The following is a 115343-nucleotide window of genomic DNA, read 5'->3' as shown; positions in this document are numbered from 1 at the left end:
GACCTCTGAAAGGATACGGTGGCAGCGATTCCTGTAACAACCGCGCCTCGGGACGAGCCAAGCCCTTGGCGCGTCGATTAACGGCTTTCATGATCGCCTGCTCCAATTGCCGGCGTCAGCGCCATCCAGCGAAGATCGGTAACATAAAGTTCATACAGCAACGATAGCATTGTGCCTTCACTTTATCCGACGGCCTCAGCATGCGCGCAGAAACCTTCTCCTTCATGCGTCCACAACCGCCCAAGGATCACCGCTGCGCTGGCGATCTCTGCACGCCAGTGCCAGCTATCGACTGGAGCAGTACCAACGCCCTGGTCATGGAAACCTTCAGCTCACAGAAGGAGATGGTCTGCTTGGCGGTGCTGGAAGATGAGCGGCCTATCGGCCTGATCAACCGCAACATTTTCCTGTCGATGATGAGCAAGCCGTTTCACCGTGAGCTCTACGACAAGAAAAGCTGCATTGCCTTCATGGATAAGGAACCGTTGATCGTCGATGCCGGTATGAGCATTGAGGAATTGACCTTCAAGACCGTGGAGTCTGGTGAAAAGACCCTCGCGGACGGTTTCATCATTACCCGCGACGGCCAGTTCGCCGGGCTGGGCAATGGCTTGCAATTGATGGCCGTGGTCGCCGCCATGCAGGCCGAGAAAAACCGCCAGATCATGCTGAGTATCGAGTACGCGAGCGTTATCCAGCGCTCGATGCTGCGGGCCTCGCGCGATATGTTGAAGTCGACCTTGGAGGACGCGGTCCTGTTGTGGGAGCCGCGAGATGTGGTCGGTGGCGACTTCTATCATTTCTGCGCCTACCCCAATGGCTGGTTCGGGGCGATTGCCGACTGTACCGGTCACGGTGTTCCCGGTGCCTTCATGACCCTGATTGCCTCCTCATCGCTGACCCAGGCTCTGGTTCAACTTGGACCCTGCGATCCCGGAGCGCTGCTGTCGGCGGTGAACCGAAGAGTCAAGGAACTGCTGGGCCAGGTCCAGAGCGGCAACGAAACACCCGAGTCCGACGATGGCCTGGATGCCGCTTTCCTTTGGTTCGACAGTGCCAGCCAGACGTTGAGCTTTGCTGGCGCGCGTATGTCGCTGCATGTCCTGCCACCCGACGCCCAGCAGATGCAAACCCTGGCGGGGCAGCGCGTCGGCGTCGGTTATGTGGACAGCGCCATCGACTATCAATGGCCGGTGAGCCGTGTCGTGTTGACACCCGCGAGCCTGGTGTTCATCGCGACCGATGGCCTGACCGACCAGATTGGCGGCCCGCGTAACATCGCCTTCGGCAAGAGCAAAACATTCGAAACGATACTGCAACACCGCCATCAGGCGACAAGCGTCATCTGCGAAGCCCTGCAAAGCACGCTGGCCAGTTGGCAGGGCGAACAAACCCGGCGTGATGATCTCACCCTCTTCTGTGCGCGTCTTGGAAACGAATCATGATCAATTCGAATGTTGCCCAACCCGACTGCCATTTCTTCGATTTGGCCCAACAGCGCAATGTCATTTTCTATCACATGGGTTATTTCTCACACACCATCATTACGGCCATGGCCGAGGTGGTTCGGCTGCAGTTGGAAATCTCGGGGGTAAACGGACCGACACGACGCAAATTGTTTTCCTCCTTCGTCGAGCTGTCGCAAAACATCATTCACTACTCCTCCGACTCGCTGCCCATGGAGCGTAGCGAAGAGTCGTCGCTACGCCAGGGCGCGGTATGCATCAGTACAGAAGGTGATCGACACCTGATGCTCTGTGCCAACCCCATCGCCACCCAGGACGTCGGCCGTCTGCGTGAAAAGCTGGAACCGCTGCGTAACATGTCGCTTGAAGAAATCAAACAGGCTTACAAAGTCACTCTGCGCGCGGAAACTCCCGTGCAGAGCAAGGGAGCAGGCCTGGGTTTTCTGACGATGGCACGCGACGCCTGCGCACCACTGGAGTTCGATTTTCAGCCCAGGGCGGGCGAGCCGGAAACTACCTTGTTCTGCCTTAAAGCCACCATCTAATTCAGAGGGCTGCAATCACCATGGATAACGTCTACATCGCAGCAACCGCCACATCGCCGGAAATCCACTTTCGTTTCGATCAGAACCTACTGACCATAAAAGGCGAGTCCTACCCGGAAAATGCCGCGGCCTTCTACGCCCCGGTCTTGCAGCAACTGCGGACCTACCTCGGGTCCCGCGAGGGCACCACTATCGTCGTCCACATTGCGCTCGCCTACTTCAACAGCTCCAGTACCAAGATGCTGTTCAGTATCTTCGATGCACTGGACAAGGCCGCCCAATTGGGTAACGAGATGCAAGTAAACTGGTATCACGACGAAGAAGACGAAACGATTTTCGAGTTCGGCGAGGAGCTGAAGGCCGACTTTACCTCCATCATTTTCAACGACCACGCAACCACTCTCCAATGACTTTGCGAGAAGGATGATCAGCATGACCGCTTCAGCCACTTGCGCTGGCGCACAGGATGAGCATGTGCCGGACCTGTTCAAGGATGAAACCGACGCCCTTGAACACGCCCGTTCCACTCTGTTCCTGACTGAAGCTGACGCACCGATGTACCGCCAGGCACTCGACGAGCTGACCGGTCATTTCGAGCGGCTCATGCGCGAGACTCGCCGCCTGATACGACGAAGCGATCGCGCCGAGCGTGAAATGAACACGCTCAATACCCAGTTGCAGACCCTCGCCCGGCAACTCGAGTACCGCGCCACCCACGATGCACTGACCGGAGTGTTGAACCGTGGCGCGGTTATCGACCAAACCGTACAGGCCTTGCAGAAAACCGGAGCGGTAATGGTGGTGCTGGATATCGACCACTTCAAGCAGGTCAACGACGAGTTCGGCCATCCCGCGGGCGACGCGGTGATTCAGGGCATCGTCGGTTGCCTGCGGCGGATTGTCGGCACCGGCGGATTCATTGGTCGCGTGGGCGGAGAGGAATTTACCGTGTTGCTGCCCTCCGGAACGCTCGAGGAGGGCCTGGACCTCGCCGAGAGCCTGCGTGACACGATTGCCTCACACGTCTTTGGCCAGCCGGTAAATCGGCGGATCACCGCGAGTTTCGGCGTCAGCGCCAGCCCCATCGGCACCCGTTTCGACAGTGCCTATGGTCGGGCGGATGCCGCGTTGTACCGGGCCAAGCGCTCTGGCCGCAATCGCGTCGAAGCGGCGCCGACAGACGCTGATGTCTGCCCCACGGAGTCCATGGCAGAAGGCGACCCGCAACGTCTTTTCCCTGCGCTGATCAGAGAGTCGAGCGGTTGAGAGCGTATTGACTGCCCGGAGCCGCTGACGGCACGCGCGGCGAACTTGGCATCGAACGCCTCAGGATACCCGCTCGTAGCCGCCCATCACGCCCTTTTTTGACAGTACCCACTGCCACAACTGGATATCCCGAGCCCTGAACGCCCCCGCGCAGGACAGCAGGTAATAGCGCCACATGCGATAGAAACGCTCACCCATCTGCCCGGCGAAGCGCGGCCAGGCCGCTTCGAAATTCTCCCACCAGGCCATCAGGGTCTTGTCGTAGTCGGCGCCGAAGTTATGCAAGTCCTCGACCACGAACAGACCGTCGACGGCATCGCCGATCTGGCCAATGGAAGGCAGGTCGCCATTGGGGAAAATGTACTTGTCAATCCACCGATCGGTAGTGGAGTGGCGGCGGTTCTTGCCGATGGTGTGCAGCAGGAACAGTCCCTCATCCTTCAGGCAGCGCTCGGCGGTTTCCATGTAGATGCGATGATTCTTGCGCCCGACATGTTCGAACATGCCAATACTGACGATGTGATCGAACTGCTCGTCGACATCACGATAGTCCTGCAGACGGAACTCCAGGGGCAGTCCGACATAACGCTGACGTGCCCACTCGGCCTGGTCGCGGGAGATGGTCACTCCGACACATTCGACACCATAGTTCTGCGCGGCATAGGACATGAAGCTGCCCCAGCCACAACCGATATCCAGGACCCGCATGCCCGGCTCCAGGCGCAACTTGCGGCAGACCAGATCGAGCTTGGCGTTCTGTGCTTCGAGCAGGTCATTGGCCTCGCGCCAATAGCCGCAGGTGTAGGTCATGCGCGGATCGAGCATGCTCGCGTAGAAATCGCTGCCCAAGTCATAATGTTGCTCGCCGACCTGCCAGGCACGCTTGCGGTTCTGTAGATTGAGCAACCTGGCCCGCGCGGCGTGAAACAGCATGGCCATAGGGTTGATCCCGTCGGCCAGGCCCGAACGCATCAGGCGGGCAAAGAATTCGTCTAGCTGCTCGGCGTCCCAGTCGCCGTCCATGTAGGCCTCGCCAAGGCCCAGACTGCCTTCGGACAACGCTCGCTCGGGAACTCCAGGCCTGTTCAGCTGCATGTCCCATGGCGCGTTGCCATTTAGGTACAGGCCCGCTTTGCCCAACAGCTTCTCGGCCAGCCGGTGGGAGCTACTGTGAGAGGTATTCTCGGTGGAGACACTGGATGTACTGGAGGAAGGGTTGGCTAATGAATCTTCACACTTTGACTGCATCCTGAATCCTTACTTCTTGCTTGCACTGAAGTGGACAGCGAGGCCATTGTTCAAACCATCGACGCAGACGCTCAAGGTTGACTTTCGAAGCTTGACAGAGCTTAAGTCGAGGCTTCGGAACAAGACAAATCAGGATTTGATAAAAGTGCTTTGCAGATTTTGTAATAATTTGCAACACAACCTGGCTAATCAATCTCGGCTCTACAAGCCCTCGGCCTGCGTAGCCGTTCCTCGCCATAGTGGGCTATGACGATGAACTGGTAGCATCCGAACTTGAGCCAGGTCACCAGGGCGGTGAAGATTTCAAAGGCCCGGTATCAGGTGAGTCCCCAGGCTGATCCACTTAGGTGAACAGCATTGCAGGGAATATCCGGGCCTCTTGTTCGTGCGGCAACAACCGTGCTTATTTAGCACGGCCTTTGTAGGAGCCGCCTTCACGGGTATCGATCTCGATCATGTCGCCGATTTCGATAAAGTCAGCTACCGACAGCTCAGTGCCGTTCTTCAGTTTGGCCGGCTTCATCACCTTGCCGGAAGTGTCACCGCGAGCGGAACCTTCGGTGTAGTCAATTTGACGCACGATGGTGGTCGGCAGTTCCACGGAAACCAGACGACCCTCGAAGAAGACGGCTTCGCAGACGTCGGTCATGCCTTCTTCCACGAACGGCAGAACCGACTCGATGTCTTCGGCGTTCAACTCGTACATGGTGTAATCGGTGGTGTCCATGAACGTATAGGAGTCACCGCTGATAAAGGACAGGGTGGCTTCTTTGCGATCCAGGATCACGTCGTCCAGTTTGTCGTCCGCACCGTAAACGGTTTCGGTCTTATAACCGGTCAGCAGGTTTTTCAGCTTGGTCTTCATGATCGCGCTGTTACGACCGGACTTGGTGAACTCAGCTTTCTGAACCAGCCAAGGATCGTTATCGATACGGATCACGGTACCGGGTTTCAGTTCTTTACCAGTTTTCATTGCGAATATCCGAATTTGGATGGGATGTACAAAAATCTAGGCCGCGTATCATATCCATTTTCTATTAAACTCTACCAGTGCCGTGGCAAGATCAGCTTGAGAAGCCTGTTCCAAACACCAGTGTTCGGCGTGCTCCGTCAGTTCACGCTCGTTGCGCAGCACCGCCGACCAGCTTTGGCTCAGGTCGTTTCCACTGTTCCACGCCTGCCACCAATCGCTGAAAGCAGCCAGGGCCGGCTCGGATAGACCTCGAGTGTACAACGCCAGAAACGCTTCCAACTTGTCCAGATGGATATCGCCCTCCTGCCGGTAGATATGCCAGAGTAGTGGCCGACCGGCCCATTGCGCACGGATAAACGAATCTTCGCCACGCACTGCGTTGAAATCGCAGCTCCAGAGCAGGCGGTCATAAGCCTGTTGGGGGACAAACGGCAGTACCTGCACCGTCAAGGCTGCGCGGGTCTCGACCGCTCCGACCCGCAGTTGCGCGCATCCCAGCCAACGCTGGACATCCGCCAGCACCCGACCTTCGGGTACTAATAGTCGAGTCGGGCGGCTATCGGCCGCCAGGGCTTGGAGCCAACTGGCCACGCTCGCGTTCTCGTAGGCGAACAGGGAGATCAACCGTTCACCGTCCGTCGGATCGACCCCCAAACCGCGCAGGAACTCCCGGCGTACCGTGGGATCGGCCTGGAAAATCCGGCGTTGCTCCAACAACCCCGCCTCACGAAGCAATCCGCCGGTCCCTGGCTGAAATCCCGGGAAGAAGAAAAACTTCTGCACTTGTTGGTACTTGACCGATGGCAGGCCGTGGCAGCCGACAATCCAGTCCTCGGCGCTCAGGTAATCCAGGTTGAGCCACAACGGCGGGGTCTCGCGCCGGGCCATCGCTTCCATATAGTCGTGAGGCAACTGGCAGGCAAAAGCTCCGATCACCACATCCGCCGCCTTCGCTGGCGGCCATGGGTTCGACCAGCGACGCACCTCGACGCCCTCAAGGACCTGCTGCGCGCGCGCGGTGTCGACCTCCGGACAAAGCCGCTCGAAGGCCCGCAGATCGTCTACCCACAGGCGCACGGTCAACCCATGTTCGGCTACCAGTTGCCGGGCCAGGCGCCAGGTCACGCCGATATCGCCATAGTTGTCGACGACGGTGCAGAAAATATCCCAGTTGGCCGCCATGCACGGGCTCCGTTTGGCAAAGCTGTCGATTGTCCGCATAAATCCCCCTGCGCAGAAGAGCCGACGTCGATTAATCTTCATGCGACAATGGCATCCCGCAAAGAATCGCCCGCCGGAGGCTGCCATGCCTGATCGCCCACAACCGCATCGCCGCTTGCCTGTCACGCTCAATCCGCTGCAGTTGACTGCCAGCATCGCGCTGGGCATCTGGCTCGGCGTCCTCGCACTGGCCCTCAGCGCCTGGCTGGTCGCCCGGTTCTTCGTGGCCCAGCCGCTGGCATCCGTCGCCGAGGGCGTCCGGCAAATCAGCCAGCCCTCCCCGCTTGTCGCGCCACAAGCCCCTGGCGACTCGACACAGATGTTCGAGCAATACACCGAAAACCTGCGCAAGAACGAAGAACAACAGCGTCTGGACCAGGCTCGCAACAGCTATCGCAACTTGTCCAATCCGAAGTGTCAGTTCTGGTTGCAGCAAGACCAGACCGCGCCCAGCGACAAGAGCCGAGCCAACGTGCTGCAGTTGTGCAATTGAGCCGCCTGCATAACCTGGACAAGCGGGCGCTGCACCAGCGGATCATCAGCACCCTGACGGTCGATCTCGATGTCCTGCAACGGGCGGCGCAAACCGCTTACGAAGCCGCGACCGACAAAGAAAACATCGCCGAAAACAAGTACGACACACGGGGTTTGGAAGCCTCGTACCTGGCGACCGGCCAGGCCCGGCGTGTCAAGGAGATCCGCCAGGCCCTCAAGCAGTGCCAAGAGCTGACGCTGCGCCCCTACGACGAAAAGGCAGGTATCCAGCTTGGCGCCCTGCTGAGCCTCGCGGCCGAGAGCGGCAGTGAGCAACTGTTGTTCCTGGCCCCGGATGCCGCTGGCCTGAGGATCGACTGGGAGGGGCGCACGATCACCGTGATCAGCCCGCGCTCACCGCTGGGCCAGGCCCTGCTGGGCAAGTTCAACGGTGACGAGGTATCGATCAGCGTCGGTGCGGTCCTCCAGACCTACACCGTGACCGAAGCCAGCTAACGCCTTACTTGGTAGTCGCCATCAACCGGTTGACCTCGCTGCGCACCATGCTGGTGTATTCCGGCGGCGACAGGGTGTCGAGTTCCGCGCGTACCCACTCCGCCCACTTACCCTTGCGCTTGGCGCGCTCGCCAAACAGGCGTGCGGCCTCGCCCTTGGCCTTGCCCAGATTGCTTTGCCAGAGGTCGAACAAGCGGGATTTCTCATCCTCGATGGCGGCACGTTCGACCATGGGCTTATTAGCCAGATTGAAGCTCATTGAAAAATCCTGCGGTACGAATAGGGCTCTATCTTACACCCAGTGGCCTGTGTGGTTAATTCTGTCAGTCAATTTCGGATCACCGAGATGCCCGGCGCGAGAATTTTGCAACTTTCCCCGATCCGACCGACTCCCATCATGCAGAGCATCATTCACTTGCAAGGAATATCGCCATGGCCCGTAAATCCGCCACACAAACCGCCGAAGACCAGATCAAGGACCAAGCCTTCAGCGAGTTGCAGGCACTGATCCAGGACTCGGAAAAACTGTTGAAGGACAGCGCATCCCTGGTTGGCGAGGAAGGCGAGAGCCTGCGCGCCCAGGTCAGCCAGAAACTCAAGCAGGCCCTGGGCTCGGTGAGTCATGTGCGCGAGAACACCCGGCCCGTGGTCGAAGCGACCGAAACCTATATCGGCGGCCATCCGTGGCAGACCGTGGCGATTAGCGCCGGCTTCGGTCTGGTGATCGGCCTGCTGCTGGGGCGACGCTCTTGATCCGCTGGTGCGGTTTGGCCCTCGCCATCCACGGCGTGCACGCGCCCAGCACTATCTAACACCGCACAGCCTACCCGGCCCCTAACCTCTGTGTTCTTCACGGGCGCTGTCTCGCTCCGGCGAGACTCGCCCATCGTTTTCACGAATGAAGGCACAGAACATGTCCGATACCTCTTCCATCTATTATTTGTCCCAGGCTTTGGAACTGCGTGACACGCCCAGCGAGCTGGAAAAAAAACTGGGCATCGAGACCACTGATCGCAACTGGCTGAGAAATCTGTTTCTTTCCAACCAGGAGGCCCGCCAGGCACTCGACCCGCCAATGTCCGTCGACAGGCTCTGGCTGCTGGTGCCAGACATCCCCCCGGTCGACCTGGCCGGAGCCTTTCTGGTCAGCGGCAATCGCCGTCACCCGGCCTTTCTGTATACCCCCGCTTCAGGCCTGGAGCGATTCGATACACCCGGGCAGGCGGCCGCCCTGTTGCTCAAACGTTTGGGCGTTGCCGCGCAACGCGATGAACTGCTGTTCTTCGTCGCACTCAAGATCAAGTCGCTCATCCAGCAGGCCCAATCGCCGCTCTTGTCCTCGGACCCCCTACAGGGCGCAGTGCTGGATGATCGTCGCCAGTCGATCGAAAGAAGCCTGGATCACAACCTGGCGAGCCTCAATGACGAGTTGCTCAAGCTACCCAGCCTCACTCTGCTGCTCGGCCAACTGCTCAGGAACCAATTGGGCACGCAGATGAGCCACGTCAACCTCAATGCCCTTACGGTGATCAATCATGTGCCCTCTTCACTGCACGAGACGGGCGCGCCACTCCCGCTCAATCCGGTCTCGACCCTGTTGTTGAGTGACGCCCTGCTGGAACACTACAACCGGGGCGGCTGGGTAGCCGGGCAGTCGAGAGAGTTCATCGCCCCCGGCTATGCGTCCTCGGCCGAGGACAAGCTGATCTGGGAAAATGCCATCGAGCATGCTTCCAATGACTTGAACAATCACCTGAGCAGCACGCTGCAAGCCTTCTGGAACGACGCCGTCGACAACGGACAGACACGTCGGGAGTTTTTCATCGAGGTACTGGGCACGCGCTTCAGGGCTGAGTTGCTCAAGCAGGAACTGGACTGGAACGTCATTACCCCGCAGCAATTCGAATGGCTGTGCAGCCTCTACCCACGGGATGACTCGAAGCTGCATCAAACCGTACTCCATAGCCTGGCCGTCGAAACGAGTCGAGGCGCGACGGTACACCCCAGCGCCTTGGTCATGCGCAACGAGCATGACACCTCGTTCTTCCTCTACTGCGCCACGCGACTGCGGACATTCGAAAGCGAGGCCTCGCTGCTCGATTGGGCCAAGACACAACTTCACAGCTCGGACCGGGACGATGAGCTGTGGCACAGCCTGTCGCTGCACGAGCGCGCCACGTTGAAGTCCTCGCAGATCACCCGCATCACGTTGATACCGGGTCCCTCATCAGTCTTCGAGAAGCTGTTCGATGACATACTCGTCAAGCAACGCGATAACGTCGAGTACGTGCTGGCACGCTATCGCGCGAGCAACGGCGCGTTGGCGCTCGGCGCGGCGTTCGAGAATGCACTCGATATTCGCGCCTTGATCGATCCGGGCTTGCTCTCACTCGACGACCAGGGCCGATGGAGCCATCGACTGGACCTGGTTGTCCGCGAAGCACCGGCGTTTCCCGACCTGCATCAGGGCCTCTCGCCCACACTGGACACCGTGAAATACCAGTTACGAAGCCTCAACGAGCTCAAATCCACCCTTGCCCGTGGTTTAAAAAAACGCCTGACACTCAGCGCCTTCGTGCAGAACGAACTGTCCTGGGAATTGAACCGAGCCCACCTGCCCCTCGTGTCCTGCGCCAACCTCTACATCAACCGCTATGCGTCCGCGCTTCCCAACCTCGGGGATACACCGTTGACACCTGAAAGTTCGCTGAGCGTCGTGGAGCATTTCCTCGAGCGCCTGGCGAAGCGTGCGCAGGCACTCGCCCCAGCCACAAACCTCGGCCTGTTCAGCAAGACCGACGAGGGTAGCTGGGCACGCATCGCTAGCCTGGACATCGCCGGGTTGAATAGGATCATCGAGAAAGTATTGCCAGACTTCCACGGGCACTACCTGCGCCAGCAACGCTCTGTGTATGGCGAGCTGTCCGCTCCCCTGGACGAGGCCGTGACGTTCGGACTGCGGCGCGAAGCGCAGCTCAAAGCGCTGCAAGGCAGCTTGGGCAAAACCGATCTGGAAGTGCTCAATTGCGTTCTCGACAGCCATCAAAGAAATCTGCGCAACGGCTTGCGCGGCTTCATTCCAGATGCTTTTGCGCTGACCCTCAAGACTGATGCGACGGCAGTTCCGATCAGGCTGCACAACTGCTTCCTGCTGACCGAGCGAGGTGGCCTGAGCGCCGAGCACTCCGGGGCCACGTTGCTATGGACGCCGTTTCAGGGCGCGGAAACCTTCCCCTCGTTTCATGACGCCAAAGTTGAACTCCATCGGCGTTTGCACAGCCCCGTGGAGCGCCTGGCGCTGCTGGATAATATCGCTCGCAGCGAACGACCCTCGAATTTACCCGCGCAAAATCAGAACGAGAATCATCGCCCCTACCCGACCGTGGAGTTTGAGCTCATTCAGAGCGGTTTTCGGGGTGACCGTCAACACTCACTGATCGACAAGGCATTAGGTGATCTGAGCCATGCGCTAGCGTCCCCATACTCGGGAAAAAATCTCCATCGCTACCTGCAGTCCTGTCTGGAGGCCCACTCGACGATAGCCCCTCTTGAGAGAGCCATCCTGGCCGCGGAAAACGCCGCCCTGCATCTGGCTCTGCCGCCCTGGTTGGCTGGCACCACGGGCCGTCGCCAGTTCGCCCTGGCGAGCCTGCTCGACCGCTACCGCCAACACGCCGCCACGACAGATGACTATCACCAGGGCCTTCCCGATATCCGCGACAACGCCAGGACCAAGGTCATGAGCCTGCTCTCGCGGGATTTTCCGACAGCCCGACTCGATCCCGACACCATTAGCATCTCGCTGAGATTGCGTAATGTCACCACCCTGGAGTCACTGACCGACTTCGCCCTGCGACACTTTGACGATATCGACAGCAGTTCGTTGATGATTCGCTCGCTGGAGGGCGTACTGCCTAGTGGACTGACAGTCGATCGCCTGAAGACCCTGGTAAAAGAGACCGCTATTGGCAATCACTTCGCCAAAATACTCGATTCGTTCCTGACCGGCGGCAAAGACGCCATGACCCAGCGCCGACCGGCTTTTGGCAGGCACTTCTACTGGCAGGGACTGATGCACGCCTTCACCCAGGTGATTGGCAATACCCTATCCGCCGTCGCCCACGGTTTTATCAAGCATCTGCTGGCAATGCCGGATGGTATGGCCAGGGAGCCCTTGAACGGACGCAAGATCGAGCTTCGTCCGCTGGAACTGATCAGTAGTGCGAACGCGGACGCGAGCGTCGACCCTGTGGCGGGCTTCTATCTGATCGGACCGAGCCCCGACGAGCCGGGTCCACAAATCCTCTTCATCCCTCAAGGCAGCTCGCCGGTTTTCAAGGAATATGCCGATCAGGCTGCCTTTATCCTCGACCTCAATACCTCCAGCGACCTGCAACAACGGGTACTCGAAAGGCTCGCCCACCACAAGCGCGCACATTATGCGCAGCAGGTGTTCGCGGCGCAGCGGGCTATCGTGGCGATCAGCAACCACCCCTTGCGGGGCAATCTCTTGCATCGACTCTACCAGGACGCCGTCGCGCTCCCGAAGGGCATGCTCGATCAACAGGGCGTGCAGGACCAACACCTGACCTGGCGCAACGCGCTGTCTTGGCTTGAGAGCGGTCTTTACCAGGGAGAAAGCTACCTGCTGGGCAGGTTGCGCTTGCCACTGGTCATCTGGCAAACGCTGCCACAGCTCAAGGATGCCGCGGACAAGCTCTGGCAGGGCCGCTGGAGCGAGGCGATCGAAGAGTTCGTCGTCAGCCTGGCGCAACTGGCCGTGGCGCGCAAGGGATGGGGTGGGCCGGACATCGCCAGCCTCACCCCGGCGAACACCGCACAGGTCGTCGAGTCCCCCTTTCCCGAGTCGCCCTGGCAAGACAGCGGACTGACGCCTGGACAAAAGCGCAAGATCCTGGATCACGAAGCCCATGAGGTTTCGTTGCAGGATATGACTCTGGATCAGGTCACCGGGCTGTACCGCGATGCGACGACGCAGCGGGTATTCGTCGCTGTCGGTGGAAGAGTGTTCCAGGTACAGCAAGACCAGCGAGGCTGGCGCATCGTCAAGGACCAGGCCCTGGGGCCATGGCTGAAACAAGACGTGGACAAACGCTGGTCGTTCGACCTGAAAGAACGCTGCATCGAAGGACCCTTTCAATGAAACTGTTCGACTATTGCTTTAATCCCAACGTCTTCAAGAACGAAATCCGCGTCCAGGCGAGCGGAATGCCTAGTATCCGCCGGGTCAGCCCCATCAAGGCCCGTCAGATTCGGCGTGGTCACGATCTGGCGCGAAGCTACACCACCGCAACCCTCTTAAACTTGGATCGGCTCTTTTCAGACTCGCGCCTTGATAGCAGGCGTCGTCTTTTTGTCGAGCAGTTCTTCGACACCTCTCCGGTGAGTGCCGTCACCCTGGAAAAAATTCGGGTCCTGACGCGCCAACTGCTCGAAGAACTGCTCGACCCCTCGCTCGACCCCGAAACCTCGCCGCGCTACGTCGTGGGCTCGGCCGTCCACCCGCAGCACGGTATTCAGGCCTTTATAGTGCTCAATGAGCCGGTCAGGAGAATCTATCTGACCGAGGCTTTCTTCGATCCCGGCTTCAATAAGTATCTGCCGATCCGGCCCAGGACCTTCGACATGCTGGGACACAATATGGCGAGCGTCCTGCTGCATGAAATCAGCCATCTCGTGCTCGATACACTCGATCTCGCCTACCTGAATGCGAGCCACCCCTTCCTGGACCTACTGGAGACCGTCACACCGGGAGGCAAGTATCGCTACCGGGGACTCGAGCAACTCCAGAAAAATGCATTATCGAGCACCACCCCTGCCAATGAACTGTTCAGGAGGATCGACGATTACGACCTGAACTGGCACGACTTCGTCGGAAAGCCCTTGCAGCGAATACTGCAAATGACCGGAACCCGGGATCTGGACGACGCCCGCCGGGTGTTTTATTCCGATGAGAACAAGCGAGTCGACGTGATCCTGAGCAACGCGGACTCCCTTACCCTACTGATCGCCCACCTGGGCAGGCCAGCCGAGTTTAATCCCTTGCATTAGGTCGATTGCGCGGCAAGCGCACGTAGCTGTCGCAGGTCGCTCTCGGCCAGGGCGATACCATCGCGCAGCGATTCGGCACGTCGGCGGTGGCGCCGCTCACCCGGCAGGCGTTGCAGGCCGGCGCCGCGCATCTGGTTGACCAGCGTCTGGCTGCGCTCGGCGAAATCGTGCCCGGCCGACTTTGCGGGATCGATGACAATGATCAACTGCCCGGTCCAGGGGGTCTTGGCGCCGGGGTGCCGCGACCAATCGAACTCGAAGGAGAAATTGCCACCGGTGAGGGCCGCTGCCAGCAACTCAACCATCATCGACAGTGCCGAGCCCTTGTGACCGCCAAACGGCAGCAGCGCGCCGCCGTCGAGGATCGCGTTGGGATCACAGGTCGGTTGACCGTCACGATTCACACCGATGCCGTCTGGCAAACGCTCGCCCTGGCGCGCCGCGATCTGCACATCGCCATGGGCCATGGCGCTGGTCGCGAGATCGAAGACAATCGGATCGCTGCCGGCCCGTGGCGCGGCGAACGCAATCGGGTTGGTCCCGAACAGCGGCCGCTCGGCGCCATGGGGAACCACGCAAGTCATCGAATTGACCATGCTCAACGCCACCAGTCCTTCATAGGCAAATGGCTCGACATCCGGCCAGAGCGCCGCAAAGTGGTGGGAGTTGCGGATCGCCAGGACTGCAATACCCGCACTACGGACCTTCTCCAGCAACATGGGGCGGGCTGCGGCCAAAGCCGGCTGGGCAAAACCGTTGACCGCATCGACCCGCACGAATCCCAACGCTACATCCTCGACCACCGGCACCGCCCGACCATCGACCCAACCACTGGCCAGTGTCGAGACATACCCCGGCATACGAAAGATACCATGGCTATGGGCACCATCGCGCTCGGCACTGGCGCAGTTCTCGGCCAGCACCCGCGCCACTTCCAGAGAAGTGCCATGACGCTGGAAAACCTGCTGCAAAAGCGCAATCAGGTCACCATAGGCAATGTGTTGGGTAGTCGTATCGCGAGGTGCAGACATCCGAAACTCCGATTCCGCTGAGTGTTATTGGAAGAACAAGAGAAAGGCACTACCTGGGCAGATGCTGGCACTATCGGGTGACCATCGGGCAACTGTCAAATCTCCGGGAAGGCAAGGAACGGGATGGCCGCCTTCGGCGGTTCGCGAGCCAGCCCGGCATCTACAAGACTGTGGTGAATGCCTGTCAATGCCGGGCATCGAAATGATTCGCCCATTGCCGCTCGGCGAACTGCTCGATGATGAAATCGACAAACGCCCGGGTCTTGCCCGGCAACAATTTGTGTTCGGCGTAGTAGATCGAGATATTGCCATCGTCCACATACCAATCCGGCAGCACCCGCTGTAAGGTTCCGACCCGCAGCCAGGCCAGGGCGAACGGCATGCTCACCAGGGCGATGCCCAAGCTCTGGGCAGCCACGGCACAGGCCGCTTCCGAATCGCTCATGGTCATGCAAGCGGTGAGGTTCAACGGTTGGTGTTCGCCCTCGCGGCCGCTCAGTTGCCAGGTACGCACGCGGCCGGTCTGGGGCGAGCGAATCAGGATGCCGGTGCAACGGCGCAGATCGTCCGGCGTGACGATCGGCGGCTGTTGCGCCAGATAATCGCCGGATGCCACCAGTACCCGATGGGCCACCGTCAGCTTGCGCGCCACCACGCCTTGGGGCAGTTCGAAGCCGCCGCCAATCGCCGCATCGAAACCCTGGCCGATCAAGTCCACCTGGCGATTGTCGAAATTCCAGTCCGGACGGATATCCGGGAAGCGGCGCATGAACTCCCCCAGCAAGGGAACGATATACAGCCGACCGAAGACCGTGCCCATGCTGACCTTGAGCGTGCCCGCCGGCCGCCCCTTGGCGCTGGCCAGATTGGCCACAGCCTTCTGGATGGTATGCAGGCTGGCGCCGACTTCGCCGAGAAACAACTGGCCGGCCTCGGTCAGGGTCAGGCTGCGGGTACTACGCTGGAACAAACGCACGCCTAGGCGCGCTTCGAGCTTGGCGACACTCTTGCCGACCGCCGCCGGGGTCAGACTCAGGCGTCGCGCTGCCTCGGCAAAGCTGCCGACTTCAGCGCTACGGACAAAACATTCGATGCTACTGAAAGTTTCCATGATTGCCATTCACAACTTTTGGTTTACACAGACTAGAACAATTACCGTCTACTCAGGAATCAATTCGCAATCGATACTCTGCGCCAACAAGGCTCTTACCTCCTTCCCTCTTGCGGCCTTGAACTTAGGAGAACGACATGACCGAACACGCTCTCAACGGTAATCTCACCGGCAAAGTAGCTTTGATCCAGGGTGGTTCTCGTGGCATCGGCGCCGCCATCGTCAGGCGTCTGGCGGCACACGGCGCTGCGGTGGCCTTCACCTATGTGAGTTCGGCGGCCAAGGCCCAAGCACTACAGGACAGCATTATCGCCGATGGTGGCAAGGCCCTGGCCATCCAGGCCGACAGCGCCGACGCCGCAGCGATCCGTCAAGCCGTAAATAACACTGTCGGGGCCTTTGGCCGCCTGGACATCCTGGTCAACAATGCCGGGGTGCTGGCCATGGGGCCTCTGGAGGATTTCAGCCTGGAAGATTTCGATCGGACCCTGGCAATCAACGTGCGCAGTGTGTTTGTCGCCACCCAGGAAGCTGCACGACATATGGGCGACGGTGGCCGGATCATCAATATCGGTAGCACCAACGCCGAGCGCATGCCCTTCGCCGGCGGCGGTCCCTACGCCATGAGCAAGTCAGCGCTGGTGGGGTTGACCAAGGGCCTGGCCCGCGACCTTGGCCCGCGTGGCATCACCATCAACAACGTGCAACCGGGACCGGTGGACACCGATATGAACCCGGCCGATGGCGAGTTTGCCGACAGCCTGATCGGCTTGATGGCCGGCGGTCGTTATGGCCGCGTCGAAGAGATCGCCAGCTTTGTCGCCTACCTGGCAGGGCCGGAAGCGGGCTACATCACCGGTGCCAGCCTGACCATCGATGGTGGGTTCAGCGCCTGATCCCAATCATCTGCGATGATCGTTCCCACACTCGGCGTCCGCTGTCTTGACGTCGAGCCTCTCAGGCTGAATGCTTTTGCCGCTTGTGGGCGCGGTCATCGGCTCCGACCAGGCGCCGCTGGTGAACGTCGCTCATCGAATGCACTGGCATCCTGTCGAAACATTCTCAATACTGCGCACACTCAGCCTTCTCAAAACGAGACAAACGATGTCCGACGCGCACATCAGCCCGCCACCTTTAAGCACGGCCTTGATCCTACTGATGGCTACTGCCACCGGCCTTGCCGTGGCCAGCAACTACTACGCCCAGCCGTTGTTGCACACTATCGCCCAACAACTGGGCTTGAACATGGCTACCGCCGGGACCATCGTCATCACCGCCCAATTGAGCTACGGCGCCGGATTATTGCTGCTGGTGCCATTGGGCGACCTGTTCGAGCAGCGTCGGCTGATCGTCGTCATGACTCTGCTCAGTGCCTTCGGCCTGCTGATCAGCGCCTTCGCCCCCGGCTTACCCTGGCTGCTGCTGGGCACCGCGCTGACCGGGCTGTTCTCGGTGGTGGCCCAGATTCTGGTGCCGATGGCCGCCAGCCTGACGCCCCTGGAACAACGCGGGCGAGTGGTCGGGACCCTGATGAGCGGCTTACTGCTGGGTATCCTTCTGGCGCGCACGGTGGCCGGGGCACTCTCGTCGTTCGGCGACTGGCGGGCGATCTACCTGCTGGCGGCAGGCCTGATGTTCATCTGTGCCTTTGCCCTGTTTCGCGCCTTGCCACGGCATCGGCAGAGTGCCGGACTGAGTTATCCGGCCCTGCTCGGTTCGGTCTTTCGCTTGTTTATCGAGGAGCCGGTGCTGTGCCTGCGGGCGGTGCTCGGCCTGCTGACCTTCTGCCTGTTCGCCTTGTTCTGGACCCCGCTGGCATTCTTGCTGGCCAACCCGCCGTACAACTACTCCGACGCGGTGATCGGTCTGTTCGGCCTGGCCGGTGCCGTTGGCGCGATGGCGGCCAACCTCGCCGGGCGCATGGCGGACTCGGGCAAGGGCGAGTTCGCCACCACCATCGGGCTGCTGGCGTTGCTGCTGTCCTGGGTGCCACTGGGCTTTGCCGGGAGTTCGCTGGTGGCGCTGTTGATCGGCGTGCTGGTGCTCGATTTCGCCGTGCAACTGGTGCATGTGAGTAATCAGAACGCGGTATTCAAGGTTCGCCCAACGGCGCGCAACCGCCTCAATGCAGGCTATATCACCTGCTATTTCATCGGCGGCGCACTGGGCTCACTGTTGGGCGCACAATTGTTTGGGCCGTTTGGCTGGAGCGGGATCGTCGTGGCCGGCGGCCTGATTTCCGCGCTGGCACTGGGGATCTGGACCATTGTGCAGCGGCGTGGCAGGGCAACAGTATCGGCTTGATCAGCGGGCCTGCCCCTTCGGCAGGCAAGCCCGCGCAGTTTCGGCACGCGGACACGAATCTTGGATTGAGCGGTTATTTCCAAGCCGGCACACTATGATGGCCGCTCCTGTGCCACGCAGCGGCGATGTGCAAAACTTCACCCACACCCTCGCATCGCATAGAGACACCAGCATGATTCCCAAAGAGTTCCGTAGCGAGGTCGCCCTCGCCAAGTTCCTCGACGCTCACCCTCATCTGCGCGAAGAAACTCAAGGCTTGAGCCCGAAAGAACAACAGCAGCAATTCCAATGGGCCTTTGATGAAGAAGCCGAAGACCAGGGCATTGAGCCCTGGGAATTGACCCTGAAACTGGTGGCCGAGACTCCGCAAGAATTGCAGGTCATGCGCCTGGAAGTCCACCGTGAAGTGGCCGAGGCACTGGGCATGGACTGGGACGAATACTGCTCGTTCAACGATATTGCCGAAGACTGAGCCAGCCAGCCCAAGGGCAATACCCACCGGCAAACTGTGCACGCCCAAGGCACCGCGGCTCGCCAGATTATCTTCGAACAGTGGCACTGGCAGGTCGTTCGCGCCTTTGGCGATTTTCGAATGCGTCTGCAGGTCGACGACAACCTGCCGTTCGTCGATTGCCCGGCACCAATGCCAAGCAGATAACGCCCAATATCAGGTAGGGACTCTCAAACAAGGAGACTCACCATGATCTCATCAAAACTTGCCATGCTCGCGCTGACCGGCCTGCTGGCGTCGCTGTCGCTGACGAGCGTCGCCGCGCCACCTACAACCGGCCCGACCAATCCGGTCCAAGAGCCGAAGCCGCCGGCGCTTCCAGGCGGTATCCATCCCGACAACGACCGCGTGATCAAAAATGGCGCTCTGCCTCCAGGCCAGGGTATCGACCCGCGCAACCAGGGTAATGACAGCGGTCGCCAAGGCGGCATGAATACCGACGGCAACGGCCCCCTAGGCAACCATACCGCTCCCGGTTCGAGCAAAGGCTCTGGCGGCAACAGCGGCTCCACTATCAAATAGATTCTCGGGGCGAAAGCGCGACGATGCGTCGTCATCCTTGTCACGAACGGAAGGAGTCTGCAAATGCCACGGGCAAGCAAAGCCAAATACACTGCCGCGCAGAAACGCCAGGCGGCGCATATCGAGTCCAGCTACGAGGCCAAGGGCCTGTCCCAGGAAGAAGCCGAGGCGCGGGCGTGGGCTACTGTCAACAAACAATCGGGAGGTGGCGAGCGCGCTGGCGGCTCAGGCAGGCACAAGTCGCCCGTGGCCAAGGCAAAAGCCCGCTCGGATTCGTCCAAACGCGCGGCGGCAAGCCGCAAGGGTTATCCGCGCGACAGTCAGGCCTCGTTGCAAACCCAGAGCAAGGCCAGCCTGCTGCAGGAAGCCCGCAGCCGCAACATTCCTGGTCGCTCAAGGATGCGCAAGCAAGAGCTGATCGAGGCCCTGCAAAAAACCGGATGACCCGCTACGGGCCTCAGCTAGGCGCCTGGTGGCCTGTGTGGTGAGCTCTGTGAGTCAATTTCGGCACCACCAGCCCTGGTCTCGAACTTGAGCTAAGGAACTCACCGTACCGGCCACTAGCAGGCCACAGTCGCCATCAACGACTCTGCCCGGTATCGGCGCCACCAACAGCGTGTCTAAATTCGACAAATATTCCTGCGCCTCTCTGCGCGATAGCTTCTATTCTGCTGAATAAGCCCTCTCTCTTCGATCTGGAGCATCCGCAATGGACACACTGAGCAAGTCGGAAATCGAGGCGGAACTGGCCTCCCGTTTGCCCAGCTACAAAGTCGAATGCACACTGCACTCCGATGGCACGTTGTCGGCGATCCTCAGTGGCCCGAATGCCGATCACTTTGCCGTGACCGGCATCATCAGGGCCGACTACAAGGGCCGTGAATCTTTGTCTCGACTGGCCCGGGAGATCCTTGAGGAGATGGTGCTGTCCCGCCAGGGCAGCCGGACCAGCCGAGCACAGTCGCTGGCGGAGAAACCCGGTCAGTCGCTCTCGTGATGAGTCATTTCAAGCTTCCTGGCCATGTCCAGATGCATCTCGAGCTTAGACAAGGTCTGCTGGGCAAACGCCTTCAGCTCGGGCGATTGCGCCTGTTGGGCTTCGTCCTTGAACAGCTTGATGAGCCGTTCATGGGACTTGATCTGGTGGGCCACATACGCCACGTCGAACGACTCTCCCTCCCCCGCCGGTAACATCAGCTTCCTGGCCCGGTCCATGATTTGCGCATCGGGGGCCATGGGCAAGTTGTGGCGGGTGGCGATCGCCTTCAGATCGCGATTGGCGTCGGTGTAATCCTTGATCATTTCCACGGCATAGCTGTTGATGTCCGTGGCGGTCGTTTTCTGGATCGCCAGGCGGCTGGTTTCAATCTCGGCGACGCTCGCCACCGAGACACTGTCGACAAATTCGGCGGAGGTTCCCTCCAGGGCATGGGCCGCCAGGCTGGCGACCAGAATCAGGCTGAAAAACATCAGGCGTAGTCGTGGGGCCTTGCGGCTCATGGCTGTCCTCCTGCGGGAAAAAAATCTATCCACTACAGAAATGGGAATAGCCTGGGCGGTAAAGGTTTAAAAAAAAGACCGTGACTGACGAACGGAGCCTCGCCGGGCCGCCAGGGTTCGCGGTCTACCGGTAATCGTTGAACAGCACCATCAGCATCGGGCAGGGACTTGTGGCGTCGAAATTGACGCACAGAACTCACCACACAGGCCACTAGTCCAATGCCCCGCTAAGAACTTCATAGATGATTCCGCTGGCGATAGCTACTAGGATCAAGTCCGTCCCCGCCTGCTGCCATTCATAGCCATCGTAATGAGGCAGGCGCCCCAACAGTCGACCATCGAGCTTTTTCGCAATGCCGGGGGGAAGAGGCTTTCCGCGCGCCAGGTTCTTTTGGATACCTGGCGGCAACGCCGGCCCCGGACGCCAGTAATCCCGGTACCCGCCCAGCACACCGAGGACGAAGCTGTGATCAACACTTGGCCCGCCTGCCCGGTTACCGCCCGCTGATTTTTTTTGCTTACCCTGGCCGCCCTGATTACCGGAGCCCTGGTAGTTCTCCGAATACCCCTTACCGTTTCCCTTGTCCTTCCCGTTCCCCGGATCAGCCAACACAGTAATGGAGCCTGTCACCAGAGCGACACAAGCAAACGCGGCAATAAACGACTGCAACTTGAGCATTATCCGCTCCTTGAAGAAAAGGGATGTCCTATTGAAATGTAGACGGTATCGGGCGAAAAGCAGCGTATGTTTTGACAATAAAGGGCGTTACCGAGGGGTGAGAGGCATCGGCTGAGTGACCGGAAAATCTAGAATGGGCATCAAAAATCGGAAGGATGTCGCAGATTTTCTGTAACCGGAATCCTGTCATTTTATAATGACGTATTCCCCAATTAAACCACCATCATAGATGGCCTGCAACTTCTTTGCAGTCCTTTGGACGCTTGATATCCAACACCGCCTCTATACGCTCAAACTCGACATCGCTACATCCTTCAAGCCCGTAAAGGGATGTGTAGGTTTCTTTCAGTTTTTTAATGCCGGTCATTGCTGACTCCGCGCCGTTATCTACTCGCCACTTCCAATACTTGCGAGTACCTACGGCGAATTTCCTTTGATCCGGTTGCAAAGTCGCGTGCGGCTTGCCATTGGTAAACACATTTGCGGAGCCGGTTTTGATCTGACCGGTATCGTGACAAGCAAATGAAAGACTCCCGAAAAGAACCCAGGCAAAAGCTCCTGCCCCTCTTTCAGCGTCATGGTCAGTTTGAACAGACGACGGTTCCGCGCCGTAAACAGGGATGAAAGGTCCATTGTCATGTGTAACTCCCAGAATCAGTGTTCGTGTAACCTGCCCGTCTGATAATGCCGCTAACAGCAGTCATCAGGCACTCGGGGACTGACGCAGGGAAGCCAGCCATTTACACAGTCTACCCAGCCACCAGCGGCTGCGGGCTTCGCGTATTTCGTCGATTTGCATGAAGGTGTATGGCGTGGACATATTGCGCTCTTGAATATGGAGGGTGCGTAGGCCACGGATTATATGGCGATAGTAGAGGATTAAGGCTACGGCGCCAGAGGTGCCTGCCAATCACGCCGATACCAGTAAAAAATACCGGCACCACAAATAACACATATCGCTCACAAGCACCTACCAAAAAAACAACCATAAAAAAACATCCATGGCCCGTTTTTTACCGTTTCAACAGTAGGATCAAAAAGCATCATTAACTCACTTTGTAATGTAAGCGCCAATTTTTTATCGGCGCCCGACTTGCCCATGTACTGTTGAACCAGCAGCTCGCACCTTCGGCAGCAGCCTTGCAGGTTGATTAAGTGCAGCCCTGGTTTCGTAAGCGAGGACATGAGCAACCTGCCGTCCGGCCTGGCCGAGCACTTTATAATTTTGTACTTGAGCCGTAATCGGCACTTCGAAATGTAGCTGTCCCTCTACACGCACCAACTTTATCTTGCCCTTGAATGGCTTCTTGGCCGACCTCGAAGTCGATGAGCCCCGGCTATCCGCCCAGTTGATCAGCTTCTTCTCGGCAGCCGTCATGTCCAGTAAATCGATAACCGATTTAGATTTTGACGTTGGTCGGCGCTGCACTCGGTGCGCCAGTTCATGACCAATCACCGCACTGGTTTCTGCGGAGTCGAGCAAGCTCAGGTACATCAGCGGCACGTGCAAGGTCTGGCTTTTGAGCAGGATGTCCGACGACAGCAGATTGACGTCGCGGGGCTCCTTGCACAGAGCGCGTCTACCGCGATGGCAGCAATATGTCCCCCTCACAGCGCCCCTACACATGGAGCATCGAAATAAACCTTAGATACTCCGTATTGCCATCATTTTCTTGCGCGAAAAAAATCGACACGTTCCTCCAGGTACCTATTTCCTAGCGTTCAACCAATTTGTAATAGGTGAACAGGTTCACTTTTTTTCAATTTAGTTTCAATCAAAAGCTGGATCAAAGACGCTATCTAAGTCATTGAATTACTTTAATTTTATAAATTTATGTCGGTCTGAACCGACAAATAATGCCAATTAGACATCATTGCAGCACGTGTCAGAAACGAGAAAAAATCCATTCCTGAGTGAACTTTTCCATACAAGATGTTGCCTTACACGGCGTTGCTGGCCACCCGATATCCATATGCCAGCATCGCATCCTACAAAATCCTGGCGGTGTGCGGCTTTCGATGTAAAAACGTCGGCCGTCGCACTTTGTGAACAGGTGCTCAATTGAAAAATTCGTAGCTCTGCACCTTCTCCCGTGGATATTCGGGAAACAGTGGGGAAGCGTTCAAGGACGATATAGCGATGTCTCAAAGGTTTGACGTTGAAGCACTGATCAGATTGCGCAGCCAAACCCGGGCTATTTCCGATGCGCTCAAGGCGCAGGCCTCGGATTATCTGTCGACCCTCGCAATGCTGATCCGTCCGCAGACGTTTTTCGGTGAATACCTACAGGGCGCGCAACGTAGCAGCGGTCGCGAGACCCAGCACCATTTCAAAGACTTCAAGGAACTCTATGATCGCATCGGGTCGGCAGTGCCCTTTCAACTGGTCAACGAACTGGAAGTCCCGCTCAATCTGATCGATACGACACCGGAATTGTTTGCGCTGGAGTACGACAAGGTACTCTCGCAAAGCGGCCAGGTCATTCGCATCACCAGCCCAGTGCGCTGGGTAGTGGGTTTCAGCTCGTTCGACCTGGCCCGGTTTCGCACCGTCATCAAAGACCCCAATCGCAGCAATGCCGAGCTGTACCGCTTCCTCGTGCATTACCTGGTGTTGTTCTACTGCCTGAGCCAGTCTCCGGGCTTGAGCCGGCTGTTTGGCGGCCTGCGATTCCCCCTCGGTTTCGAGCGACTCAAAGATTTTGGCGACCTGCCTTTTTGCGTCATCAGCTCACCGGTACGCGCCCAATTGCCTGATGAGGCGGTTATCCGTAATAGCACTCAGATCGCCGGCAACACCCATTTCGAGGAACTGGTAGGCCCCGAAAATATTTTGCAAATGAACGATGAAATCCGTCAGCGGCTGCTGCTGACGATCGAAGGAATATAATGCGCCAGGCCAACAGTTGAGCCGACACGCAAACGACTTGCAGCGAATTTGTTCGCACCAGGAGATCACGATGGCGAAGAAGGAAAGTACCCAGCACAAGCTCGACCGCGTTCGCGCACCCAGGGTCCATATCACCTACGACGTGGACATTGGCGACGCGCAGGAAAAGAAGGAGCTGCCCTTTGTCGTCGGTGTGCTGGGCGACTTCTCCGGCAACCCGCTGGAGCCGCTGCCGAAACTCAAGGAGCGCAAATTCATTTTCATCGACCGCGATAACTTCAACGGCGTGCTTAAAGGCATCAAACCACGCTTGAGTTACCGGGTCGACAACACGCTGGCCAGGAACGGCACCCAGTTGGGCGTCGAGCTCAACTTCAACGCCCTCGAAGACTTCGAGCCGCAGAACGTGGTCAAGCAGGTCGAACCGCTGCGCAAACTGCTGGAAGTACGCAACAAGTTGGCTGATCTACGCAACAAGATGGGCGGCAACGACAAACTCGAAGAGCTGCTCATGGACGTGTTGCAGAACACTGAAAAGTTGAAAACGCTAGGCAAGGAATTCGGCCGCGAAGCCGCCGTTCCAGCCACCGATGGCAAAGAGTAGGAGCCTGACGATGAACGACAAGCAAACCGTGACTCACCAGGACAACGATCTGGTTGCAGTGGAAAACTTCGCCCCGCCATCCTCGCTGCTCGATAGCATCATTTCGCAAAGCCGAGTGGCGCGCTCCGAGACCGAGCGCACCCGGACCCGCGACTTGATCGGCGAACTGGTCGGGCAGGTCCTGGAAGGCGAAATGACGCCGAGCAAAGACTTGATCGCCGTGCTCGATGCGCGCATCGCCGACATCGACGCAATGCTCTCCGAGCAAATGAACGAGATCATGCATGCCCGTGAATTCCAGTCGCTGGAGGCTTCGTGGCGCGGCCTGAAGTATCAGGTCGACCAGACCGAGACCAGCACCACGCTGAAAATCCACCTGCTCAACGCCTCGAAAAAAGACCTGGTGCGCGACCTCAAGGCCTCGTCCGAATTCGACCAGAGCGCACTGTTCAAAAAGATCTACGAGGAAGAATACGGCACCTTCGGCGGCGCGCCGTTCGGCATGCTGCTGGGCGACTACGAGTTCAACCGCAGCCCGGAGGACATGTACCTGCTCGAAGAGATCTCCCATGTCGCGGCCGCCGCGCACGCACCGTTTATCTCGGCGGCCTCGCCCGAGCTGTTCGGCTGGGACTCCTTCACCGACATGTCCGGCCCACGTGACCTGGCGAAGATCTTCGACACCGTCGAGTACGCCAAGTGGAAGTCGTTCCGCGCCTCGGAAGATTCGCGATACATCGGCCTGACCCTGCCCCACGTGCTCGGTCGCCTGCCTTACGGCCCGGAGACCACTCCGGTGGAAGAGTTCAACTTCGTCGAAAGCGTCGATGGCCGCGACCACCACAAATACCTGTGGATGAACGCCGCTTACGCGTTGGGCACGCGGGTCACCGATGCGTTCTCGCGCTATGGCTGGTGCGTGGCGATTCGTGGCGTGGAAGGCGGTGGTCTGGTGGAGGGTCTGCCGACCCACACTTTCAAGACTGACGACGGCGAAATTGCGCTCAAATGCCCGACTGAAATCGCTATCACCGACCGCCGTGAAAAAGAGTTGTCGGACCTGGGTTTCATTCCCCTGGTGCACTGCAAGGGTACCGACTATGCGGCGTTTTTCGGCACCCAGTCGGCGCAGAAGCAAAAGCAATACAACACCGACATCGCCAACGCCAACGCGCGCCTTTCCGCGCAGTTGCAGTACATCTTCGCCACCTCGCGTATCGCTCACTACATGAAAGCGATCATGCGCGACAAGATCGGCAGCTTTGCCTCGCGCAAGGACGTCGAATTGTTCCTCAACAAGTGGCTGTCGGGTTATGTGTTGCTGGACGACACCGCCAGCCAGGAAGCCAAGGCCAAGTTTCCGCTGCGCGAAGCCCGCGCCGAAGTGTTTGAAGTACCAGGCAAGCCTGGGGTGTACAAGGCTGTGACATACCTGCGTCCCCACTACCAATTGGACGAACTGACGGCATCGCTGCGTCTGGTCGCAGAGCTGCCACCGTCAACTCGCAGTTGATCGAACGCTGCCAGGGAGGCAACCATGAGTAGTCAACACAAGTTGTTGCCTTCATTGCTGGATCGACTGCTGGACGATCGTGCGCATCAGTCCATTGAAGCATCATCGCAGCGCTTGTGTTCGGTGGCCGATTACAAGGCCAGCATCGTGCGTGACCTGGAGATCCTGGTGAATACCCGCCAGTCCCTGGTGGCGGGCGAACTGGAGGGTTTTGCCAATCTGGGTGGAACCATCCTCGACTACGGCATGCCCGATTTCACTAGCAAGAGCGTGCTCGATCCCCAGGATCGTCTGCTGATCCAGCGTCAGCTAGAAAGAGCCATCACGGTCGGTGACCGACGCTTTCGCAGCGTGAAAGTACAACTGCTCGCACAACAAATCGGCCAACGCGCGCTGACATTTCGTGTGGATGCAGTTTTGCGTCTGCAAGACATTTCGCGTCAGGTCTCCTTCGATGCGGTGCTGCAGGTCAACACCCAGGAATACAAAGTGCGAAATCTCAACTGATGCTCGACGATCTGCTGCCCTATTATGAAAAGGAACTCTCGCACTTGCGCTTTTTGGGCCAGGAGTTTGCGAGTCAGTATCCGAAAATCGCTTCGCGGTTGCTCATCGAGGGCGATAGCTGCGAAGACCCGCACACCGAACGGTTGATCGAGGCCTTCTCGTTCCTGTCGGCGCGCGTGCACAAAAAACTCGATGATGAATTCCCGGAAATCGTCGAAGCTTTTCTTGAAGTTCTTTACCCGCATTACCTGCGCCCTACTCCGTCAATGTCGATTGTCGAGTTCAATCTCGGTAAGCAGGAAAAGATCACCGAAGCCTACCGCGTGGCCCGCCACACCGAGCTGCATGCCAATCCCGTGGACGGCGTGGTCTGTAAGTTCCGCACCTGCTACCCGGTGGAGTTGTGGCCGGTGGCAGTGCAAGAGGCGTCGTTTATCGAGATGGAACGCTCGGCGTTCAACGGCCACAGCGCCGACTTGGTCGCGCGTCTGCGCATTGGCCTGGTCGCCACCTCGGATGTGCTGTTTGGCAAGATGGAACTGGACAGCCTACGGTTTTTCCTCGACGGCGAAAGCACGCTGATGCTGCAGTTGTACGAACTGCTGTTCAACAACCTGGCAAAGGCCACCTTGGTGTTCGAGGATGAAGGCCGCACCCGCGAAGTGGCCCTACCCATCGGCGCCTTGAAGGCGGTCGGCTATCAGCTGGATGAAGGCCTGGTGGATTACTCCGAGCGTTCGTTCCTGGGCTACCGGTTGCTCCATGAATACTTCACCTTCCCCGACAAATTCATGTTTTTCGACCTCTGCGGCTTTGCACGCATCCTTGCGGGCAAGGCCGTGGAGAACGTCGAGATCAATTTCTACTTTTCCGATTACGACCTCACGGACCGTCTGGTTCGCCTGACGCAAAATATTGACCGTAATAACTTCAAGCTCAACTGCACGCCGATCATCAATCTGTTCCGCCAGCAGGCCGAGCCGATCAAGCTGACTCATGCCCAACATGAGTATGCGGTAACCCCAGATGTGCGCCTGCGAAGCTCTTCGGAAGTGGTCTCGATTGACCGCGTGCTCCGCGTGAAAAAAATCGGCGGCACCGACCAGGTCGGCACCTGCCATCCGTTCTTTGAACCGCGTGGCGAGCAGGGCGCAGGCAGCAGCTTCTGGATTGCCCGCCGCCGTGCCGTGCAAACCCAGCAACGCGATGGCTCGAACATGTTTATCCGGGTGGTGGACCGCAACTTGGAGATGATCGACTCGAACAACGACACCTTGAGCATCCGCCTGACTTGCAGCAACCGCGACCTGCCGCTGATGCTGCCGTTTGGCGGCGAACGCGGCGACTTCAATATCCCGGCCAATTCGGTCATCAAGGACATCCGCTGCCTGCGCAAGCCGACCGCAAGCGTGCGGGTACCGCTGGGTAACGGGGTAATCTGGCGGTTGATTTCGCACCTTTCGCTCAACCACATGTCGTTGGTGTCCAAGGGGCGCGAAGTGCTGCTGGAACTGCTCTCCCTCTACAACTATCGCAACCTTTCGGCGATCCGCAAACAGATCAACGGCATCGTCTCGGTCACCAGCGAGCCGGTGGTTGCGCGTATAGGCCACCCGCGCCCGAACTTTGTGCGTGGCGTGGGTATCACCTTGAAATTCGACGAAAGCCAATACACCGGCAGTGGTGTGTTTTTGTTCGGCATGGTGCTCGACCATTTCTTCGGTCAGTACTGCACGATGAACAGCTTTACCCAATTAACCCTTCGCACCTTGCAACGCGAAAAGAGAGTGGTCCAATGGCCTGCGCGAACCGGCGATCAACCCCTGGTCTGATCGACCAGGCCAGGGCCGAGCCGCATCGATTCGAGTTCTTTCAATTGGTGCGCTTGCTGCGCCTGCACTACAGCAGAACCGGGCGCATGGACTTGGAAACCCGGCCGCATGAAGACCCGTTGCGTTTTCGCTCACAACTGTCGCTCAATTTCCCCGCCAGCGAAGTCAGCGATTTGCAGTTCGAGCACGCCCACAACGTGTCGGCAGCGGGCCTGCCACTGACCGAGGTGGAGGTGACTTTCATGGGCCTGGTGGGACCGTCCGGGGTACTACCACGCCCATATACCGAGCTGTTGATGGAACGCCACATCCAATACCGTGACGATGCGGCGCATGCGTTCCTGGATATTTTCTCGCACCGCATGACCACGCTGTTTTACGAAGCCTGGCAGAAGTACAAGTTCTACATCGAGTACGAGCGCCACGGCACCTCTGGGTTTGATCGCTACCTGCTCAACCTCGTGGGTTTAGGGCCGCAAGCGCAGAAGCAAAAGTTCGACAAAGACGCCTCGCCGCTGCGTCGCGAACTGTTCAGCTACTTCTCGGGGATGTTCGCGCAAAAGCCGCGCAACACCCTGAACCTGCAAGTGATGCTGAGCTTCTATTTTTCGCTGCCGTTCAAGGTCAAGCCATTCGCCGGTCGCTGGCTGCACCTGGGCACCGATCAGCGCACCCGACTGGGTCGCAAGAACGCCGTGCTCGGACAAAGCGCCGTCGCCGGCAACCGGGTCTGGGACTATCAATCGTGCGTGCGCATCGAACTGGGACCGCTGGAGCTGGCCGATTACCAGCGTTTCCTGCCGGGTACGGTGGATTACCAGAAGCTGGTCGAGCTGGTGCGCTTTTATGTCGGTGCCGAGCTGGACTTTCAATTGGCCCCCAGGCTCAAGCGCGAAGCTGTACCGGTCGCCCGCCTGGGGCGCCAGGGCAATGTTTCCCTGGGGCGGCTTGGCTGGCTCAAACCTCCCGGTGTCGACGTGGAGCCTTCCCGTTGCGCCCTCTTTCACATTCCTTTTGATGGGGTCTGCCTGTGAACCTGAAGTCCCTGTTTGCCAAGTTGAACGACAACAGCCGCACTGCCACCGAAGGTGCCGCGGCGTTGTGCCTCTCGGAAAACCATTACGACGTCGAAGTCGAGCACTTGCTGCTGCAGTTGTTGGATACCAGCGACAACGACTTGCCGGCCATCCTGCGCCACTACGATGTAGTGCCAGATCGTCTGCAAACGCAGTTGATGACAGCCTTGGGCACGTTCAAAAAAGGCAATACACGCACGCCCGCACTGTCCCCGCATATCACGCGAATGATCGAACAGGCGTGGGTACTAGCGTCTATCGAGTTCGGCGAGGCGCAGATTCGCACCGGTCACCTGGTGCACGCCTTGCTCGACGATGACGAGCTGCGCCGGGTGATCATCGGCTCCGCGCCTGAGTTGGAAAAAATCAATGCGGATGACCTGCGCCTGAACTTCAGTGCGCTGGTTGAAGGCAGCGTCGAGTCCCAACTTGCCAAACCATTGACAAGCGCCAGCAGCGCCAGTCCGATGAAGGGCAACGGCAAGACTCCGGCGCTGGATCAATACACCATCAACCTCACCCAAAGCGCACGCGACGGCCGCATCGACCCGGTGCTCGGTCGCGAGTTCGAAGTACGCCAGATGGTCGACATCCTGACCCGCCGTCGCCAGAACAACCCCATCCTGACCGGCGAGGCCGGCGTGGGTAAAACCGCCGTGGTCGAAGGCCTGGCATTGCGTATCGTCCAGGGCGATGTACCGGCGGTACTCAAGGACGTCGCGCTGCACACCCTCGACCTGGGCTTGTTGCAAGCGGGCGCCGGAGTGAAAGGCGAGTTCGAAAACCGCCTCAAATCGGTGATCGAAGAAACTAAGCGCAGCCTGCACCCGATCATTCTGTTTATCGATGAAGCCCATACGCTGATCGGTTCCGGTGGCCAGGCCGGGCAAAACGATGCCGCCAACCTGCTCAAGCCGGCGCTGGCTCGCGGTGAGTTGCGCACCATCGCTGCCACCACCTGGGCGGAATATAAAAAGTACTTCGAAAAAGACGCCGCCCTCGCCCGCCGCTTCCAGGTGGTCAAGGTTGAAGAGCCCGACGAAGACAAAGCCATCCACATGCTGCGTGGCCTGCTCGCAAAAATGCAAGAGCACCACCAGGTCACCGTGATGGACGAAGCGCTGGTGCAGGCCGTGCGCCTGTCCCACCGCTACATCACTGGCCGCCAGTTGCCGGACAAAGCGGTCAGCGTGCTCGACACCGCGTGCGCCCGCGTCGCCCTCGGCCAGTCGGCACAGCCTGGACCGCTGGAGGACTGCAAACGCCAGATCGATAACCTCCAGGCCGAAATCGCCGTGCTGGAACAGGAAGCCGCTAAAGGCAGCGATCATGCCCGCCGCTTGAGCGCCCTGATCGAACAACTGCGTGCGGAACAAACCCTCCGCCAAACATTGGAACAGCAGTGGAAGCGCGAGCGGGAGCTGGTGGAAAAACTTGGCGCACTGAGCACACCGGAACAGGGCCCACCGGATGCCAACCAACTCGCCGCCGTGCGCGCCGAGTTGGCCAGTGTCCAGGGCGAGCAGCCACTGGTCCACGCACTGGTCGACGGTGGCACCATTGGCGAAGTGATTTCCGGCTGGACCGCCATCCCGCTGGGCAAGATGCTGCGCGACGAAATCGACACCGTACAACGCCTGCCCGAGCTGTTGGGCGAACGTGTGTTGGGTCAGGACCACGCTTTAGTGGAAATCGGCAAGCGCATCAAAATTTCCCGCGCACGCATGGAGGATCCAAACAAGCCGATCGGCGTATTCCTGCTGCTCGGCCCCAGTGGCGTCGGCAAGACCGAAACCGCGCTGGCCCTCGCCGATACCCTGTACGGCGGCGAACGTAACCTCATCACAATCAATATGTCCGAATATCAGGAAGCCCACACGGTGTCGAGTCTCAAAGGTTCGCCACCGGGCTACGTCGGTTATGGTGAAGGTGGCGTGTTGACCGAAGCGGTTCGACGCAAGCCTTACAGCGTGGTGCTGCTCGACGAAGTGGAAAAGGCTCACCCGGATGTGCTTGAGCTGTTTTTCCAGGTCTTCGACAAAGGCGTGCTAGACGATGGCGAAGGTCGCGAGATCAACTTCCGCAATACGGTGATCCTGCTCACCGCCAACACCGGCACCGACCGCATCATGCAGCGGTGCTGGAACAGCGAGGAGCAACCGACGCCGGACGAGCTGGTCGAGGGGCTGCGTGACGAGCTCAATCAGGTGTTCAAGCCAGCCTTCCTCGGCCGTTTGACGGTAGTGCCGTACTACCCGGTCAAAGACATAATTCTCGAACGCATCGTCGCGCTAAAACTGGCGCGCATTCGCCAGCGCTTCGAACGCAATCACCATGCATTGCTGGGCTACGACGAAGCCTTGGTCAAGGCGATTGCCTCGCGCTGCACCGAAGTCGATAGCGGCGCCCGCAATATCGACAACATCCTTTCGAAAACCCTGATGCCGGAGCTCGCTCAGCGTGTACTGGAGCGGATGGCGCAGGACAAACCGATTGAGAGCTTGACCATCGGGCTGGGCAGCGACGGTGACTTCACCTACAGCCTGATCTGATCGATCACTACGAGTAGCAGTTATGGACACGAAACAAAAGCCAGCCCTGGCAGCCGGCATGGTAGCTCTGGTAATGACGGCGATACTCACCGGGTGTGGCGTCACTGACCGCATCGGCAAACGCACCGACGACACCTGGATGGGCGACCTGTTTTACAGCGACAACGAAAAGCTGATCTTGAGCACCTACGCCGGTAATCAGCTCAACCTGGACACCTCCGGCAAACCGCTATCGGTGGTGCTGCACGTCTACCAATTGAGCTCGCTGGAGCGCTTTGCCGCAGTATCCGCCGACGATTTGTCGGCCGCGCCGCAGCCAGCCCTGGGCAACACGCTGATCGAGGAGCGTGAAATCGTCCTGCTGCCCGGCATGGGCCAGACCGATACCTGGCCGTTGAATAAAGCCACGCGCTATGTCGGCGTCGCAGGCTTCTTCCGCAGCGACGAAGACAGTCAGTGGAAGGTCGCCTTCGACGCTAACTCGTTGCGCAAGGACGGCATCTGGTTCTCCTCCAATGGCGTGCGGGTGTTGGCCGACTTCTACTCGGTGCAGGCAGTGCGCGGCATGGATGTGCTGAACCGCCCCAAGACGCAGGCGCCAATTGCCGACACCCCACCGGCCCTGGCGATACCTAAGCCGGTCAGCGACAGGGTGCAGAAGCAAGCGATGGACATGGCTGCCAGCGCTGCGAAAAAGGCCGCCGATACGCCAATGAATTCTCTATTAGAAGGCGCTAAATGAGTAAGCAAAGCCGTGTGATGTGGTCGGAAGGTATGTTCCTCTTGCCGCAGCATTTCCAATATCAGGATGAGTTTCATCAACATCAGTTGGCCGAGTCGACCCTACGCAGTACGCCGTTTCACTGGGGCGTGCAAACGCTGCTGATTGACGAAGAAGCTCTGGCCACCGGTACCTTGCGCCTGATTCGGCTGAAACTGGTGTTCCCCGATGGCAGCTTGTTTGACGCGCCCCAGCACGACCCGCTGCCGGCGGCACGGGACTTGAAGGAGTTACTCAAGGGCAATGACCTCAAGGTATATGCCGCGCTCAAGCTGCCGGAGCCATTCGGCCTGAACTACATCGAAGACGGCCAAGAGCAAAAGAGCGCCCGGCGTTTTCGCAAGCAGTTCGATACCCTGCCTGATCTCAATGAGGGCGACCTGGAAAATGAAATCACCAGCTTGCGCCTGAACGTAGTGATGCTGATCGACGGTGACAACCTGGACGGCTACAGCTACTGCCCGATTGCCCGGCTGTCGCGCAATAACATCGGCGGCTTCAACCTGGATGCGCATTTTGTCCACCCGACGCTGCATGTCGGCACCCATGAAACGTTGGTCGGTCTAGGTAAGCGTCTGCTCGGCGCCTTGCAGTCCAAGAACAAGGCGTTGTCAGGGCGACGTCGTGAGCGCGCCGACCAGATCGCCGAGTTTGGTTCCAGCGACGTCACCTTGTTCTGGCTGTTGAACACGGTCAACCGTGCCTGCCCGAATCTGGCGCACTTGCTGGCCCACCCTCGCCTGCACCCCGAGCGCTTGTATCTGTTCCTCGCGGAGCTTGCCGGCGGTTTGCTGACGTTTTCCCTGGACACCCAGCTCAATGATATTCCCGAGTACGACCACCATGATCCGGCGGCCTCTTTGGTCAAGCTCGACGAGATGATCCGGGTGCTGCTCGACAACGTGATTCCGAACCAATGCATCGTCATCAACCTGACCCAGACCAAACCGTCTTATTGGCAGGGTCAGTTGCTCGACCCGCGCCTGACCGAAGCCGACTTCTACCTCTCGGTGCATGCCGACATGCCCGGCTCCAACCTGCTGGAACTGGTGCCGCGGGCAATCAAGGTGGGATCGCCGGAAGACATCGAAGTGGTGGTCAACAGTGCGATGCCGGGCGTCACGTTGAATCACTCGACACGTTTGCCTAATGCGATTCCAGTGCGCCTGGACAACCATTATTTCTCCATCGAACCCCATGGCCGGGTGTATGAGCGGATGATGAATGCCCAGGCCATCTCCTTTTATGCGCCCAGCGCTTTTACCAATCTCAAGCTTGAACTGATGGCGGTACTCAAATGACCGAAGCCGTGATGCAAGGCGCCGTAGCCACGGCACACAAAAAACCGACCCTCAAAGACCTGGTACAGGACTTTATCAGCATGGCGCTGATTGTGCGCCGGGGCCGGCAGGCGACTTCGCTGAATGCCTTTGAAGCCAGTGTCGATAACTTTTTCAACACCCTGGAGCGCGACGCACGCAGCGCCAACTATAGCGTTGAACAGGTCAAGGACACCCAGTACGCCCTCTGCGCTTTCCTCGACGAAAGCGTGCTGCGTTCCGGCGATAACGCTCTGCGCAACCATTTCGAGTTGCAGCCGTTGCAGTTCCGCTATTTCGGCGTGCATCTGGCGGGGGAGGGATTTTTTGAAAAGATCGAATCGCTGCGCAGCGACGTGCAAGCCAACCTGGATGTACTTGAGGTTTACCACCTGTGCCTGGCGCTGGGTTTCGAAGGCAAATTCAGTCTCGGCCAGAAAGACCAGTTGCGCTATCTGGCCAATACCCTCGGCCAGGACATCGCGCGCTACCGCAAGCCCCCGAAAACCCTGTCACCGAACTGGGCATTGCCCGATCAGGTTTCGCAAATGCTTCGTCACGAAGTCCCGGTGTGGCTGTATCTGGCGCTCATTGCGCTGGTCTGCGTAAGTGTTTACCTGACGCTGGACTGGTTGTTGGGCAAGGACGTCGCCGCTTTGGCAGAACACATCAGCCAGCTGTTCAGTGCCTGAGCACAGATCAGGTAACCAGGCCGGGAAGACATGAAGACATTACTGCGTTTGTTAAAAAGTTTTTGGTTCCTCATCCCAACGCTGTGGGTGTTGAGCCTGTTGGCCTACTCGATTGCCGCGCCACGTGTGCCGCGGCTGCAGGGTCATTTGCCGGAAGCATTGATTGTGATCAGTGCTTTTTATGTGCTGATCATTGTGCTACGCCAGTACCAGCGTATTCGCGCCGAGCACAACCTGGAGAACCTGGTACAGCGTGAAGTCGACCGCTCGATGAAGTCCGCTGGCGAGTTCCGCGACCAGCAAGTGCTGCGCGAACGGCTCAAGCACGCCATCGCCATGCTGCGTACCGACCGTGCGGCGGGCGGCGGCGGTTCTTCGGCATTGTATGACCTGCCATGGTACCTGGTGATCGGGATGTCTGCCGCCGGCAAGACCTCGCTACTCAGCCGCTCCGGCCTGTCGGCGAGCATCGCCAGCAGCGCCAATGACAGCGAAAGCGGCACCCAACACTGCGACTGGTACTTCAGCCCTGACGCCGTGCTGATCGATACCGCCGGGCGCTACTTGCGCGACGAGCAATCCGCCAGCGACTTTGCCGACTTCTTGCGCCTGCTGAAAAAGCAACGCAACAAGGCTGCGGTCAACGGGTTGGTGCTGGTGGTCAGCCTGCCAGAGCTGCTGGCCTCCACCACGGATGAGCGCAACGCCTTGGCTGGGCGGTTGGTGTCGCGCATCGAGGAGTACATCGATTGCCTGGGGGTGAATCCGCCGATCTACCTGATGCTCAGCAAGACCGACCAACTGCCCGGTTTCAGCCAGGCATTCGAAGGCCTCGACCTCAACGAGCGTCAGCAACCACTGGGCATGACTTTCGGTTTATCGGAGATTGGCAACCACGGTTTGCGTAGCGTACTGGATACCAAGCTGACCAATCTGCACCGGCAGATTCGCCGCCACGTTGATGCACAGATGATGACTCTGGGCGCCGACACCAACAGCGCGCTGCTGAATTTTCCCAACTATTTCGCTGAACTGGCGGGCGTGCTTGAGCAGCTCCTCCAACACTTCGCACAGCACACGCATCAGGCCAACCCGTTGTTGCTGCGCGGCTTGTATTTCACTAGCGCGTTGCAGACCGACGAGCAATTGAGCCCGGTGTTTGAGGATGACCTTGCCGAGTCGTTCGCCTTGCATCCGCACGCCAGCCAATCCCTTCCGGGCGACGGCAGCACAAAGAAAACCGCTGATCGCAGCTACTTCATTACCGATACCTTTCGCCGGGTAATTTTTCCTGACCGTGACCTGTCGCTGTACCCATCGAGGTTCGGCCGCAAGTCGTCACTGAGCCCTGCGTTGATTGGCCTGACGCTGGTTGCCGGGGTGCTGTTCATTGGCGGCGAAAGCCTGTCGTTCAAGAACAACCGGGAATGGCTGGCGTCCATGCGCCAACAACTCAGCGAGCTGCAGCAATCGCCGGAGCGCGAGCAGTTGCTTGCATCCGGCCAGGGCCTGGAGCGGTTGCGCAACCAGATGACCACCATCGAGCGCTACCGCGACCACGGCGTGCCGCTGCGCTTGAGCGGCGGCCTGTACCGTGGCGATGACATCTACCTCGCAACCCAGCGCGCGTACTTGCAGCAACTGCGTACCCAGGTGCTGGAGCCGGTTACCCTCAAACTGCAACAGCATCTGCGCCAGTTCAACGAGTTCGCAAGAACCATGGACCTGCAAAACGCTACGGCGGCGCAGCCTGCCAAGGGTGCGCGCAAAGGCCCTTCGGCCACCCAAGGCACGCAGCAACTGGCTGCGCGTGTCGGGGTAACGCCGAGTCTGGGCAACATTGCCCGCGGCACCAATGATCTCAACCAGCGCCTGACCGGTGCGGCCCGGGTTTCGGCCAGACAAGTGCGTGACAACGCCCTTGCTGCCCTGCGCAACCCGGCCACCGTCGGTGACGTTGCCGAACTGTCCGCAACCACGGGTGGGCTGTCGTTGTCGGAGGAGATGCTGGGGCGTTTGGATGAGCATCAGGTCGCCTCGATCATCGAGTCATACAACGCGCTGAAGCTGTACTTGATCCTCACCCAACCCGCCGCGCACCCGGAAGCCGAGTTTGTCGGCGCGGTATTGCCGGTCGCCTGGGCAAGCACCCTCGGCAAGCAAAGCCCGCTCAGCGACAAGGTGATTCGGGAAAACGTAGCGGTCTACGTGCAACTGCTCAAGAACGCTCAAGCACCGACGCTGGCACGCAACGAGCAATTGATCAGCGAGACGCAAAAGAGCCTCAAGTCGTTCATGATCTCCAGCTCCCTGGTGGACCGTGAATACCTGCGCCTGCAGCTCGAATCCAACCGTCAGTTCCCGCCGACCGGGCTGAACGACCTGGTGCCGTTACCAGGCCGCCAGCAACTGTACGGCACTGAGGTTGTGCCGGCGATTTTCACTCGCCAAGGCTGGGACGAGTTCGTCAAGCCGGAGCTGATCAAGCTGGTCTCAAGCAACCTGCACAATGAAACCGACTGGGTGCTGGATGGCGACGGCAGCGACCGCGTGGTGCAGAAAGCCAACTTCATCCGCGAGTTCATGGCGCGCTATAAACGTGACTACAGCCAAGCCTGGTACACCCTGGTAGGCAGCGTCGGCGTGCGTCACTTCACCGATATGACCAACGCCACTCAACAGCTCTCGCTGCTCAGCGACGTGCAGAACTCGCCGGTCAAACGGCTACTTTGGGCGGTCAACGACAACACTCAATGGGACCTGCCCGACTCACGTGAGTCCCAGCAGCCGGGCACCCCGCGCGAGGACAGTTTCTGGAGCAAGGTCACTGGCATATTCGATACCGCCGACGTGTCCCCAAGCACGCTGGTTTCGCCACTGCCGACAGTGAATGACGGCAGCCTGGCGAAACGCTTCGAGCCGGTATCACGGGTGTTTGCCACACAGAACGCCGAAGGTGCGGACAGCACGATCATGGATCGCTACCTGGCCGCGCTGCGCAAACTCAAAGTGCGGGTCAACAATATCCAGCGCTCGCAAGACATCGGTAAAAGCAGCAAGCAACTGATCAGCGAGACGTTGGAGGGCCAGCCAAGCGAAGTCACTCATGTACGCAACTATGTAGAAACCACGATCGACACCAGCCAGGGCGGCCTGTCGAGTTCGCTGCAAAGTCTGTTCAGCCTGCCGATCCAGTACACCTGGGAAACCCTGCGCGATCCGGCCGGCGAGCAAATTGCCAAGGCCTGGGCGCAGCAGATTGCCAAACCGTGGGAGCAGGTCATGGCCCATCGTTACCCGATTGCCGCAGGCAGTCGCAACGAAGCTTCGATCAAGGATCTGCAACGCTTCGTCGACCCGCAATCGGGCCTGTTGCCAAACTTCAAGCGCAACGAAATCGGCAATTTGGCCGGCGGCGAAGGCTTGGGCATGAGCAGCGGCGCCAAGTCGGCTCCGCTGGTCGATCCGGGCATGGTCAACAGCATCGACAAGGCCAGCTCGCTAGGTGAAGTGATCGCCAGCCTGTCGGACCGCGACAACGGCTTCGAAATCATGCTGGAGCCGTCGGCTGACTTCACCGATATCATCTTCACCCTGGACAGGCAGGTGCAGCACTACCGCAACGGCAAGGCTAGCTGGAGCCGGTTTTCCTGGCCGGGCACCACCACGACGCCAGGCGCACGCCTTGATGTCGTGACGCTCAGCGGCGAGCGCATCACGGTGTTCGACTATCCAGGACGCTGGGGCTTGTTGCGCATGAACGACAGTGCGCGGGTCGACGACCTCGATGGCATCCAGCAACGTATGCGCTGGAACACCGCCAGTGGTCCGGTCAGCCTCACTGTGCGCAACTATGGTGGCGTCAAGCTCACCGACCTGAGCAACGTCAAGGCGCTGAGCGCGCTAAACACCACGGACGGACGCGCCAAGTGAGCACTCCAGCCAAGGATCGGGAGTGCCGCCGGTGATCGGGTGTTTCGGCAAAGTGCCTGCCAGCGCGGACTTCGTCAGCCTGCACGGTGCGGCGCAAGAAGTCCGCGAGTTCGACGCCTGGTTGCAAGGGGCCCTGTCGGCCATGCAACACCGCGAAGACTGGCGAGAGCTGTTCGATCGTTTGCCGGTGTGCCTGTTCAGCTATCGCGCGCGCAACGGCAATTGGCTGTTGGGCGGGCTGATCAGTGCGCGGGATTTCAGCACGCGTCGCTACCCGTTTTTCATCTTCCAGACGCTCAAGGCCAGCGAGGCCCAAACCCTGGTTAATCCGTTTACCCTGGGCGAACTGTTCTGCGGGCAGATCAAACCGTTGCTGCACATGGCTGTCCAGGGCGAAAGCACCTCGGTGTTGTTTGAACGCATCAAAGCCTTGCGCCCGTTGCAGGCCCAGGATTTTGAACTGTTCCGGCGCGTGCACGACAAGTTTCTGGTGAATTTCAATCTGCGCGACATCACTCGCTCGCTGGAAGATTCGCACCCTGAGTTTGTCAGCAACGCGGTGCTCACCCGCCTGCGGGCCCTGCAACAACCGATGCAGCACAAGAGCGGCATGGCGATCTCCCTCCCCCTGCCGGCCGAACGGGGTTTGAAGAACCCCATCGCCGACTTGTGGATCGATTGGCTCACGCGCATGAAGCGCGCCGATACCGCGCCGCAAATCAGTGTGTTGGCCGATGACTTCATGCGTCCGAAGCTACTGTGCTTTGCCTCGCGCAACAGCAATGGCCTGTACCGGGTACTGACCGGCACCAGCGAGCGCCTGGAAAATTACGATGTGTTGGCGCCGTTCGACGTCTTCGACGAGCACCACCGTGTATCGACATTTCCTGAACTAGACCGCCCTCTTTATGACGTTATCGACCGTTTTGTCGATGCCCTGGATTTGAAGTCCGTATGAACAGAATTAAATATTATTTCTTGTGCTACCAACCCTACATTCTGGGGGTCCTATTCTTCCTGACGATTTTTATCGTGTGGGGTATCGGCCACGCGTTCGACTTCAATTCGCTCAATAGCCTGCTGACCGGGATCGGTGTGTTCTTGGTGCTTTCCTCCGGCTATGTGGTGCTGCTGTATCGCGGCGTCTCCAGACATCACAACCTCGAAGGGCTGCTGCGCGAAGACGCCGACCAGGCCGTGCTGAACGCGAGCCCGGCCGACCGTGAGGAAGTCAGCCTGTTGCGCGAACGCCTGCTGCAAAGTATCGAACGCCTGAACGGCAACAAGCCACGCGGCACCCCACCCAAGGATGCGTTGTATGCCCTGCCCTGGTACTTGGTGATCGGCCAGCCGGCTGCGGGCAAGAGCACTATGTTGTATCAGTCGGGGCTGAACTTTCCGTATGCCGAACGCGAGGGTGCGCGGGTGGCGGGCCTGGGCGGCACTCGCCACTGCGACTGGTTTTTCAGCGCCGAAGCGGTGCTGTTGGATACCGCAGGCCGCTACATGAACGACCAGGAAGAAGCCGGCAAATGGCGCGCTTTTTTGCAGTTGCTGCGTCAGCATCGCCAGCGACGTCCGCTGAATGGCTTGATTGTGGCGGTGAGCATCCACGACATCCTGCAAGCTTCGCGCGAAGATCAGGAGCGCATTGCCAAACGCCTGCGCGAGCGTATTCAGGAAACCCATGCACTGCTGGAAGTGCGACTGCCAGTGTACCTGGTGTTCACCAAGTGCGACCTGGTGCCGGGATTTGCGCCCTTCTATAGCCAATTGGATGACGTGGCGCGCGGCGAAGTGATGGGCAAGACCTTCTCCCACAAGGGTTTTGACCAGGCCGACTGGGGCCAGCGTTTTGGCGTGGCGATGGATGAACTGATTACTTACTGGCAGGCCGTGGCCAACCGGCAACTGGTGCTGCAGGACATTCAGGTCACACGCCAGAACTCGTCCGTGTACCGCTTTCCGCTGGAACTGGCGGCCTTGAAACCGCGTCTGCAACTGTTCGTCGATGCCTTGTTGCGGGCCAACCCGTATCAAAACGCCGAACTGCTGCGCGGCTTCTACTTCACCAGCGCACTGGATGCCGATCGACCGGAAATGGGTGGTCATGCCCGCCAGGTCACCGAACGTTTCTCGCTGGAGAGCGATCAGGAACCCGCCGGCGGCCATGCGCAACCGCATGCCCTGTTTATCAATAGCCTGTTTCGCAAAGTGATCATTCCTGACCAACATCTGGTGGCGCTGTACACCACCAACGATCGCGAACGTCGACGCAAGGCCGCCTTGATCGGCGCTTTCGGCGCCCTGGCAATGCTGTTGTGTGGCGTGTGGGGTTGGTCCTATTGGAATAACAAAAATACGATCCAGACCCTGTCTGCCGAACTGGCCCAATCCTCCACCGATGACCGCGCCAGCACCGGCCAATACACGGCCTGGCATACGCTGGAGAGCATGCGTTCATGGACCGCACATTACTACCGCCAGCACCGCGAAGACGGCGTACCGCTGCGCATGCGCATGGGCCTTTACCAGGGCCATGCCATCGAACCGTTGCTACGGAGTCAGTATTTCTCGCGGCTGGAAACCGTGATGCTCAAACCGACCGCCGACAACCTCACCCGTTCGTTGTACCTGCTGACCACCATCAAGGTCTATCAGCGCAACACCAAGGAACTGTTCCCGGTCACGAGTATCGACAGCGTGGAGCCCAAGGCCCTGCCGACGGACAATCGTGCGCAATCTATCGCCAACTTCGGTACCACGACCCTGGACACTTACATCATGTTGTCGCGCGCCCAGCGAGAGAGGGCCGATCCGGCGCTTCTCAAAGCGAAAATGCCCGATTACTGGTACCCGGCGATTGCTCGCCAGACCGGCAAGCTCATCACCCAAAACAGCGCCACGGCTGTCGGTGGGGATTACGAGTACGCCAGCCGCCAGATCAATTTCTACAGTGATCAGATTCACGAACCGGACGTGCCGCGCCTCCTTGATAACGCCTTCCTCATCTCCAGCTCACGCAATTACATCAATAGCCTGCTGAGCCAGTCGCTGCGTTCGATCGAGACGATCACCCTGGAATCCGACACGCTGTTCGCCTTCGGTCGCGCAGATTTCCAGAGCCTGAAAAGCGAAGGCCAGGCTCAGTTGAGCGCTATCGCCGGCAAGCTATTGAGCACACCGGACATTGGCAAAATCATCATTACCGGGCATGCCGACCCATTGGGGGATCGCCAGGGCAACCTGGTGGTCTCGAGGCAGCGGGCGCAAACCATCAAGACCTATCTGGTGGGCAAAGGCGTACCTGTCGAACTGGTGGACGCGGTGGGCGAAGGCAGCGAAAAGCCGTTGGTCAAATGCGATATGCAATTGCCTCGCGCCACGTTGATTCAGTGTCTTGAGCCCAATCGACGAGTCGAGATCGAAGTTCGTGCGCTCAACTGAGCCTTATAGCGAAATACCGCTGCTTGAGCCTATGCCGGAGCGGCAGAAAAAGAAGCCTGTCCTGATCGTTTTCAGGACAGTTAAAGCAAGAGCTGTAGCCCCACAGCGGGTCGGTACAACTCTTAAACAGTGAAAGGAGAAGTTAGAAATGGCATTTGATGCATATATCCAAATCGATGGCATTCCAGGCGAAGTACTGGACGATAAACACAAGGACTGGATTGAAGTATTGGGCTACGAATATGGCGCTACTCAGGCCACCTCTGCCACTGCCAGCTCTTCGGGCGGCGCATCGTCCGAGCGCGTAGCTCTCAGCGATTTCAGCATCCGCAAAACCGTGGATAAAGCATCGGCGAAGCTGTTCGAAGCCTGCTGCAAAGGTACCCACATCGCCAAGATCCAACTGAACGTCAACCGTGCGGGCGGCGACAAGCTGACCTACCTGACCATCAATCTGGAAGAAGTCGTAGTGTCCTCCGTCAAAGCTATCGCTGGCGGCAGCCAGGGCGGCGAAGACAAAGCGGTCAGCGACCTGCCGATCGAAGAAATCAGCTTCAACTTCGCGCGCATCAAGACCACCTACACCCAACAGAGTCGCTCCGATGGCCAGGGTGGCGGTAACGTCACCGGCGGTTGGGATCGCACCGCGAACAAGGTTTTCGCTTAAGTATCTGGCGATTTCGCGCCGAGTGTACATCCCCAACTCAACACCGTGCCTGCGTGCAAGCACGGTGTTTTTTCTGAGCAGAGTTATCTATGCCTGAATTTTTCAACGGTCTTTCCCTGGCCGAACTGCTCGCCCCCATCGACGGCGCAAGTGGTGCGGACCTGAGTTTCTCCACCCTGTTTGATCAAATCAAAGAAGCGCGTCGAGCAGACCCCAATTACCTGACCCAGGGCGACTGGCAAACCGAACTCAAATCCTCCGATTGGGACTTGACCATCACCCTGGCCGCGCAAGGTCTTGCGCAACAGAGCAAGGATTTGATGCTGGTGGCCTGGCTTGCCGAGGGCCTGGCGCACCAATACCATTTTGTTGGCATTCACTTCGGACTGACCCTGGCCGAGCAAATTTTGCGGGCGTTCTGGGAAAACCTGTATCCGTCGCTCGAAGACGGTGTGGAAGAGCGCAATGCGCGCCTTGCCTGGCTGAAAACCTCGCTGACAGATGTGGTGGGCGCACTGCCAATCACCCAGGGAGACAACTTCGGCCTGTTACGCTATGACGAATCCCGGCACGTCGAAAACCTGGCCTTGCAGAACCCCCAAGCCATGCGTAACGCCCTCGAGGAAGGCAAAATCAACGCGGAAACCTTCCAGCGTTCAGTCGTCCTTACCGAATCCGATCATCTGTGCCTCAAGGCCACCGAAATCGCTGCATGCGTGCAGGCCTGCCAACAACTCCAGGCTACCTGTGACGACTTGTTCGACCGCGATACACCGAGTTTTGCCGCACTTGAGGAAATCCTGTCCAGGACCGCACAACTGGTCGAGAAACTGTTGAAGGATCGAGGTATCGAACTCCATCCCGCGCAAGCTCAGCTCGCTCCCAATGCGCCTGAAATCAACCAAGCGCCACCAGCAGGTGCTGCCATGCCCGCCGCCCAGCAAGCCCCCAACCCAGCCGTATTACGTACCACCCCAATGACTCGCGACGAAGCCTTCACCATGCTCGCGAGCGTCGCCCAATTCTTCAAACACGCCGAACCCCAAAGCCCGGTGCCCTACCTGATCGAACGCGCGATCAAATGGGGCAACATGCCGCTTGAGGGATGGTTGAATGACGTGATTAAGGACCGTAACGTCGTCGATAGCATTCGTGACGTACTTGGAACCAAAGAGACGAAGTCCTGATGCCCCATGGATACCCAAGGACAAGCAAACATCTTCGCTAATGGCCTGTGCGGTTAGTTCGTTAGCTCAAGTTCGGATGCCACACATCATTCATCGCATCTTATGATTGTGTCATAACGAAGTGAAAACCCTTCGTATTCTGCACCGCCGGACAGAACGACCTGAAGAATGGTGATCCAGGGAACCTCTCAGAGTGGAAGCGGATGCCTGACTTACTCAAAAATGTGCAATCGCTTGATCATTATCCGCCAGCACTTTGGAGCCTGGATCAATGAGGATGGACCGGATGCTATGAATTCATACTTCTGAAGCAAGTCTTTAAGTTAAACCTTAATATTTAACAAATAAAACATTACACAGTAGTGCAATAATCTAGCTTCTCGCCGCATTCTTATCTCCATGAAGGCTGATGCCTCAAAGCGTTTTCTCTGCCAACCCAATCACTTTCCCGCGAGAAAGCGATTACTAAACCACACAGACAGCCCTCGAATGCAGCTGAAATCAAGCCTTAGGCGTCCGCTTACGAGATCACTGCCCCATAGAAGCATTCCCATATTGTTCCCCTATCGCCCTTTTTCAGCCGCCAAAAAACACAAACCCCCGATTTTCTCCAGGAAAATCAGGGGTTTGCGTTTTCAGAATTTGGCGGTGAAGGAGAGATTCGATTTTTGAGAGTATTCGGACCGTTAACCGCTGTAATGCGAGGCTTTCAGCAAGATTAGTAGTACAAAAAGGTAGTACAATCCACATTCATCCACCCTCATTTCGGCGCTGAAATGGCTAGATCTAGCAACACAATCAGAGACACCAAGAACCTAGTCCAGAAAGCGGGGGAATCTACTTGGTACGTTCGGCTTGCTGTGCCTGTGGATGTCCAGAAGATCATCGGTCGTAAGGTGTTTATCAAATCGCTTCAGACCGCATCTTTAACTGAAGCACAACGACGCCGAGGCGTGCATCTCACCACTTGGTGGGCACAAATCGAGGCGGCTCGGAAAAGCAAGCAGTTGCCCGAGGGCTGGCAATCCAATGTTGTTGATGCGATTGAAACAGTCAACTCAATGTTTCAGGACCAGAAACGAGCGATCATCGGCGAAGTCATCCCGCCTTTACCCCCTATTAATCTTGAACTAGAAGCTCGCCTACGTGGCAATCCGCGACTGGTAGAGGCATTCGAGACGCATGTTAAACAACGCTTGGGCGAGGGCCTATCAGGCAAGCTGCAACTCCAAGACGAGCTGGCGGAATTCCATAGACGGCTAGCTGAGAAATTGATGACCCATAGGTACGCGGTCTCCGCAGACCAAAAATCTGAACTCGTTTCCCTGATTGCTGATCCTGCAAGTCACAGAAGCAAATCACCAATTACGAAAAGTCGGCTGACGACCTATCGCGAATTCAGGGAGAAGCGTGGCGGTGCCCCTAAGCACGTCGATCAGCAAGTAGGCAAAATGGAACGGCTCTCGACATTCCTTAAAGACGAAGGGCTGGTGTTGAACTTCGACACGGTAGATGCATGGCTCAAGTCATTGGATCGAGCACCAGCGACGCTAGGCCAGTACCTAATGGCTGGGACTGCGTTTTGGAAGTGGGCGATGAAATACGACACAGCTTGGCGTGAAGAATACAAAGACAAGGTAAACCCATTCGTAGGGCATGCCTTGCCCCAAGGTGGAGGTTCCGAGACCGCAGGCAAAGACAGGGAAATCTACACGCGGGACGACACCATTAAGCTGCATCAAGCAGCACTAAATGGTGGTGATAAACCGCTCGCCGACCTCATCACGCTCGGCTGGTACACCGGAGCTAGGATCGAAGAGCTATGCCGACTAAACAAAGAAAGCGTGATCACGGTGGATGGCATCCGATGCTTGGACTTCCCACGGAGCAAAAGTAAGGCTAGCAAACGTGTGGTGCCGATCCATACAAGCCTACTTCCCGTTGTGGACCGCCTTCTTGAAAACACGGTAGATACCTTCCTGGTCCCGACACAAACCGCCAACCACTACGGCAAACGCTCACATGCAATATCAAAGGCGTTCGGCAGACTGCGTACAGCCGCAGGCTTCAGTAAACTCCACGTCTTCCACAGTTTCCGGCATACCGTAGTTACCGAACTGATCAGGGCCGACGTACCAGATGCTCTAGCCAAAGAATTGGTTGGACACGAAACGGGCTCAGTGACACACGATGTTTACTCGAAAGGCGCGAGCACTGTTCAGAAGCTGGCTGCGATTTCCAAGCTTCCCACACTAACCTTGGCGTCAGTTAGTGCATCACACCAGTAGCACCGGTGCCTTGGTCAAACAAAGAATAGTTGATTTGCGGTGTCATCCACGGGGGACGCGATGCCGCTTCAGACAAGGAATGGTACGTAAAAAGGCAAACGAAAAATTCTGAAATCCGGAAAAAATATCGGCCGGATTTTTTTGATCTGACCATACCGATAAAGTGGATCGATTTTGGCCCTTTAGCCCTCTCTGAGAGCACGTAGTCAGTCCCCGGGGTCACCCTTTCGCGTAGCCCCGGCCATGACCAGCAGAGAACGACCCTTTGCAGGCATGCAGGCATTCATAATGTTCAGGTTAAGGGGAAGGCTTTAGCCCGTCCCGAGCGGAGGGGAGCGAATGACTTGAACCGCTAGTTAGGCTCTCGCGCCTCCGCAACTGGCTTGCGATCACGACACAGCTCCCTTTCCACCCGGTAAAGAAAAAAAATCTGGCAGAAGCCGAACGCAGCGACGCTAAGTGAAACGAGCAATACCCAGCATCGTAGGTCGACAATAATGGAATTGCTTTGTCCACTGAGTGCCGCGACGAGACCCGACAGTCCGGAAACAAAGGCGAAATGTGCGACAGACCAGCGGTAGGTTAGATAGCCGCTAAGCGACTGAGGCAGGTCTTCTGAGTGCCTCCAGCGAAGAAACTTAGCGTAAGGCTTGGCATAGCTAACACCTTCCACAAAAAACTCTGCCGGCGCCGACGCCTTGAATTTCCAAGCTATAAAATCGAAAACAACCCACAGAACGAGTCGGTAGATTGAGAAAGCTGTAAATCCGACAAGGGCCACACACAATGCAGTGGGAACTTGATTGGACAGAGCCCATTGAAAGATGGTCCGAGGATCATTCAGGCTCATCACAAATATGGTCGCAATCACAGCGCCACTCAGAAGGTAGCGAATTGCTGCTTCCAGGCTTGAAACCAGTGATATGAGTTTGTCCATGCATTCCTCTTGAGCCTATCTTTGGAATTAAGGGCACGTATTGGTGCATTCCAAAAGGTCGATCCTTGAATGACGACTACACACCAATGAGGTGGCCAAAGTCGCTTTCCCCGAGTATGCGAATTTTCTGGCCTTTAGCCATGAGTTCTTCGGCCTTCCTATGCTTAGCGCTCTTTTCTGCGCCAGCCAGCATGCGAATGTCTTGGTCGCCGACAACAAGCAGAGTGGTATGTTTCGTGACGCCAGTTGCGACATTGCAGCCTGCTAACGATGCAACATTGGCAGCTTCTTGGCGCGATATTGAAAGTGATCCGGTGAACACAACCACATCACCGAATAGTGGGCCGTCTGGATTGGCGGTGCGAACCTCGGAGGATGCTAATGAAGCAGTTGGTCGCAATGCCAAAGAGCACCAATCGGCGGCACTTGAACCAGTTTCCTGAATTGCTCTAAGTAATATTTCACCCGCAGCACGCGCATCCTCTTCTGCATCGTGATGCTTGAAGCTTATGCCGAAGTGAGCGGCAACATTTGCAAGCCCATAACCAGACTGCGAAAAAATAGGCCAAGTGCGCCTAACAACTCGCGCCGTATCAAGCCACTGGCAATCAAGTGAGGTTGTTGAAGACTTTTCACAGGCCCTACGAATTGCAGTTCTGTCGAATGGCGTATGGCTAGCCAATATTTGATTAGAGAAATTGGCTCGCAGGCGATCATGTACTTCTATCCAATGCGGTGCCGATGCAACCATTTCCTCATTTATGCCGTGAACTGAAACGTTGTGAGAATCAAAGTAGTCATTTGGATTAACGAGCGTGCTCCATGACTCTGAGAATTGTCCGTTTGAGAAAACGGCGATGCCAACTTGGCAGATGCTTGCAAGGTCTGGATTGGCGGTTTCAACGTCAATGACTACGAAATCCATGGTGTCTCCTTAGGCGACATGCCATGTCGCGTTTCTTGTCGCGATGGCGTGTCGTATAACGTTCCTTGTCGTCCTGTAAGTCCTTGTCTAGCTTAGAGATGGTCGCGGCATAGCGACATTGCTCAGGGAGAAACGCGACATGGATGACGGCAAGCCCTGCTACCCTCTAGAGTCGAAAGCAGCGCCAGTGACCCTACCCATTTGCCATCACCGTGTCCACCGTCCACTTTTGGCCGATTGTCGCCTGTTACGACCGGTTGAAATCGACAGGATGTCCTGCCAGTTACCGAAGGACATTTATCCAGAGTTCATCTGCCCCCAAAAGCAGCGCGCATGACAAAGCATCCATTAGGCGGGTTTGTGAACCCCACAATGGCTATTTCGTCTCACGCTTGATCCTGTACACGGTCGCAACGCCACAATCAGCCAGCTTGGCTATCTGATCGGCCGACATGGTCGGGTGCTTGACCATCAGTGCTTGTACCATCGCCCACAACACAGCATCTTTACCCTTGCCTGCTGGTTTCCAATCTGGGTCAGCCGCACGCTTGTTTGCCAGCCCTTGATTGATGCGTGCTACACGCTTCTCTTGGTCCAAACGGGCCATGGTAGCCATGAGGTCGAGCAACATGTTGTTGATGACCTCCATAATTTGTCCGGTGTCGCCCTTGTCTTCGACCATCAGGTGGGTCGTTGGCAGGTCAGCGATGACCAGACGGAGGCCCTTTGCCTTGATGGTGGTCTTCAGGGTTTCCCAGTCTGATTGTGACAAGCGACTGAGGCGGTCAACGGATTCACACAGGAAGACGTCACCCTTCGCAGCGACGTCCAGTAGACGCATCAGTTGGGGACGATTGAGCTTAGTGCCCGAGATATTTTCAGCGTACACGCCAACAATGGTCAGGGTCTTTTCAATGGCAAAAGCCTCTAAAGCAACTTTGGCCCTATTGGCATCTTGGTCCTTGGTTGAAGCTCGGAGATACAAATGCGTATTCATGCTAGCTATCCTTTAGCTATTTATTTTATAGATTTATGATAATACGATCATATAGCTATCGTACATAGTTATTTGATAGTGACCGATAGGCGGTTATCGCACTACCAAACAAGTAGACTTCTTTGATAGCGATTTGCGCATGTCGCTGGTGGGTGAGTGGCTGGTCTGTAGATGGTGTTGCGGGTGTAGCCTTTGGTGATCAGGCTCAGGGGCGATGGTGCAGCGCGTATCAGGCTGCCAGCACTTCACGACCGATTGCGGTTGCCTTCAAATAACCATACCTGTTGCCCTTGAAGTTCGAGATGTCATCACCTTTGACAAGACCGTAATGGATGAGGCGAGCACATGTGTCGTATTCCTCGCCCTCCGCAACTTCTTGGCCTTCATGGATCGCCAGCAACAGACGGCGCTCAGCTTCGTACAGATTCATATCAATCACCTCGGGTTTCACAGCGAGGGCTCTCGCCGTTAGGAGAATCTCACCATAAACCTTCGCATCAAAACAACACCGTTCGTCGGATTTCTATTTACAAGATTTTACAAGTATGATCTTGCGATCAGCTGTTATTAATCGCGACTCAGATGCAGAAATTGATTTTGGGTACAGAAAACTGAATCTGGATCACTCGAACGAAAGCCAGCTTAACAGCCCTCGACTAGAGCCATCGGATAGTAGAAAAGACCAATTTGGCTTCAATAAGGGACAAGGGCTGCGCTAGCCATAGCTAACAGCCCTTTAGTTTTAGCTGGTCAATCAACGTACTATTGGATTACCGGCCAACCACGCTCTTTATTTTTTTGTTTAATAGCTTCTGCAAGATCGGGAAGATTCATGCGAATCATTGATGGGATGACATATCCGAGGCGACGATCAACGACCACGCGCGGGACAATCACCAATGATGGTAGCTTGCGATCTAATCGCTTGACATCGGCGAAACGAAAACCTGTGAGATATGCACTTGAAGGTGGAGTATGCCAGCAATCCCCATTATTATAATGTTTTGTCAAAAACGAAACGGCAAACTTTTCTCGATCTTGATCAGAGGCCGGCACCTTTTCATAAAATTCAAATAGAACATCAGCACTTTTACACATGAAGCCATCATTCAACATATCTTGTTTTGGTGGAACATCGAAATCACCAGATTTGTTGCTAATTTCCGCAATTGCAGATGCGCTCAGCACCATGCCGCCGATGAATCCAATTACAACGCTCTTAACTAGCATGTCGCTTCCTCTGCATCGGTGGGAAACTATTGTATTAGGTATTTTTTTCTGCCTTGAGCTCAGGATCAGCATGTGATCTTGAAAAATATGTATCCCTCAGAAACCGATACATTCAAAACAGCAAAAAGCCGCATGGCTACCCTGTCGATCAAAACCTTCTTTGTGGTGCCATAGCGCCATCATCATGCCAGTTTTTCAAAAAAATCCATAGCATACTATGAGGACGTTTTTTCCATAGTGCACGAAAGTCTCCCTTTGTCGGGGGAACAAAGTGAAAATCGAGGCTGCATTTGGAAAAGCGTTAAAAAAAAGACGCAAAGACATGGGGCTAACGCAAGAAGAGTTAGCACACCTAGCGGATCTTCAACGTAATTACATAAGCTTCTTAGAGCGCGGGGTCTATCAACCAACGATCACGACAATATTCAAATTGTCCGCCGCACTCGTGTGCCGGCCTAGTGACCTAATTGCGGATACAGAAATATTAACAAATGCATCGACTCCCTAATGATTCCGATGCAGGTCAGCACACTTATAGAAGGATGTTGGACAAGCCTATCACCCAGAAACTGAAATCCGCTATATAGAGAGAGTGTAATCAGCCCAAAGAATGCCCAACTCGGAGAGGACAGTTATATTGATCAGATAGAATTCCATCAAACTGGCTGTAATCCGCCACAGTCGCCCCCAAAGGCTTTTCTCGCGGCACCTCAACACCCCTATAGGTCAGTGCTTTAAGTCGCCCCAGGCGGCGCCTGAAGGGGCATGTGCGGCAACATAAACACGGACTGCACATCAACCAATTGCATAACTTCAAAAATATCAACGTCCGCGTTGTTATCTATCCGTTGTTGTCCGAATAGTTGTTTTCTTAAATCAGGCTTGCCAGCGAGCTTCCATTCTTTGAGCGAACGACTGATCGCACGGCATGGGCTCCACACCTGCCCTGTATCAGCTTTGGTTGCGACTTTCGCCAGATAACTCATCCACTCAAAATAGCTATCCCTTTCTTCCAGCGTCCGAAGGTGATGCCCGTAGGGGTCAATGTCAGGGCGGATGACTTGATAGTTAGCTAGAAACCCGCCAGCCAAGAGTTGGGCCATGAAGTGCTCAAGGCTTGATCTCCGATCAAGTCCATCGTTCAGTATCACAGCATAGTGATAATGCAAGCTTTCTTCATCTTCATCGAGCTCAACAGCCGTTAAGCGCAGAGGTATGTAGCCGGACTTCCTTTTGTAGTAAGTAGAAAGCCTAGCGCTGAACTTACGGCTGTCCATTCTTTCTGTAAATCTAAGCCTAACATGATAGCCGCGCTGCCTAGCATAGGCTTGCGTGCACCCATACACCATCACATACAGAGCCTCTATAATTTGTATTAATGATGGGTAATCGGTATCGCACTTGACTGAAGCTCCCAGAAAGCGTTTCTGGAAGTAATGATTTTCTTTTTTTGGCATGACTATTCTTGACTAATTCTATTTCCCGGTAGGATGAATGAAATAACACCCTAAAATAACACAACACAAACCGGATCACTCAACGTGAACTGGCAATGAAGTAGATACAGCAGAATAGTATAGAGTGGTAAATATCCCGGTCGCAAAACATAGCCTACATCAAGCAGTATGCGGCCTCAGAGACTATTGCGGTGCTTGCAAGTCAGTATTATTTTGACCGTAGTTCCGGCAAGGAAAATAGACTTTTTGATTTTTATAAAATCATTTGCGGGGATAACTACCACCACCAACGAAAGCTACATATCACGGATTTTCTAGGGATGGTTATACGTTCCAGTATACGACTCCCCCACCGCAATCTAAACACATTGTAGAAATATCTTTAAAAGCCCTACGTGCAGGAACTGATTCGTTGCCGATAGCCCGACGGAAAAATACCTTGCGAAGACCCCAGGACGGGCACATTCGCAACCCACCTATAGAGGAAGCAGATCATCCGACCTACACCCAAAAATAGTAGTACAAACGGGTAGTACAATCGGAAAGCAAAAAGCCCCGCAAACCGTTGATTTGCGGGGCTTTTCTAAATGTGGCGGTGAAGGAGAGATTCGAACTCTCGATACAGTTTCCTGTATACACACTTTCCAGGCGTGCTCCTTAAGCCACTCGGACACTTCACCGTATCTCGTCAAACCGATTCAGTCTGTCGAGGCGCGCTAATGTAGTCGAAAGCTTTTCCAATGGCAAAGGTTTTTTTCAGAATTTTCATGCGCTTAAGTCAAATAACCAACGTCGCCCCAGTCGCCCACCCGCCAGTCAAGGCAAACCTGCCAATCTCTGGCACAACTCAGCGCCTTCCATAAAGACAGGGCGGGCATCTGGCGCAACCTCCTGAGCGCGGTTCGGACGGAAAAACCTGACTCACCAGTCAGTCACGGCGCTTTACCTCTCCCATGCGGCTGGGTAACGTCTGTGCCACTTCTTTATAAGGAATGACCTCATGAGTGAGTTGATCTCTTACCACCTCGAAGACAGCATCGCGACCCTGACCTTGAGCAATGGCAAGGTCAATGCCATTTCCCCGGAGGTGATTGCCGCCTTCAATACCGCCCTGGACCAGGCCACCCGCGACCATGCGGTGGTGATCATCACCGGCCAACCCGGCATTCTCTCCGGTGGCTACGATCTGAAAGTGATGACCGCCGGCCCCAGGGAAGCCATCAGTCTGGTGACCGCCGGTTCCACCCTCTCCCGCCGCCTGTTGTCCCATCCGTTCCCAGTGATTGTCGCCTGCCCAGGCCATGCCGTGGCCAAGGGCGCATTCCTGCTGCTGTCGGCCGACTACCGCATCGGTGTCGACGGGCCGTTCAGCATCGGCCTGAATGAAGTGCAGATCGGCATGACCATGCATCACGCCGGGATCGAGATCGCCCGCGACCGGTTGCGCCGCTCGGCCTTCCATCGTGCCGTGATCAATGGCGAGATGTTCAACCCGCAAGACGCGGTGGACGCCGGTTTCCTCGACAAGCTGGTCACGCCGCAAGCCCTGCCGGAGGCCGCCCTGAACGCGGCCCGGCAGTTGAAGAAGATCAATATGACTGCTCACAAGAACACCAAGCTGAAAGTGCGTCAGGCGCTGCTGGAAACCCTGGATCACGCGATCATTCTCGATCAGGACCCTATGGGCTGATCCTCGAACCTTTTGCCCGTGGAAAAGGCCCGACATTTAGTCGGGCCTTTTCCTACAGACGTGTTTGTACCCACTGCAACCGCTCTAGACCGCGCCTGACACTCTCCGGGGAAACATGCGCTAAAACATCGCCTATCTCCTGCCTCTATCCGGCTAATTGCCGAGGACAATGCACCTCCGTACACTGCGCCACCTTTTGTCCTGGCGGGCCCGTTAGATGCTGTTTCTATTACGTATGTTATTGATGGGGCTTAATTTTATCGTTGCAGGTATCATCGGCGTGATACTCGGGCTCTGTCGCCCGTTCCATCCGGATAACAACCGCTTGTGCGCCCGCCTGTATGCCTGGCCGGCAATGTGTATTCTGCGCCTGCGGGTGAAGGCCGAGGTCGGGCCATTGATGGACCAGTCGCAAAGCTGCGTGATCATTGCCAATCATCAGTCCAACTACGACCTGTTCGTGTTCGGCAATGTGGTGCCACGGCGCACGGTATGCATCGGCAAGAAGAGCTTGAAGTGGATTCCGTTGTTCGGCCAGTTGTTCTGGCTGGCGGGCAATGTGCTGATCGATCGCGGCAATGCCTGCAAGGCACGTCAATCGATGCTGAGTACCACCGAGACCCTGCAACACAAGGACACCTCGATTTGGGTCTTCCCCGAAGGCACTCGCAATCGTGGCGAAGACCTCTTGCCGTTCAAGAAAGGGGCGTTTCAGATGGCGATCACTGCTGGCGTACCGATCATGCCGGTGTGTGCCAGCAGCTATATCAGGCATATGCGCCTGAACCGCTGGCACGGCGCCAAGGTGCTGATCCGCTCGCTGCCGGCGATCCCCACCGCGGGACTGACGCTGGACGATATGCCGATGCTGATCGACCAGTGTCGGGAACAGATGCGTGACTGTATCGCCGCAATGGACCGCCAGCTGCAAGTCGGCTGATCAAGCATCTTCGCGCGCCCAGGCCGGCGCGGTTGCTGTGCAAAGACGCCACGACATGAACGTTGCGGCTTTTCCACGAACTCCCGATAGTTTGCCGACTCTGAAGAAGCCGGGCAGGCTAAGCTGCAGCCTGTCTTTTCCCTTTTTAAAGAAGAAGCGATCAGCATTATGGGTAGAATCGTTGCTGCTGCGGTTTACAGTGCCGGTAGAAAAGTCACCAATATCACCCTCGACGAGGGCGCCGCCTGGGCGGCGAAACCCGGTCACTTTGTCTGGATCGGGCTGGAAGAGCCCAACGCCCAGGAGCTGGCCAACTTGCAGAGACAGTTCAATCTGCATGAACTGGCCATTGAGGATGCCCTGGAAAAACACAGCCGCCCGAAGCTGGAAACCTTCGGCGATGCCCTGTTTATCGTCACGTATTCGCCGATTCACCACGAGGGCAAGCTGGAGTTCATCGAGACCCAGATCTTTGCCGGTAACGGCTATATCATTACTTGCCGCAACGGCCGCTCGAAGTCCTATTCCCACGTCCGTCAACGCTGCGAAGCGCGACCGTTGCTGCTGGAACATGGCGAGGATTTCGTGCTGTATGCCCTGCTCGACTTCGTGACCGAAAGCTACCAGCCAGTCAGTGAGGTCATTCATGCCGAGATCGACGAGCTGGAAAAAAACGTGCTGCACAGCTCGCTGAACGAGGGTGATATCCAGCGTATCCACCACCTGCGCCGGGATGTGTTACGCCTGCGCCGCTATGTAGCACCGATGGTGGAGATCAGCGAGGAAGTCTCACGCCTGGACTTCCCGTTTATCGACAAGAACATGCGTCCGTACTTCCGCGACGTACAGATCCATGTGACGCGACAGATGGAGGACCTGGCGACCCTGCGCGATATCGCCAGCCAGACCATCGAGATCGGCGTGTTGCTGGAGTCCGTCCGCCAGAGCATCGTGCAACGCAAGTTCGCCGCCTGGGCAGCGATCCTGGCGTTTCCGACGGCAGTGGCGGGGATCTATGGGATGAACTTCCAGAACATGCCCGAACTGAACTGGCACTACGGCTATTTTGCCGTGCTGGGATGTATCGCGGTCGGTTGCGTGGGCTTGTGGGCCAGCTTCAAGAAATCCGGCTGGCTATAGATCGGACGCGCAACGTGCGGATGGTTCCCATGTTCGGCATCAACTAGTGGCCTGTGGCTTGTGTCCGACGAAGCGCATCATCCACTCAGCCACCGTAGTGCCGTGGTGTTCGTGCTCCAGGCTGGCGATGCCCTTGGCGTAGATCGGCTCGCCGAGGGTCTGCTGGCGAATGTCCAGCAAGGCCCGCGAATAGTCGTGGATAAACTCCGGGTGCCCCTGGAAGCACAGCACCTGGTCGTTGATGTGGTAGGCCGCATACGGGCAGAAATCGCTGCTGGCGATCACTGTGGCGTTTTCCGGCAGTTCGGTGACCTGATCCTGGTGGCTGATCAGCAGCGTCAGTTCCTCCATCACCGGGCTCATCCAGGGCGCCTTGGCAGCCATCTTGTATTGGTGGGTACCGACGCCCCAACCCTGGCTGGCACGCTCGCTCTTGCCACCCAGCAGCAACGCCAGCAATTGGTGGCCAAAACAGACCCCCAGCAGCTTGTCGCCGCGCTCGTAACGACTGAGCAGGTAGGCCTTGAGAGTTTGAATCCATGGGTCGCTGCCGAAGGAGTCGGTCTTGCTACCGGTCACCAGGTAGGCGTCGAAGGTCAGCTCGTCACTCGGGTAGTTACCCTGCATCACGTTGTAGACACTGAACTGGGCGGCAATCGGCTGACGGGAGAACAGACGCTCGAACATCTTCCCATAGCCCTGATATTGATCGATCAGTTCCGGGCGCAGCACATCGGTTTCCAGAATGCAGATGCGTAACGACATAAAAGTACCTGACACAAAAGACAAGAGAGTGAGGCTTGAGCCTGCCTTGAAATAGCCTTGCAAGGCAAGCACGCAACGCACTACCGGCAAACCCGATTCAGCCGGGGCCCGGCTCGTCGGATTCATTGACCGCAGCGCTCAGCGGCCTTGATCTGCACGCTCGGACGAACGGTAGTGTACTAAGCGCTTAACCGTTTTAGTGGTCGCACGTGTCTAGCAAAAGGCCTGCTAGCGAGATGGCAATATGCCTCATATTTTTTTAAAAATAATTTAGTAACCCTCCATATGAAATGGTTCTAAGGAAAGTGTGACGCGGGCTCTAAGGTTATCCCTGTAGGAGTTGCCGCCGGGGTTTTGCCGGGGTATCCAACACAATTGTTGAGCAGTCGTCTTCAGGAATAACAACAAAAGGCAGTCAGCCATGTTCAAGCACTCGAAAGTCCGCCAGGCCGGTTTGATCGTATTCGCCACCACGCTTCTTCTTATCCTGCCGAACCTCACCAAGGTGGTCGGCTAGACGCTGTGGTTTTTTTCAACATCACCACAAGTTCTCATCCCGATTTCCTGTCGAGGTGCGATTTTGTGTGCCAATCTTGAGCACGACGAATGGCGCGACGCGCCGTCCGATCCTATCGAGGACTCCCCCACCGGGACCTTCGACAATGATAACGACATAGCCAGGCAAGCTAACCCTTGCACCGCTCCCACCGAATAAAGCCACGAATGAAACGACTGATCCTGCTGACGACTGCCCTGCTGTGTGCCCCTCTGCACGCCGCACAACTGGCTCTCGACCTCGGTGCTGGCCATCGTACCTGGGAAACCGAGGCATTGCTGGCCCATCCCGAGGCCCAAACCATCACCATCGACGACGATGTATCCTACAAACGCCAGATGACCTATCGTGCGGTACCGCTGGCTGTGCTGCTGGATGGCATCAAGACCGATGATCACCTGCAGGCGGTGGCACTGGACGGCTTCGCCGCCGAACTGAGCGCCGGACCGCTACTCGACCAGACCGGAGCACGGGCCTGGCTGGCGGTAGAAGACCCTACCAAACCCTGGCCGCCGCTGGCGCTGGGCAAACCCGGCGCCGGGCCGTTCTATCTGGTATGGACTAATCCGCAAGCCGGGCATATCGGCCCCGAGCAATGGCCTTATCAGGTCGCCAGTATCCGGCGCCTGGCCCCGGTGGCGGAACGATTCCCTGCGCTGCGGCCCGATCCGAAGCTGGCGGCCAACGATCCGCCGAACAAGGGTTTTGCGTTGTTTCAGAAGAACTGCCTGGCGTGCCATAAGCTCAATGGCGCGGGGGACGCACAGGTCGGTCCGGACCTGAACGTGCCGTATAGCCCGACGGAATACTTTACCGAAGGTTTTCTCAAGCGGTATATCCGCGACCCGCAGAGTCTGCGCCACTGGCCGCAGGCGAAGATGCCGGCGTTCTCTGCGGCGGTGCTACCGGATGGCGAACTGGATCTGCTGCTTGAGTATTTGCAGCACATGGCTAAGCGCAAGGTGGCGATCCACTGAGTTACTCGACCTTCCACGGATTCACCTGCTACTGCTGTGCCGGCCACATCGGCGGCGGCACCCGGACCTTCGCACGCAAACGAAAACGGCCGACCCCGAGGTCAGCCGCTGCTGTGTGAAAAGCAGTGCGTTCAGTTGCGCGCACGTATCGGATGTTTGACGCCCCAGCCTTCGATCACACCGCCCAAGGGCTCGACCACCGCCCCGAAGTCGTGCTCGAAGTCATCGATGCCGCCATAGGTGGCGTACATCACCTTACTCAACTCCAGGTACCAGGCACCGTCGTCCCTGGCACTGACCTGAGCATTCAACGATTCACCGCGAAATTGCCCTGCTGCCCTGCGTGCCCGCTCCTCGTCCGGGAAAATGGCATAGAACTCGATGGGATGGATGCGTGCAAAATCAAAACCGCCTTCTTTCATGCGGCGCAGCACCTGGCTGCTGATGTCTTCTTGATAGGCTGTGCTCATGAAACGTCCTCCTCAGCAAGCGTTGGATAGACTTTCCGTACTCCCGAACCAGGCACGACACCGTGCTGGCAGCTCGACAGGTATCTGCCGGCCGGGACACAAGCATGTAGCTGACAAGATCAGACCACCTTAGCGAATCATTCGCTGATCTCGACTGCAGAGTAGCGCGATGCCAACAGCTCTGCCAGAGGGCCAGAAAGAGAAAAACAGCGTTTCATGAAGCGGGCGCGATGCGCAGGATCTGAATACTGTTCTGATCCTTGAGGCTCTTGACCGTCGGTTCAGGCGCGCGCCCGTCGAGGTCATTGAGATCCAGCTCGGCGGGAACCGGTAGCAATCGCGCACGAATCCACTGCGCGGCCTGTTCTCGGCTGGGTTTGTGCTCACAATCGAAATGCTCGACGGTCTGCACGCCATGATCGTCCACGAAAGTGATTGCCCACATTTTCATCGGTATCTCCTCGGTAAAGCCCATATGCTGGGCTCACCGCATCTGGACCGTGGAGCAACGACGATCGTTCAGAGCAATTGAAACGATGCCACAGGCTTCAGCCGATCATTTCTCGGCCTGTTCCTTGAGCGCTTGCAGGGTGTTGTACGGTGCATCCACCACGAACTTGTTCGCCAGCCACGACGGGACGCTGCCGCCTGGCTCGGTGTGTACCTGGTAGGTCACTTCGGTCAGGTTGTTGCCTTTGGGCACCAGTTTCCAGAAGCCCGCAACCTGGGCAACGCGCACATAGCCCTTCTGTTGCGGCTTGTAGGTCGGTACACCTTCCAACCGGCGGGTCAACGTGCCATCGGCGGCCTGAGTGGTGGTGATATGCAGATAGGAGTCACGATCGGACACCGGGAACGGTGCCTTGAATTGAGTGTAGGTCCAGCTCTCGTCTCCCTTCTGGTCCACCAGTTTCTGCGACTTGCACTCGTGAATCCAGGCGCAGGCACCGGCCACGTCTTCCTGCACCGCACGGATCTTGGCGACCGACGCTTTGATCGTCGTCACGCCCTGATAGGCCTTGTATTTGGAGCCGGCCACCTCGCTGAGCGACACCTTGATCCCGTTTTCGTCCTTGGCTGTCTCCCAGGTTTGCGCATAAGCAGTACCGGTCAACAGGACAGTCATACCACAAACCACAGCCATTCGATGCAGCGAACCCATTGTTTTATTCCTTATTGTTGAAGGTGAGCACACCTCAAGCCGCCGTCATTTCCTCCCACCAGCCGATCAGGCGAATGGCTTCTTCGCGGCTATCGCCACACACCTCGGGATCAGCCTGGAAACCACCACATACGGCGGGCCGCTCAGGCTTGCCGAACAACTCACACAAGTGTTCGACCGAGAGATGCGGGCAACGTTCTCCGGCCGGCTTACCGTTAGGCATGCCGGGCAGCGGCGAGCTGATGGAGGGAGCAATGCAACAGGCGCCACAACCTTCACGGCAGTTCATGACAACACGCTCCTGGCAACCGGCCCGATGTGTGGAAGACAGAGTAACCGCTAAAACGGCTGTTTAAAATTGCTCGCACAATGGTTTTTCAATAACAGGGTATATGACTGATCAGTCACCGACGAAGTGTCATGACCAAACGAAGGGATCTACTGTTTGAACTCGAAATCCAGGGCCGCGCCTTCCACTTCCCGGCGGCTCTCGTTACGCAATTGCAACTCCATTTCGTTGCTCAACAATCGACCGTTGAGCTGAAACGGCGTTTGGCTCGGGGGCTTCTCACCGAACATGGGCGGCAACAGCGGTCGACTCTTGGAGAGCGGCACGGTGCCCGCTGGCTGCATCTTGTTGACCAGGTCCTGGGGCAGGCTCAGGTCCAGCTTGGCCGGTGGCAAGCGGGTCCTGACCACCTCACTGGCCGGCCTGGACTTGGCGGCGACAGGCGCGCGCTTCTTTGCCACAGGGGCTTTTTTTTCTACGGGTTTCTTAGGCGACATATCGGCCTTCTTGCCCGCGCTCGGCGGCTTCGGCGCCACCGTAGCAATCTTGGTTGCCGCCGAACTCTTGGCTGACGACGCTTCCTGGGCCTGAACCATTGCCGTACCACCGACACTCAGGCTGGTCAGCAAGGCAATCAACAGCAGGCGCGCTGGGAAAATGGCGTTCATAAACTCTACGGCATAAACAACAGAGGGCTCATATGCTCGCTTGTTGAGCAGTTGATGACAAGTCAAGAGATCGAACAACCACGCTCCCGACTCAGGAACAGCCGTCGGCGGTTTTCCAGGCATACAGCGTCAGAACAGTCCGGCAGCGGTTTCCTGGCAGAGCTGGTTAGCCAGCATGCCAAGAGTCATCAGCGCCCGTTCAGCCTCGCGATTCCATGGAATCCCGCAGTTGAGCCGGATACAGTGATTGAACTGCTCGGTGTTGCTGAAGATCAGTCCCGGCGCAATGCTGATGCCCTGTTGCAGCGCCCGCACATGCAACTCTTGGGTATTGACCCGTCCCGGCAAGCTGACCCAGAGAATGAAACCACCTGTTGGCCGGGTCATCTGCGTCCCTTCGGGGAAATACTGCTGCACGGCTAATTGGAAGGCGCTGAGGTTCTTGCGGTACTCCTGGCGAATGTAGCGCAAATGTCGGTCATACCCACCGTTTTCCAGGTAGGCCGCCACTCCCATCTGTGTGACGCTGCACGCCGAATGAGTGCTGAAGGTCTGCAAGCGCTGGATTTCCTGCTGGAACTTGCCGGCGATCATCCAGCCGATCCGCACGCCCGGCGACAGCGTCTTGGAGAAGCTCGAACAGTAGATCACCCGGTCCAGCCGATCATAAGCCTTGAGCGCTTTGGTGCGCCCGACCTCGAACATCAGCTCGCCGTAGATATCGTCTTCGACGATCTGGATATCGAAGTCCGAAGCCAAACGCAGCAATTGTTTCTGGCGCTCCTCCGGCATTGTCCCGCCCAGCGGATTGCTCAGGCGCGTGGTCAGCACCAGGGCCTTGATCGACCACTGGTTGGCCGCCAGTTGCAGGGCCTCCAGGCTCATGCCAATGGCCGGATCACTGGGAATCTCGATGACCTTAAGGCCCAACAGATCGGCCAGTTGCAGCAAGCCGTAGTAGGTCGGCGATTCGGCGGCGATCAAGTCACCGGGACGGGTCAGCACTCGCAGCGACATCTGCAGCGCGTCCACGCAACCGTGGGTGATCACCACTTCGGAGGGGTCGACCACCACGCCGGCGTCGCGCATGCGAATCGCCACCTGGCGCCGCAATGGCTCGAAGCCGGGGCTGAACATATAGCTGAAAGCCCGTGGGCTATGAAACCGCGTGATCTTGGCCAGTTGCTGGTGCAGCGCCCGCACCGGCAGGTAATCCACCGACGGCACCGCCGCGCCAAAGGGAAACACCCCTTCGCGACGAGACTCGACCAGGACCTGCTGGATAATGCTGCTGCGGGTGACCAGCCCCGGACGCTCCACCCGAGCGATATCCGGCGTCGGGGCAGTCAGCGCGGGGGTCTGGTGAACGTAGTAACCCGATTGCGGACGGGCGCGGATCAGCCCCTGATCTTCCAGGTTGGCGTAAGCCTGCAACACCGTCGCATGGCTGACATTGAGTTGCGAGCTCATCTTGCGTACCGACGGCACCCGTTCGCCAGGCTGATAGACACCCCGCCGGATATCCTCGGCCAGCTGCTGCGCGATACGTTGATAGAGCAATAGATTGGTCATGAAGCAGCACTCGGATTCGACGGCATTTTTATTCTTGGACGCAACCATACCGGAACAGTTTCAAAGTGTACTGGCACGCTTCCTACAATAGTCGACAATACAGTGACAAGAGAAGCAAAACTGTACGGGAACACTTAGACGCTTAGACACAACAAGCCCGCTCGCCACCACGCGATGATTCCACAGGCCCGCAAAGACAAAACCCGGTACCTTGCGGATACCGGGTCTGGTCTTGAAGAGGATCGGCCTTCAGCGGGCCGCACCCAGTCGGCCTTTCTCATCGGAGAAGACAATCTCTACCCGACGGTTCTGCGCCCTGCCCCGCTCGGTGGCGTTTACCTCGATCGGGAACTGCTCACCATAACCTTCGACCTGGATACGCTTCTCATCGATGCCCAGGTCAACCAGAACATCGGCCACCGATTGCGCACGATCACGGGACAACTGCAGGTTGAAAGCCTGGTCTCCGGTGTTATCCGTATAACCTTCGATCCGTACCACTCGCCTTGGGTTCAACTGCAGGAACTGCACCAGCTTAAGTACCGTGCGATTGGCCGAGTTCTGCAGTTGCGCCTCACCGGTATCGAACAGTACATCTCCCAGGGTCATGACCAGACCCCGATCGGCCTGGATGCTGGTCAGGCTGTTGATCTGCTCTTGCACCCACTTACCCTGCTGTTGCACGCTGAGCAACTTGGACTCGCGCAGGGCCAGTTGCAGGCGCTGGCGCTCCAGTTCCAGCTTGGCGGCACGCTCCTGATTGAGCGCCTGCTCGGTGTGCTCAAGGGCAATCTGCGAGTAACGTTCGCTCAGGTAAGCGTAGTGCACCACATCAGCGCTGCTGCCCCAATAGCTGGACAGCCGATCGGCGCGGGCCAGTGATTCACCCGCACGAATCACGTCCTTGGGCGCAATGCGCAGCACCTCGGTGTCTTCCTTGACCTTCTGGAAACTGGCCGAGGCCTGCTGCAGGGCCGTGTCGCTCGATGGCTGGCCGGCACAACCATACAGACCGGCAAAAGCCATCAGCAGCAGAGCGCTGACCATTCGCTTCGGATAGATCATTGCGCGCCCCCCAGTTGCTTGCGCAAGCGCGCGATGCGGGCATTGAGCACCTTTAGTTCTTCCCGGCTCTTCTCGGTCAGCACCTGGGCTTCCGCCAGGCGGGCGTCCAACTCGGCCTGCTCGGCACGCATGCGAGCTTTCTTGAAGGACTGATCGGCCATGTCGGATTGGGCACGTTCGAACTTGCCTTCGGCCAGTTTCAGCTCGGCGACATCCTCCGCCTTGGCACCTACCGCCCGTGCTTGTTCGAGGGCACGTTCGGTGAGACGCATTTGTTCATTCGGCGCCGGATCGGCCGCGCAGCCCGCCAGAGCCACAACGGCCAGGGCAGCGAATAAAGGTCGAATACTCAAAGGAAATTCCTACTGTTTTGAGACGCTGACCGCTTGGCGCTGAGTCGTCCAACGCTCCACATTGCGTTGCAACACAATCTCGGCCAGGCCGGAAGCGGGCAATTCTGTCATCTTTTTCGCCAACTGTCCGCGCAACCACGCGTCATTGCAGGCCGAGTTGTGCGAGACCGCCAGGAACAGGCCGGGCTGATCGACGGGTTGCACTCGTGGACCGAGGTCCTTGGCCATACCCAGGCTCTGGGTGGTAACCATGCCGGCATAACGTCCGGCCAGCACATACTCCACCTCGCCCAGCAACAGCTTGTGGAACGCCTGAGCCAAGGCTGGGGGGTATTGCAGTGTCAGGTGTTGCTGGGTGAAGGCTACGAACGGCTGGGTCATCCGGGCCTTTTGCGAGACAGCGCCAATGTGACCCTGCAAGTCGGTGGCCGTGTGGTAAACCAGTGTCGAATCGTTGCGGGTCCAGACCAGATAATCGTTGCGCACCAGCGGCGGATGGATGTAATCCAGCGAATTCAGGGCGTCGAGGGCGATGGGCGCATCCACCAGCAGATCCATGCGTCCGCTGCGCACCTCCTCCTGAGCCTGGGAGCGCTCGCCGCCATACAGCACCTCGATCTTTAGCCCCAATTCGCCGCCGACCTGGCGTAACAGGTCGGCACTGGCGCCGACCAGGTGTATAGGGTCCTCGGGGTCGCGCCACAGGTACGGTGGCGCATCCGGGCTGCCGGTGACGATCAGGCGTTCGCATTTGCCCGCCGCGAGCGCCGGAATGGGCAACGCCAACCACCCCAACAGCAACGACAACGCCCCCAGATGACGCAGATCCATGGCAAAAATCTCCAGGCAAAACAAAAAACCCGACCAGAAGGCCGGGCTCTTTTATAGGTAAAGCCGCTGGATTAGACCAGCTTCTCGAACTCAGGGATGGCTTCGAACAGGTCCGCCACCAGACCGTAATCAGCCACCTGGAAGATCGGCGCTTCTTCATCCTTGTTGATCGCCACGATCACCTTGGAGTCTTTCATCCCGGCCAGGTGCTGGATCGCGCCGGAGATACCGACCGCGATGTACAACTGTGGCGCGACGATCTTGCCGGTCTGGCCGACCTGCATGTCGTTGGGCACGAAACCGGCGTCGACAGCGGCGCGGGAAGCACCGACGGCGGCACCCAGCTTATCGGCAAGGGCGTACAGGTGCTTGAAGTTATCGCCGTTCTGCATGCCACGACCACCCGATACGACGATCTTGGCGGCGGTCAGTTCAGGACGGTCGGACTTGGCCAACTCTTCGCCGACGAAGCTCGAAGTGCCCGCGTCGTGCGCGCCGGCAACGGCTTCAACCACAGCCGAACCCCCTTCGGCGGCAACCGGGTCGAAACCGGTGGCGCGCACGGTGATGACCTTGACGCCAGCAGTCGATTGCACGGTGGCAATGGCGTTACCGGCGTAGATCGGACGCTTGAAGGTATCGGCGCTTTCCACCGAGACGATCTCGGAAATCTGGTCGACGTCCAACTGTGCGGCAACGCGCGGCAGGATGTTCTTGCCGTTGGAGGTGGCGCCAGCCAGGATGTGGCTGTAGCCGTTGCCCCCCGCCTCGCCAACCAGGGTTGCTACCAGAGGAGCAACGTTTTCCGGCAGTTGATGCGCGTAGGCGGCGTGGTCGGCCAGCAGGACTTTCGACACACCGGCGATTTTCGCGGCCGCTTCAGCCACGGCGCCAACGCCCGAGCCTGCGACCAGCACGTGAATGTCGCCACCGATCTTGGCGGCGGCGGCAACGGTGTTCAAGGTGGCCGGGGCCACGACCTTGTTGTCGTGTTCGGCGATTACCAGGATAGTCATAATCAGGCTCTCCAATTCAAAGCACCTTGGCTTCGTTTTTCAGTTTCTCGACCAGTTCCGCAACCGACTTGACCTTGATACCGGCGCCGCGAGCAGCGGGCGCTTCGACTTTCAGGGTCTTGTTGGTGGAGGCGGTGGAAACCCCCAAAGCATCCGGAGTCAGCGTTTCCAGCGGCTTCTTCTTGGCTTTCATGATGTTTGGCAAGGACGCATAACGCGGCTCGTTCAAACGCAAGTCGGTGGTGACGATGGCAGGCAGGCTCAACGAAACGGTCTGCAGGCCGCCATCGATTTCGCGGGTTACCGCCACTTTGTCGCCCGACACCTCGACTTTCGACGCGAAGGTGCCCTGGGGGTAGCCGCTCAGGGCCGCCAGCATCTGGCCGGTCTGGTTGTTGTCGCTGTCGATGGCCTGCTTGCCGAGAATCACCAACTGTGGCTGCTCCTGGTCAACGACAGCCTTGAGCAGCTTGGCCACGGCCAGGGAGGTCAACTCTTCAGCGGATTCGACCAGGATGGCGCGGTCGGCACCCAGAGCCAGCGCGGTGCGCAGTTGCTCCTGAGCGGTGGACGGACCGACGCTGACGACGACGATCTCACTGGCCACGCCTTTTTCTTTCAGGCGCACCGCTTCTTCCACTGCGATTTCGCAGAAAGGGTTCATCGACATCTTGACGTTGGCGAGGTCGACGCCGGAATTGTCCGCCTTCACGCGAACCTTGACGTTGTAATCGACAACGCGTTTGACAGCTACAAGAACCTTCATGGATTCCTCACTCTCCGGTAAAAAGAAAGTCGCCTAGGCGAACCTGGCGGTTGATGCTCATTGGCCCAGGAGGACCTCCAAAAACGTCGACATGCGGCCACGCAGGTCTTTTTTCACCATAACTACCGTTCGTCCGGCATGACTGTGCAGTCACGGATCGTCGGGACGTGTAAACTTCAGGCCAAATCGGCGCGCCGCTTCACGTTCGGGTGCTTTCGCGTTTTCTTTAGACGGGCTCCCGGGACTCGCATTTAGCCTACGGCGAGCGCAAAACCGCCCGTATCTTGACCGTAACACCTATTCTGGTCAATACGGCAAAATGGCCGTCATAAGCTGCGTCATTCTGATTTTATCGAGTGTCCGGCAAATTCAAACAAACGTTTGTATTGGACGCTGATAGCAGTGTAGATATAATGCGCCACCTAGAAGAGAAAGATGTCCGGTCCGTGATGCTAGCAATACTGGCTGGGACACCCAAGCTCCAAATTAGCCACGCTTAAAATTAGAAAAGCAGTTGAGCCTTGAGTAGGAGAGAGTCTGTGGAACGCGAATACATGGAATTCGACGTGGTCATCGTCGGTGCCGGCCCCGCAGGCCTGTCCGCCGCTTGCCGGCTGAAACAGAAAGCGGCCCAAGCAGGTCAGGAAATCAGCGTCTGCGTGGTGGAAAAAGGTTCCGAAGTGGGTGCCCACATCCTTTCCGGCGCCGTATTCGAACCACGGGCGCTGAACGAGTTGTTCCCGAACTGGCAAGAGCTCGGCGCGCCGCTCAATACCCCAGTCAAGCGCGACGACATCTATGTGCTGCGCAGCGGCGAGACCTCGACCAAGGTTCCAGACTTCTTCGTGCCCAAGACCATGCACAACGAAGGCAACTACATCATTTCCCTGGGTAATCTGTGCCGCTGGCTGGCCCAGCAGGCCGAGAACCTGGGGGTGGAGATCTATCCGGGCTTCGCCGCCCAAGAAGCGCTGTTCGACGACAACGGCGTGGTCTGCGGAATCATCACCGGTGACCTGGGCGTCGACCGCGAAGGCAACCCGAAGGAAGGCCTGTACACCCCCGGTATGGAACTGCGCGGCAAGTACACATTATTTGCCGAAGGCTGCCGCGGACATATCGGTAAGCAACTGATTTCGCGCTTTAAGCTCGACAGCGACGCCGATGCCCAGCACTACGGCATCGGCCTGAAGGAAATCTGGGAAGTCGATCCGGCTAAGCATGAACCGGGCCTGGTGGTACACACTGCCGGTTGGCCACTGGACATCATGAGCGCCGAAAACACTGGCGGCTCGTTCCTCTACCACCTGGAAAACAACCAGGTAGTAGTCGGCCTGATCGTCGACCTGTCCTACCGCAACACCTTCCTGTCGCCGTTCGACGAGTTCCAGCGCCTCAAGCATCATCCGGTGCTCAAACAGTACCTGGAAGGGGGCAAGCGCATCAGCTACGGCGCCCGCGCCATTTGCAAGGGCGGCTTGAACTCGCTGCCCAAAATGGTCTTCAAGGGCGGCGCGCTGATCGGCTGCGACCTGGGCACGCTGAATTTCGCCAAGATCAAGGGCAGCCACACTGCGATGAAGTCCGGTATGCTCGCCGCCGAAGCCGTGGCCGAGAAGCTGCTGGCCGGCGCCGAAGGTGGCGATGAGCTGAACAGCTATGTCGAGTCGTTCAAGTCCAGTTGGCTGTATGAAGAACTGTTCGCCAGCCGCAACTTCGGCCCGGCCATGCACAAGTTCGGGCCGATCATCGGCGCGGGTTTCAACTGGTTCGACCAGAACATCATGGGCGGCAAACTGCCGTTTACCCTGCACGACACCCAGCCAGACTATGCCTGCCTGAAGCTGGCCAAGGACTCGACCAAGATCGCTTATCCGAAACCGGACGGTAAGCTGAGCTTCGACAAGCTGAGCTCGGTGTTCCTCTCCAGCACCAACCATGAAGAAGAGCAGCCGTGCCACCTGAAGCTGAAGGACCCGAGCATTCCGATCAGCAAGAACCTGCCGATGTACGACGAACCGGCGCAACGCTACTGCCCGGCCGGGGTATACGAAGTGATCGCCCAGGAAGACGGCGAAAAGCGCTTCCAGATCAACGCCCAGAACTGCGTACACTGCAAGACCTGCGACATCAAGGACCCGGCGCAAAACATCACCTGGGTAGCACCGGAAGGCGCTGGCGGGCCGACCTACCCGAATATGTAAACAGTCCCTGTTACAGAATGGCTCCTTCGCGGATGGCGTGAACATGCACTGAAGGTAGCCCCAAACGCCCCGACCGGTTCGGGGCGTTTGCTTTTGTGCCGTTTGGCAAGCGAGCCGTCATCCACCGCAGCATGGCAATTCGCCGGGGAACCATCAGATACAGGGTTATCGATCAGCCACCCAGCTCCGCCGAAATACTCGCTGCCGCTTTCTTGATCAGCGGGATCAGTTCGGCCATCTTCTCCAGCGGCATATAGGGCACGGTACTGGCGATGCTGATACCGGCGACGATGCGCCGACCGGCATCGCGGATCGGTGCCGCCACGCAGCGGATCGACGGTTCGTTGTCTTCCAGGTCGAAGGCATAACCGCCTGCCGCATAGTCTTGCATGCGTTGCAGGAACTGCTCCCACGAGGCTTCCCGATGTTGCGGCCAGACGGCGCTTTTCCCTGCCGCCGGCAGGCTCACTTCATACAAGCGCTGCCATTCGCGCACTGTATCGTCGAGTAGCAGCGCCTTGCCGATCCCGGTTCGCGCCAACGGCATGCGATGACCGACTCGCGAACGCATCTCCGGACCATTGCGTCCCGGATTCTTGTGCAGGTACAGCACATCGTCGTCTTCGCGAATCGCCAGGTGGATGGTGTCGCCGGTCAGGCTCGACAACTGATCGAGGTATGGCACGGCCAGAGTCACCAGCGGCAACTCCTCACGCGCCTGAAAGCCCAGCTCGATCAACTTCGGCCCCAACAGGTAGCCGACCTGCGGCACCACTCGCAGATAGCGTGCTTCTACCAGGCAACTGGCCAGGCGATGGGTGGTGCTGCGGGTGGTGCCAATGCGCCGGGCAATCTCCTTGAGATCACGGGCACCGCCCGCCACTGCCTGTACCACCCCCAACCCCCGCAACAAGGTCTGAGTGCCGGTGGGCGCGGGCTCTTTGGCAACGTTGGTCGGGGAGATCGAGAGGTCTTCCTGCATATCCAGCCTATAAGAGGTGTACCAGAACGGCCGCCATTATGGCCTTTCGCCTGCCGACTGTGCAGCACCACCAATCGACCTCGGCGGCACGCAGTGCTCACGCCTTATCAACGTTGTTTCAGCCGGTCGATAATCACCGCCATCAGCAGGATCGAACCGCGAATTACATACTGGTAGAAGGTGTCGATATTCTTCAGGTTCATTGCGTTCTCGATGATCGCCAGAATCAGCACCCCGGCGATCACATGGCGGATCAGGCCGATCCCGCCACTGAGTGACACCCCGCCCAGCACGCAAGCGGAGATGACCGTCAGCTCGAAGCCCTGGCCGATCATCGGCTGGCCGGAGGTCATCCGCGAGGCCAGGATCACCCCGGCCAGCGCACCGATCAGTCCGTGTACCGCGAAGATGATGATCTTGGTCCGATCCACCTGGACCCCAGCCAGCAACGCTGCTTCCTGGTTACCGCCAATGGCCAGGGTGTTGCGTCCGTAGGTGGTGTAGTTGAGCAACCAGCCGAAGAACAGGAAACACAGCACGGTGATCACGATGGGCACCGGCACACCGAACAACTGGCCGTTGCCGAAGACAAAGAAGCCCTCGTCCATTACGCCGACCGCCTTGCCGCTGGAAAAGATATAGGCCAGCCCGCGAACGATCTGCATCGTCGCCAGAGTGGCGATCAACGCATTGATGCGCAGCTTGGCGATCACGATGCCGTTGATCAGCCCCACGCAAAGTCCCATCGCCAACGCCGCCGAGACGCCGAGAACGACGCTGTCGGTATCACGGATGACAATCCCCGCCACCACCCCCGCACAGGCGATCACCGAGCCCACCGATAGGTCGAAGTGACCCGAGGCCAGGCAGAACAACATGGTGCAGGCGGCAATCCCGGTGGTGGAAATCGCCAGGCCCAGGCCGCGCATGTTCAGCGGCGACAGAAAAGTTGTCGATGAACAGCGTGCAGAACAGGAAGATTGCCAACGCCGCCAGCAGCATCAGCCAATCGTCGAAAAACTTGCGCTGATTCAGACCCAGCCAGAACGCGCCCGGCGTTTTTACCTGTGACATAGCCACCTCGTCAGTCTTTAGTCCCGCGTTCGCGGGAGTGTCTCTTTAGTCCCGCAGTCGCGGGAGTGCCATTTGCAACAGTCGGGCCTCATCGGCCTCGCTGCGCGCCAGTTCGCCGGTGATCGCCCCTTCGCTCATCACCAGCAGTCGGTCGGCGATGCCCATGACTTCCATAAGATCGCTGGACACCACGATCACCGCGATACCCCTGGCGGCCAGGTCGTGGATAATCTGGTAGATCTCCGCCTTGGCGCCGATATCGATGCCGCGAGTCGGTTCGTCGAGCAATAGCACCTTCATCGGCATCGACAACCAGCGGCCGAGAATGGCTTTCTGCTGGTTGCCGCCGGACAGGTAGAGAATCGGTTGCGCCGCCGACGGCGTGCGGATATTCAGGGCGGCGATCTGCCGTTGCGCGTTGTCCCGCTCCCAATCGCCCTGGATCAGGCAGCCGAAACCGGCGTGATGGGCACGGGCACTGATATTGATGTTCTCCGCGACGCTGGCGCGGGGCACGATGCCTTCCTTCTTGCGATCCTCCGGGCACAGCAGCACCCCCGCCGCAATGGCGTCGCGGGGCGATTTGAAGCGTACCGCGCCTCCCTCCAGCAACAGCCGTCCGCTCTCGCCACGGGCGAGTCCGGCCAGCAGTCGCAACAGCTCCGTGCGCCCCGCGCCGACCAAGCCAAACAGGCCGAGAATCTCCCCCTTGGCCACGCTGAAGCTAACCGGTTCCTGCAATCCCGGCCCCAGCAGCCCCTCGGCCCGCAACGCTTCGCCGAAGTGTTCGCGTGGCCGATAGTTGTAGATATCCTGGATATCGCGACCGACCATGCAGCTCACCAGTTGATCGACACTCAACCGCGCCATGTCCTCGAAGGTGCGCACAAAGCGCCCGTCCTTGAACACCGTCACCGTATCGCAGATGCGCAACACCTCGTCCATCCGGTGCGAGACATACAGGATCACCCGGCCCTCGTCCCGCAAGCGTGCAATGATCACCATTAGCCGCTCGATTTCCCGCGCCGACAGACTGCTGGTGGGTTCGTCGAAAGCAATCACTCGGGCGTTGCGCGACATCGCCTTGGCGATTTCCACCAGTTGCCGCTGGCCCAGGGACAGGCTACCGAGACGGGTATTGGGATCGATTTCATCGGCCAGGTCCTTGAGCAGTTCCCGTGCGCGACGGACCATCGCCCGCCGATTGACCATGCCCCAACGTGACGGCATATGACCCAGCAAGAGATTTTCGGCCACGCTCATTTCCGGCACCAGTTGCAGTTCCTGGTGAATCACCGCGATGCCGCTGGCAATGCTGTCGGCGGAGGACTTGAAGTGCAGCGCCTGTCCACCGATCTGTAGATGGCCGCTGTTGGGCGCGTAGAAGCCGCCAAGAATCTTCAACAGCGTCGACTTACCGGCACCGTTTTCGCCCATCAGCGCATGTACGCTGTGGGGCCGGACCTCGAAGCTGATCTGCGCCAGCGCGCGGACCCCAGGAAACTCCTTGCCGATGCCATTGAAGCGCAGGCTAGCGCCCGTGTTCTGTTCATCCACCATCGCCATTCTCCCGCCTGAATCACCCAAGGAAAGACCACCTTTGGTGGTGAGCGAAAATCCGTTTCATTTCCACAGGCCGATCTTGCTCAGCTCCACCTGGAAGTTGGCTCGGGTGATCAGGGTAACGTTGTCCAGCGCGGTGTACTTGGCCGGCTCCTTGCCGGTGGTAACCCAGGTGTACATCTGGCTGGCGGTTTCGTAGCCGGAGGTGTCCGGGCTCAGCAACATCGAGCCGAAGAAGCCGCTGTCGGCCTTTTTCAACTCGCCGATGGCATCGGTGCCGTTGATGCCGACGCCAATCACATTGGCAGCCTTGAAGCCGGCGCTCTCGGTGGCGCGCACGCCGCCCAGTACCGCGCTGTCGTTCATTCCGCCGATCAGCAGGTTCTTTGCCGCCGCGGGCAGTTTGACCAGCGCCGAGTTGGTGGCGTCCATGCTGCCCGGTACGTCGAGGGTCTTGAGCGGACTGAACAGAATATGATCGGCCGGCAAGCCCGCCGCCTTGAGCCCTTCCACCGAACCGTCGGTACGTTTTTTACCGGTATCCAGTTCGTCGAAGGTGTTGATCACCGCGTAGGTGTCGCGCCACTCCCAGCCGCGCCGTTTCGCTTCCTCGGCCATCGCCGCACCCTGCTTCTGGCCGATCTTGAACGCCGCCAGGCCGACATAGGGTACATCCTCCATCGGATTGCCCTTGGCATCGACAAAGCGGTCGTCCACCGCCAACACCTTCAACCCATTGAGCTTGGCCTTGGCCATGATCGCCGGGCCCAGCGAAGTGTCCGGCGGGCAGATGACAAAACCCTTGGCGCCATTAGCAGCCAAGGTATCGATAGCGGCGAGGGTCTTCTCGCCATCCGGGACGGCGATCTTGATCACGGTGAAGCCTTTGTCCTTGCCGGCCTTCTCGGCAAAGGCCCATTCGGTCTGGAACCACGGCTCTTCGGCCTGCTTGACGAGAAAGCCGATCTTCACTTCTGCGGCCACGACGAGGTGAGAAAAACCGCTGGCGACGACTACCGCCACCGCGCAGGTCAGGGAACGGAGCTTGCGTTTGATAAGCATGGGCAACCCTCTTGTTCTTGTTTGGCTGGTTCTGGTTGAATCGTTACGTGCGACAAACGCCGCCCCGAAGGCCTGCGCGCCGGTCAGTCGTGATACATCACCGAACGCCCGCCATCGATCATCAGGCAGGAGGCGTTGATGAACGGCGCCTCGTCGGTCGCCAGGAACAAGGCCGTCATCGCCACCTCGACCGGCTGGCCGATACGCCGTGGCGGATGCAGGTCCAAGGCCCGCTGGCGCTCGGCCTCGGGGTCGGCGAAAGCGTTCCAGTAATCGACATTGAGCTGGGTCTCGATATACCCCGGAGCAATCGCGTTGACCCGAATACCCTTGGGCGCGTACTCGATGCCCAGCGCCCGAGTCAGGCCGAGCAGGCCATGCTTGGCCACCGGATAAGGGAAACAGCCGGGAATGATGTGGCTGGAATGGGTCGAGGCGATATTGATGATATTGCCGATGCCCTGCTCGATCATGTGCGGCAACACCGTCCGACAGCCGAACCAGGCGCCGTCCAGATCGATAGCAAAACAGCGCCGCCAATCCTCGTCGGTCATTTCCAGCGGGTCGCGAAACACATTCACGCCCGCGCAGTTGACCAGCACATCGACCCGACCGAAGCGTTCGATGGCCACATCGACCAGGGCGCGCCATTGGGTCGGCGAAGTGATGTCGATGGCTTGTGCGTGAATCCGCGCGCCCTGCCCGCGCCAGCGGGCGGCGACTTGCTCGACCTTCTCGGCCTGGATATCGCCGATGACCAGTTTCGCCTGTTGTGCCTGGAAACAGGCGACGATTGCCTCGCCGATGCCCTGGGCCGCGCCGGTGATCACCACCACCTTGTCTTTCAGGCGGTCGCCCCGCTTCGGCTCGGGGACTTCGGGTAACGACAGCGGTTTGGCCATTTCAACTCCTCCTGAATGAAATCCAATGAACCGGGAACTCGCACTACAACTCGATCCGTTCGACCTTGCCGACCAGCAGCCCATAAGACAGCGCGCCGATCAACGCCAGCACGGCGATATAGGTAATAGCCGGGGCGAAGGAATCGCCGCTGGCGAGAAAGCCGATCACGATCGGCGTGCTGATCGCCGACAGGTTGCCGATGAAATTGAATACCCCGCCGGTCAATCCCAGCAGACGCGCCGGGGCCAGGGTCGAGACCAGCGACCAGGTGATGGACGCCAGACCGTTGCCGAAGAACGCCAGGGCGAGGAAGGCAATCACCAGGGCCGTGGAGTCGACAAAGTTGGCGCCAATGATCGACGTGGAAATCAGCAGCCCACCGATGATCGGCAGCTTGCGCGCCAGACCGATACCGACGCCGCGCCGGATCAGCCAGTCGGAGAACAGCCCGGAGCAGAGCACGCCGACAAAGGCTGCGAGAAACGGCAACGAGGCGAGGAAACCGGACTTGATAAAGTCCATGCCACGGTACTTCACCAGGTAGGTCGGGAACCAGGTGAGGAAAAACCATAGGGTCGAGTTCAGGCAAAACTGTCCCAGATAGATGCCCCACAGCTTGCGCTGGCTGAGCACGATGCCCAGATCCGCCCAACTGAATGGCGTCTTGCGCCGAGAGGTTTGCGCCTGGATATCCACCAGCCCGCCACCCTCGCGAATCAGCTCGATCTCGGCGCTATTGGCGCCCTTGAAGTCGCGGGGTTCACGATACACCGCGTACCAGATCGCCGCCCAGAGAATGCCCAGCGCACCGGTGCTGACAAACACCATATGCCAGCCGTATTGGTGCTGTAGCCAGGCCAGGACCGGGGTGAGGAACGCCAGGCCGACAAACTGCCCGGAGGTATAGAAGCCGATGGCGGTGGCCCGCTCGCGTTCCGGGAACCAGGTGGTGACCACCCGGCTGTTGATCGGATAGGCCGGGGCTTCCAGGGCACCGACCGCCATGCGCAGGACAAACAGGGCAATGAAGCTGGCGGCGAAGCCGAGCAGCACTGTCGCCACCGACCACAGCAACAGGGCCACGCTGTAGAGAATCCGTGGCGGCACCCGGTCCACCAGCCAGCCGCCGGGAATCTGCATGGCGGCGTAGGTCCAGCCGAAGGCCGAGAAGATCAAGCCGACATGAATCGGGTCGATGCCCAGTTCGCCGGTCAGGGCCGGCGCGGCAATCGACAGGTTGCTGCGGTCCAGGTAATTGATCACCACGGTGATAAACAGCAGCACCATAATGAAGAAGCGCTTGCGGCTGGGCGTCACCAGGGACGCCGACGCCAGGGGCTGTTCGAGTTGCATGGAGCGTGCCTCTTCTTATGATTATTGAGGACTGCTTATCGGTTACTTCTTGCTACGCATTCAGCGTCGCCGGATAAAACCATTTCACCACTCGGCAAAACTGCCATCGGCATGGCGCCAGATCGGGTTGCGCCAGCGATGGCCGATGGCCGCCCGCTCGATCACGTACTCCTCGTTGATCTCGATCCCCAGGCCAGGACCGTTGGGGATCTTCACGAAGCCTTTCTCGTAGTCGAACACCCCAGGATCCTTGACGTAGTCCAGCAGGTCGTTGCTCTCGTTGTAATGGATGCCCAGACTCTGCTCCTGGATAAAGGCGTTGTAGCAAACCGCATCCAGTTGCAGGCATGCCGCCAGGGCAATCGGCCCCAGCGGACAATGCAGGGCCAGGGCGACGTCGTAAGCCTCGGCCATATTGGCGATCTTGCGGGTTTCGGTGATGCCGCCGGCATGGGAGGCATCCGGCTGGATGATGTCGACATATCCCTCGCTGAGCACCCGCTTGAAATCCCAGCGCGAGAACAAGCGCTCGCCGAGGGCGATCGGCGTACTGGTCAGCGGCGCCAGCTCCTTGAGGGCTTCGTAGTTCTCGCTGAGCACCGGCTCCTCGATAAACATCAGCTTGTAGGGATCGAGTTCCCTCATCAGCACCTTGGCCATGGGCTTGTGTACCCGGCCATGGAAGTCCACGCCGATGCCGACATCCGGTCCCACCGCCTCGCGCACCGCGGCAACGTTCGCCAGCGCCAGGTCGACCTTGTCGTGGCTGTCGAGAAATTGCAGCTCCTCGGTGCCGTTCATCTTCACCGCCGTGAAGCCACGGCTGACCGCTTCCTTCGCCGCTCGCGCAGTATCGGCCGGACGGTCGCCGCCGATCCATGAATACACGCGGATCTTGTCCCGCACCTGGCCGCCCAGCAGGTCGCTGACCGACACCCCCAGGGCCTTGCCCTTGATATCCCAGAGCGCCTGGTCGATCCCGGCCAGGGCGCTCATGTGGATCGCTCCACCACGGTAGAATCCACCCCGGTAGAGCACCGTCCAGATATCCTCGATATTGCGCGGGTCCTTGCCGATCAGATAATCGGATAACTCCTCGACTGCCGCCGCCACGGTATGGGCGCGGCCTTCCACCACCGGCTCGCCCCAGCCGGTGACCCCTTCGTCGGTCTCGACCTTGAGGAAGCACCAACGCGGTGGAACGATATAGGTGGTCAATTGGGTAATTTTCATCGCCTTTCTCTCTGGTCATGGCGCTCGTCGATGGACGCCGCGCATCGGCAGTCTTAACCTTAACGGAAGGTGTTCCAGGCAGTTACATAGGTCTTAGCCCGCTCGGCCACTTGCGATGCGCTCAGCCCTGGCTTGAACAGTCCCGAACCGAGGCCGAAACCACTGACACCGGCCTCCAGAAAAGCCTGCATGGTGTCCGGCGTGATGCCGCCCACCGGGATCAACGCGGTGCCGGCCGGCAACACCGCGAGCCAGGCCTTGACCACCGCAGGCCCCAACTGCTCGGCGGGGAACATCTTCAACGCGTCAGCCCCCTCGGCCAGCGCGGCAAAGGCTTCGGTGGGCGTAGCGACGCCCGGCGCCAGGTACAGGCCAGCGGCCTTGGCCGCGCGCAGGACCACGGGGTCCGCGTGGGGCATGACGATCACCTGGCCACCCGCCGCCTTCACCTGTTCGACCTGCGCCGGCGTCAACACGGTGCCTGCACCCACCAGGCAATCGGCGGGCAGGCTGTCGCGCAGGATACGAATACTGTCATAGGGTTGCGGCGAGTTGAGCGGCACTTCCAGAACGCGAAACCCCGCCTCGTACAGCACCCTGCCGATGGCCTCGGCTTCCTCGGGACGCAGGCCGCGAAGGATGGCGATCAGACCGTTTCTTGTCAGCGCTTGCTTGAACATCTCAAACCTCCGAAAGGAATTGTCGAACGCTTCAGTCCAGCAAGCCGGCCGCCAGGGCCAGTTGCCATAAACCCCGTTCGGTGGCCTGTTCGGCCAGGCTCACCGAAGCGAAGCCGCAAGCCTCTAAGGCCCGCCGGTAACGGATGCAGAGTTGTGGGTTGCCGATCAGCAGGATCGCCGGCAGCTCGCTCCCGGCATGGCGCTGGCGCAGCAGCGTGCGCAGTGCCGCCAGTTCATGGCCGATCAACAGGCCGGACAGATAGTTGGGTTGTTCGGCGGCGCTCAACTCGCCGGTCAGGCCCAGGGTACGGGCGCTGAACAGCGTGGACAAAGGACCGACCTCGCCTTCGGTGGACAGGGCCACCTGCACACCGAGGTCAAAGGCTCGCGCATCGAACGGCGCGTTGCGTTGCTGGGTACGACCCAGGATGGTGTGCTCGCTCAAGGCAGCGAAGAGCTCGCCAGTCATGAAGGTATCGAAGTGCACGAGGTTGCCGGCAATCACCTGGACCCATTTCGAATGACTACCGGGCAGGCCAATCAGCACGCGACTGTCATCGCCCAGCACATCGAGGGCGCCGAGCACCTGGGTTTCCTCGCCGCGCATCACATTCGGCAGGCGCGAACGCTGGATGACACCGGGGACGATATGCAGGTCGATACCGCGCAAGGTGCCCACCCTTTGCAGGCTGGAGCTCAAGCCGCCAAGACTGGCCGGGGTTTCCCGATACACAGCCTCGCGCCAACCTTGGGCACTGCCAACCATGCCACAGGCGATCACCGGCAATTGCGCACAAGTATCAAGCCAGTCACCGCAAGCTTGATCGAATGCCAGCTCGAAACCATCGTCGCACCACTGCCCGGCCACCAGACGCGGCACCTTGGGCAATTGCATGATGCCGCACGCCAACATGCGCTGTTCCAGCACCAGGCCGTGAGGACCGAGCTTGTAGGCACGCAGGGAAGTCGTTCCCCAATCGAGCGCGATCAATTGCGCCTGCATCGCTTCACCTGTGTTGTTTTTTTCGGCAGTGAGTGCCAGGGACTATAAACCCGGCGCGCTGAAAATCTCAACATGTAAATAATAATCCCATATAATGGGAACTATAACTTCACCAACACTACCATCGGCGTCTTGCGGGATCGGCCGTCACGGCCAGCAGACCGGCTCCCACGGGCATCATGGGCGGATCGGCACGCATGGTATATTGGCGCGCCACCCCGCCCTGTCGCAGGAATGCCCGATGTGGGCAAGAAAATCGGCATCAGAGCCCAATAAGCCCCAGACGCGCAGCCGGATCCAACGTGTCGCTGATGGCGTTTCCAGGCGTCGGCAGGCATGCTGGGTTAGGGCATTACAACAACACTCATTGGGGCAAATCACCATGCAACACCTTCTCAAGGGCTGCGCACTGGCGTTGGCTGTTGGCTTGTCGAGCGGTGCGCCGCAAGCGGCTGAAAAAGTCATTCTCGACACCGATTTCAACGTCATCAACGACGACGGCCAGGCCTTTATCATGCTGGCGCAATTGCATGCACAGAAGAAGATCGAACTGCTGGGGATGACCCTGGTCAGCGGCAACGCCTGGGTCGACCAGGAACAGGTCGATGCGCTAAAGGCCGTCGAGCGCATGGGCGTGGAGAAGGAAGTCGGCGTCTACTCCGGTGCGGCCTATCCATTGCTGCATGACTTTGCGACTTACCCACAGGAACAGGCGCTGTACGGCACCGGCTGGTCCGGTGCCTTCCAGAGCCCGCGCCCGACCTCCGCGGCGCAATGGGTGGCGCCGCCCGATGGCCTGGCGACCCACACCCGGTTGCGCAGCGAAACCGCCCCGCAATTCATTATCGACAGCGTGCGCAAGAATCCCCATGAAGTCACCTTACTGGCCATCGGCCCGCTGACCAATCTGGCCCTGGCCATCCGTCAAGCCCCGGATATCGTGCCGCTGATCAAGCGTATCGTGTACATGGGGGGCGCCATCGAGGTTCCGGGCAATACTACCCCCGCCGCCGAGTTTAATTGGTGGTTCGACCCGGAAGCGGCAAAAATCGTCCTGCGCTCACCCATCGAACATGTGATCTTCCCGAACGATGTCTGCGAGAAACTCATCTTCGACGCTACGATCTACCAACGGGTGATTGCCGCCCAGGGCGCGGTGGCGCAGTTGTACAAGAGTGTGTTCGGACCAGAGTTCGCCAAGGACCCTGGCTACCACAGCTTTACCTGGGACACTCTACCGACGCTGTTTTTGAGCGAGCCTGAAATCGTCACCGAGTCGCGCGATATGTGGATCGATGTCGACACGCATTTCGGCCCGGACTACGGTCGTGCGCTGGGTTACAAGAAAGGCGCGCCGGTGGGAACGCAAAAGGCCAAAGTGGTGTTCGCGGTGAACCAGGAGAAATTCTGGGATGGCTACGTATCGCTGCTGACCTTGCCGACGCCGGTGAAAAGCCCTCGCTGACACACTGACTGCGGCGAGCAGGCAAGCCCCGTGCGTGCCATGGAACAAAGACTCAGCCGCAGCACCTCATCAGAAACGCAGGCGCCAGCGCCCGTTGCGACGCAGATCGATCACCGACAAAGGCTCAATATCGATTGCATTGAATGAAATCGGATCGGCCTGCAGCGCGTGGAGAATCGCGGCGCGGATCACAAAGGGGTGAGTCACCACGACGAAGTGTCCGTCCTCGTGAAAACCGTCGAGCCAGGCCCCAACCCTTGCGCACAATGCCGACACCGATTCGCCCGCCGGTGCTGTCACCTGCGGCTGACTGACCCAGGCCGCCAGCGCCTCGGGATCACTGTCCTGGAGATCCGCCAGGGCCAGACCCTGCCATTCGCCAAAGTCGTAATCCCCCAGCTCCGGGACTATCTCGATCTCGCTGCCCAGTACTTCGGCTGTCTGCCAGGCACGGGTTTCCGGCGCGCTGAGAACCCGCACCGGTTTTTTCAGGCAGCACGCCAGCTCGGCGGCCTTGGCCAAGCCCTTGGACTCCACCGGTTCGTCCAGCGGAAAACGCCCCAGGCGCTGGGCTTCGGTGCGGGCATGGCAGACAACACTGAGCCGAATCGCCATATGCAAGTTTCTCCCGTTATGCCTTGCCGAGAATGACCCTGCGCAGGCACCTATATCATTTTGTTACAAGGAAGCACACAGGTGAAAACCCGGCACGGTTGCACCACCGTCATCGCACTCCAAGAGTGTCTTTAAACCTGCCTGATCGGCGCAAGAGCCGTCATCGTACAGAGCACGGATGCCGAGAGTCAGCTCCTTTCATGGCAGCTTTCGCTTCTCAGACTGGGCGCACAATTCAATAAGACTTTTCACACAGAAAGTACCGCAACATACGACACTCCCAGCGCCCTATCGATTCCCAGCACTCCCCTACCGGCAGCAGCACCGGCTCGGCGGTCGGACGAGTCGGCACCCTACCGTTGTGGCACTGGATCCAGTGACGGCCATGGGGCTGACCGACGATTGAGATCAGTCGTCGGATTCGGCAAAGTGCTTGAGCACGTCACCATCCATCCGGTAGCGTACCCATTCACTCTGTGGTTGGGCACCGATGGACTCGTAGAAGCGTATAGCCGGTTGATTCCAGTCCAGCACACTCCATTCCAGGCGTCCACAATCATTGGCGCAGGCAATCTTCGCCAGATGCCGCAACAGCTTCCTGCCTGCCCCCGCGCCTCGCTGTTGTGGCGAGACATAGAGGTCTTCCAAGTACAAGCCGTTGCGTCCGAGCCAGGTGGAGTAACTAAAGAAAAACACCGCGAAGCCAACCGGCTCGCCATCACGCAAGCAGATCAGGCCATGGGCCGTGGCGCCTTCGCCGAACAGGCTGCGCTCGATGTCGACAACACTGGCGATCACTTCATGGCGAGCTCGCTCGTAGTCTGCCAACTCAGTGATAAAGGCCAGGATCTGCGGCGCATCGCTGGGCCGGGCTTCGCGTATTTCGAGGGACATGGACGCTTCCATAATTGATGAAGTCGCCCATGCTATTCGGATTGCGTCGCTGCTTGAATCATTTCAACGAAAAATTCGCGCACGGCAACACCGCGGACGCTTTTGCAAACGGCCATGGCCAATGTCGCAAAACAGGCAAAACGCCGCCTTGCAACTCACCGTACAGGCCACTAGATCAGCAGGAACAACCCCAGCAACCCGGCGAAGATCGCCCACTTCTCCAAGTAATAGCGAGTACGGTGGGTCTTCTTCAGCGCCTTGCCGCGCTGGCGGATGCCATACAGCCTGGCGAACGCCTTGTTGATCCCGCCGATCTTGTCGCCATCGCCATTGGGCGCCGCGGCAGCCGCCATCACGGTGCGGCTGAACCAACGGTTGAATGCCGTCGCCCAGCGATACTTCATTGGCCGCTCGATATCGCAAAACAGGATCACGCGGTTCTTGTCCGTGGTGTTTTGCGCATAATGGATAAAGGTCTCGTCGAACAGCACCGATTCGCCGTCACGCCAGTGGTAGCTCTGGCCGTCGACGTTGATGTAGCAGCCCGGGTCATTCGGTGTTTCCAACCCCAGATGGTAGCGCAGGGAACCGGCATACGGATCACGGTGACGGACCAGTTTCGAACCCGGAGGCAGTTCGGCGAACATCGCCGCCTTGACCGTGCCGATGCGGTTAAGCAGTTCGGTGGTGCGCGGGCAGAGCTCCAGGGCAGATGGATGATTATCGCCATACCACTTCAGGTAGAAGCGTTTCCAGCCGCTCTTGAAGAAGGAGTTGAAACCGACATCCTCGGGCCGCTCGGATTTCTTGATGTTACCCGCCCGCGACAAGGCCAAGGCTTCCTCACGAATTTCCTGCCAATTGTCCTGCAACGGCTTGAGTTCGGGAAAATCAGTAGTTTGTAGATAGGGACGGCTGGGGATCTTCGAAAACAGGTAGAGGAAGCAGTTGATCGGTGCCAGGAAGCTGGAGTGGTCGCTCAGTTGGCGGCCCAGCTTGTGCCGGACTTTACCGCGCAGGTGTACATACGCGATGGACAGTACGTATACAGCAATAATGATGAGTTTCACAGGCGTCGTCACAGAAGTCGGAAATACGCTAACTTCACGCAACAGCCAGCCTTGGAGCAGAGCCTGCGAAGGCTGGATATCGAGAAAAATAGCTAGCCCACTAGGGTAAAACAGCCGCCGCCGTGCTTTCCAGTATTTCCTACTTAAACCGAAGACAAAAACGTAATCTATTACAGACTTTTCTTACATTTTTACCGGTTTCGCATTCCAGATAAGGGTGAAGCAAGCGAGTGGCGAGCCGGGCAGCAGATAGTTGTCTTCGACAAGACCTCTTTCGATGCGCAGGATCAGTCAGGTGATTGGCGAATCAGGGTTCGAGGCCAATCGGGAAAAACTCCCCGCCACTCCACACGCCGAGCCAGGATTGGCCGTCGATCCGCCGTGTCACCGCCAGCTCCACCAACTGGTAGAACACATTGCGATGGATCAACGCCTGGAGATTGCCGCGTATATGTACATACGGCGACGGCTCCTGGCTGGCGGGATCGATCAGCACTCGGATCGGATGCTCGGCCCCCGCCGTTATCTGTTCATCGACGTAGGTGGTAAAGCGCAGTTGCTGCTCCTCGCCTTGCCCTTCGACCTCCAGAGTCACCGCGACAAAAGGCGCGTCGTCGACCTTGATGCCGACCTTTTCCACTGGGGTAATCAGGAAATAATCGTCGCCGTCGCGCCGCAGGATGGTAGAAAACAGCTTGACCATTGGCTTGCGCCCGATGGGTGTGCCCAGGTAGTACCAAGTGCCGTCGCGGGCGATGCGCATGTCGATATCGCCGCAGAAGTCCGGATTCCACAGGTGAATCGGCGGCAAGCCCTTTTTTGTCTGGGGAATTTGCGCCAACAGGTCGTTGGCCTTGCTCGGTTCACTCATGTTCGCTCCCAACTGATTTACTGATCGCTCAAGCCCAATAAACTACGCGCATATTCTGCCAGTGGTTTGGCAATCAGGTCCTGCGGTTTATTGTCATGGAACGTCAGCAAACCGCCACGACTCTTGATCCGTGCAGTATCGATCAGATATTGGGTGCTGGTCTCGATCAGCATGATCTGGATCACGCCGCTGTCGATTCCCAGGCGATCAACGGCTTCTTGGTCGGCCCATTCGTCATAGTTGCCGATCCGGTCGTCGGACTTGGCGAAACGGCTGTACAAGAGGTAGTGGGCGCCGGCGGAGCGGGCTTCGGCCATGGCCTCGTTGAGGCCGACCGGGGCACGGGCGCGACGGACCATCGGGAAATATTCGACAAAACCGTTGAAGGCCTCTTCGGCGACCACGTTCGGCCGTGGATAGCTGCTGCCCGGCGGGGCAAATGCGCCTTGGGCAATGTAAATGAAGGAATCCGGCTGAATGCGGAACGAGTGGATCCGGCGCGTGTCGCTATGATCGAGCAACCCGGCGTCACTCATCTGATAACGAGCCCCTTCTCCCAGGTCGCCGACTTTCATGCAGCCGCCCAGCGCCAAAAACGCCAGCAGCATAACCAGGCTACGCATCCTATCCTCCAGAGGCCGGTGACGGAAAACCGGCGAATAGCCGCCTAATGCAGCTTCCGCGCCAGATAAGCCTGGTAGAGGGATTGAGTCTTGTGCCAAGCCTGCGAGAGTGGCTTAATTTCTAGCCGCCGATGATTTTCATCACCGTCGCGCCACCGGAGAAAGCCACTTCCTGCTTGTCGCCCAGGGCCTTGACCAGTAACCGCTGCAGCGCCGGCAAGGCTTCGTGGCGCGGCTTGTCCAGCAAGTCGCCGACGTAATGCCGGTTGCTCGACGACAGGCAACCATGCAGCCATCCCGTGGAGGACAGGCGCAAGCGCGAGCAAGTCCGGCAGAACGGTACGCTTTCATTGGCAATCACGCCAAAATAGCCTTGCCCCGGAATCTCATAGCGCACCGCCGTCGCGTCGACCGGTGCATTGGCTTGCAGGTATTCGTAGCGTTCGCCGATCAGCTCCAGCAGTTGCTGGAGGCTGACAAACTGTTGGAGGAAGGCGTTGTGGTCGCTGGCCAGATGCCCCATGCGCATCAACTCGATGAAACGCAACTCGTAACCCCGCTCCAGGCAGTAGTCGAGCAGCGGCATCACCTGGTCCAGGTTTTGCCCACGCAGTGGCACCATATTGACCTTGATTTTCAGGCCGCCAGCCCGAGCCTGATCCATACCGTCAAGCACGCTCGCCAGATCACCGCCACGGGCAATGCCACGGAAAGCGGCCGGATCGAGGGTATCGAGGGAAACGTTGATTCGCCGGATCCCGGCCTCCACCAGCAACGGCAGTTTGCGCGCCAGCAGTTGGCCGTTGGTGGTCAGGCTGATATCACTCAGGCCCAGCTTGCCCACGGCGCCCATGAACGCTTCCAGCTTAGGACTGACCAGCGGTTCGCCGCCGGTAATACGCAAGCGCTCGATGCCAGCCGCCTCGATCAGGTAGGCGACCCCCCGCGCCATGGCCTCGGCCGACAATTCATCCTGGGCAGCCACCAGCCGCTTGCCATTGGGCACGCAGTAGGTACAGGCATAGTTGCAAGCGGATGTCAGGCTGATGCGTAGGTTGCGAAAGCGCCTGCCTTGACGATCAACGATCATGAAACACTCCAGCGCTAGACTCTGCTACCCGCTAAAAACCGACTTGAACATCAAATTTTAGCAAACCCTATCCCTGAGTATATTCCTGGGGCGCCGCGCCATATAGCGAAACCTGACGCGAGCATCTGGCTCAATAGTCAGGTGACCGGCGTATCGGTGTCGCGCCTGCGCTTGTTGCCCATGCGCACGCCGATGTCCATCAGGAACTGGAAAAAGCCTTCCTGATCCTCCAGCACATTGCTCCAGAACGGCGAGTGGTACAGCGCCACCGCGCCGTGCACCAGCGCCCAGGCGGCGCAATAGTGGAAGTATGGCGGCACATCTTCAAGCTTGCCTTCACTGATGCGGCCCTTGATCAACAAGGTCAGGTGCTCGAAGTTGGAGGCACGGATCTTGTGCAGTTGCTCGACCATCTCCGGCACCTGCTGGCCCTTGACCACTTTTTCTTCCAGGCGATCGAACAGCCGATAACGTTGCGGGTCGCGCATGCGGAATTCGAAGTAGGCGCGAGACAGTGCTTCCTTGTCCTTGTCGACATCGGCCGAATGCAGCAATTGATTCAAGTCGCGCTCGTAGTCGAGCATCAGGCGCAGGTAGATCTCCGCCTTGGATTTGAAGTGTTTGTAAATGGTGCCTTTGCCGATACCGACGGCGTCCGCGATCATCTCGACGGTGACACTGTCTTCACCCTGTTCGAGGAACAGCTGTAGCGCGGTATCGAGAATTTCTTGCTCGCGGCGACGAAACTCACGGACCTTACGGGGTTCTTTATGCATAAGAAAAGGTCTGTAGGGGCAAAATCGAAGCCAAGCATTATGCCTGAGCCGCGTCAAATTGCACGAATCATCCGAGGCTTTTGGTTTTCACTGTCGACGAATCAACCCATCTCGGTCAAAAAGTTTTCATTCAGGGTACGCAGCGTCCCACTCAAGCAAGACTCGATGGCCCGTGGCAGGTAATGAGAACACAACCGAAGCGCCGGTATTCCAAATCTGTTTAAAAAATGAGCAGAACTGACTGGACGTGACGCGATACTGGCTAATACTTGAGGTGTCGGCGCGACATCTCCCCCAAGTGACGCGCTGATTAAAGGTGCTAAGGGACCGTGCGCCTTTGTTTTACTCCTAATGGTCTTAACCCGGATTCGCCCCCCCAAGAATCCGGGTTTTTTTTGTCCGCAAATTTGTCTTTCGAGGTCACAAGATCGCGCCCACGCTCGGGCATCACCAGAGGCCACCAGGCCCGGTACGATCAGACCTTGATGCCATGCCCTTTCAGGAACACCCCGAACGCTTCTTCATCCAGCACCTTGAGTCCCAGCTCGTTGGCTTTCACCAGCTTGGAACCCGCTCCAGGGCCCGCAACCACGCAATGGGTCTTGGCCGAGACGGACCCGGCGACCTTGGCCCCCAGGCTTTCCAGCTTGTCCTTGGCGATATCGCGACTCATCAATTCCAGCGAACCGGTCAACACCCAGGTCTGGCCCGTCAGCGGCAGATTCTCGACAGCCTTTTTTTCGCTCTGCCAGTGCATGCCGAAATCACGCAATTGTGCCTCGATCGCCAAGGCCTGCTCGGCATTTCCTGGCTGCTCGAAGAATTCGCGCACGGCATTGGCCGGTTTTTCATTCAACGCCTGGCGCAGGTCCAGCCAGTCAGCCTTGACGATACCTTCGACAGAGCCGAACCGGGTCGCCAGTTTTTGCGCCGCCGTCGGTCCGACCGAACTGATGTCCAGCTTGGCGATCAGCTCGGCCAGCGTAGTACTGGCGGCGAACTCGGCGCCCAGTTCACCCTGGTCTTGCAACACCAACCCACGCTCCAATAGCTGCGCGATCACCGTGCGGTTGTGTTCGTCTTCAAAGAAGCTGTGGATCTCATGGGCCACCTCCATACCGACATCCGGCAGGTAGGTCAGTACCGGCGGCAACGCCTGCATGACCCGCTCCAGCGAGCCCAGCGAGCGCGCCAGGACCTTGGCGGTCTCTTCGCCCACATCGGGAATACCCAGGGCGTAGATAAATCGCGCCAGGCTCGGCTGCTTGCTGTTGGCGATGGCTTCCAGCAGATTACGCGTCGACAGTTCGGCAAAGCCTTCGAGGTCGACGATATCTTTGTCCGTCAGGGTGTAGAGATCGGCCGGCGAGGCGATCAGCTTTTCATCCACCAGTTGCTCGATGGTCTTGTCACCCAGACCTTCGATATCCATCGCCCGCCGCGAGACGAAGTGGATAATCGCCTGCTTGAGTTGGGCACCACAGGCCAAACGACCGACACAGCGATATACCGCGCCCTCGCTGATCGTTTCACGGCCCTTGCTGCGTTTGATCAGTTGCGTGCGCTCGACATGGGAAGCGCAGACCGGGCAGGTCAGTGGGATTTCGACGGCACGGGCATTTTCCGGGCGGCGCTCGGTGACGACCTGCACCACTTGTGGGATCACGTCGCCGGCACGGCGAATGATCACCGTATCACCGATCATCAGGCCCAGGCGCGCGACTTCATCCATGTTGTGCAAGGTCGCGTTGGCCACTGTGACGCCGCCCACCTTGACCGGCTTCAGGCGCGCTACCGGGGTGACCGCGCCGGTACGGCCGACCTGGAATTCCACATCGAGCAGTTCGGTGAGTTCTTCCATGGCCGGGAATTTGTGGGCAATCGCCCAACGCGGTTCGCGGGCGCGAAAGCCCAGTTCACGCTGGGCGGCCAGGCTGTTGACCTTGAACACCACGCCGTCGATTTCATAGGGCAGCGCGTTGCGGCGCTCGCCGATATCACTGTAGTAATCCAAGCAGTCACCGATGCCCTGGGCCAGCCTCAGTTCACGGCTGACCGGCACGCCCCAGGCCTTGAGTTGCCGGAGGTTGCCAATATGGGTGTCAGCGATGTCCGCCGAGACCTGGCCCAGTCCGTAGCAGCAAAACTCCAGCGGACGGCTGGCGGTGATCTTCGAGTCCAACTGGCGCAGGCTGCCCGCCGCGGCATTGCGGGGATTGGCGAAAGTCTTGCCGCCGGCTTCCAGTTGCGTGGCGTTCAGGCGCTCGAAACCGGCCTTGGACATGAACACTTCACCGCGCACTTCGAGGGTGGCTGGCCAGCCGCTGCCATGGAGTCTGAGCGGGATATTGCGCACGGTGCGCACGTTAATGCTGATGTCTTCGCCAGTGGTACCGTCACCTCGGGTCGCACCGCGCACCAGGGCACCGTCCTGATACAACAAGCTGACCGCCAGGCCGTCCAGTTTCGGTTCGCAGCTGTACTCGACTGCGGCGCCGGGCAGGTCCAGGCCCTCGCTGACACGGCGGTCGAACTCGCGCATATCGATTTCTTCGAAGGCGTTGCCCAAGCTCAGCATCGGGATTTCATGCCGGACTTGGGTGAAGGCCGACAATGCCTCGCTACCAACACGCTGGGTCGGCGAATCCGCGCTGACCAGCTCCGGGTGTTCGGCTTCCAGGGCCTTGAGTTCGCGGAACAGCCGGTCGTATTCGGCGTCCGGAACGCTCGGCTCGTCGAGCACATGGTAACGGTAGTTGTGCTGATTGAGCTCAGCGCGCAGCTCTAGAATGCGGGTATGGGCAGCAGTCATGGGAAGGTCTCATAAAGCAAAAGAGCAGCCGAAGCTGCTCAATATGTTAGCGTTTTTTTTGCGGTGAAGCGTCTGGCGTCTTCGCGATTAACGCTTCTGGGTCAGGGCGCGGCGTTCGAACTCGACGATACGCTGACGGTAATGCTCGATGGTCTGGGCGGTCAGTACGCTGCGCTGATCGTCCTTCAACTCGCCGTTGAGTTCCTGGGACAGTTTGCGTGCGGCGGCGACCATCACGTCGAAGGCCTGTTTCGGATAGCGCGGACCCGGCAAACCGAGGAAGAAACTCACCGCCGGGGTGGTGAAGTGGTCGATATCGTCGAGATCGAATACACCCGGCTTGACCGCGTTGGCCATGGAGAACAGGACTTCGCCATTGCCGGCCATGCTTTCGTGACGGTGGAAGATATCCATCTCGCCGAAACGCAGGCCGCTTTCGAGAATGTTCTGCAGCAGTGCCGGGCCTTTGAAGCCGTTGGCATCACGGCTGATCACGCTGATCACCAAGACTTCCTCAGCCGCTGGCTGCTCCTTGTCCTGGCGTGCGGCCGGCTTGTGTTCGTCCGGGAAATCATCAGCGCGGCTGCTGAAGCTCGGGCCTTCCTCCAGGTCCAGATTCAAGTCGCCCTGGCTCGGCTCACTGTTACGTTTGCCGCGCTTGGACGGCTTTTCCCGAGGCTCGCGCGCGGGCATGCTGACCGATGGCAGGTCATGCTCATCGAGTTCCGGCTCCTTATGAGTGTCAAGCACACGGGGAGGCCCTAGCAATTCGGCGCTGGCGTCGTCGTCCGGCAGATTCGAGAAGCTGCGATCCAGACGAAACTTGAGCTTGCCCTTGCCGCCGCGCATCCGCCGCCAGCCATCAAAAAGAATACCGGCAATGACAATGATGCCGATGACGATCAGCCACTCGCGCAGACCGATTTCCATGTAATCCCGTGCCTCTAATAATGGTTCTATGAAGAAAGGGCGGAAAACCCTTTAAAGCGTGGCGCCAACTCTATGTTCTGATAGGCGTTTTTCCCACGCACAAGAAAATTGGACATTAAATTAACACGACCAAAGGTAACTTTGCACCGTCTGTCGTACAGGGTACGTATTAATAAGTCCCCAAGGATCAGTGCGAGTTCCCGCCAATCCGAGGAAAACCCGTTGCGTCTCGAATCTGTTCGCGCCCTCAGCCGCCTCAAGCGTCGACCATCGCCATGGCCTCTTCGACATCCACCGCCACCAACCGAGAACAACCGGGCTCGTGCATCGTCACCCCCATCAGTTGATCGGCCATTTCCATGGCGATCTTATTGTGGGTGATATAGATGAATTGCACCGATGCCGACATCTCTTTGACCAACCGGGCATAACGTCCAACGTTAGCGTCATCCAGCGGGGCGTCAACTTCGTCGAGCATACAAAACGGGGCCGGATTCAACTTGAAGATGGAGAAAACCAGGGCCAGGGCCGTGAGGGCCTTCTCACCGCCAGAGAGCAAATGGATGGTGCTGTTCTTTTTTCCTGGGGGCCGCGCCATGATCGTGACCCCGGTGTCGAGCAGGTCATCACCGGTAAGATCCAGATAAGCGCTGCCACCGCCAAACACTTTTGGAAACAAAGCTTGTAGCCCGGCATTGATCTGATCGAAGGTGTCCTTGAAGCGGTTGCGGGTTTCCTTGTCGATCTTGCGGATGACGTTTTCCAGAGTTTCGAGAGCCTCGACCAGATCGGCGTCCTGCGCATCCAGGTAACGCTTACGTTCCGATTGTTGCTGGTATTCGTCGATGGCCGCGAGGTTGATCGCGCCCAGACGCTGGATACGCACGGCAATTCGCTCCAGCTCCTCCTCGGCGGCCTTCTCGCTGGCATCGGCGGTCAGCGTGGCGAGCACGCCGTGGAGGTCGTAGCCGTCTTCGAGCAACTGGTCCTGCAAGGTCTTTCGACGCACGGTCAGGGCCTGCCATTCCATGCGCTGTTGTTCGAGCTGGCCGCGAATCAGTTGGGATTGCTGTTCGGCCTGGCTGCGGCGCTTTTCGGCCTCGCGCAGTTCACGGTCAGCATCCTCCAGGGCGACCTGCGCGGTCTTGAGTTCGACATCGACGGTCATACGCTTGTCGAGCAGTTCTTCGAGCTTGAGGCGCAGTTCTTCCAGCGGCGCCTCGCCCTCCTCCAGGTTCAGGCTCAACTGCTCGCGCTTTTCGCTCAGGCGTTCGGACTGCAACTCCAGGCGCTCAAGGGCCTGGCGAGTAGAGTCATGCTGGGCCTTCAGCGAGCCGAGGCGCACCGCCAACTGGTGAGTATGATCCTTGTGCTGACGGGCTTCCTGGCGCACCCGATCAAGGCGTTCGCGCAGGCTGTCGCGCTGAGCCAGCAGTCGCTCGCGCTGCTCGGTATCCATGGCCATGGCGTCGAGTGCCTCCTGCAGTTGCAGGCGCGCCGCGCCGACTTCTTCGTGTTCCTGGGCACGTTGTTCGCCCAGTTCCTCAAGCTCCTCGTCGAGGCGGGTACGACGCAACTGCAACTGTTCGGCCTTGGCCTTGCCAGCGGATAACCTGGCTTTCAACTCGCCTTCGCGGCGAGCTTCGTCCTGCAGCAAGCGGCGCAGGTGTTCACGACCGGTTTCCTGCTGGCGCTGGGTGGCCCGCAGGGTTTGCAGGTGGGTTTCCAGGGTCGCCAGAGCCTCTTCGCGCTCTTCGCGCTCCAAGCCCAATTGCTGGATTTCCTGGTCGCGGGCCAACAGACCGCTGTGCGCTTCGCTGGCGCGGCGCACCCGCAAGAAATGCCGACCGACCCAGAAGCCGTCGCGGCTGATCAGGCTTTCTCCCGCCGTCAACTGGCCGCGCAAGGCCAGTGCCTGTTCCAGACTCTCGACTGGCCTGACTTCGCCCAACCACGGTGACAGATCAATATCCGCCTCGACCTTCTCCAGCAGGCTGCCGGGCACCCGCGTACCCTGCGCCGCCGGGCTGAGCAGGCGTAGGTCGCCTTGCTGGAAGCTGCTCAGGTCAAGACCGGCGAAGTTGTCCACCAGTACCGCCTGCAAGTCGGCACCGAGCACGGTTTCCACCGCCAGTTCCCAGCCAGCCTCAACCTTCAGACCTTGCGCCAGGCGTGGACGCTCGGCCAAGTGCTGCTCGCGCAGCCATTCGGCAGTGCCGGTGCCGGGATCGAGTGCCGCCTGCTGCAAAGCTTCCAGGGAGGCGAGACGGCCGTTGAGCCGTTGCAAATCGCCTTGGGCCTGCTGCTGGTCCTGGGTAGCCCGGTGCAAATCCTGGCGCAGTTGTTCGAGGCGTTCGACCTGCCCTTCTTCGCTGGCCTGCAAATCTTCCAGCGTTTGCTCGATTTCGGCCAGTTGCTCGTTGAGCTCGAGGATCGCCGCATCCTCCGGGTCCGCGGCGAGCAAGCCACGCTCTTCGCTCAGGCGGCGCTGGCGTTCGGCCAGACGCTCCATGCTGGCTTCCAGTTGCTGGATCCGCGACTGCTGGACCTCCGACTGCCGCCGGGGTTCGGCCGAACGCAGGTTGAAGGCGTCCCACTGTTCCTGCCAGCCGTGCATGGTGGTCTCGGACTCTTCCAACGCGGCGGCGGCCTCTTCGGCGGCGGCGCTGGCCAGTTCCTGTTCGGGTCCGAGCATCGCCAGCTCTTCGCCGAGAGTGGACAGCAAAGTACGGTCGTGTCCCAGGTGCGACTCGGTTTCCAGGCGAGCACGCTCGGCCTCGCGCAAATCGTCCTGCAACTGGCGCAGACGTTGCTGACCATGTTGGATGCTCTGTTCGACCCGGGCGATGTCGCCGCCCACCGAATAAAAACGCCCCTGCACCAAGTTGAAGCGTTCCGACAGCTCATGGTGGCCATCGCGCAGGCGCTCGATGCTGGCATCGGCATTGCGCTGTTCGGCCACCAAGGCTTCGAAGCCGATTTCCTGGTTGCCGATAATCGCCTCGCGCTGTCCGACCTGCTCGTTCAGCGCTTGCCAACGCAGGGCCGACAACTGGGCCTTGAGCTGACGCTCCTCGCCCTTGTATTCCTGGTATTTCTCGGCGGCCTGGGCCTGGCGATGCAGGCGTTCGAGCTGGCGCTCGAGCTCTTCGCGCAGGTCGGTCAGGCGCGCCAGATTCTCGTGGGTACGACGAATACGGTTTTCGGTTTCGCGGCGGCGCTCCTTGTACTTGGAGATCCCCGCCGCTTCTTCGATAAAGTTGCGCAGGTCTTCCGGCTTGGCTTCGATCAGCTTGGAGATCATCCCTTGCTCGATGATCGAGTAGCTGCGCGGCCCCAGACCGGTGCCGAGGAAGATATCGGTAATGTCCCGGCGCCGACACTTGGTGCCGTTGAGAAAGTAGCTGTTCTGGCTATCGCGGGTCACTTTGCGGCGAATGGAAATTTCCGCGTAGGCGGCGTATTCGCCGATCAGGGTGCCGTCGGAGTTGTCGAACACCAGTTCGATGCTCGCCTGGCTGACCGGCTTGCGACTGGTGGAGCCGTTGAAGATGACATCGGTCATCGACTCGCCCCGCAGGTTCTTTGCCGAACTCTCACCCATCACCCAGCGCACGGCATCGATAATGTTCGACTTGCCGCAGCCGTTGGGCCCGACCACCGCCGCCATGTTACTGGGGAAGTTCACCGTGGTCGGGTCGACGAAGGATTTGAACCCCGCCAACTTGATGCACTTGAGCCGCACGCTTAATCGACCGCCAGGGCAGACAGCACGATGTCACAACTGAGCTGGGAGTAACTGGCCAGGACCTCGCGGATCAGCGGCAGGTCACGGGCGATCACCGCAGCCAGCAGTTGCGCGAACAACTCCAGGTATTCGCTCATTTCCGCCTGGCGCTGCTCCAACGCCAGGTAATAGGCACGGCTCATGGCTGGTTGCAGGTTCTCGACGGTTTCCTGCAGGTACGGGTTGTCGGCAAACGGATACGCCGCGCGCATCACGTTGAAGCTGTCTTCGACGAAGGTGCGGATGTCCTGGCGTTCGTAGCTGGCGCTCAGGCGCTGCTGCAATAGCAGAAACGGCGCCAAGTCGCTCTGCACTTTCCAGCGCTGGGCAACGGCATTGCCGAGCAGGATATATAGCTCGCTCATCAGGGTACACAGGCTCTGCACCTTGTGGGCGGTGAGTTCGGTGACGTGGGCACCCCGTCGCGGCAGAATGGCGATCAGATGGCGGCGCTCGAGAATCAACAAAGCCTCGCGTACCGAGCCGCGACTGACATTGAGCGCCAGCGTGACTTTCTGTTCCTGGATGCGCTCGCCGGGTTTGAGTTCGCCGCGAATGATACGTTCGGCGAGGTGGTGAGCAATTTGCTCGGCGAGGCTATCCGGCGCCTTGAACGTCATGGTTTTCCTTCAAAATCTTTGATCAGAGCCAGCGGCGCAGTGTAACGCAATTGGTACATGATAGCGCAGTGCCCAATGGGGCAAATTTGACAGGCAATACACCTAGGGCTCCTGCCACTCATCCCCCCGGTTGGCCGGAACAGCCTGTGAATTGACGGGAGGTTTCCTAGAGGGCGAAATTTCCTGACCCACAGGTCAAATCCTTGTTGACCTAAAAGTCAAGCACTACTAGATTCAGCCTCAAGGGTCAATAACAATAATGAGTCTGCGAGGCCTTCCGTGATCCAGTTTTTACTTAACCAGGAACTCCGTAGCGAGCACACCCTGGACCCGAACCTGACGGTGCTCAACTACCTGCGCGAGCATCTGGGCAAGTGCGGTACCAAGGAAGGCTGCGCCAGCGGCGATTGCGGTGCCTGCACCGTGGTGGTCGGCGAGCTGCACACGGACGATTCGGGTGCCGAACAGATTCGCTATCGCAGCCTCAACTCTTGCCTGGCCTTCGTTTCTTCGCTGCACGGCAAGCAACTGATCAGTGTCGAGGACCTCAAGCACCAAGGCCAGTTACACAGCGTGCAGAAGGCCATGGTCGAGTGCCACGGCTCGCAGTGCGGCTTCTGCACGCCCGGCTTTGTCATGTCGTTGTTCGCCCTGCAGAAGAACAGCGAAACCCCCGACCGCCACCAGGCCCACGAAGCCCTGGCCGGCAACCTCTGTCGCTGCACCGGCTACCGGTCGATCCTCGCCGCTGCCGAACAGGCCTGCCGCAACAAGCCCGCCGATCAGTTCGACGCCCGTGAGGCCCGGACCATCGCCCGCCTGAAGGCCATCGCACCGACTGAAACCGGCGAGTTAAACCACGGCGACAAACGCTGCCTGGTGCCATTGACCGTCGCCGAGCTGGCCGAGCTCTATGGTTCGCACCCACACGCTCGATTGCTGGCCGGCGGCACCGATCTGGCCCTGGAAGTCACTCAGTTCCACCGCGACCTGCCGTTGACGATCTATGTCGGTAATGTCGCCGAGCTCAAGCGTGTCCAGACCTTCGACGATCGCCTGGAAATCGGCGCCGCCACCCCGCTGTCGGATTGCTATGCCTCCCTCAAGGCCGAGTACCCGGATTTCGGCGAACTGCTGCAACGCTTTGCCTCGCTGCAGATTCGCAACCAGGGTACCCTCGGTGGCAATATCGGCAACGCCTCGCCCATCGGCGATTCGCCGCCCTTGCTGATCGCGCTGAAGGCGCAACTGGTCCTGCGCAAGGGCACCGACAGCCGCACCCTGGCACTGGAAGACTATTTCATCGACTACCGGGTGACCGTCCGCCAGACAAGCGAGTTCATCGAGAAGATTATCGTGCCAAGGGCCAGCGCCGCGTGGCAGTTCCGCGCCTATAAGGTGTCCAAGCGCCTGGACGACGATATTTCCACGGTCTGTGCCGCGTTCAACCTGCGGATCGAAGACGGTGTGGTCGCCGATGCACGGATCGCCTTCGGCGGCATGGCGGCGATCCCGAAACGGGCCAGGGCTTGTGAAGCCGCGCTGATGGGCGCTGCCTGGACCCTTGCTAATATCGAGCACGCCTGCCAGGCACTGGCCGAGGATTTCACACCGCTGTCGGACCTGCGCGCCAGCAAGGAATACCGCCTGCTCAGCGCCCAGAACCTGTTGCGCAAATACTTCATCGAACTGCAAACGCCGCATATCGAGAGCCGGGTGACCGCTTATGCCTAAGCATCCCGTTATGGAAAAAAACCCGGCTGAGCTCGCCCAGTTGTTCGCCCTGGACCTGACCACCGGTGTCGGACGCGGCGTCAAGCACGATAGCGCCGACAAACATGTGGCTGGCGAAGCCGTATATATCGATGACCGCCCGGTGTTCGCCAATCAGTTGCACGTCTATGCGCGCCTGTCCGACCGCGCCCATGCGCGGATCATCCGCGTCGACACCGCGCCTTGTCATGCCTTTGAAGGCGTGCGTATCGTCATTACCCACGAGGACATTCCCGGTCTCAAGGATATTGGCCCGCTACTGCCTGGCGACCCACTGCTGGCAATCGACAAGGTCGAGTTCGTCGGCCAGCCGGTGCTCGCCGTCGCCGCCAAAGACCTGGAAACCGCACGCAAGGCGGCCATGGCGGCGATCATCGAATACGAGGACCTGGAGCCGGTGCTGGATGTGGTCGCAGCCCTGCGCGCGCGACATTTCGTCCTCGACAGCCACAGCCACAAGCGCGGCGACTCGGCCGGCGCGCTGGCCAGCGCCGAACACCGGATCCAGGGCAACCTGCATATCGGCGGCCAGGAGCACTTCTACCTGGAGACCCAGATCTCCTCGGTGATGCCTACCGAAGACGGCGGCATGATCGTCTACTGCTCGACCCAGAACCCCAGCGAAGTGCAGAAACGGGTGGCCGAGGTGCTGGATGTATCGATGAGCCAGATCGTCGTCGACATACGCCGCATGGGCGGTGGCTTCGGCGGCAAGGAAACCCAGGCCGCCAGCCCGGCGTGCCTGTGCGCGGTGGTAGCGCGGCTAACCGGGCAACCGACCAAGATGCGCCTGCCCAGGGTCGAGGACATGCTGATGACCGGCAAGCGCCACCCTTTCTATATCGAGTATGACGTCGGCTTCGACAGCAGCGGACGCTTGCACGGGATCAACCTGGAACTGGCCGGTAATTGCGGCTGCTCGCCGGACCTTTCGGCGTCGATTGTCGACCGGGCGATGTTCCATGCCGACAATGCCTATTACCTGGGCGACGTCACTGTCAACGGCCATCGCTGCAAGACCCACACGGCCTCGAACACCGCCTACCGTGGCTTCGGTGGCCCGCAAGGGATGGTCGCCATCGAGGAGGTAATGGACAGCATTGCCCGTCATCTGGGCCTTGATCCGCTGGCGGTGCGCAAGGCCAATTACTACGGCAAGACCGAGCGCAACATCACCCACTACTATCAAACCGTCGAGCACAACCTGCTCGAAGAGCTGACCGCCGAACTGGAAACCAGCAGCCAGTACGCCGAGCGCCGGGAAACCATTCGCCGCTACAACGCCCACAGCCCGATCCTGAAAAAAGGTTTGGCGCTGACGCCGGTGAAGTTCGGCATTTCGTTTACCGCCAGCTTTCTCAACCAGGCCGGCGCGTTGGTACATGTCTATACCGACGGCAGCATCCACCTGAACCATGGCGGCACGGAAATGGGCCAGGGACTGAACATCAAGGTAGCCCAAGTGGTAGCCGAGGTATTCCAAGTGGAAATCCACCGGGTGCAGATCACCGCCACCCGTACCGACAAGGTGCCGAACACCTCGCCCACCGCCGCCTCCAGCGGCGCCGACCTGAACGGCAAGGCCGCGCAGAATGCCGCACAGATCATCAAGCAACGGCTGGTGGAGTTCGCCTCGCGGCAGTACCAGGTCAGCGAGGAAGATGTTGAGTTCCGCAACGGCCATGTGCGGATTCGCGAGCAGATCCTGACTTTCGAGGCGTTGATCCAGCAGGCGTATTTTGCCCAAGTGTCGCTGTCCAGCAGCGGCTTCTACAAGACGCCGAAGGTCTACTACGACCGCAGTCAGGCCCGGGGGCGGCCGTTCTACTACTTTGCCTATGGCGTAGCGTGCGCCGAAGTGATCGTCGACACCCTGACCGGCGAGTACAAGGTGCTGCGCACCGATATCCTGCATGACGTCGGTGCTTCGCTGAACCCGGCCATCGATATGGGTCAAGTCGAAGGCGGCTTTGTCCAGGGCGTGGGCTGGCTGACCATGGAGGAGCTGGTGTGGGACGCCAAGGGCAGGCTGCTGACCAACGGCCCGGCCAGCTACAAGATCCCGGCGGTGACGGACCCACCACTGGACTTGCGGGTGAAGCTGGTGGAGAACCGCCAGAACCCCGAAGACACGGTGTTTCACTCCAAGGCCGTCGGCGAGCCGCCGTTCATGCTCGGAATCGCCGTGTGGTGCGCGCTCAAGGATGCGGTGGCGAGCCTGGCCGATTATCGGGTACAACCGAAGATCGACGCTCCGGCGACGCCGGAGCGGGTGTTGTGGGGCTGCGAGCAGATGCGCCAGGTCAAGGCAAGGCAACCTGTGACCAGCGACATCGAACCGGTCTCGCCATGAGGTGCCTATGAACGACTGGATCAGTGCGCTCGCCGACCTGCGCTACCAGGGTGAACCCTGCGTGCTGGTGACCCTTATCGAGGAGCTCGGCTCGACGCCGCGCAACGCCGGTTCGAAAATGCTCGTCAGCGCCAGCGGCACTTTCGATACCATTGGCGGCGGCCACCTGGAATACAAGGCCACGCAGATCGCCCGGGACCTGCTCGCCAGCGGCCAGCAGACTACCCACTTGCAGCGCTTCAGCCTGGGCGCCAGCCTCGGTCAGTGCTGCGGCGGGGTCGCGGTGCTGTTGTTCGAGCCGCTGGGTCAGGTCCAGGCTGAGATTGCGGTGTTCGGCGCCGGCCATGTCGGTCGCGCCCTGGTGCCCCTGCTCGCCAACCTGCCCTGCCGGGTGCGCTGGATTGACTCGCGGGAGCAGGCGTTTGCGCCACAGATCCCCAGCGGCGTGCGCAAGATCGTCAGCGACGAACCGGTGGAGGAAATCGCCCATCTGCCTGCCGGCAGCTATTGCATCGTCATGACCCATCACCATCCGCTCGACCTGGAACTCAGTGCCGCGATCCTCAAGCGCAACGACTTCGCCTACTTCGGCCTGATCGGTTCGAAGACCAAGCGGCTGAAGTTCGAACACCGCCTGCGCGAACGCGGCTACGACGACGCGGCGCTGCAACGCATGCGTTGCCCGATAGGGCTGGCCGAGATCAAGGGCAAGTTACCCATGGAAATCGCCATCTCCATCGCCGGCGAAGTCATCGCCACCTATAACGCGAATTTCGGCCAACACACCGCGAGTGCCGAAGCCGTTGCCACGCTGCTGCCGGCCTCGGGCCGCAAAGCTATGAATTGAAAGCCACGCCTTGAGACAGACCATGCTCCTGACCCGCAAAGCCTACCGTGCCGCCCTCCTGCACAGCATCGCCGACCCTGCCGAAGTCGGCATTGATGCCTCCTACGAGTATTTCGAGGACGGCCTGCTGGTGGTCGAGAACGGCAAGATCAGCGCTATCGGCCACGCCAGCGAACTGCTACCCACGCAGCCGACCGATATCGACATCAGCCACTACACCGATGCGCTGATCACCCCAGGCTTTATCGACACCCATATCCACCTGCCGCAAACCGGTATGGTCGGCGCCTATGGCGAACAATTGCTCGACTGGCTGAACACCTACACCTTCCCCTGCGAAAGCCAGTTCGCCGATCCGGCCCACGCCGAGGAAGTCGCGGACATCTTCATCAAGGAGCTGCTGCGCAACGGCACCACCACTGCGCTGGTGTTTGGCAGCGTGCACCCGCAGTCGGTCAATGCCTTTTTCGAGGCGGCGGAAAAACTCGACCTGCGAATGATCGCCGGCAAGGTGATGATGGACCGCAATGCTCCGGACTACCTGACCGATACCGCCGAATCGAGCTATCTGCAAAGCAAGGTGCTGATCGAGCGCTGGCATGGCAAGGGTCGCCTGCACTATGCAGTGACACCGCGCTTTGCCCCGACCTCGACCCCGCAACAGCTGACCCTTGCTGGCCAGTTGCTGAGCGAATACTCGGATCTGTACCTGCAAACCCATATCAGTGAAAACCTGCAGGAAGTGCAATGGGTCAAGGAGCTGTTCCCGGACCGTGCGGGCTACCTGGACGTCTATGACCATTATCGCTTGCTGGGAGAACGCTCGGTGTTTGCCCATGGCGTGCATCTGTGCGACCACGAGTGCGCACGGCTGGCACAAACCGGCTCGGCGGTGGCGTTCTGTCCGACCTCCAACCTCTTTCTTGGCAGCGGCCTGTTCAATCTGCCAATGGCCGAGAAACATAAGCTCAATGTCGGGATCGGCACAGACGTTGGCGGCGGCACCAGCTTCTCGATCCTGCAGACGCTGAACGAGGCGTACAAAGTCATGCAGTTGCAGGGAGCGCGGCTGAGTCCGTTCAAGTCACTGTACCTGGCAACCCTCGGCGGCGCCCGGGCCTTGCGCTTGGAGGAACGGATCGGCACCCTGCAGGCCGGCAGCGATGCCGACTTCCTGGTGCTGGACTACCACGCCACGCCGCTGCTCAGCTATCGCCTGAAGCAGGCCAAGACCCTCGCCGAGACGCTGTTCGTGTTGATGACGCTGGGGGATGACCGGACGGTGAAGCAGACCTATGCGGCAGGGAACCTGGTGCACCAACGATAAGAGACAGAACACCACTGAACTGTAACGAGCGGGCTAGTCGCAATCCCCTGCTCGACTCAAGATCATCCTTGGCTCGAAGAGCGACTGCCGATCATAGCTTTGCCACTGGCCGTCCCGACTTTTTCGCCAGCAGCAGATGCGAGAACACCGCATGCAGATCGTCCGAGGCACTCTCTTCGGCCAGGTTAAGCTTGCTGTCGATATGGTCCATGTGGTGCTTCATCAGGTCCACGGCCAGGGCCGTGTCCCGTGCCTCGATGGCATCGATCAGTTGGCTGTGCTCGTCGTAGGAACAGTGCGAGCGGTTACCGCTTTCATAATGGGCAATAATGAGCGAGGTTTGGGAGACCAGGCTGCGCTGGAAACTGATCAGCGGCGCATTTTTCGCCGCTTCCGCCAGCTTCAAGTGAAATTCGCCGGACAGGCGGATCCCGGCCCCGCGATCGCCACGAGAAAAGCTTTCGCGCTCGTCGTGGACCATCTGCCGCAACTGCGCCAGTTGCTCAGCCGTCGCATATTGCACCGCCAGTTCGGTGATTGCCTTCTCCACCATGCGCCGGGCAAAGAACACCTGGCGAGCTTCCTCGACGCTCGGGCAGGCCACCACCGCGCCACGGTTCGGTCGCAACAGTACCACGCCCTCGTGAGCCAGGCGCGATAACGCACGGCGAATAATGGTCCGGCTGACCCCGAAAATCTCTCCCAGTGACTCCTCGCTCAATTTGGTCCCAGGCGCCAGGCGCTGTTCGAGGATAGCCTCGAAAATATGCGTGTAGACAATATCGTCCTGGGTTGCGCCGCGACCTGCCTTGCCTGCTCGCGGTTGCTTCTTGAGGGGATGCGACTGTTCGTTCATGGGCACTCGAGTCGGAAAACGGCGGCGAATGGACTTTGTACCGCCCAGTGGGTCGCTGAAAATATCGCGAAAAATCAGCGCACATTGTACACAATCCTTGTAGCCAACACGACTGTACGGCCATTTGCGGCATCGGCTGTATTGCAATCAACCGCTGCTTTTGCGTTTAGGCTGCAAGGGCTATCCACGCCCGCTTTCAAGCAGCTTTTTCAAGAACAAGGATCCCCGCCATGACCGACATCACTCAAGCGCGCTTGCGCCCGCTGGCCGACACCTCGCCTAGTGCCGTGGTCGCCGGCTTCATTGCGATGATGACCGGCTACACCAGTTCTCTGGTATTAATGTTCCAGGCCGGGCAAGCCGCCGGCCTGAGCAACGGACAGATTTCATCCTGGATCTGGGCGCTGTCCATCGGCATGGCGATCTGCAGTATCGGCCTGTCCCTGCGCTACCGCACCCCCGTGACGGTTGCCTGGTCGACCCCTGGCGCCGCACTGCTGATCACCAGCCTGTCGGGCGTCACCTATGGCGAAGCGATCGGCGCCTATATCACTTGCGCGGTGCTGGTGACGATCTGTGGCCTGACCGGTAGCTTCGAACGTCTGGTCAAGCGCCTGCCCTCATCGCTGGCAGCGGCGCTACTGGCCGGCATTTTGTTCAAGATCGGCAGCGAAATCTTCGTCGCCGCCCAGCACCGCACGAGCCTGGTGCTGGGGATGTTCGTCACCTACCTGGTGGTCAAGCGTCTGTCGCCGCGTTACGCGGTGCTCGCGGCACTGCTGATCGGCACCGTTCTTTCCGGGTGGCTGGGCTTGCTGGATTTCAGTGGGTTTCACCTGGAGATGGCGACACCGGTCTGGACCACGCCGTCGTTCTCGCTAGCGGCAACCATCAGCATCGGGCTTCCGCTGTTCGTGGTGGCCATGACCTCGCAAAACATGCCGGGCATCGCCGTGTTGCGAGCCGATGGTTACAACGTGCCGGCCTCGCCCCTGATCAGTGTGACCGGTATCGCTTCGCTGCTGCTGGCACCGTTCGGTTCCCACGGGATCAATCTGGCGGCCATCAGCGCGGCGATCTGCACCGGGCACCATGCCCATGAAGACAAAAGCAAGCGCTATACCGCAGCAGTGTGGTGCGGGATCTTCTACGGGATTGCCGGGACATTCGGTGCGACGTTGGCGGCGCTGTTCGCCGCGCTGCCCAAGGAACTGGTGCTGTCGATTGCGGCATTGGCACTGTTCGGCTCGATCATCAACGGCCTGAGCATTGCGATGAGCGAACCCAGGGAACGCGAAGCGGCGCTGATCACTTTCATGGTCACCGCGTCGGGTTTGACTCTATTTTCGGTGGGCTCGGCATTCTGGGGGATTATCGCGGGGGTGCTGACATTGCTGATCCTCAATTGGCGCTCGGCCTGAAGAAAGCGAGCGGTCTGCACGCTCGCCGCTCTACCAATCAGATGCGGAAATGCCCGACCATGCCCTTCAGTTCCATTCCCAATTGCGCCAGTTCGATACTGGAGGCGGCGTTGCCCTGCATCGCCAGCGCCGATTGATCGGCACTGGCACGAATGCTGGTTACGCTGCGATTGATCTCCTGCGCCACCGAACTTTGCTCTTCGGCGGCCGCGGCAATCTGCTGGTTCATCTGCTGGATCAGCGACACCGCTGTCGCGATGCTGCCCAGGGCGCCTTCAGTCTGCAGCGCATCGCTGACCGTCAGCTTGACCAGTTCGTCGCTGCTGCGGATCTGCTGCACCGACGACTGCGCGGCTGAGCGCAAGGCACTAACCAACCGCTCGATCTCTTCGGTGGACTGCTGGGTACGCTTGGCCAGCGCCCGCACTTCGTCCGCCACCACCGCGAAACCACGCCCCTGCTCGCCGGCACGGGCCGCCTCGATGGCCGCATTGAGCGCCAACAGATTGGTCTGCTCGGCCACGCTCTTGATCACACCGAGTACAGTGCCGATATTCTGGATTTCCGCACTCAAGCTTTCGATACTCAAACTAGCCAAATTCGCCGATTCGGCCAGTTGCTCGATGCGCTGCATGCTCTGGCGCACCACCTGCTGGCCGTTGTCGACCTTGTCGTCGGCGGTCTGTGCCGCCAGCGCGGCCTCTTCGGCATTGCGCGCCACATCGTGGACCGTGGCGGTCATCTGGTTCATCGCCGTCGCTACTTGCTCGGTTTCCTCCTTCTGGGTGCTGACCTCCAGGTTGGTCTGTTCGGCTACCGCCGACAAGGAATGCGCGGAAGTCGCCAACTGTTCGATGCCGGCTTGCAAGCCACTGACGATACCGCTCAGGCCGGCCCCCATTTGCTGCATGGCTTGCATCAGTTGGCCGATCTCGTCGCGGCGCTTGACCTCCACCGTGCCGGTCAGGTCTCCAGCGGCAATCTGCTGGGCGACCCGGATCACACTGCGCAGCGGTGCGACAATCAGGCGAGTGATTAACCATGCCGCCACCAGGCCGACCAACAAGGCCAGAGCGGAAGAACCGATGATCAGTATCGAGTTCTTTTTCAACTCGGCTTGCATCGACTGATCTTCAGCCGCGTAGGCCTGATTGACCCGCTCGACCACTTGGGCCGCACGCTCGTTCAATTGCCGGTAGACCTGCTTTTCCCGCTCCAGCAGAGCGGTGTATTCGCTGAGCTTTTCGCTAAAGCTGGCGATATGGCCACCGACCTCATTGAGTACCGTCTGGTAGCCGGGGTCCTTGACCGTAGTCTTGAGCTGCTCGACCTCGGCCAATGCCTGATCCGCCTGTTCGATTTTGCCTTGGTTCTGGTTTTCCTCGTCACCCTTGCGGCTTTGATCAAGACGCACCCGCGCCTCGTTCATCGCCTGCAACATCAACTTCGAAACGTGGCTGACCTGGCCAGCCTGCTCGATGAGTTCACCGCCCTCCTTGCTCTGGGCTTGCTTGAGCCCATAGCTGCCGTCATCGGCCAGGCCGGCCTGCAGCACATCGAGGTTGTTGGCCACGCTAGACACTGACCAACTGGCCATTTCCAACGCCAGGTCCTTGGCCTGGGTCAGCTCGACAAACTCGTCGAACGCCTTGCGGTAGGCCATCAAGGCCTGCTCGACATCTGTCATCACCGGGACGTTGGCCACTGATTGCGCCTTGAGGGCCTGCGCCTGTGCCACCAGAGCATCCGCGCCCTCACGCAGCGCATCGACCGTCTTGGGGTCCGAATGCAGAGCATAGTCCTGCTCCAGCAGGCGCACCTTGAGTAGGCTGCTGTTGAGCGAGGACATCTGTTTCAGTCCGTCGAAACGCAGACTGATGGCCTGCAAGGACCAGACGCCGATTGCCGCTACCCATGCAGTCAGCAGCAATACCAGGGCAAAACCGATACCCAGCTTCTTCGCCATACCCAGGTTGGCAAAACGTCCTTGCACGGCAGAAATCATGGTGTTTAATCCCCGTTCGAATGCTGAAGGCGTACAAGCCATTCAAGAATCGTGCAGATTCGCAACCACCATCGGTGCAGCACAAGCCTTTGCCGTCGCAATAATGGCCAAAAGCTACATCCGCGTCGCTTTCAGAATGGTCGAGGTCGATTCGGCATCGCCCAGCAAGCGGAAGAATTTCTGCGCTCGCTGATCCGCCACATAAGCCACGTTGATCCGCAGCCAACCCGAGGAAGTTCCCTCAGGAGTAAAAACCGCATCCTGTGCAAGCAATACTCCGAGTTTGTGGGCACCGGCCCGAACCTGAGTAGGACTGTAACGCCGACTGCGCGCCCAAACGAACATACCGCCGGAGGGCTCGCTGAAGACTTCCCAGCCGGTCTCTTCGAGCAGGTCCAGCGTCATGGCCATTTCCGCGCCCAGCCGCTGGCGAAGGCGCTGCACCAGTTTGCGATAGGCACCGTTGGCCAGCAGTGTGGCCACAACGCACTCGGCAAATCGCGAAGCCCCCAGGCTGGTAATCATCTTCACCTCGGCCAGGCGCCGGATAAGCCCGGCGTGAGCGCGGATAAATCCGACCTTCAACGAACTACTCAGGGTCTTCGAGAAACCGCCGAGGTAAATGACCCGCTGCTGGGAGTCCAGCGCCGCCAACTGCACCCCTGGGCCACTCTGCAGATCGCTGAAGACGCCATCCTCGACAATCAGGAAATCCTCGGACTGCGCCAACTGCAACAACTGCATGGCGACCGCAAGGGTCAGGCTGCTGCCCGTCGGATTGTGATAGAGGCTGTTGACGAACAGGCATTTCGGGCGATGTTGATGCAAGTGCGTGCGCAGCACCTCGATGTCAGGCCCCGTGCGCGTTCTGGGCACTTCGAGCAATTCGATGCCCTGCAAGCCCAGGAGTTTGTAGAGATTGCCATAACCCGGGGTCTCGACTACCACACAATCCCCCGGCTTGAGCAGCGTGCGCACCAGCAGGTCGAGGCCCTGGGTGATTCCCAGAGTGGTCAGGACCTCGCCATCGCTGGATTGAATGCCTTTTTGTGTCAGGCACTTGTGCAATTGCTGGCGCAAGGCGGGCAAGCCCAATGGGGTGCTGTAGTGGAACAGGCCTTGCATCTGGGTACGACTGATTTCACGCACTGCATAACCGATATCGTCGCTCTCGCGCCAACCCTGGGGAATCCAGCCACAACCCAGTTTCAATTCCCCCAGCGGATGCTCGCTGAACGCTCCCCACTGCGCTTCCAGCCCCTCGTACCACTCTTGCTCGGCGCCCTGACAGGATGCCGCGCCGCTGTCGGCGACAATAAATACCGAACCATTGCGTGAGGCCAGCACGCCCTGCATGACCAGGCGCTCATAAGCCTCTGTCACATTGGCCTGGCTGAGAGAGTTTTCCTTGGCCAACTGCCGCACCGACGGCAAACGCGTCCCTGGACAGGCCCGATTCAGCCGGGTCCATTCGACAATCGCGGTGACGATTTGCTGCACGACGGGCACCGGTGCCTGCCGATCAATTTCCAGATCCATTGTGTGTAACGCTCCAAAGCACGGTTATTTCTAGTTAAACAGTTAAACACAAAAGCCCCGTACCTCAGCTTGCACAAAAAGCCTCCTCGCGTGCCTCTTCAAGCCCCGTACACCGTGGCCTGCAGCGCTCGACTGACAGGCACCAACGAATCTACCGACGGTATGCGCCACACTGCCGGACATAAAAAAACTCGCACTGGCGGGTTCTTTTACCGGGGAACTACAGGCAGCGGCGAACAGCACGACAGATCAAATGGCGGTGGCGCCACCGTCGACCGCCAGGGCGTGGCCGGTGGTGAACGCCGCACCGTCACTGCACAGGTAGAGCACCGCGTTGGCAATCTCCTCGACCTTGCCGATACGTCCGACCGGGTGCATCGCCGCGGCAAACTCGCCTTTCTTCGGATCGGCCTCATAGGCGCGACGAAACATGTCGGTGTCGATCACCGCCGGGCATACCGCGTTGACACGGATTTTCTTCTTCGCGTATTCAATCGCCGCCGATTTGGTCAAACCGATCACCGCGTGCTTGGAAGCGGCATAGATACTCATTTTCGGCGCGGCACCAAGACCGGCAATCGATGCCGTATTGACGATCGCGCCGCCGCCCTGGGCCAGCATCAATGGCAACTGGTATTTCATGCACAACCAGACCCCTTTGACATTAACCCCCATGATCGCGTCGAATTCGTCCAGAGTGCCATCAGCCAGCCTGCCCTTTTCGATCTCGATCCCGGCATTGTTAAAGGCGTAGTCGACCCGGCCATAGACGTCGATAGTCTGCTCAAGGAGCTTCTGCACATCGGCTTCCTGGGTCACATTGCAGCGCACGAAGATCGCAGTGCCACCGGCGGCACGAATCAGTTCGACGGTCCCCTCGCCCCCCACCACATCCAGGTCGGCCACCACCACTTTCAAGCCTTCGGCGGCGAAAGCCACGGCGGTTGCCCGACCAATTCCTGCGGCTGCGCCGGTCACCAGGGCCACCTGGCCGGAAAACGTCATACTCATGGTTATCTCCTCGCTGAATACCTGAATGATCGCCTGGGCCGAGTCTAGTGGCCTGTACGACTCCGTGCAGCAGCAGTATCGCAAGGCCGGTTATCGCCTCATGCACCGCCTTGATAAGCTGCGGTGATAACAATGGTAAGCATCATCATCGAAATGGATCGCCACGTATTCGCCAGGCAGGCAAAACTTGCCGGGGTGCCGATCAGGGTCTATCTACTAGGCTTCATTGATCGTTTCGAGTGCCTGCCATGCCCGCCCAGAACAATCGTCAATTCCTGCTGGCCAAACGCCCAGCCGGAGCGGCGACCCGAGACACCTTCACCTACCAGGAAGTCCCGGTGGGCAAACCGGGAACGAACCAGATCCTGGTCCGCAACCAATACCTGTCCCTGGACCCCGCCATGCGCGGCTGGATGAACGAAGGCAAGTCCTATATCCCACCGGTGGGCCTGGGCGAGGTGATGCGCGCGCTGGGGGTCGGCGAGGTGATTGCCTCGAACAACCCAGGATTTGCGGTCGGTGACTACGTCAACGGTGCGCTGGGCGTGCAGGATTATTTCCTCGGCGAGCCGCGAGGTTTCTACAAGGTCGATCCGAAACTGGCGCCACTGCCACGCTATTTGTCGGCACTGGGCATGACCGGGATGACCGCCTACTTCGCCTTGCTCGATGTCGGTGCGCCGAAAGCCGGTGAAACCGTGGTGATTTCCGCAGCTGCCGGAGCCGTGGGCAGCATTGCCGGACAGATTGCCAAGCTCAAGGGCTGCCATGTGGTCGGGATTGCCGGGGGAGGCGAGAAGTGCCGCTACCTGATCGAGGAACTGGGCTTCGACGGCGTCATCGACTACAAGAACGAAGACGTTCAGGCCGGCCTGAAACGCGAGTGCCCTAAGGGTGTCGATGTGTATTTCGACAATGTCGGCGGCGATATCCTCGATGCGGTGCTGACCCGTCTGAACCTCAAGGCTCGCATAGTGATCTGCGGCGCCATCAGCCAGTACAACAACAAGGAAGCCGTCAAGGGCCCAGCCAACTACCTGGCGCTGCTGGTTAATCGCGCACGCATGGAAGGTTTCGTAGTCCTGGATTATGCGCCACGTTTCGCTGCCGCCGGACAGGAAATGGCCGGCTGGATGGCCAAAGGACTGCTCAAGAGCAAAGAGGATATCGTCGAAGGCCTGCAGACCTTCCCCGAGACGCTGATGAAATTGTTCAGCGGCGAGAACTTCGGCAAGCTGGTATTGAAGGTCTGAACGGATCGCTCGTCACTGAGGTGTGGAAGCGAAGCTTAGCCGCATCTCAGTGACGGCTCTCCCTCTCTAAGCGAGGCTCCTCGTCCCGACCAGCCCCGCTCCCACACCTGCAAGATCAGGCCAGCTCGGCCACCACCGCCGCGAGGGCCTGGGCCGGGTTCGCCGCCTGGCTGATTGGCCGACCGATCACCAAGTAGTCGGAACCGGCTTCCAGCGCCTGGAGTGGCGTCAGAATCCGCCGTTGATCATCCTGGGCGCTGCCTGCCGGACGAATCCCCGGAGTCACCAGTTGCAGGCCCGGATGCGCACTCTTCAGGGCCGTGGCTTCCAGCGCCGAACACACCAGGCCATCGAGCCCGGCCTTCTCGGCCAGGGCCGCCAAGCGCAGTACCTGCACCTGTGGCTCGACATCCAGGCCGATACCCGCCAGGTCTTCACGCTCCATGCTGGTCAGCACGGTCACGCCGATCAGCAACGGTTTCGGGCCGCTGAACTGGTCGAGCACATCACGACAGGCGGCCATCATGCGCAGGCCACCGGAGCAATGGACGTTGACCATCCAGACGCCCATTTGCGCGGCCGCCTTGACCGCCATCGCGGTGGTGTTGGGAATGTCGTGGAACTTGAGGTCCAGGAACACTTCGAAACCCTTGTCGCGCAGGGTTCCGACAATTTCCGAAGCGCAACTGGTGAACAGTTCCTTGCCGACTTTGACCCGGCACAGTTTCGGGTCCAACTGATCGGCCAGCTTCAGGGCGGCGTCACGGGTGGGGTAATCCAAGGCGACGATGATAGGCGTCTGGCAGGCGGACATGAATGGGCTCTCAGGCAAGTCGAAATCGGCGCGGATTGTAGCGCAAGCCGAGGCTGATCGGGACCCGGTGATCGGCAAATGTGCCGACCCTGTGCCATAAAGCCCCCCCAGCTAGCGCCCACTCCGGTCACCGGTACGTCCGCCACACCCGTGCCTGCGCGGCTGACCGGGTTGTAAGAGCTATCGGGGTAGAACAAGCTTACAATTGAATCGCAGAGAAATCCCATGACTCAAAATGGCAAGGACCGGCCTCCCGCACGAACCGCTCGTGCGGGGTCGGCCCATCAAGGAGAACCTTATGCCCTGGTATGCCTGGTTAATCATCGTGATTGCCGTCGGCTCCATCGTCGGCGGCCTGATGATGCTGCGCGACACCGCCACCAAAGTGGAGCTCACCGACGAGCAGCGCAAACGCGTCCAGCAGCGCAACGCGGAGGCTGATGCCAAGGACGCGCAAGATCGCTGAAATCGCGCGCTACGCTCACTCCCACGCCGCCCGGGCGATATGCAAGCCAGGCTGACCTTATATAGCCTGCACGCTCGGGTTGGCCGCAACCTTCGAGCAGCACCGCTTCCAGCCGATAATTCGCGGCCCACCGCCGCTCATGCGGATCGTTGACATTCCAGACGTTGAAGTCACCCACCTGCAGGACCGAACCTTTGCTGACCCGACTAGTGGCCTGTACGGTGAGTTCGTTAGCTCAAGTTCGGATGCCATAAGTTCATGGCTAAGGCGCTGTGACGAGTCATAGCCGGGCTATGGCGAGTAACAGCAACGCAAGCCAGGGATTTAGGGCGCCGAAATTGACTCATAGAACTAACCACACAGGCCACTAGGCTGCGGGATAGTTTGTATACACGGGCAAGCGCCTCGCAAATAGTATTGCGCGAAACGTTGCAGCTGCTGACCAGATCGCTTTCAACCAGCCACATCCCTGGCAACAGACACTCTCCGATAATATCTGTCCGTCGTTCCTAAGTGATCTGATCGGCAAGGGAAAGTTGTATGTTCATCGTGACATCCGGGATTGTTCAACGATCATCAATCAAGGAAAGCCCACTATTCATGCCAAACCTTTCAATCTAACGTTGAATAATGTTGAAATAGACAGAAAAAAAAGTGGCGATTCCTCGACAAGTCATAGTTATCATTGGCTATAGATTTGGAGATTCGGCCGTGCGCTATTCACAAGATCACAAAGCTCAGACCCATGAGCGCATTATCAAGGAGGCGGCAGCCCGCTTTCGCCGCGATGGTATCGGCACCAGCGGCTTGCAACCTTTGATGAAAGCCCTGGGCTTGACCCATGGCGGCTTCTACGCGCACTTCAAATCCAAGGACGAACTGGTCGAAAAGGCCCTGCAAGAAGCTGCGGCGGAACTTGATGTGCACTGTGACATGTTGTTCAGCCAGGACAGGCCGGTGCAGGCATTTATCGACAGTTACCTGTCCGAGTGGCACCTGACAACGCCTGAACACGGATGCCCGTTGCCGACCATGTGCTCGGAGTTGGGACAACGTGGAGCACCGAGCTCGACGACCGATACAGTAATCGAGTCTCGACTCAAGCAAGTCGAAGATGCGCTAGGCGGCGGACCGGATGCACAGGATCAAAGTATCGTGATGCTGGCGACGCTGGTCGGGGCACTAGTGCTGTCGCGCAGTGTGGAAGATGCGGAGTTGGCGCAAAAGATTCTGGACGTGACCAAGGCGCATCTGAAGGATCAGGTGGAGTAAGGCTTGCACCCGCCCAAGCAGAACCGCCGAAGGAAAAGAGACCGATCCCTGGACCGGTCTCGAACACTAGATCACTGCTGTCAGTTGATCCCCAACTGGTCGCGGTTCTTGTCGAGAATTGCCTTACCGATTCCCCTGACCTCAAGCAGCTCGTCCACCGAGGAGAAAGGTCCGTTCGCCTCCCGATAGGCGACGATGGCCTGGGCCTTGGCTTCGCCAATACCCGAGAGTTCGCGCTGGATGGTTTCGGCATCGGCGGTGTTGAGGTTGACCTTGCCAGCCTTTGTGGAAAGCGTTGCCTGGTTGGTGGGTGTGGCTTGTTGACTGGCTTGCGTAACCGGCGCAGCGCTGATGGCGCCAGCGGCACCGAGCAGAACGGTTAACAATAGAGAGGGGAAAAAACCTGTACGCATAGGTGACACTCCATGGCATCGTAAGAGAAAAGCAGCTTTTCCGAAGCTGCTTTTTAAACGTAGATGCTGCTGGAGCCTTGTCAAAAGTAGCGCCGTTACCGGGTGTGTAGCTTCAGGAGTCCATATGTCGTTGCTGATGGATCCAGTCCACTATCTCGCCGTCCGGAGCATACCCACTGACAGTATCACGCAATAACTGACGTACACGCGCGTAATCATCACTCTCGACAGCCACAAGCAATTCGGACAGACGCAACTTGAGTGTCTCCCAAGAAAGCAGATCTTCACTGGCGGTCATGATCATCGGATGCTGGGTCATCGCCACGTTGTCACCGATCAGTAGCTCTTCGTAAAGCTTTTCTCCAGGCCGCAAGCCGGAAAACTCGATAGCTATATCACCATGAGGGTTCCTGTCGGAGCGAATACTCAGGCCGGAAAGATGAATCATCTTTTCAGCCAGCTCGACAATTCTGACCGGTTCCCCCATGTCCAGGACAAACACATCGCCACCCTGCCCCATCGAGCCGGCCTGGATAACCAACTGGGCCGCTTCAGGGATAGTCATGAAGTAACGTGTGATCTTCGGGTGAGTCACCGTCAGAGGCCCTCCCGCTTTGATCTGCTTGTGGAACAGCGGAATAACCGAACCCGACGAACCCAGCACATTGCCAAATCGAACCATGGTAAAGCGGGTCTTGTTGACGCACGATACTTTGCTCGAATCACCAAAGAGCACCGGCGCCAACTCACGACTGAGGGCTTGGAGGATCATCTCGGCCAGTCGCTTGGTGCTGCCCATGACATTGGTCGGACGCACGGCCTTGTCGGTGGAAATAAGCACGAAGTTCACCACGCCCGCCCGCAATGCTGCTTGAGCGGTGTTCAGCGTACCGATCACATTATTGAGCACACCCTCGGCAATATTGTGCTCCACCATGGGAACATGCTTATAGGCCGCCGCATGATAGACCGTTTCCACACGCCAGGTTTTCATGATTGCCAGCAATTTGTCTGGATTACGCACCGACCCAAGGATCGGCAGCAAGCGCACGGACAGCGATTCAAGGGCCACGCGTCGTTCGAGCTCCGACAAAATACTGTAGAGATTGAACTCACTGTGCTCGAAGAGCAGAAGCGTTGTTGGGCGCAAGGCAAGAATCTGCCGGCACAACTCCGAACCAATGGAGCCGCCGGCCCCGGTTACGAGCACCGACCGCCCCTTGATACAATGCTCGAGCAATTCAGCCTGTGCTGGCACGGCATCGCGCCCGAGCAGGTCGGCGATATCGACTTCCTGAATATCATCAACCTTGACTCGCCCGCTTGCCAGATCCATGAAACCGGGCACGCTACGCACATGCAAAGGATAGCCCTCCAGCAGGCCGAGAATCTCACGGCGCCGGCCCCGGGAAGAGGAAGGAATCGCCAGTAGAATTTCCTGGGCTCCCGTGGCATCGATCATCTGCTGGATATGCCTGGGCTTGTAGACCTGTAACCCTGAAATACAGCGATCGGCAATGCTGCTGTCATCGTCAATAAAGGCAACGGGCTGCATCGCACGCCCCATGCGCAATGCAGCGACTAGCTGATTGCCAGCAGCGCCGGCCCCATACACTGCAACCTTGGGCAAGCCATTATCACGGCTGGCAAAGGGCATATGCTGAGCGGCCTCGAACCAATCCCCTAAAAAGTACTGACGCATTGCCAAGCGCAGGCCGCCCACCATGATCAAACTCAACCACCAATAGTTGAACATGATGGACCGAGGAACGACAGTCTGGTGATTACTATAGAGATAGACCACCACGCCCAGGATCAGCGAGGACAGGCTTACTGCCTTGATAATAGCAATCAGCGCATCATTGCCGAAATAACGCATCACGGCCCGATAAAGGCCAAATCGAATGAAAAGAGGAATCGCAACAATCGGAGCTACAATAAATAGCCAGCGATGCTGGGTAAATGGATTGATCAAATCATCTATCCCCAGGCGAACAACAAACGCCATCCACAGCGCCAACCAGACCATGACGGTATCGGTTACCACCTGCAAAAAGCGCTTTTTTCGACGCGGAAGACCTACCAAATAGGCTCGTATCTTATCCATAATCCCTCTGTAGCTTGCCTGCAAAATACCTCCCCCTGAATCAACCATCACTTAGTCGCGTCCCTGACCATGACAGTTTAAACAACCTTCTCCAACTCACCGGCATGAAATCGGACGGCGAGAGGCACCAAAGGGGCGTAAGCCAACACTAATCCAGTAAAACCATCCAATACAGACAGGCCGACACACAAACCGATAGGCAATAACCAAACGACATTGATCCCGAGCACCACCAGCGTGACGGGTAAATGACGACCGGCCTGACGCGAGGCAAATTGATAGGCGTGGCTGCGGTGAGCCTCGTAAACCTTGTCTCCACGAAGCAACCGCCGTCCAAGCGTAAAAGTCGCATCCACGATAAACACTCCCAGAAAAATCAACCATACCCACAGCAGATGAGGCGCATGCCAAGCGGCGTGGAGAGAAAGACCTCCCATCATGATGCCTAGAAAACCACTACCGACATCCCCCATAAAAATTCGCGCAGGGGGAAAATTCCAATAAAGAAAACCGGCAACGGCCAGTGCCAAACACAACGGAGCCCAGACCAAACCTTCGTATCCAGCAATTTTATAGACTAGACAGGCACCGAAACAGACGAAAATAGCTTCAACACTGGCAATCCCGTCAATTCCATCCATGAAATTATAGAGGTTGAGCATCCACACCAAGTAAAAGGCGGCCAGGATGTGACCCAGCCATCCCAAACTCACCTCTGCCCCGAAGAAATTGATAGCCGGCATACCGCCCAAACAAAACAGCATCCAAAAAGAGGCGAGAAAATGAGCCAATAGACGCCAACGGGCGGCTATATGCCCATGATCATCGAGAAAACCCACTATTGCGACAGCACTGCCGGCCACAAAAAGCGCCCAGAACACTGACCATGGCAGTATGCCTATCCAGGCTAAAACCGACAGCGCAATCAAGAAACCAAGCACAATCGCCACACCGCCACCACGAGGCGTCGCAACAGAATGAGAGCTACGCCCATTGGGAACATCTATCAAACTACGCGCTAGCGCATATCGGCGTAACATGCCGGTCAACATTAATGAGGAGACCAGTACGAACGCACACAACAGCAAAATCATCATCTAGTTCAAAATTCCTGAAACGCTGGCCACAAGCAAGCCAAGATAAAGAATGAAGCCTGCGAACTCAATCCACTATTCTACGCAACATTGCGATGGTGCGTCGGGATCTGTCTGCTGGAAGCTCGCGGTCGGCCTCATCTCTGCGGCTAGGTGATGACTCCAGCCTTGCCGTAATTGAGTCTCAAGGCAAGTCTGTATTGCTCAGCTTAAAGGGGCGAGGTAGGAAACCGAATTGTCATTGAGATTCGCAGCGGTCAGCCGCTCAAGCTCGGACTTGAGAGAATCAATGAGATCTGCAGTGGTTTGTAGTGGTTTAATTTCCCCGGACACCCCGATAGGTGGAAAATATATCTATCGAGGAGTTTTTCATGACCGACAAACGCAGGACATTCGACGACAGCTTCAAGCTGCAAGTCGTGAAAATGATCACGGACCAGGGGTTGGCCGTTTCACAGGTCTGCCGGGATCTCAATCTGGTCGATTCGGCGGTTCGACGCTGGGTCCAACAGTATGAATCGGAGCAGTTGGGGCAAGCCGGGATCGGTAAGCCGTTGACACCTGAGCAGCAGCGTATTCGGCAGTTGGAGCAAGAGAACCGGCAGCTCAAGATGGACAACGATGTCCTAAAAAACCGCCTCCCCGGCAC

Annotated in this window: 102 protein-coding genes, 1 tRNA gene and 4 pseudogenes; 47 read left to right on the top strand and 60 right to left on the bottom strand. The window is 58.6% G+C overall.

The window, feature by feature from the left end:
- Positions 1 to 224 precede the first annotated feature (224 nt).
- Genes AWM79_RS21680 through AWM79_RS21665 form a run of 4 tightly spaced genes read left to right on the top strand, consistent with a single transcriptional unit; the run spans position 225 to position 3277 of the window.
- Complete coding sequence (locus AWM79_RS21680) at positions 225 to 1445, top strand: SpoIIE family protein phosphatase (protein WP_026013410.1); 1221 nt, start codon at positions 225 to 227, stop codon at positions 1443 to 1445.
- A complete protein-coding gene (locus tag AWM79_RS21675; RefSeq protein WP_017134026.1) occupies positions 1442 to 2011 on the top strand; it encodes a SiaB family protein kinase in 570 nt (189 codons plus the stop codon). The genes AWM79_RS21680 and AWM79_RS21675 overlap by 4 nt, the downstream gene beginning before the upstream one ends.
- Before the next feature lie 20 nt (positions 2012 to 2031).
- Complete coding sequence (locus tag AWM79_RS21670; RefSeq protein ID WP_017134025.1) at positions 2032 to 2421, top strand: DUF1987 domain-containing protein; 390 nt, start codon at positions 2032 to 2034, stop codon at positions 2419 to 2421.
- A gap of 22 nt (positions 2422 to 2443) precedes the next feature.
- Positions 2444 to 3277 (top strand): GGDEF domain-containing protein, encoded by an 834-nt coding sequence (locus tag AWM79_RS21665; protein WP_017134024.1) that lies wholly within the window; start codon positions 2444 to 2446, stop codon positions 3275 to 3277.
- Positions 3278 to 3337: 60 nt separating this feature from the next.
- Here the strand turns inward: AWM79_RS21665 and cfa are convergent, their stop codons facing one another.
- From cfa to earP, 3 genes are all read right to left on the bottom strand, one after another.
- Positions 3338 to 4525 (bottom strand): cyclopropane fatty acyl phospholipid synthase, encoded by a 1188-nt coding sequence (gene cfa, locus AWM79_RS21660; RefSeq protein WP_074862072.1) that lies wholly within the window; start codon positions 4523 to 4525, stop codon positions 3338 to 3340.
- A 403-nt stretch (positions 4526 to 4928) separates the two neighbouring features.
- A complete protein-coding gene (locus tag AWM79_RS21655) occupies positions 4929 to 5498 on the bottom strand; it encodes an elongation factor P (protein ID WP_017134022.1) in 570 nt (189 codons plus the stop codon).
- Positions 5499 to 5546: 48 nt separating this feature from the next.
- Positions 5547 to 6680: an elongation factor P maturation arginine rhamnosyltransferase EarP gene (gene earP, locus AWM79_RS21650; RefSeq protein WP_017134021.1), complete on the bottom strand. Its 1134-nt coding sequence runs from the start codon at positions 6678 to 6680 to the stop codon at positions 5547 to 5549.
- A 124-nt stretch (positions 6681 to 6804) separates the two neighbouring features.
- Between earP and AWM79_RS21645 the strand changes: the two genes are divergently transcribed.
- Positions 6805 to 7212 carry a hypothetical protein gene (locus tag AWM79_RS21645; protein WP_017134020.1) on the top strand — a complete coding sequence of 136 codons (408 nt, stop codon included), beginning with the start codon at positions 6805 to 6807 and terminating at the stop codon, positions 7210 to 7212.
- A 14-nt stretch (positions 7213 to 7226) separates the two neighbouring features.
- Positions 7227 to 7709 (top strand): GreA/GreB family elongation factor, encoded by a 483-nt coding sequence (locus AWM79_RS21640; RefSeq protein WP_026013407.1) that lies wholly within the window; start codon positions 7227 to 7229, stop codon positions 7707 to 7709.
- Between the two features lie 4 nt (positions 7710 to 7713).
- On the opposite strand, the gene AWM79_RS21635 is transcribed toward AWM79_RS21640, so the two are convergent.
- Positions 7714 to 7968: a hypothetical protein gene (locus tag AWM79_RS21635; protein WP_017134018.1), complete on the bottom strand. Its 255-nt coding sequence runs from the start codon at positions 7966 to 7968 to the stop codon at positions 7714 to 7716.
- Between the two features lie 173 nt (positions 7969 to 8141).
- Here AWM79_RS21635 and AWM79_RS21630 point away from each other — a divergent pair, with 173 nt between their 5' ends.
- The 3 genes from AWM79_RS21630 (at position 8142) to AWM79_RS21620 (ending at position 13781) form a co-directional block, all read left to right on the top strand.
- A complete protein-coding gene (locus AWM79_RS21630; RefSeq protein ID WP_017134017.1) occupies positions 8142 to 8462 on the top strand; it encodes an ElaB/YgaM/YqjD family protein in 321 nt (106 codons plus the stop codon).
- 160 nt (positions 8463 to 8622) lie between these two features.
- Entirely contained in the window at positions 8623 to 12873 is a 4251-nt protein-coding gene (locus tag AWM79_RS21625) for a dermonecrotic toxin domain-containing protein (protein ID WP_060783751.1), read from the top strand.
- On the top strand, positions 12870 to 13781 hold the full coding sequence (locus AWM79_RS21620) for a hypothetical protein (protein ID WP_026013405.1): 912 nt from the start codon (positions 12870 to 12872) through the stop codon (positions 13779 to 13781). Before AWM79_RS21625 ends, AWM79_RS21620 begins: the two co-directional genes overlap by 4 nt.
- Here AWM79_RS21620 and AWM79_RS21615 read toward each other — a convergent pair.
- Entirely contained in the window at positions 13778 to 14812 is a 1035-nt protein-coding gene (locus tag AWM79_RS21615) for an Ldh family oxidoreductase (RefSeq protein WP_017134016.1), read from the bottom strand. The two genes, AWM79_RS21620 and AWM79_RS21615, sit on opposite strands and share 4 nt — an antisense overlap.
- Before the next feature lie 184 nt (positions 14813 to 14996).
- Positions 14997 to 15923 (bottom strand): LysR family transcriptional regulator, encoded by a 927-nt coding sequence (locus AWM79_RS21610; protein WP_060784032.1) that lies wholly within the window; start codon positions 15921 to 15923, stop codon positions 14997 to 14999.
- A gap of 137 nt (positions 15924 to 16060) precedes the next feature.
- On the opposite strand from AWM79_RS21610, the gene AWM79_RS21605 reads away from it, so the two are divergent.
- The 6 genes from AWM79_RS21605 to AWM79_RS21580 all read left to right on the top strand — a co-directional run bounded on the left by AWM79_RS21605 (position 16061) and on the right by AWM79_RS21580 (position 20257).
- On the top strand, positions 16061 to 16819 hold the full coding sequence (locus AWM79_RS21605) for a 3-oxoacyl-ACP reductase family protein (protein WP_017134014.1): 759 nt from the start codon (positions 16061 to 16063) through the stop codon (positions 16817 to 16819).
- A 208-nt stretch (positions 16820 to 17027) separates the two neighbouring features.
- Positions 17028 to 18227, top strand: a complete 1200-nt coding sequence (locus AWM79_RS21600; RefSeq protein WP_017134013.1) for an MFS transporter — start codon at positions 17028 to 17030, stop codon at positions 18225 to 18227.
- 172 nt (positions 18228 to 18399) lie between these two features.
- Positions 18400 to 18699, top strand: coding sequence for a DUF6388 family protein (locus AWM79_RS21595; RefSeq protein ID WP_026013403.1), 300 nt, complete (start codon positions 18400 to 18402; stop codon positions 18697 to 18699).
- 228 nt (positions 18700 to 18927) lie between these two features.
- Positions 18928 to 19260: a hypothetical protein gene (locus AWM79_RS21590; protein WP_017134010.1), complete on the top strand. Its 333-nt coding sequence runs from the start codon at positions 18928 to 18930 to the stop codon at positions 19258 to 19260.
- Between the two features lie 63 nt (positions 19261 to 19323).
- Positions 19324 to 19704 carry a Rho termination factor N-terminal domain-containing protein gene (locus tag AWM79_RS21585; RefSeq protein WP_017134009.1) on the top strand — a complete coding sequence of 127 codons (381 nt, stop codon included), beginning with the start codon at positions 19324 to 19326 and terminating at the stop codon, positions 19702 to 19704.
- Positions 19705 to 19969: 265 nt separating this feature from the next.
- On the top strand, positions 19970 to 20257 hold the full coding sequence (locus AWM79_RS21580; protein ID WP_060783750.1) for a hypothetical protein: 288 nt from the start codon (positions 19970 to 19972) through the stop codon (positions 20255 to 20257).
- Here the strand turns inward: AWM79_RS21580 and AWM79_RS21575 are convergent.
- The 5 genes and pseudogenes from AWM79_RS21575 to AWM79_RS25455 form a co-directional block, all read right to left on the bottom strand.
- Entirely contained in the window at positions 20242 to 20760 is a 519-nt protein-coding gene (locus AWM79_RS21575; protein ID WP_017134007.1) for a DUF4142 domain-containing protein, read from the bottom strand. The two genes, AWM79_RS21580 and AWM79_RS21575, sit on opposite strands and share 16 nt — an antisense overlap.
- A 211-nt stretch (positions 20761 to 20971) precedes the next feature.
- Entirely contained in the window at positions 20972 to 21439 is a 468-nt protein-coding gene (locus tag AWM79_RS21570) for an anti-virulence regulator CigR family protein (RefSeq protein ID WP_017134006.1), read from the bottom strand.
- A gap of 223 nt (positions 21440 to 21662) precedes the next feature.
- Positions 21663 to 21806 carry a hypothetical protein gene (locus tag AWM79_RS25145; RefSeq protein ID WP_156430139.1) on the bottom strand — a complete coding sequence of 48 codons (144 nt, stop codon included), beginning with the start codon at positions 21804 to 21806 and terminating at the stop codon, positions 21663 to 21665.
- Between the two features lie 336 nt (positions 21807 to 22142).
- Positions 22143 to 22340, bottom strand: a pseudogene (locus tag AWM79_RS25780) (hypothetical protein); the annotation flags it as partial.
- A gap of 177 nt (positions 22341 to 22517) precedes the next feature.
- Positions 22518 to 22934: a hypothetical protein gene (locus tag AWM79_RS25455; protein WP_176986976.1), complete on the bottom strand. Its 417-nt coding sequence runs from the start codon at positions 22932 to 22934 to the stop codon at positions 22518 to 22520.
- A gap of 645 nt (positions 22935 to 23579) precedes the next feature.
- On the opposite strand from AWM79_RS25455, the gene AWM79_RS21560 reads away from it, so the two are divergent.
- The 16 genes from AWM79_RS21560 (at position 23580) to AWM79_RS21485 (ending at position 46727) form a co-directional block, all read left to right on the top strand.
- Positions 23580 to 24329 (top strand): hypothetical protein, encoded by a 750-nt coding sequence (locus AWM79_RS21560; protein ID WP_017134004.1) that lies wholly within the window; start codon positions 23580 to 23582, stop codon positions 24327 to 24329.
- 70 nt (positions 24330 to 24399) lie between these two features.
- Positions 24400 to 24933 (top strand): type VI secretion system contractile sheath small subunit, encoded by a 534-nt coding sequence (gene tssB / locus AWM79_RS21555; protein ID WP_017134003.1) that lies wholly within the window; start codon positions 24400 to 24402, stop codon positions 24931 to 24933.
- 10 nt (positions 24934 to 24943) lie between these two features.
- The gene (gene tssC, locus AWM79_RS21550; RefSeq protein ID WP_017134002.1) at positions 24944 to 26446 is read left to right on the top strand and encodes a type VI secretion system contractile sheath large subunit; all 1503 of its coding nucleotides are present in this window, start codon (positions 24944 to 24946) and stop codon (positions 26444 to 26446) included.
- 24 nt (positions 26447 to 26470) lie between these two features.
- Entirely contained in the window at positions 26471 to 26953 is a 483-nt protein-coding gene (tssE, locus tag AWM79_RS21545; RefSeq protein WP_060783749.1) for a type VI secretion system baseplate subunit TssE, read from the top strand.
- A complete protein-coding gene (tssF, locus tag AWM79_RS21540; protein WP_017134001.1) occupies positions 26953 to 28785 on the top strand; it encodes a type VI secretion system baseplate subunit TssF in 1833 nt (610 codons plus the stop codon). Before tssE ends, tssF begins: the two co-directional genes overlap by 1 nt.
- Positions 28749 to 29819: a type VI secretion system baseplate subunit TssG gene (tssG, locus tag AWM79_RS21535; protein WP_017134000.1), complete on the top strand. Its 1071-nt coding sequence runs from the start codon at positions 28749 to 28751 to the stop codon at positions 29817 to 29819. The genes tssF and tssG overlap by 37 nt, the downstream gene beginning before the upstream one ends.
- Entirely contained in the window at positions 29816 to 32413 is a 2598-nt protein-coding gene (tssH, locus tag AWM79_RS21530; RefSeq protein ID WP_017133999.1) for a type VI secretion system ATPase TssH, read from the top strand. Before tssG ends, tssH begins: the two co-directional genes overlap by 4 nt.
- A gap of 22 nt (positions 32414 to 32435) precedes the next feature.
- Complete coding sequence (gene tssJ, locus AWM79_RS21525) at positions 32436 to 33155, top strand: type VI secretion system lipoprotein TssJ (protein ID WP_017133998.1); 720 nt, start codon at positions 32436 to 32438, stop codon at positions 33153 to 33155.
- Positions 33152 to 34495, top strand: a complete 1344-nt coding sequence (gene tssK / locus AWM79_RS21520) for a type VI secretion system baseplate subunit TssK (RefSeq protein ID WP_017133997.1) — start codon at positions 33152 to 33154, stop codon at positions 34493 to 34495. The genes tssJ and tssK overlap by 4 nt, the downstream gene beginning before the upstream one ends.
- The gene (gene icmH / locus AWM79_RS21515) at positions 34492 to 35205 is read left to right on the top strand and encodes a type IVB secretion system protein IcmH/DotU (RefSeq protein ID WP_017133996.1); all 714 of its coding nucleotides are present in this window, start codon (positions 34492 to 34494) and stop codon (positions 35203 to 35205) included. Before tssK ends, icmH begins: the two co-directional genes overlap by 4 nt.
- 30 nt (positions 35206 to 35235) lie before the next feature.
- Positions 35236 to 39138 carry a type VI secretion protein IcmF/TssM N-terminal domain-containing protein gene (locus tag AWM79_RS21510; protein WP_017133995.1) on the top strand — a complete coding sequence of 1301 codons (3903 nt, stop codon included), beginning with the start codon at positions 35236 to 35238 and terminating at the stop codon, positions 39136 to 39138.
- Positions 39139 to 39169: 31 nt separating this feature from the next.
- Positions 39170 to 40096, top strand: coding sequence for a type VI secretion system-associated protein TagF (gene tagF / locus AWM79_RS21505; RefSeq protein ID WP_026013401.1), 927 nt, complete (start codon positions 39170 to 39172; stop codon positions 40094 to 40096).
- Positions 40093 to 42585, top strand: a complete 2493-nt coding sequence (tssM, locus tag AWM79_RS21500; RefSeq protein ID WP_017133993.1) for a type VI secretion system membrane subunit TssM — start codon at positions 40093 to 40095, stop codon at positions 42583 to 42585. The genes tagF and tssM overlap by 4 nt, the downstream gene beginning before the upstream one ends.
- Positions 42586 to 42733: 148 nt before the next feature.
- Positions 42734 to 43252, top strand: coding sequence for an Hcp family type VI secretion system effector (locus AWM79_RS21495; RefSeq protein WP_017133992.1), 519 nt, complete (start codon positions 42734 to 42736; stop codon positions 43250 to 43252).
- 89 nt (positions 43253 to 43341) lie between these two features.
- On the top strand, positions 43342 to 44439 hold the full coding sequence (tssA, locus tag AWM79_RS21490; RefSeq protein WP_017133991.1) for a type VI secretion system protein TssA: 1098 nt from the start codon (positions 43342 to 43344) through the stop codon (positions 44437 to 44439).
- Positions 44440 to 45215: 776 nt separating this feature from the next.
- Positions 45216 to 46727 (top strand): tyrosine-type recombinase/integrase, encoded by a 1512-nt coding sequence (locus AWM79_RS21485; protein ID WP_060783748.1) that lies wholly within the window; start codon positions 45216 to 45218, stop codon positions 46725 to 46727.
- A 352-nt stretch (positions 46728 to 47079) separates the two neighbouring features.
- Here AWM79_RS21485 and AWM79_RS21480 read toward each other — a convergent pair whose 3' ends face one another.
- The 5 genes from AWM79_RS21480 to AWM79_RS21460 all read right to left on the bottom strand — a co-directional run bounded on the left by AWM79_RS21480 (position 47080) and on the right by AWM79_RS21460 (position 50816).
- Positions 47080 to 47664: a hypothetical protein gene (locus AWM79_RS21480; protein ID WP_060783747.1), complete on the bottom strand. Its 585-nt coding sequence runs from the start codon at positions 47662 to 47664 to the stop codon at positions 47080 to 47082.
- A gap of 76 nt (positions 47665 to 47740) precedes the next feature.
- The gene (locus AWM79_RS21475; protein ID WP_060783746.1) at positions 47741 to 48589 is read right to left on the bottom strand and encodes an exonuclease domain-containing protein; all 849 of its coding nucleotides are present in this window, start codon (positions 48587 to 48589) and stop codon (positions 47741 to 47743) included.
- 376 nt (positions 48590 to 48965) lie between these two features.
- Positions 48966 to 49586 carry a recombinase family protein gene (locus AWM79_RS21470; protein WP_060783745.1) on the bottom strand — a complete coding sequence of 207 codons (621 nt, stop codon included), beginning with the start codon at positions 49584 to 49586 and terminating at the stop codon, positions 48966 to 48968.
- Between the two features lie 229 nt (positions 49587 to 49815).
- Positions 49816 to 50016, bottom strand: a complete 201-nt coding sequence (locus AWM79_RS21465) for a hypothetical protein (protein ID WP_060783744.1) — start codon at positions 50014 to 50016, stop codon at positions 49816 to 49818.
- 332 nt (positions 50017 to 50348) lie between these two features.
- Positions 50349 to 50816, bottom strand: coding sequence for a hypothetical protein (locus AWM79_RS21460; protein WP_060783743.1), 468 nt, complete (start codon positions 50814 to 50816; stop codon positions 50349 to 50351).
- Between the two features lie 271 nt (positions 50817 to 51087).
- On the opposite strand from AWM79_RS21460, the gene AWM79_RS24620 reads away from it, so the two are divergent.
- Positions 51088 to 51324, top strand: a complete 237-nt coding sequence (locus AWM79_RS24620) for a helix-turn-helix domain-containing protein (RefSeq protein WP_082712656.1) — start codon at positions 51088 to 51090, stop codon at positions 51322 to 51324.
- Between the two features lie 226 nt (positions 51325 to 51550).
- Here the strand turns inward: AWM79_RS24620 and AWM79_RS21455 are convergent, their stop codons facing one another.
- Together AWM79_RS21455 and AWM79_RS21450 are read right to left on the bottom strand one after the other, a co-directional pair.
- Positions 51551 to 52273 (bottom strand): hypothetical protein, encoded by a 723-nt coding sequence (locus AWM79_RS21455; protein ID WP_060783742.1) that lies wholly within the window; start codon positions 52271 to 52273, stop codon positions 51551 to 51553.
- Positions 52274 to 52863: 590 nt separating this feature from the next.
- Positions 52864 to 52953, bottom strand: a tRNA-Ser gene (locus AWM79_RS21450).
- Between the two features lie 320 nt (positions 52954 to 53273).
- Between AWM79_RS21450 and AWM79_RS21445 the strand changes: the two genes are divergently transcribed.
- The 3 genes from AWM79_RS21445 to AWM79_RS21435 all read left to right on the top strand — a co-directional run bounded on the left by AWM79_RS21445 (position 53274) and on the right by AWM79_RS21435 (position 56043).
- Positions 53274 to 53963 carry a crotonase/enoyl-CoA hydratase family protein gene (locus AWM79_RS21445; protein WP_017133990.1) on the top strand — a complete coding sequence of 230 codons (690 nt, stop codon included), beginning with the start codon at positions 53274 to 53276 and terminating at the stop codon, positions 53961 to 53963.
- 217 nt (positions 53964 to 54180) lie between these two features.
- Positions 54181 to 54903 carry a lysophospholipid acyltransferase family protein gene (locus AWM79_RS21440; RefSeq protein ID WP_017133989.1) on the top strand — a complete coding sequence of 241 codons (723 nt, stop codon included), beginning with the start codon at positions 54181 to 54183 and terminating at the stop codon, positions 54901 to 54903.
- Between the two features lie 168 nt (positions 54904 to 55071).
- Complete coding sequence (locus AWM79_RS21435; protein WP_017133988.1) at positions 55072 to 56043, top strand: magnesium and cobalt transport protein CorA; 972 nt, start codon at positions 55072 to 55074, stop codon at positions 56041 to 56043.
- Between the two features lie 39 nt (positions 56044 to 56082).
- Here AWM79_RS21435 and AWM79_RS21430 read toward each other — a convergent pair whose 3' ends face one another.
- Positions 56083 to 56808, bottom strand: coding sequence for an amidotransferase (locus AWM79_RS21430; RefSeq protein ID WP_060783741.1), 726 nt, complete (start codon positions 56806 to 56808; stop codon positions 56083 to 56085).
- 723 nt (positions 56809 to 57531) lie between these two features.
- Here AWM79_RS21430 and AWM79_RS21425 point away from each other — a divergent pair.
- Positions 57532 to 58341 carry a cytochrome c gene (locus AWM79_RS21425; RefSeq protein WP_060783740.1) on the top strand — a complete coding sequence of 270 codons (810 nt, stop codon included), beginning with the start codon at positions 57532 to 57534 and terminating at the stop codon, positions 58339 to 58341.
- 131 nt (positions 58342 to 58472) lie between these two features.
- Here AWM79_RS21425 and AWM79_RS21420 read toward each other — a convergent pair whose 3' ends face one another.
- From AWM79_RS21420 to AWM79_RS21370, 11 genes are all read right to left on the bottom strand, one after another.
- Positions 58473 to 58811, bottom strand: coding sequence for a ribonuclease E inhibitor RraB (locus AWM79_RS21420; RefSeq protein ID WP_017133984.1), 339 nt, complete (start codon positions 58809 to 58811; stop codon positions 58473 to 58475).
- A 214-nt stretch (positions 58812 to 59025) separates the two neighbouring features.
- Positions 59026 to 59262 carry a hypothetical protein gene (locus AWM79_RS21415; protein ID WP_060783739.1) on the bottom strand — a complete coding sequence of 79 codons (237 nt, stop codon included), beginning with the start codon at positions 59260 to 59262 and terminating at the stop codon, positions 59026 to 59028.
- Positions 59263 to 59367: 105 nt separating this feature from the next.
- Positions 59368 to 59973, bottom strand: a complete 606-nt coding sequence (locus AWM79_RS21410) for an START domain-containing protein (protein ID WP_017133982.1) — start codon at positions 59971 to 59973, stop codon at positions 59368 to 59370.
- A gap of 34 nt (positions 59974 to 60007) precedes the next feature.
- The gene (locus AWM79_RS21405; protein ID WP_017133981.1) at positions 60008 to 60262 is read right to left on the bottom strand and encodes a YkgJ family cysteine cluster protein; all 255 of its coding nucleotides are present in this window, start codon (positions 60260 to 60262) and stop codon (positions 60008 to 60010) included.
- Positions 60263 to 60411: 149 nt separating this feature from the next.
- Positions 60412 to 60930, bottom strand: a complete 519-nt coding sequence (locus AWM79_RS21400; protein WP_017133980.1) for a hypothetical protein — start codon at positions 60928 to 60930, stop codon at positions 60412 to 60414.
- Between the two features lie 129 nt (positions 60931 to 61059).
- Positions 61060 to 62502, bottom strand: a complete 1443-nt coding sequence (locus tag AWM79_RS21395) for an aminotransferase-like domain-containing protein (protein WP_026013400.1) — start codon at positions 62500 to 62502, stop codon at positions 61060 to 61062.
- Positions 62503 to 62751: 249 nt separating this feature from the next.
- Complete coding sequence (locus AWM79_RS21390) at positions 62752 to 63567, bottom strand: OmpA family protein (protein ID WP_017133978.1); 816 nt, start codon at positions 63565 to 63567, stop codon at positions 62752 to 62754.
- A complete protein-coding gene (locus AWM79_RS21385; protein ID WP_017133977.1) occupies positions 63564 to 63920 on the bottom strand; it encodes a DUF4398 domain-containing protein in 357 nt (118 codons plus the stop codon). The genes AWM79_RS21390 and AWM79_RS21385 overlap by 4 nt, the downstream gene beginning before the upstream one ends.
- A 9-nt stretch (positions 63921 to 63929) precedes the next feature.
- Positions 63930 to 64751, bottom strand: a complete 822-nt coding sequence (locus AWM79_RS21380; RefSeq protein WP_017133976.1) for a substrate-binding periplasmic protein — start codon at positions 64749 to 64751, stop codon at positions 63930 to 63932.
- 71 nt (positions 64752 to 64822) lie between these two features.
- The gene (locus AWM79_RS21375; protein WP_017133975.1) at positions 64823 to 65767 is read right to left on the bottom strand and encodes an electron transfer flavoprotein subunit alpha/FixB family protein; all 945 of its coding nucleotides are present in this window, start codon (positions 65765 to 65767) and stop codon (positions 64823 to 64825) included.
- A gap of 16 nt (positions 65768 to 65783) precedes the next feature.
- Positions 65784 to 66533: an electron transfer flavoprotein subunit beta/FixA family protein gene (locus AWM79_RS21370; RefSeq protein WP_060783738.1), complete on the bottom strand. Its 750-nt coding sequence runs from the start codon at positions 66531 to 66533 to the stop codon at positions 65784 to 65786.
- A gap of 539 nt (positions 66534 to 67072) precedes the next feature.
- Between AWM79_RS21370 and AWM79_RS21365 the strand changes: the two genes are divergently transcribed.
- Complete coding sequence (locus AWM79_RS21365) at positions 67073 to 68737, top strand: electron transfer flavoprotein-ubiquinone oxidoreductase (protein WP_017133974.1); 1665 nt, start codon at positions 67073 to 67075, stop codon at positions 68735 to 68737.
- A 172-nt stretch (positions 68738 to 68909) separates the two neighbouring features.
- Here AWM79_RS21365 and AWM79_RS21360 read toward each other — a convergent pair whose 3' ends face one another.
- From AWM79_RS21360 to AWM79_RS21320, 9 genes and pseudogenes are all read right to left on the bottom strand, one after another.
- Complete coding sequence (locus AWM79_RS21360; protein ID WP_017133973.1) at positions 68910 to 69719, bottom strand: IclR family transcriptional regulator; 810 nt, start codon at positions 69717 to 69719, stop codon at positions 68910 to 68912.
- Positions 69720 to 69826: 107 nt separating this feature from the next.
- Positions 69827 to 70793 (bottom strand): annotated as a pseudogene (araH, locus tag AWM79_RS21355) (L-arabinose ABC transporter permease AraH).
- Between the two features lie 45 nt (positions 70794 to 70838).
- Positions 70839 to 72359 carry an L-arabinose ABC transporter ATP-binding protein AraG gene (gene araG / locus AWM79_RS21350; protein ID WP_017133971.1) on the bottom strand — a complete coding sequence of 507 codons (1521 nt, stop codon included), beginning with the start codon at positions 72357 to 72359 and terminating at the stop codon, positions 70839 to 70841.
- A gap of 57 nt (positions 72360 to 72416) precedes the next feature.
- The gene (locus tag AWM79_RS21345) at positions 72417 to 73418 is read right to left on the bottom strand and encodes a substrate-binding domain-containing protein (protein WP_060783737.1); all 1002 of its coding nucleotides are present in this window, start codon (positions 73416 to 73418) and stop codon (positions 72417 to 72419) included.
- Positions 73419 to 73501: 83 nt separating this feature from the next.
- The gene (locus tag AWM79_RS21340) at positions 73502 to 74320 is read right to left on the bottom strand and encodes an SDR family oxidoreductase (RefSeq protein ID WP_017133969.1); all 819 of its coding nucleotides are present in this window, start codon (positions 74318 to 74320) and stop codon (positions 73502 to 73504) included.
- A 43-nt stretch (positions 74321 to 74363) separates the two neighbouring features.
- The gene (locus AWM79_RS21335; protein ID WP_017133968.1) at positions 74364 to 75674 is read right to left on the bottom strand and encodes an MFS transporter; all 1311 of its coding nucleotides are present in this window, start codon (positions 75672 to 75674) and stop codon (positions 74364 to 74366) included.
- 84 nt (positions 75675 to 75758) lie between these two features.
- Positions 75759 to 76907: a galactonate dehydratase gene (gene dgoD, locus AWM79_RS21330; protein ID WP_017133967.1), complete on the bottom strand. Its 1149-nt coding sequence runs from the start codon at positions 76905 to 76907 to the stop codon at positions 75759 to 75761.
- Between the two features lie 59 nt (positions 76908 to 76966).
- Positions 76967 to 77587 carry a 2-dehydro-3-deoxy-6-phosphogalactonate aldolase gene (locus AWM79_RS21325; RefSeq protein WP_017133966.1) on the bottom strand — a complete coding sequence of 207 codons (621 nt, stop codon included), beginning with the start codon at positions 77585 to 77587 and terminating at the stop codon, positions 76967 to 76969.
- A 31-nt stretch (positions 77588 to 77618) separates the two neighbouring features.
- A complete protein-coding gene (locus tag AWM79_RS21320; RefSeq protein WP_017133965.1) occupies positions 77619 to 78590 on the bottom strand; it encodes a 2-dehydro-3-deoxygalactonokinase in 972 nt (323 codons plus the stop codon).
- Positions 78591 to 78972: 382 nt separating this feature from the next.
- Here AWM79_RS21320 and AWM79_RS21315 point away from each other — a divergent pair, with 382 nt between their 5' ends.
- Positions 78973 to 80055 carry a nucleoside hydrolase gene (locus AWM79_RS21315; protein ID WP_017133964.1) on the top strand — a complete coding sequence of 361 codons (1083 nt, stop codon included), beginning with the start codon at positions 78973 to 78975 and terminating at the stop codon, positions 80053 to 80055.
- A 69-nt stretch (positions 80056 to 80124) separates the two neighbouring features.
- Here AWM79_RS21315 and AWM79_RS21310 read toward each other — a convergent pair whose 3' ends face one another.
- The 11 genes from AWM79_RS21310 to AWM79_RS21260 all read right to left on the bottom strand — a co-directional run bounded on the left by AWM79_RS21310 (position 80125) and on the right by AWM79_RS21260 (position 94143).
- Positions 80125 to 80670 (bottom strand): histidine phosphatase family protein, encoded by a 546-nt coding sequence (locus AWM79_RS21310; RefSeq protein WP_060783736.1) that lies wholly within the window; start codon positions 80668 to 80670, stop codon positions 80125 to 80127.
- Positions 80671 to 81078: 408 nt separating this feature from the next.
- Positions 81079 to 81564, bottom strand: coding sequence for a GNAT family N-acetyltransferase (locus tag AWM79_RS21305; RefSeq protein ID WP_017133962.1), 486 nt, complete (start codon positions 81562 to 81564; stop codon positions 81079 to 81081).
- Positions 81565 to 81734: 170 nt separating this feature from the next.
- Entirely contained in the window at positions 81735 to 82634 is a 900-nt protein-coding gene (lpxO, locus tag AWM79_RS21300; protein ID WP_017133961.1) for a lipid A hydroxylase LpxO, read from the bottom strand.
- Between the two features lie 307 nt (positions 82635 to 82941).
- Positions 82942 to 83505 (bottom strand): DUF1285 domain-containing protein, encoded by a 564-nt coding sequence (locus AWM79_RS21295; RefSeq protein ID WP_017133960.1) that lies wholly within the window; start codon positions 83503 to 83505, stop codon positions 82942 to 82944.
- A gap of 17 nt (positions 83506 to 83522) precedes the next feature.
- A complete protein-coding gene (locus tag AWM79_RS21290; RefSeq protein WP_060783735.1) occupies positions 83523 to 84128 on the bottom strand; it encodes a DUF4823 domain-containing protein in 606 nt (201 codons plus the stop codon).
- Positions 84129 to 84249: 121 nt separating this feature from the next.
- Positions 84250 to 85218, bottom strand: a complete 969-nt coding sequence (locus tag AWM79_RS21285) for a GTP 3',8-cyclase MoaA (protein WP_017133958.1) — start codon at positions 85216 to 85218, stop codon at positions 84250 to 84252.
- 137 nt (positions 85219 to 85355) lie between these two features.
- Positions 85356 to 85994: a TetR/AcrR family transcriptional regulator gene (locus tag AWM79_RS21280; RefSeq protein ID WP_017133957.1), complete on the bottom strand. Its 639-nt coding sequence runs from the start codon at positions 85992 to 85994 to the stop codon at positions 85356 to 85358.
- 475 nt (positions 85995 to 86469) lie between these two features.
- Positions 86470 to 88806, bottom strand: coding sequence for an NAD-dependent DNA ligase LigA (ligA, locus tag AWM79_RS21275; RefSeq protein WP_060783734.1), 2337 nt, complete (start codon positions 88804 to 88806; stop codon positions 86470 to 86472).
- 87 nt (positions 88807 to 88893) lie between these two features.
- Positions 88894 to 89736 carry a cell division protein ZipA gene (gene zipA, locus AWM79_RS21270; protein ID WP_017133955.1) on the bottom strand — a complete coding sequence of 281 codons (843 nt, stop codon included), beginning with the start codon at positions 89734 to 89736 and terminating at the stop codon, positions 88894 to 88896.
- 256 nt (positions 89737 to 89992) lie between these two features.
- Entirely contained in the window at positions 89993 to 93481 is a 3489-nt protein-coding gene (smc, locus tag AWM79_RS21265) for a chromosome segregation protein SMC (RefSeq protein WP_060783733.1), read from the bottom strand.
- A gap of 2 nt (positions 93482 to 93483) precedes the next feature.
- The gene (locus AWM79_RS21260; protein WP_017133953.1) at positions 93484 to 94143 is read right to left on the bottom strand and encodes a GntR family transcriptional regulator; all 660 of its coding nucleotides are present in this window, start codon (positions 94141 to 94143) and stop codon (positions 93484 to 93486) included.
- 279 nt (positions 94144 to 94422) lie between these two features.
- Here AWM79_RS21260 and xdhA point away from each other — a divergent pair, with 279 nt between their 5' ends.
- The 4 genes from xdhA to guaD are packed head-to-tail and all read left to right on the top strand — an operon-like array spanning position 94423 to position 100443.
- Complete coding sequence (gene xdhA / locus AWM79_RS21255) at positions 94423 to 95877, top strand: xanthine dehydrogenase small subunit (protein WP_017133952.1); 1455 nt, start codon at positions 94423 to 94425, stop codon at positions 95875 to 95877.
- Positions 95870 to 98269 (top strand): xanthine dehydrogenase molybdopterin binding subunit, encoded by a 2400-nt coding sequence (gene xdhB / locus AWM79_RS21250; protein ID WP_060783732.1) that lies wholly within the window; start codon positions 95870 to 95872, stop codon positions 98267 to 98269. The genes xdhA and xdhB overlap by 8 nt, the downstream gene beginning before the upstream one ends.
- 7 nt (positions 98270 to 98276) lie before the next feature.
- Positions 98277 to 99116, top strand: a complete 840-nt coding sequence (gene xdhC / locus AWM79_RS21245) for a xanthine dehydrogenase accessory protein XdhC (RefSeq protein WP_017133950.1) — start codon at positions 98277 to 98279, stop codon at positions 99114 to 99116.
- A gap of 22 nt (positions 99117 to 99138) precedes the next feature.
- Complete coding sequence (gene guaD, locus AWM79_RS21240) at positions 99139 to 100443, top strand: guanine deaminase (protein WP_060783731.1); 1305 nt, start codon at positions 99139 to 99141, stop codon at positions 100441 to 100443.
- Between the two features lie 91 nt (positions 100444 to 100534).
- On the opposite strand, the gene AWM79_RS21235 is transcribed toward guaD, so the two are convergent.
- A complete protein-coding gene (locus tag AWM79_RS21235) occupies positions 100535 to 101299 on the bottom strand; it encodes a GntR family transcriptional regulator (RefSeq protein ID WP_060783730.1) in 765 nt (254 codons plus the stop codon).
- A 230-nt stretch (positions 101300 to 101529) separates the two neighbouring features.
- Between AWM79_RS21235 and AWM79_RS21230 the strand changes: the two genes are divergently transcribed.
- Positions 101530 to 102720: a benzoate/H(+) symporter BenE family transporter gene (locus AWM79_RS21230; protein ID WP_017133947.1), complete on the top strand. Its 1191-nt coding sequence runs from the start codon at positions 101530 to 101532 to the stop codon at positions 102718 to 102720.
- Between the two features lie 37 nt (positions 102721 to 102757).
- On the opposite strand, the gene AWM79_RS26145 is transcribed toward AWM79_RS21230, so the two are convergent.
- The 4 genes and pseudogenes from AWM79_RS26145 to AWM79_RS21215 all read right to left on the bottom strand — a co-directional run bounded on the left by AWM79_RS26145 (position 102758) and on the right by AWM79_RS21215 (position 107275).
- Positions 102758 to 103621, bottom strand: coding sequence for a methyl-accepting chemotaxis protein (locus tag AWM79_RS26145; protein WP_425262061.1), 864 nt, complete (start codon positions 103619 to 103621; stop codon positions 102758 to 102760).
- A pseudogene (locus tag AWM79_RS26140) lies at positions 103619 to 103843 on the bottom strand (HAMP domain-containing protein); the annotation flags it as partial. The gene AWM79_RS26145 and the pseudogene AWM79_RS26140, both read right to left, overlap by 3 nt.
- Before the next feature lie 996 nt (positions 103844 to 104839).
- On the bottom strand, positions 104840 to 106264 hold the full coding sequence (locus AWM79_RS21220) for an aminotransferase-like domain-containing protein (RefSeq protein WP_060783728.1): 1425 nt from the start codon (positions 106262 to 106264) through the stop codon (positions 104840 to 104842).
- A 249-nt stretch (positions 106265 to 106513) separates the two neighbouring features.
- Positions 106514 to 107275, bottom strand: a complete 762-nt coding sequence (locus AWM79_RS21215) for an SDR family oxidoreductase (protein ID WP_060783727.1) — start codon at positions 107273 to 107275, stop codon at positions 106514 to 106516.
- A gap of 248 nt (positions 107276 to 107523) precedes the next feature.
- On the opposite strand from AWM79_RS21215, the gene AWM79_RS21210 reads away from it, so the two are divergent.
- A complete protein-coding gene (locus tag AWM79_RS21210) occupies positions 107524 to 108528 on the top strand; it encodes an NADP-dependent oxidoreductase (protein ID WP_017133942.1) in 1005 nt (334 codons plus the stop codon).
- A gap of 115 nt (positions 108529 to 108643) precedes the next feature.
- Here AWM79_RS21210 and pyrF read toward each other — a convergent pair whose 3' ends face one another.
- Positions 108644 to 109342 carry an orotidine-5'-phosphate decarboxylase gene (pyrF, locus tag AWM79_RS21205; protein ID WP_017133941.1) on the bottom strand — a complete coding sequence of 233 codons (699 nt, stop codon included), beginning with the start codon at positions 109340 to 109342 and terminating at the stop codon, positions 108644 to 108646.
- A gap of 298 nt (positions 109343 to 109640) precedes the next feature.
- Between pyrF and AWM79_RS24615 the strand changes: the two genes are divergently transcribed.
- Positions 109641 to 109808 carry a DUF2897 family protein gene (locus AWM79_RS24615; RefSeq protein ID WP_017133940.1) on the top strand — a complete coding sequence of 56 codons (168 nt, stop codon included), beginning with the start codon at positions 109641 to 109643 and terminating at the stop codon, positions 109806 to 109808.
- 389 nt (positions 109809 to 110197) lie between these two features.
- Here AWM79_RS24615 and AWM79_RS25775 read toward each other — a convergent pair.
- Positions 110198 to 110356 (bottom strand): annotated as a pseudogene (locus tag AWM79_RS25775) (GntR family transcriptional regulator); the annotation flags it as partial.
- Positions 110357 to 110519: 163 nt separating this feature from the next.
- On the opposite strand from AWM79_RS25775, the gene AWM79_RS21200 reads away from it, so the two are divergent.
- A complete protein-coding gene (locus tag AWM79_RS21200) occupies positions 110520 to 111080 on the top strand; it encodes a TetR/AcrR family transcriptional regulator (protein WP_060783726.1) in 561 nt (186 codons plus the stop codon).
- A gap of 80 nt (positions 111081 to 111160) precedes the next feature.
- Here AWM79_RS21200 and AWM79_RS21195 read toward each other — a convergent pair whose 3' ends face one another.
- The 3 genes from AWM79_RS21195 to AWM79_RS21185 form a co-directional block, all read right to left on the bottom strand.
- Positions 111161 to 111493 (bottom strand): ComEA family DNA-binding protein, encoded by a 333-nt coding sequence (locus AWM79_RS21195; RefSeq protein ID WP_017133938.1) that lies wholly within the window; start codon positions 111491 to 111493, stop codon positions 111161 to 111163.
- A gap of 112 nt (positions 111494 to 111605) precedes the next feature.
- Positions 111606 to 113600 carry a polysaccharide biosynthesis protein gene (locus tag AWM79_RS21190; protein WP_017133937.1) on the bottom strand — a complete coding sequence of 665 codons (1995 nt, stop codon included), beginning with the start codon at positions 113598 to 113600 and terminating at the stop codon, positions 111606 to 111608.
- A gap of 77 nt (positions 113601 to 113677) precedes the next feature.
- A complete protein-coding gene (locus AWM79_RS21185; protein ID WP_017133936.1) occupies positions 113678 to 114697 on the bottom strand; it encodes an MraY family glycosyltransferase in 1020 nt (339 codons plus the stop codon).
- Between the two features lie 368 nt (positions 114698 to 115065).
- Here AWM79_RS21185 and AWM79_RS21180 point away from each other — a divergent pair.
- Positions 115066 to 115343: transposase (locus AWM79_RS21180; RefSeq protein WP_167375439.1), on the top strand; the 278-nt coding region annotated here is incomplete at its 3' end.

Source organism: Pseudomonas agarici (assembly GCF_001543125.1).
Classification (GTDB): domain Bacteria; phylum Pseudomonadota; class Gammaproteobacteria; order Pseudomonadales; family Pseudomonadaceae; genus Aquipseudomonas; species Aquipseudomonas agarici.
The sequence above is the reverse complement of the archived record's forward strand: the minus strand, read 5'-3'. Positions and strand labels throughout refer to the sequence as shown.

Coding starts and splice junctions, on each gene's coding strand:
- AWM79_RS21495 (WP_017133992.1), top strand. CDS start 42,734: ATGGCATTTGATGCATATATCCAAATCGATGGCATTCCAGGCGAAGTA.
- AWM79_RS21290 (WP_060783735.1), bottom strand. CDS start 84,128: ATGCGTAGCCTGGTTATGCTGCTGGCGTTTTTGGCGCTGGGCGGCTGC.
- AWM79_RS21190 (WP_017133937.1), bottom strand. CDS start 113,600: ATGGATAAGATACGAGCCTATTTGGTAGGTCTTCCGCGTCGAAAAAAG.
- AWM79_RS21665 (WP_017134024.1), top strand. CDS start 2,444: ATGACCGCTTCAGCCACTTGCGCTGGCGCACAGGATGAGCATGTGCCG.
- tssB (WP_017134003.1), top strand. CDS start 24,400: ATGGCGAAGAAGGAAAGTACCCAGCACAAGCTCGACCGCGTTCGCGCA.
- AWM79_RS21405 (WP_017133981.1), bottom strand. CDS start 60,262: ATGAACTGCCGTGAAGGTTGTGGCGCCTGTTGCATTGCTCCCTCCATC.
- AWM79_RS21415 (WP_060783739.1), bottom strand. CDS start 59,262: ATGAAAATGTGGGCAATCACTTTCGTGGACGATCATGGCGTGCAGACC.
- AWM79_RS21435 (WP_017133988.1), top strand. CDS start 55,072: ATGGGTAGAATCGTTGCTGCTGCGGTTTACAGTGCCGGTAGAAAAGTC.
- AWM79_RS21615 (WP_017134016.1), bottom strand. CDS start 14,812: ATGTCTGCACCTCGCGATACGACTACCCAACACATTGCCTATGGTGAC.
- xdhC (WP_017133950.1), top strand. CDS start 98,277: ATGAACGACTGGATCAGTGCGCTCGCCGACCTGCGCTACCAGGGTGAA.
- ligA (WP_060783734.1), bottom strand. CDS start 88,806: ATGACTGCTGCCCATACCCGCATTCTAGAGCTGCGCGCTGAGCTCAAT.
- tssM (WP_017133993.1), top strand. CDS start 40,093: ATGAACAGAATTAAATATTATTTCTTGTGCTACCAACCCTACATTCTG.
- AWM79_RS21215 (WP_060783727.1), bottom strand. CDS start 107,275: ATGAGTATGACGTTTTCCGGCCAGGTGGCCCTGGTGACCGGCGCAGCC.
- tssK (WP_017133997.1), top strand. CDS start 33,152: ATGAGTAAGCAAAGCCGTGTGATGTGGTCGGAAGGTATGTTCCTCTTG.
- AWM79_RS21560 (WP_017134004.1), top strand. CDS start 23,580: ATGTCTCAAAGGTTTGACGTTGAAGCACTGATCAGATTGCGCAGCCAA.
- icmH (WP_017133996.1), top strand. CDS start 34,492: ATGACCGAAGCCGTGATGCAAGGCGCCGTAGCCACGGCACACAAAAAA.
- AWM79_RS21185 (WP_017133936.1), bottom strand. CDS start 114,697: ATGATGATTTTGCTGTTGTGTGCGTTCGTACTGGTCTCCTCATTAATG.
- AWM79_RS21630 (WP_017134017.1), top strand. CDS start 8,142: ATGGCCCGTAAATCCGCCACACAAACCGCCGAAGACCAGATCAAGGAC.
- AWM79_RS21230 (WP_017133947.1), top strand. CDS start 101,530: ATGACCGACATCACTCAAGCGCGCTTGCGCCCGCTGGCCGACACCTCG.
- AWM79_RS21400 (WP_017133980.1), bottom strand. CDS start 60,930: ATGAACGCCATTTTCCCAGCGCGCCTGCTGTTGATTGCCTTGCTGACC.
- AWM79_RS21410 (WP_017133982.1), bottom strand. CDS start 59,973: ATGGGTTCGCTGCATCGAATGGCTGTGGTTTGTGGTATGACTGTCCTG.
- AWM79_RS21335 (WP_017133968.1), bottom strand. CDS start 75,674: ATGCAACTCGAACAGCCCCTGGCGTCGGCGTCCCTGGTGACGCCCAGC.
- tssF (WP_017134001.1), top strand. CDS start 26,953: ATGCTCGACGATCTGCTGCCCTATTATGAAAAGGAACTCTCGCACTTG.
- guaD (WP_060783731.1), top strand. CDS start 99,139: ATGCTCCTGACCCGCAAAGCCTACCGTGCCGCCCTCCTGCACAGCATC.
- AWM79_RS21605 (WP_017134014.1), top strand. CDS start 16,061: ATGACCGAACACGCTCTCAACGGTAATCTCACCGGCAAAGTAGCTTTG.
- AWM79_RS21580 (WP_060783750.1), top strand. CDS start 19,970: ATGGACACACTGAGCAAGTCGGAAATCGAGGCGGAACTGGCCTCCCGT.
- AWM79_RS21430 (WP_060783741.1), bottom strand. CDS start 56,808: ATGTCGTTACGCATCTGCATTCTGGAAACCGATGTGCTGCGCCCGGAA.
- AWM79_RS21460 (WP_060783743.1), bottom strand. CDS start 50,816: ATGCTAGTTAAGAGCGTTGTAATTGGATTCATCGGCGGCATGGTGCTG.
- AWM79_RS21320 (WP_017133965.1), bottom strand. CDS start 78,590: ATGCAGGCGCAATTGATCGCGCTCGATTGGGGAACGACTTCCCTGCGT.
- AWM79_RS21285 (WP_017133958.1), bottom strand. CDS start 85,218: ATGATCGTTGATCGTCAAGGCAGGCGCTTTCGCAACCTACGCATCAGC.
- AWM79_RS21445 (WP_017133990.1), top strand. CDS start 53,274: ATGAGTGAGTTGATCTCTTACCACCTCGAAGACAGCATCGCGACCCTG.
- AWM79_RS21600 (WP_017134013.1), top strand. CDS start 17,028: ATGTCCGACGCGCACATCAGCCCGCCACCTTTAAGCACGGCCTTGATC.
- AWM79_RS21210 (WP_017133942.1), top strand. CDS start 107,524: ATGCCCGCCCAGAACAATCGTCAATTCCTGCTGGCCAAACGCCCAGCC.
- AWM79_RS26145 (WP_425262061.1), bottom strand. CDS start 103,621: ATGGGGGCCGGCCTGAGCGGTATCGTCAGTGGCTTGCAAGCCGGCATC.
- AWM79_RS21635 (WP_017134018.1), bottom strand. CDS start 7,968: ATGAGCTTCAATCTGGCTAATAAGCCCATGGTCGAACGTGCCGCCATC.
- AWM79_RS21480 (WP_060783747.1), bottom strand. CDS start 47,664: ATGGACAAACTCATATCACTGGTTTCAAGCCTGGAAGCAGCAATTCGC.
- tssC (WP_017134002.1), top strand. CDS start 24,944: ATGAACGACAAGCAAACCGTGACTCACCAGGACAACGATCTGGTTGCA.
- AWM79_RS21220 (WP_060783728.1), bottom strand. CDS start 106,264: ATGGATCTGGAAATTGATCGGCAGGCACCGGTGCCCGTCGTGCAGCAA.
- AWM79_RS21575 (WP_017134007.1), bottom strand. CDS start 20,760: ATGAGCCGCAAGGCCCCACGACTACGCCTGATGTTTTTCAGCCTGATT.
- AWM79_RS21670 (WP_017134025.1), top strand. CDS start 2,032: ATGGATAACGTCTACATCGCAGCAACCGCCACATCGCCGGAAATCCAC.
- AWM79_RS21645 (WP_017134020.1), top strand. CDS start 6,805: ATGCCTGATCGCCCACAACCGCATCGCCGCTTGCCTGTCACGCTCAAT.
- AWM79_RS21455 (WP_060783742.1), bottom strand. CDS start 52,273: ATGCCAAAAAAAGAAAATCATTACTTCCAGAAACGCTTTCTGGGAGCT.
- AWM79_RS21195 (WP_017133938.1), bottom strand. CDS start 111,493: ATGCGTACAGGTTTTTTCCCCTCTCTATTGTTAACCGTTCTGCTCGGT.
- AWM79_RS25145 (WP_156430139.1), bottom strand. CDS start 21,806: ATGACCGGCATTAAAAAACTGAAAGAAACCTACACATCCCTTTACGGG.
- tssG (WP_017134000.1), top strand. CDS start 28,749: ATGGCCTGCGCGAACCGGCGATCAACCCCTGGTCTGATCGACCAGGCC.
- AWM79_RS21470 (WP_060783745.1), bottom strand. CDS start 49,586: ATGAATACGCATTTGTATCTCCGAGCTTCAACCAAGGACCAAGATGCC.
- AWM79_RS21295 (WP_017133960.1), bottom strand. CDS start 83,505: ATGAGTGAACCGAGCAAGGCCAACGACCTGTTGGCGCAAATTCCCCAG.
- xdhB (WP_060783732.1), top strand. CDS start 95,870: ATGCCTAAGCATCCCGTTATGGAAAAAAACCCGGCTGAGCTCGCCCAG.
- AWM79_RS21395 (WP_026013400.1), bottom strand. CDS start 62,502: ATGACCAATCTATTGCTCTATCAACGTATCGCGCAGCAGCTGGCCGAG.
- AWM79_RS25455 (WP_176986976.1), bottom strand. CDS start 22,934: ATGTACCTGAGCTTGCTCGACTCCGCAGAAACCAGTGCGGTGATTGGT.
- AWM79_RS24615 (WP_017133940.1), top strand. CDS start 109,641: ATGCCCTGGTATGCCTGGTTAATCATCGTGATTGCCGTCGGCTCCATC.
- AWM79_RS21375 (WP_017133975.1), bottom strand. CDS start 65,767: ATGACTATCCTGGTAATCGCCGAACACGACAACAAGGTCGTGGCCCCG.
- zipA (WP_017133955.1), bottom strand. CDS start 89,736: ATGGAAATCGGTCTGCGCGAGTGGCTGATCGTCATCGGCATCATTGTC.
- tssA (WP_017133991.1), top strand. CDS start 43,342: ATGCCTGAATTTTTCAACGGTCTTTCCCTGGCCGAACTGCTCGCCCCC.
- AWM79_RS21420 (WP_017133984.1), bottom strand. CDS start 58,811: ATGAGCACAGCCTATCAAGAAGACATCAGCAGCCAGGTGCTGCGCCGC.
- tssJ (WP_017133998.1), top strand. CDS start 32,436: ATGGACACGAAACAAAAGCCAGCCCTGGCAGCCGGCATGGTAGCTCTG.
- AWM79_RS21590 (WP_017134010.1), top strand. CDS start 18,928: ATGATCTCATCAAAACTTGCCATGCTCGCGCTGACCGGCCTGCTGGCG.
- earP (WP_017134021.1), bottom strand. CDS start 6,680: ATGGCGGCCAACTGGGATATTTTCTGCACCGTCGTCGACAACTATGGC.
- cfa (WP_074862072.1), bottom strand. CDS start 4,525: ATGCAGTCAAAGTGTGAAGATTCATTAGCCAACCCTTCCTCCAGTACA.
- AWM79_RS21510 (WP_017133995.1), top strand. CDS start 35,236: ATGAAGACATTACTGCGTTTGTTAAAAAGTTTTTGGTTCCTCATCCCA.
- AWM79_RS21325 (WP_017133966.1), bottom strand. CDS start 77,587: ATGTTCAAGCAAGCGCTGACAAGAAACGGTCTGATCGCCATCCTTCGC.
- AWM79_RS21625 (WP_060783751.1), top strand. CDS start 8,623: ATGTCCGATACCTCTTCCATCTATTATTTGTCCCAGGCTTTGGAACTG.
- AWM79_RS21585 (WP_017134009.1), top strand. CDS start 19,324: ATGCCACGGGCAAGCAAAGCCAAATACACTGCCGCGCAGAAACGCCAG.
- tssE (WP_060783749.1), top strand. CDS start 26,471: ATGAGTAGTCAACACAAGTTGTTGCCTTCATTGCTGGATCGACTGCTG.
- AWM79_RS21655 (WP_017134022.1), bottom strand. CDS start 5,498: ATGAAAACTGGTAAAGAACTGAAACCCGGTACCGTGATCCGTATCGAT.
- AWM79_RS21340 (WP_017133969.1), bottom strand. CDS start 74,320: ATGGCCAAACCGCTGTCGTTACCCGAAGTCCCCGAGCCGAAGCGGGGC.
- AWM79_RS21370 (WP_060783738.1), bottom strand. CDS start 66,533: ATGAAGGTTCTTGTAGCTGTCAAACGCGTTGTCGATTACAACGTCAAG.
- AWM79_RS21680 (WP_026013410.1), top strand. CDS start 225: ATGCGTCCACAACCGCCCAAGGATCACCGCTGCGCTGGCGATCTCTGC.
- AWM79_RS21310 (WP_060783736.1), bottom strand. CDS start 80,670: ATGGCGATTCGGCTCAGTGTTGTCTGCCATGCCCGCACCGAAGCCCAG.
- AWM79_RS21610 (WP_060784032.1), bottom strand. CDS start 15,923: ATGGAAACTTTCAGTAGCATCGAATGTTTTGTCCGTAGCGCTGAAGTC.
- AWM79_RS21235 (WP_060783730.1), bottom strand. CDS start 101,299: ATGAACGAACAGTCGCATCCCCTCAAGAAGCAACCGCGAGCAGGCAAG.
- AWM79_RS21620 (WP_026013405.1), top strand. CDS start 12,870: ATGAAACTGTTCGACTATTGCTTTAATCCCAACGTCTTCAAGAACGAA.
- AWM79_RS21280 (WP_017133957.1), bottom strand. CDS start 85,994: ATGCATAAAGAACCCCGTAAGGTCCGTGAGTTTCGTCGCCGCGAGCAA.
- dgoD (WP_017133967.1), bottom strand. CDS start 76,907: ATGAAAATTACCCAATTGACCACCTATATCGTTCCACCGCGTTGGTGC.
- AWM79_RS21390 (WP_017133978.1), bottom strand. CDS start 63,567: ATGATCTATCCGAAGCGAATGGTCAGCGCTCTGCTGCTGATGGCTTTT.
- AWM79_RS21465 (WP_060783744.1), bottom strand. CDS start 50,016: ATGAATCTGTACGAAGCTGAGCGCCGTCTGTTGCTGGCGATCCATGAA.
- AWM79_RS21425 (WP_060783740.1), top strand. CDS start 57,532: ATGAAACGACTGATCCTGCTGACGACTGCCCTGCTGTGTGCCCCTCTG.
- AWM79_RS21380 (WP_017133976.1), bottom strand. CDS start 64,751: ATGGATCTGCGTCATCTGGGGGCGTTGTCGTTGCTGTTGGGGTGGTTG.
- AWM79_RS21475 (WP_060783746.1), bottom strand. CDS start 48,589: ATGGATTTCGTAGTCATTGACGTTGAAACCGCCAATCCAGACCTTGCA.
- AWM79_RS21675 (WP_017134026.1), top strand. CDS start 1,442: ATGATCAATTCGAATGTTGCCCAACCCGACTGCCATTTCTTCGATTTG.
- pyrF (WP_017133941.1), bottom strand. CDS start 109,342: ATGTCCGCCTGCCAGACGCCTATCATCGTCGCCTTGGATTACCCCACC.
- AWM79_RS21570 (WP_017134006.1), bottom strand. CDS start 21,439: ATGCTCAAGTTGCAGTCGTTTATTGCCGCGTTTGCTTGTGTCGCTCTG.
- AWM79_RS21305 (WP_017133962.1), bottom strand. CDS start 81,564: ATGTCCCTCGAAATACGCGAAGCCCGGCCCAGCGATGCGCCGCAGATC.
- AWM79_RS21260 (WP_017133953.1), bottom strand. CDS start 94,143: ATGACGTTCAAGGCGCCGGATAGCCTCGCCGAGCAAATTGCTCACCAC.
- AWM79_RS21485 (WP_060783748.1), top strand. CDS start 45,216: ATGGCTAGATCTAGCAACACAATCAGAGACACCAAGAACCTAGTCCAG.
- AWM79_RS21595 (WP_026013403.1), top strand. CDS start 18,400: ATGATTCCCAAAGAGTTCCGTAGCGAGGTCGCCCTCGCCAAGTTCCTC.
- AWM79_RS21345 (WP_060783737.1), bottom strand. CDS start 73,418: ATGCTTATCAAACGCAAGCTCCGTTCCCTGACCTGCGCGGTGGCGGTA.
- araG (WP_017133971.1), bottom strand. CDS start 72,359: ATGGCGATGGTGGATGAACAGAACACGGGCGCTAGCCTGCGCTTCAAT.
- AWM79_RS21360 (WP_017133973.1), bottom strand. CDS start 69,719: ATGCAGGAAGACCTCTCGATCTCCCCGACCAACGTTGCCAAAGAGCCC.
- AWM79_RS21440 (WP_017133989.1), top strand. CDS start 54,181: ATGCTGTTTCTATTACGTATGTTATTGATGGGGCTTAATTTTATCGTT.
- AWM79_RS21315 (WP_017133964.1), top strand. CDS start 78,973: ATGCAACACCTTCTCAAGGGCTGCGCACTGGCGTTGGCTGTTGGCTTG.